The following is a 114,605-nucleotide window of genomic DNA, read 5'->3' as shown; positions in this document are numbered from 1 at the left end:
CCCGACGAGGGCAACGTCCACATGCTCGCGCACGTCGCCAGCCCGGCGCAGAAGGACCGGTACCTCGAACCGCTCGCCAAGGGCGACATCCGGAGCGCCTTCGCGATGACCGAACCCTCACCCGGTGCAGGCTCGGACCCGAATGCCTTGCGCACCAACGCGGTCCGGGTCCCCGGAGGATGGAAGATCAACGGTGTGAAGCGGTTCATCACCGGTGCCGACGGCGCGGGGATGTGGATCATCATGGCGCGCACCCGAGGCGAGCCCGGCGACCGCGGCGGAGCGACGATGTTTCTCGCCCCCGGAGACGTCGACGGCGTGTCGGTGGACCGCTACGTGCACACCTATGACCGCGGAATGATCGGCGGTCACTGCGAGGTGACCTTCGCCGACGTGTTCGTTCCCGACGAGGACGTTCTCGGCGAGGTCGACGAAGGCTACCGGTACGCCCAGGTCCGTCTCGGACCTGCCCGGATGACTCACGTGATGCGCTGGATGGGAGTGGCCGAACGCGCCCAGGAGATCGCCCTCGACTATGTGAGCGTGCGGGAGGGATTCGGCGGAACGCTCGGCGACCTCGGCATGATCCAGCAGATGATCGCCGACAACGAGATCGACCTCGCCGCCGCCCGGGCACTGTTGCTGCAGGCCTGCGATGAGCTGGACCGCGGCGAGCATGCGTCGAACTCGACGTCGATCGCCAAGACCTTCGGCGCCGAAGCCTTCTCCCGGGTCCTCGATCGCTGCATCCAGATGTGCGGCGGGCTCGGTGTCTCCGAGGACCTGCCGCTGGCCCGGCTCGCCAACGAGGTCCGCGCCTTCCGGATCTACGACGGTCCCTCCGAGGTGCACCGCTGGGCCCTGGCGAAGCGGGCCGTCGGACGAGCGCGCAAGCAGCGCGAGGCTGGGGTCCGCCATGTCTGAGCACCCCGGTCTCAAGTCGGATGATCTCCGGAAGCTGTTGGACGCCAACGGTATCTCGATATCCGGAGAGCTGAACATCGAGCTGATCAGCGGCGGCAGGTCGAACTTGACCTTCGTCGTGAACGACGCCGAGCGCCGCTGGGTCGCCCGCCGGCCGCCGCTGGCCGGGCTGACGCCGTCCGCGCACGACATGGAACGCGAGTGGGCCGTCACTTCTGCGCTGACCGGCACCGCCGTACCGGTGCCGAAGCCCGTCGCGATCGATCGCTCCGGTGAGTACATCGGCGCGCCGTGCACCGTCGTCGAATTCGTCGACGGGCAGGTGATCCGTTCGGTGGACGACCTGTCGGACTGGACCGACGACGAGGTGACCGCCAACTTCGATTCACTCGTCGCGACGCTGGCCGCACTGCACGCCGTCGACTACGAAGCGGTCGGACTGGCCGAGTTCGGGCGGCCCGAGGGCTTCGCGGCGCGCCAGGTGAAGCTGTGGACGCGGCAGTGGGGCCTGGTGAAGACACGGGAACTGCCCGACGTCGAGCGTCTGGCTTCGGTTCTGGCCGAACGTGTTCCGGCGTCGGCGGCATCGTCGATCGTGCACGGAGACTTCCGCGTCGACAACACCATCGTCGCCGCGGACGACCCCGCGCGGATCGCCGCCGTCGTCGACTGGGAGATGTCGGCCCTGGGAGATCCGCTGACCGATGTCGCGCTGATGTGCGTATACCGAGAGCCGGTGTTCTCCCAGGTGCTGGGTTTCCAGGCGGCCTGGACCAGTGACCGCTATCCGGATTCGGATGCCATGGCGCAGAGCTACGCCGAGGCGGCCGGCACCGATCTCGGCGACTGGGGCTTCTATCTGGGGCTGGCGAATCTGAAGCTGGGCGTGATCGCCGAGGGCATCACGCATCGTGCGCTGCAGGGCGGGTCGTCGGGGGCCACGGGCGCCGAGCGCGCCGCCGAGGCGACTGCCGCCTTCATCGCCAACGGCCTGGCCGCGGTCGGACGCTGAGCTGTGGGCGTCCTCTACCTGGTTCGGCACGGTCAGGCGCCGGCGCACGCCTACGCTGCGGGCGCGGTCCAGAGCGGTGAACCCGATCCGGCGGTTCCGGGCCTCACCGAGTTGGGCTTCGCGCAGGCCCGCGCCACCGGCGCCGAGCTCGCGCGGCAGGCTTCCGGCTTCACGTCGGTGATCAGCGGCGGGCTTCCGCGTCAGCGTGCGACGCTCGGCACGGTGCTCGAGAGCTTCCGCGGCATCGTGGGCGAGGAGCATCCCGCGCCGGTGGTGGACCCGGGCTGGGACGAGTACCTGATACCCGCGCTGCCCGGCGGGCCGGGCCCCGACCTCTATGCGAATCCGGCCGGGTATCAGCAGGTGCTCGACGCCGCGCTGGCGCGCTGGATCGCCGGCGCGGACGACTCAGACGAGAGTTATGCCGAGTACGTCGCGCGCACCTCCGCCGCCGCCGACCGCGCCGTCGACGAGGCCGGATCTGGGAAGACGGTGCTCGTGGTCTCGTCCGCGGGCACTATCACCGCGCTCGTCGCCCGGGCCTGGGGAGTGCCGGCGCCGGAGTGGCCGGCCCTCGCCCGGGCGATGGTCAACGCCTCGATCACCAAGGTGCTCGTGGGTCGCCGGGGCCTCACCGTGGTCTCGGTGAACGAGCACACCCACCTCTCCGCGCGAGACGTCGGGCTGGCGACCTTCCGCTGAGTAATGCGGCGATCTGCTCCTGGTCGTCCCGGGCAGGTGGGCCGAGTGTGACGTAAACGGCGGCGCCGCGGTATTGCGGGTACTGCTTGCGCTTGCTAGCTTGGGCGAATGACCAGCCAGCCGTATGCGATCCCGGAGGTCACCTACGTGACCACCGCCCTGGGATGCCGCCTGCCGCTCGCTCGTGTCCTGTGTTGCCGCCGAATGCGCTGAACCTCGGCCCACGCCCGCAATCCGGGCACCTCCTCGCTGCTTCGCACCGCTTCGCGGTCGTGCACTCGGCATCTCTTTAGGACAACACCACCATGACCTCTACTCTTGATCGACGTGTCTCCCTTCGCCCGGCTCCCGGAGCTTCGCCGGCTCGCGGACCTGCCCCGGCCGCAGGTGTGCGCGCCCGTGTCGCTGCGGGACCCGCTTCGGCGAGGCGTGCGGTGACCGGCCCGGTGCCGGCCGCCGGACCGGCTCGCCCGGGTCGGACGACGCCCCTGCCGTCCGGCGTCGCCAGCCTGCAGCTCTCCACTAAGGCTGCGGCGCTCGTGCTCCGCACCGCCCGCGTCTCCGGCCCGGTGTTCCGGGACGACACCGCCGCCCAGACCGGACTCTCGATCTCCACGGTGAACCGGCAGGTCAGCGCGCTGCTCAAGGCCGGCCTTATCCGCGAACGCGCCGATCTGACACCGCCCGGTGCGGTCGGCCGCCCGCGCGTCCCGTTCGAGATCAACACCGGCGACTTCCTGACCGTCGGCATTCACATCGGTTACCGGACGACGTCGATCACCACACACGACCTGCAGCATCGCGTCGTCGGCGCGATCAACATCCCGACCCCGCAGGCGGCGACTCCGGAACAGGTAGTCGCCGCCATCGGCGCGAGTGCGCGCCGCTTCGCCGACCGCTGGGTGGGCAAGCGCCTGCTCTGGGGCGGTGTGGCCATCGGCGGCCGGGTGGGTGCCAAGGGCACCGTCGACCACCCCCGCCTCGGGTGGCAGAGCGTCCCGGTCGGCGAGCTCGTGGCGCAGGCCCTCGGGCTCCCCGTGTCGGTGGCGTCGCACGTGGAGGCGATGGCTGCCGCCGAGCTCGTCGTGAATCCCGCCGAGTCGAGCCAGAACTTCCTCTACTTCTATGCGCGTGAGATGGCCGGCATCGCCTTCAGCGTCGACGGCACCGTCCACACGCCGGCCGCGGGTCCGCCCACGATCGGGCACTTCCCGACCGGCGAGACCCGCTTGCTGGACCCGGACAAGACCGGTCGGCTGGAGGACGCGGTCGGTGACTCGGGGGTGCTGCGCGCGGCGGCGGCCGCCGGGCTCGACGTCGACTCGCTCGAAGCCCTGCGTCGCGAGGCGCGGACCGGGAACAGCATCGCGCACGACATCCTGGCCGAGCGCGCCGAGGTGCTCGGCCGTACCGTCGCGCTGATCTCGGACATCTTCAACCCGGACCACGTCATCCTGGGCGGTCAGGCGTTCACCGACTACCCGGAGGCTCTGCCCGTGGTGTCCAAGGCGCTGCGCGCGACCTCGGTGATCAACAACCGCGACGTCCGCGTCGCACGGTCGGCGATCACGGTGCAGCAGAAGGCCGCCGGCGCAGTCGCTCTCGACGCCGTCTACGCCGACCCGCTGGATGCTCTCAGCCACACCTCCTGAGTAATCCGAGCGTCCGGCGCGGCGTGTTGCGCGCCGGGCGCACGAGCGAGATCAGTTGCTGGTGCGGCGGTAGTAGGCGCGCAGGGCGAACGGGGCGAAGATCGCGGTCAGCGCGACCGACCAGAGCACCGTCGAGATGAGCGGATGCTGCAGCGGCAGGGCGGCGTCGGGACCGGCGGCGGGACCGTTGCCCCACAGCACGCGAAGCGACTGCACCAACGACGAGATCGGGTTCCATTCGGCGATCGCCCGGAGCCACGGCGCCATCGGCGCGGTCGGCACGAAGGCGTTCGAGAGGAAGGTCAGCGGGAAGATCGTCGTGAACATGACGCCGTTGACCGACTCCACGGAACGGAGCAGTGAGCCGACGAGGACGCCGAACCAGATCAATGCGAAGCCGAACAGCACCAGCAGGGCGAAACCGAGCACGGCCTCGCCGACCGAGGTATGGATCCGCCAGCCGATCGCGAGACCCGTCAGCGCCATCACGACGATGCCGATCATCGAATGCAGGACCGACGCGATCGAGCGGCCGAACAGGTACGACGTGCGCGAGATCGGCAGGGACCGGAATCGGTCGACGATGCCCTTGTCCACATCGGCGGTGATGCCGGTGGCCACCACGAATGCGGTGAACGCGATGGTCTGCCCCATGATGCCCGGCAGCAGATACTCCTTGTAGCTGCCTCCGCCGGGGACCGGCATGGCCGGCCCGAAGACGAAGGCGAACAGCACCACGAACATGATCGGCTGGACGGTGACGTCCGCCAGCATCTCGGGCATGCGTTTGGTGTGGATCAGGCTGCGTTTGACCATGATCTGGGTCTGCCGCCACAGCCCCGGCGGAGTGAGCGCGGTCGGCGCAGTCGCCGGTGCGGCGGTGGATGTGGTCGCGGTCATGACGCTTCCTCGGTGGTCTCGTCGGGAGTGGTGCGGTGGCCGGTCAGCGAGAGGAAGACATCGTCCAGACTCGGGCGGGACAGGCCGAGATCGTCGACGGCGATCCCCGATTCGTCGAGCACTTGAGCCACCCGGGTGAGGTCGGCCAGCCCACCGGCCGGAATGGTCAGGGAGCGGGCGCCTTCGTCGACGAAGATCTCGACTCCGCTCGATCCGCTCGATCCGCTGGACCCGCTCGCTGCTCCGGAGCCGGTCGCGGCACGCAGCGCGGCCGCCACAGGTGCGATCAGTTCGTGAGCGGCGGCCAGGTCCGCCGCGTCGGTCAGGGTGGCGACGACGCTGGCCGAACCGGCCTGGTCCTTCAGTTGCAGGGGGGTACCGTCGGCGATGATCCTGCCGCGGTCGATCACCACGATCCGGTCGGCGAGCTGATCGGCCTCCTCCAGGTACTGGGTGGTGAGGACCAGCGTCGTGCCCTGTGCGACGAGGCCGCGCAGCACGTCCCACAGCTCGTTGCGGCTGTGCGGGTCCAGCCCGGTGGTCGGCTCGTCCAGGAACAGCACCGGTGGGGAACTGATCAGACTCACCGCCAGGTCGATGCGACGGCGCATGCCGCCGGAGTAGTCGCGGACCACTTTGTCGCCGGCATCGGTAAGGGAGAACTGCTCGAGCAGTTCTTCGCTCCGCGCACGCAGCTCCTTGCGGCCGATCCCGTACAGCCCGCCGATCATGGCCAGGTTCTCCCGCCCGGTGAGCAACTCGTCGACGGTGGCAGCCTGGCCGGTCAGGCCCATGCTCCGCCGGACGAGGTCAGGCTGTTCGCGGACGTCGTATCCGTTGATCCGGGCGGTGCCCGCGGTCGGCACGGAGAGGGTGGTCATCATCCGGACCGTGGTGGTCTTGCCGGCGCCGTTCGGTCCGAGCATGCCGAGCACCGTTCCCGTCGGGACGGCGAAGCTCACGCCGTCCACTGCGGTGAAATCGCCGAAGCGCTTGACCAGATCAACGGCCTCGACGGCTATCTGTTCGTCAGTCACGCCACAAGGGTAGTGGGACCCTACGACAGTCCGTCAATGAAATTCTCGGCGGTCGCACACCGCAGGAGGCCGTATCCGCCTCAGTCGGCCGCGTCGGCTTCTAGTCGTTTGGCGAACTCCTTGGCCCCCTTGCGCTGCGCCTTCTTCTCGCGTTTGCGCAGCTTCTCTTCCAGGCGCTGCTGCTTCTTGCCGGAGGCGTCCGAATCCGCTTCGGCGGACGGCGGTTCCGCGTCGGTCCCATGAGCCCGGTGGGGCCGGAGCACGTGCGCCCGGAGTCGGCGGTATCCACGCACCGACAGCGTGCTGATGTGGTTGAGGTAGAACGCCGGATCCGGTTCCAGGGCTCCGGCCAGATTCTGATCGACGAGAGTGGTGCCGGCGTGCGCGGCGCCGGCCAGCCGTGCGGCGATGTTCACCGGCTCGCCGAAGACGTCGCCCATCCGGGTCAGGGCCGGGCCGGACGCCATGCCGATCCGGAGTGTGGGCAGTTGCCCGTCGGAAGTCAGTCCGTGGAGCTCGAACGCGATCGCCGCCGCCGTCGCCGAGGTGGGCGCGGTGAACATCACGGCGTCGCCGATCGACTTGATCACCTGGCCGTCGTGCCCGGTGATGATCCGGTGCGCAGCCGATTCGAAGGCTTCCAGCAGCGCCTCCAGCTCGGCCAGATGGAGCCTGCGCGAGAGCGAGGTGTAGCCGACGATGTCGGCGAACCCGACGATCACCTCGCTCGAGCCGTCGTCACCGTCACCGTCGTCACCGTCGTCGCCGGCGGCGGACGCACGGTCCAGGAAGCCGTGCAGATGCCGGCGCCAGACGAGATGATGGATGTGACCCACCGCGTCGATCAGCTGTTCGGTGGTCAGGTCCACCGCGGGATCGGCGGAGAAGGCCCGGATCTGCTCGGCTTCCCACTCGGCGAGCCGCGCGGTCGCCTGCCCGATCGATCGGGCCGCGGCGAGTTGGGCGGCCGGGTTCATCTCCCGGTCCCGGCCGACGAAGACCGCCAAGGCGGCGAGGTCTCGATCGCTGAACACGAACGCCGGCTCGCCGGGACCTTCGGCGCCCCGCGGATCCGGGTCGGCGGCGAAACCGAACGCCGCCCACAGGCGGGCCGCGAAATCCGGATCCACCCGGAGCTTCTCGACGACCTCCTCGCTGGTGTACTCGGAGGGCCCGTGGGAACCGTTGTCGCGCACCGGCTCCCGGTTGCCGTCGTCATGCATGGAGCAAGCCTTTCACGAGGTACGCCATGCGCGCAGCGAACTCCGGACGAGGTGTGCTCCGCGGCATGCGGACGGCGTCGTTGACCACTGCCAGCGCCGCGTGCACCGCGACCGTCGCGGCCCGCCGGGACAGCTGCGGCCTGGTCGCGACAAGCAGGTCGATCCAGCGGGTGACGTACCGTCGCTGACTGGCTGCCAGTTCGGCGGCGTGCGGGTTGCCCGCGAGCGCATAGGAACTGGTGAAGGCCACCCGCAGATCCGGGGTCGCGGTGATGTTCTGGACGTAGGAGTCCACTAGCAGGTCGAGCAGCTGCGCGGGGTCCGAGGTGGTCAGCGAGGCGGCCATCGCCTCGGCTTCCAGGCGGAGCGCGCTGCGCTGGCTGATCGCGACGAGGATCGCGTCCTTGGAGGGAAAGTGCTTGTAGACGCTGGGGCCGGTGATGCCGACGGCGGCGCCGATGTCGTCCATGCCGGTGCCGGGGTATCCGCGTTCGACGAACAGGCGGGCCGCGGCGTCGAGGATCTCGTCGCGCCGCCCGGTGCCTGCAGCCGACGGGTGCACCGGTTCGGTCAACGGCGCGGCCTGGGCGGGACTGAGGTCGAATAGACGCCAGATCAACTGCCGGACAGTGCATTCCACGTCAGCGCGGGTGCCCTTGCCGAATCGGTCGATCTGGCTGCCGGCGACCGAGAGCATCGCCCCGGCCAGGTACATCGATTCGCGCTCGGTCAGGTCGGGTCGTCGTTGCGCGATGGCCGCGGCCCATCGGCGCAACACGGTGCGGGTGCGGCGGACCACCTCGCGATCCTGTTCGTCGGACAGGTGCTGTCCCGACCATCGCCAGAGCGACGACGTGCTGGGGTCGGCCAATCCCAGCGACGTCGCCGCCGAGACGACGGCTGCCGCCGGGTCGGGCGCGCCGGCGAGCGCGCCGTCGGTCAGCGATTCGAAGGCGTCCACGGAACTCTGGGTCGCCGCGAACAGAAGTGCCTGTTTGTCGGCGAAGTGGCGATAGACGGTGGGCGTGCTGACGCCGGCCCGCGCGGCCACGTCCGAGACCGAGACGTGCGGATACCCGCGGTCGCTGAACAGCGCCGCGGCCGCCGACGTCAGTTGGCGGCGGCGGTCTTCGGCCCGGTGGCGGCGGGGGGTTCTCGGAGACGTCATTGTGAACCGACCATAGCCCAACGAAGAACCGATTCCTACGGATTCATCTGCCGGTATAGCCAAACTCGTTAATCCGCGTTAGCCTCACTTGAGTAACCACTAGGTTCGTGTGAAAGGAACACAAGTGCCTGACCAAGCATTCATCTACGACGCGGTGCGCACGCCTCGCGGCAAGCAGCGCGGAGGCGCTCTGCACAGCGTCAAGCCGATCGATCTGGTCTCCGGCCTGATCGACGGTCTCCTGGAGCGCCACCCCGACCTGAACCCGAGCGACGTCGACGACGTGATTCTCGGTGTGGTGTCGCCGGTCGGCGAGCAGGGCGCCGTGATCGCGCGCACCGCCGCGCTGACCTCGGGCCTGGGCCAGGATGTTCCCGGCACCCAGATCAACCGCTTCTGCGCATCCGGCTTGGAGGCCGTCAACCTGGGTGCGGCGAAGGTCGCCTCGGGCTTCGACGAGCTGGTGATCGCCGGCGGCGTCGAGTCGATGTCGCGCGTCCCGATGGGCAGCGACGGCGGCGCCCTGTTCATGGACCCGGCCACCGCCTACGACAACTACATCGCACCGCAGGGCATCGGTGCGGACCTGATCGCCACCATCGAGGGCTTCAGCCGCGACGACGTCGACGCGTTCGCCGCCGAGTCGCAGCGTCGCGCAGCGGCCGCCTGGGAGGAGGGCCGCTTCGACAAGTCGGTGCTTCCGGTGAAGGACATCAACGGCGTCACGGTGCTGGAGAAGGACGAGCACCTGCGTCCGGGCACCACCGCGGAGAGCCTCGGCAAGCTGAAGCCGGCGTTCCAGGCGCTGGCCGACATGGCCGGCTTCGACGACGTCGCCATGCAGAAGTACCCGTCGGTGGAGAAGGTGAACCACGTCCACACCGGTGGTAACAGCTCGGGCATCGTCGACGGCGCCGCCGTCGTGCTGATCGGCTCGGAAGAGGCGGGCAAGCGCAACGGCCTGACTCCGCGCGGCCGCGTCGTCGCCTACGCCGAGGTCGGCAGCGAGCCGACCATCATGCTCACCGGTCCCACCCCGGCCACCGAGAAGGCGCTGGAGAAGGCCGGCCTGACCGTCGACGACATCGACGTCTTCGAGCTCAACGAGGCGTTCGCGTCGGTCGTCATGAAGTGGGAGAAGGATCTGAACATCCCCCACGAGAAGGTCAACATCAACGGCGGCGCGATCGCCATGGGCCACCCGCTCGGCGCCACCGGCGCGATGATCCTGGGCACCTGCCTGGACGAGCTGGAGCGCACCGGCGGCCGCTACGGCCTGGTGACCCTCTGTATCGGCGGCGGCATGGGCGTCGCGACCATCATCGAGCGACTCTGACGCAGTCGAAGAAGAGAAGGAAAAGACTGAAATCTCATGAGTGACAACATGATTGCGTGGGAGAAGGACGCCGACGGCGTCGTCATCCTCACCATGGACGACCCGAACCAGGGCGCCAACACGATGAACCAGCTGTTCGTCGACTCGATCATCGCGACCGTCGACCGCCTCGAGGCCGAGAAGGACGACATCACCGGTGTCATCGTCGCTTCGGCCAAGAAGACCTTCTTCGCCGGCGGCGACCTGAAGGACATGGCCAACCCGCCGGCCGGTGCCACCAAGGCCGAGCTGGCCGAGGCCGCGTACCAGAAGGTCGGCACCATCAAGAGCGCACTGCGCCGACTGGAGACCCTGGGCAAGCCGGTCGTGGCCGCCATCAACGGCGCCGCCCTGGGCGGCGGCCTGGAGATCGCGCTGCACTGCCACTACCGCATCGCCGCGGACGTCAAGGGCAGCAAGATCGGCCTGCCCGAGGTGACCCTCGGCCTGCTTCCGGGTGGTGGCGGCGTGGTCCGCACCGTCCGTCTGCTCGGCATGCAGCAGGCGCTGATGGGCGTGCTGCTGCAGGGCACCCAGTTCAACCCGGCCAAGGCCAAGGACACCGGCCTGGTGAACGAGGTCGTCGGCAGCATCGACGAGCTGGTTCCGGCCGCCAAGGCCTGGATCGCCGCGAACCCGGAGGCTCAGCAGCCGTTCGACGTCAAGGGCTACAAGATCCCCGGTGGCGCACCGACCAACCCGAAGGTCGCCGCGAACCTGCCGGCCTTCCCGGCACTGCTGCGCAAGCAGATCAAGGGCACCAACATGCCGGCCCCGCGCGCCATCCTCGCCGCGGCCATCGAGGGCGCCTACGTCGACGTCGACACCGCCGACCTGATCGAGACCCGCTACTTCGTGTCGCTGCTGACCGGCCAGGTCGCGCAGAACATGATCAACGCGTTCTTCTTCAACCTGAACCACATCAACGGCGGCGGCTCGCGTCCCGAGGGTTACGACAAGTGGAAGGCCACCAAGGTCGGCGTCATCGGCGCGGGCATGATGGGTGCGGCCATCGCGTACGTCTCGGCGAAGGCCGGCATCGACGTGGTCCTGAAGGATATCGACATCGACGCCGCCAACCGCGGCAAGGACTACTCGGTCAAGCTCGAGGAGAAGGCCCTCTCGCGCGGCAAGACCACCAAGGAGAAGTCCGACGCGCTCCTGGCTCGCATCCACCCGACCGTGGACCCCGAGGACTTCAAGGGCGTCGATCTGGTGATCGAGGCCGCCTTCGAGTCCGTCGAGGTGAAGAACAAGGTCTTCGGTGAGATCCAGGACATCGTCGAGCCGGACGCCGTCCTCGGCTCCAACACTTCGACCCTGCCGATCACAGGTCTGGCCGAGGGCGTCAAGAAGCCGGAGAACTTCATCGGCATCCACTTCTTCTCGCCGGTCGACAAGATGCCGCTGGTGGAGATCATCTGCGGTGAGAAGACCGACGACGCCGTGCTGGCCAAGGTCATCGACTACACGCTGCAGATCCGGAAGACCCCGATCGTCGTCAACGACAGCCGCGGCTTCTTCACCAGCCGCGTGATCGGCACCTTCATCAACGAGGCCATCGCGGCCGTCGGCGAGGGTGTGGAGCCGGCCTTCATCGAGCAGGCGGGCAGCCAGGCCGGATACCCGGCCGCGCCGCTGCAGCTCTCCGATGAGCTGACGCTGACGCTGATGCAGAAGATTCGCAACGAGACCAAGGCCGGGGCGCAGGCCGCAGGCATCGAGTTCCCCGAGCACGGCTCGTACGCGGTGATCGACTGGCTGGTCGAGAACGGCCGCACCGCCAAGAAGGACGGCGCCGGCTTCTACGACTACGCCGACGGCAAGCGCACCCAGCTGTGGCCGGGCCTGCGCGAGCAGTTCAAGTCCGGTTCGGTCGAGATCCCGTTCGAGGACATGAAGGAGCGGATGCTCTTCGCGGAGGCGCTGGAGACCGTGAAGTGCTTCGACGAGGGTGTGCTCACCTCCGTCGAGGACGCCAACATCGGTTCGATCTTCGGCATCGGCTTCCCGGCCTGGACCGGCGGCGTCGTCCAGTACATCAACCAGTACGACGGTGGTGTGCCGGGCTTCGTCGCTCGCGCCAACGACCTGGCCGACAAGTACGGCGAGCACTTCCGTCCGCCGGCCTCGCTGGTGACCAAGGCCGACAACGGCGTCACCAAGCTGACCAACGAGAACCTGCGCCCCGCGTAAGTCTCACTCGGCTCAGCTTGCCCAGCGGCCCCGACCGGATCTTTCCGGTCGGGGCCGCTGTCGGTCTCGGCGCAGGCCGCGCCGCGGGCCTCTCGACACTGCACTCGGAGGCGCCGGCCGACTTCTCGTGTGAGGGCCGACTGCCCGCTTAGGTCGGCCCGCCCTGAGCCCCTGGTGGTCGAGTAGTGACGAGCCCCCCTTGGTGGTCGAGTAGTGACGAGGCGCCAGCCGAGGAACGTATCGAGACCAACCCTCCCAGCGGCGAGCAGGCGGGTCTCGATACACCGCGATTGTCGGCAGGCACCGGTGAACCCCCGTCGGTTCGGGCTAGGCTGCGAGCATGGCAGCCGACGAGCCCACCACCGACGACGCCGCAGGCTCCTCCGAGGACGGCATCACCGAGGCCCTGCTGAGCAGTCCGCTGGGAATTCCGTTCGCGGTGTTCACCAAGTCGCAGGAGCAGGCGATCAAGGTCGCGACCGACACTCTGACGAAGGTGAAGTCGATGAAGAGCGCCGGGGTGACGGCGTCGTCGGACATGCTGATGCAGCAGGTCGCCGACCTCAGCGGGACCATCGTCGGGATGGCGGGGAGCGCCACCGGCCTGGCCGGCGCGGTCTCGCAGCCGATGCAGGACTTCATCGTGCAGCAGCGGAAGATGAGCGAGACCATCGCCAAGTTCGCCGAGGCGCAGGCCGAACTCGCGGCCATCGTCGCCGAGTTCGCGCAGCGGCAGGCGGCCACCGTCGCCGCCATCGAGCGCGTCACCAACCCGATCTTCGATCTGGTCGGCGGCAAGGACTCCGAGGCCGATCAGTCCGCGTGATCGGTGAGGTCGAGGGCCGTGGTGCCTGGTCGGGTGGAGAGTTCACCAGATCGGTGACGGCCGCCGGTGAGACGTCGACCGACTCGACCACCGGGGTCAGCAGCGGTCGTTTGGGGGCGCGGCCGTCGCCGAGCGATCGTCCGCGCGCCTTCCGGATCATCCACGGCGCGAGGTACTGTGCGGCCCAGCGGGCGTCCCGGGCGTGCCGGCTCAGCCGATGCGGATCCGGTGCGGCGGGTAGCGGAGCATCCCACTCCGGCGAGCTCCCCGGCACGCCGAGCGCGTAGGCGGCGCCGGCGGCGAACCGCGCGTGTCCCAGCGGAGACGCGTGCAGTCGATCCGGCGCCCAGGCCCGCAGATCGGTGAGCACCGGTGCGGCATGCAGGTCGACGAGCACGAAGCCGTAGCGGTCGGCGAATCCCCGCATCATCTCGTTCAGCGCCAGCAAGTTGGCCTCCAGTCGGCGCCCGAGCGGGATCGTCTTGGTGACGTCGGGGAACGTCGAGATCAGCACCGTCGCGCCGGTCGCGGCAAGCACTCGGTACACGGCGTCCAGGTCGGCATGGACCTGGGACATGTCCGAGCTCCCGATGACGTCGTTCATGCCGAGGGGTGCGGTGATCAAGTCCGGTCGCAGGGCGAGTGCCGGCTCCACCTGCTCGGCCCGGATCTTGCGCGTGTTCTTGCCCCGGACCGCGAGATTCGCGTAGCGCAGCTCGGGGTTGTGCCGGGACAGTTCTTCGGCCAGCCGGTCGGCCCAGCCCCGGTACTCGTAGCGAGGATCCGGATCGCACATCCCTTCGGTCTGACTGTCGCCGATGGCCACGAACCGGGAGAAACGCACGCTCCAAGGATAGGGCGTGCACCCGAAAAGCGCAGGTAGCCGTGCGGTGAGTGTACAAAGAAGTAGAAATGTATAGCGAAACGACACAGCATGGGTTACTGTCAATCTCACTCGGACGACGAGGAGGAGAATGACATGACCCACACAACTCACGGCGCGGACGTTCCAGCGCTGGGATGGCGTGACAAGAAGCGCTACCTCTGGCTACTCGGCCTGATCCCGCCGACGGCGATCCTGGTGGTCACCGGCATCATCGCCGGGATGAACTGGCTCGGGGACCGCCTCGATTGGGGCTGGCTCAACGCGGTCTCGCCGGTCTGGTGGTGGATCGGTCCGATCCTCCTCTACCTGCTGCTGCCGGTGCTCGACGTGTTCTTCGGCCCCGACGGGCAGAACCCGCCCGACGAGCTGATGGAGCAGTTGGAGAACGACAAATACTACCGCTACTGCACGTACGCCTACATCCCGTTCCAGGTCGTCAGCCTGGTGTACGCGTGCTATCTGTGGACCGCCGACGACCTGTCCTGGCTCGGCGTCGACGGTGGCCTGAGTCTGGTCTCCAAGGTCGGCCTGGCCCTCTCGATCGGCGTGATGGGCGGCGTCGGCATCAACACCGCGCACGAGCTGGGGCACAAGAAGGTGTCCCTCGAGCGGTGGCTCTCCAAGGTGACGCTCGCTCAGACCGCCTACGGCCACTTCTACATCGAACACAACCGCGGCCACCACGTGCGGGTCGCGACTCCGGAGGATCCGGCGAGCTCGCGCTTTGGCGAGAACTTCTGGACCTTCTTGCCGCGCAGCGTGTTCGGCAGCCTCAAGTCCGCGTGGGAACTGGAGGCCAACCGCATGAAGCGACTCGAGCGGCCGGTCTTCCATCCCAGCAACGACGTCCTCAACGCCTGGGTGATGACCGTCGTCCTGTGGAGCGCGCTCACTGCGATCTTCGGCTGGGAGATCCTGCCCTTCATGGTGATTCAGGCGATCTATGGCTTCTCGCTGCTGGAGACCGTGAACTACCTGGAGCACTACGGCCTGCTGCGCCAGAAGAACAAGCGCGGACGTTACGAGCGGTGCACCCCGCAGCACAGCTGGAACTCCGACCACATCGCGACCAACATCTTCCTCTACCACCTGCAGCGACACAGCGACCACCATGCGAACCCGACCCGGCGCTACCAGGTGCTGCGAAGCTTCGACGAGGCGCCGAATCTGCCGAGCGGCTACGCGAGCATGATCACGCTGGCCTACGTTCCGCCGGTGTGGCGCAAGGTGATGGACAAGCGGGTCATCGAGCATTACGGCGGCGACTTGAGCCGCGCCAACCTGCAGCCGGGCAAGGAAGAGAAGCTGCTGGCCAAGTACGCCGGCAGTGCTGCCGAAGTGAATGCCGAGGCCGCGGCCGGCCTGCGTACGAGCAGCGCCAAGGACGAGGGTCTGGTGGCCGTGCTCGACAGGGTCGCACCGACCGCCGCCGAGGACGTCTACGGGTGCCCGAACTGCGGATTCGTCTACTCGGAAGCGGCCGGCGCGCCGCGCGAAGGCTTTCCGGCCGGCACGTCGTGGGCCAAGGTCCCGGACGACTGGGCGTGCCCGGACTGCGGTGTCCGGGAGAAGGCCGACTTCGTGAAGATCGGAGGCTGAGACGATGAGCGCGACGACCGACTACAAGCTGTTCCGCTGCCTGCAGTGCGGCTTCGAGTACGACGAAGCGCAGGGCTGGCCCGAGGACGGGATCGCGCCCGGCACGCGCTGGGACGACATCCCCGACGACTGGAGCTGCCCGGACTGCGGCGCCGCCAAGGCCGACTTCGAGATGGTCGAGGTCGCGCGGCCATGAACGACGACGAACAGCGCGCGCCCGGCGCCGGAATCGTGGTCGTCGGTTCGGGAATCGCCGGTGCGACCGCTGCACAGACCCTGCGCGCGGAGGGGTTCACCGGCCCGGTGACGCTGGTCGGAGCGGAGGCGCGGCTGCCGTACCGGCGCACCGCGCTCAGCAAGGACCTGCTCGCCGCGGACCTGAGTCCGGGGCGGATCACACTGAAGCCGGCCGAGTTCTGGGCCGAACGTGACATCGAGGTGATCGGCGGCGCCGCGGTGCGTGACATCGACGCCGCAGGAGCCTCGATCCTCCTGGACGACGGCACGGAGCTGGGGTATCGGGCGCTGATCCTGGCGACCGGCGCGCGCCCGATCCGGCCTTCCTGGCTCGACGACGACGTGTTCGCCTTGCGCACGGTCGCAGATGCCGAGCGCATCCGGAGCGCGATCACCGACTCCGGCTCGCTGGTGGTGATCGGCGGCGGACTGATCGGTCTGGAGCTAGCGGCGTCGGCGGCCGGCGCCGGTCTGGCCGTGACCGTGCTCGAGTCGGCGGACCGGGTGATGAATCGCGTCGTTCCGGCGGAGGTTTCGGAGCATCTGGCGCAACTCCACCGCTCACACGGGGTCGACCTGCGACTCGGGGCGCGCGTGGTCGGAGCGTCGTCGAATCGAGTCGAATGTCTCGACGGCACCGTCGTCGAAGGGACCGTCGTCGCTGCGGTGGGCGCGGCGCCGAACGTCACGCTCGCCGAGGCGGCCGGGGCCTCAATCGGCTCCGGTGGCGGGATCGTGGTCGACGGCGCGCTGCGGACCACCGTTGAGCGGATCTACGCGGCCGGGGACGCGGCAGCGGTTCCGGACCCGGTCAGCGGCGACCCGATGCGCGGCGAGCATTGGTTCGGGGCACTCGACCAGGGGGCGGCGGTCGCGCATAGCGTGCTGGCCGATCTGGTCGGCGAGCCCGCACCGGTGTTCGCCGAGGTTCCGCGCGCCTGGACGGTGCAGTACGGGGTCAATATGCAGATGGTGGGCCGCCCGGACCTGGACGGAGAGGTGGCCGTCGACGGCGATCCGGTGAACGAGGCGACGGTGACCGTGACCCGGGACGGCCGCCTGGTCGGCGCGGTGACGCTGGGCCGCGCTGCTGCTGCGCGCGCCTTGCGGGCGAGGCTCGCCGACAACGCCGGTGCGCCGGTGTGAGCGCGCTGCCGGACGTTCTCGGGGCGACTACGCTCGGACGAATGAGTGCGCCGATCACCTATGCCGACGCCAGCAAGAGGCTGCTCCGCAATTCCCTGCTCGACGGTGTGCGGGATCTGCTCACCCAGCGTGACTGGTCCAAGGTGACGATGGCCGAGGTGGCCCGGCACGCGGGTCTGAGCCGGCAGACCGTCTACAACGAGTTCGGTTCGCGGCATGGGCTCGCGCAGGCATACGCGTTGCGCCTGGTGGAGGAGTACACCGCAGAGATCGGGGCCGCCGTCGACGAGTCCGAGGGCGACCTCGACGCCGCCCTGACCAACGGCTTCGTCCGCTTCTTCGCCGGGGCGGCCACGGACCCGATGATCGCCTCGCTGCTGAACGGAGACGCCAATCCCGATCTCCATCGGCTGATCACCACCGAGGCGGCACCGCTGATCGCCGCGGCCAAGGCGCGGCTCACCCAGATCGTGGAGTCGTCGTGGATCGCCGTGCCCGCCGAGAAGGCCGACCGAATCGCCGGTGCGATCGCCCGGATGGCACTGAGCTACGTCGCCATGCCGCCGGAGGTGCCGGCTCCGGAGGTAGCGGCGAACCTCACGGCCATCTTCGCGCCGGCGATTCGCGAGGCGATCGGCTGAACGGCGAGGGGCGTTCGCGGCCAGACGCCCGCGACGCTGATTTGTCTGGACAAATTGATTGAATGTCTTGAACAACTAGGGGTGACTCTGACATCCTGAGGCGTGTCTCCGGCCCTCTCGACCTGAAAGCCACTCCTCATGACAGAACAACGATCCCTCGGCGTCGCCGTCATCGGCATGGGCTGGATGGGCGCGGTCCATTCGCGCGCGTACACCCGGCTCCGGCAGCACTATCCCGATTCGCTGCTGCTCCCGCGGCTGGTCGCCGTCGCCGACGACGTCCCGGGGCGTGCTGCGGAGGGCGCCCGGCAGTACGGGGCGCAGAAGGCCTACGGCGACTGGCGCGAGGTCCTCGCCGATCCGGACGTCGACGCGGTCTCGGTGACCGTGCCGAACTTTTTGCACGCGGAGATCGGGACCGCAGTCCTCGCAGCGGGAAAGCACCTGTGGATCGAGAAGCCGGTCGGCCTGTCCGCGGCCGACGCGCAGGCCGTCGCCGCTGCGGCGACAGCCGCGGACCGGCAGACTGCGGTGGGGTTCAACTACCGGAACGCGCCGGCGGTACAGGCCGCGCGCGAGATCGTCGCCGACGGTCGCATCGGTGCTCCGACGCATGCTCGGATCCGGCTGTTCAGTGACTACGCCGCACACCCGGACGGGGCGCTCAGTTGGCGCTATTCGCGCGAGCACGGCGGCAACGGAGTGCTCGGCGATCTGGCCTCGCACGGTGCCGACCTGGTGCGCTTTGTGCTCGGTGACATCGCGGCGTTGGTCGCCGACACCGCGACGTTCATCCCGCAGCGCCCGGTCCCGGCCGGCGCCACCAGCGGCCATCAGCTCGCCGCCGGCGGTGAGCCCGGGCCGGTGGAGAACGAGGACTACGCGGGCGCGTTGCTCCGGATGTCGTCCGGGGCCCGCTGCGTCCTGGAGGCGAGCCGGGTCTCGGTGGGGGAGCAGAACTCGTACGGGTTCGAGATCCACGGCACCGCGGGCGTGGTGCGCTGGGACTATCGGCGGATGGGTGAGCTCGAGCTGGCGTGCGGCGACCGCTACCAGGATGAGCCGGTGTCGTCGGTCTTCGTGGGGCCGGGGGCCGGGGAGTACGCCCACTTCCAGCCCGGTGCGGCCAACCCGATGGGGTACGACGACCTCAAGGTGATCGAGGCGCATCGGTTCCTGACGTCCATCGCGACCGGCGAACCGGTGGGCGCGACCGTGCACGACGCGGTGTACATGGCGCGAGTGCTGGATGCGATCACCGAGTCGGCGGCGACCGGGGCGTGGGTCTCGCTCGCCGGCTGATCGATCCTCCGGACGTTGATCGAGCGGAGTCGAGATCTCGACTCCGCTCGATCAGCATGGGCTCGATCAGCATGGGCTCGATCAGCATGGGCTCGATCAGCCAGCCGGAACCTGGAGATTCCGCTCGGCGGCGAGGAGCACCTCGGCCGCGACCTGCAGGCCCTCGATCGGGCCGAACGCGGTGTCCTCGTGCTCGATGTGGCAGGCCATGTCCGGATCCACGCGGTACAGCGCCCGTAGAAACTCGGTCCAGAACTGAGTGTCGTGGCCCTGGCCGAGTGCCACGAAGTCCCACGCGGAGTCCTTCGGCCACTCGTTGGCCCACTCGTCACCGCCCAGGTTCAGGCGGTTCTCCTCCGGTCCCAGCCGGCGGAAGCGCTCGTCGAGCACCCCGTAAATCCTGGCGTTCTCGTTGATCCGGACGTCCTTGGCCGCCGCGTGGAAGACGCGATCGCCCAGATAGTCGATCGCCGCGATCGGGTCCATCATCTGCCAGAAGAGGTGGCTGGGATCCATCTCGGCACCCACGTAGTCGGTTCCGACCTGTTCGATCAGGCGGAGCAGAGTGGGCGGGTTGAAGACCAGGTTCTGCGGGTGCATCTCGATGGCGACCTTGACGTCGTGCTCCTGCGCGAGCTGTGCGATCTCCTTCCAGAAGTCGACGGCCACGGCCCACTGGTAGTCGAGGACGTCCAGCGCGCCGGAGTTCCACGCGTTGACGATCCAGTTGGGACGGGTGGCTCCGGGCTCGCCGCCAGGCAGCCCCGACATGGTGACCACGCGCTTCTGCCCGAGCGCCGCAGCGGCCAGGATCGCGCGCCGGAGGTCGTCGGCTTGCTGCCTGCCGATCACCGGGTTCGGGTGCAGAGGGTTGCCGTTCACGTTGAGACCGGCGAGCCGGATGCCCTTCTCTTCGAAGACGTCGAGGTAGTCCTGTGCGGCGGTCTCGGACGCGACGATGTCGTCGATCTGCGGGATGTGCACAGGGGGAAGGAAGCCGCCGGCGTTGATCTCCGCGGCATTGAGACCCAGGCCGGCGATGACGTCGAGGGCCTCCGGGAGGGGGCGGTCGTGCAGGATGGCGGTGTAGACGCCGAGGGTGTGGTTCATGATGGGATTCCTGTCTCGGGGAAAGGGGTCAGGGAACGAGGACTTGCGCGCCGCCGGCCAGTGCCGATTGCGCCACCGCGTCGAGCAGCTGCATGTTGTGCAGGCCGTCGGCGAAGTCTGCGTTGCGCGGAAGCGACTCGTCTTCGGGGATACCGGCCACCTCTTCGAGGAAGGCTCGCGCCTGGAAGACGAAGCCGTCGTTCTGGCCGACGGCGACGCCGGGCGCATCCATCGCCAGACCGTCTTTCCAGTACGGGTGCGCCGGGCCGAGGGTCACGGTGCGTGTTCCACGCAGGTCGGGGTCGGTGTCGTCGAGCAGGCAGATACGCACCTGGCCCGGGTTGCGGAAGTCGAATGACGCCGAGCCGCCGGTGCAGAACACCTCGAACTTGAGGGTGTTCGGATGACCCGGTGCCACGCGCGAGACCTGCAGTGATCCGGTGCCGCCGGCGGCGTACTCGACGAAGAAGCCGGCGACGTCGTCGTTCTCGACGGCCTCGCGCTCGTCCGACACGGCTCCGCCTTCGTGGCCGATGACCTGCCCGAGCGGCTTGGGTCGGGAGGGGACGGCGGTGTGCAGGGTGCCGCCGCGGACCGCGCGCACCCGGCCGCCGAAGAGCTCTCCGATGTAGCTCAGGTGACTGCCCACGTCCGCCAGCGCTCCGGTGCCGGGTCCGCCCTTGAAGCGCCAGCTGATCGGACTGTCGGGGTCGCATGCGTAGTCGGTCCAGTACTCGCCGTCGAAGTTGACGAACTCGCCGAGCCGGCCGCTGGCGACCAGCTCGCCGAGGAAGGCGATGCCGGGCGAGCGCAAGAAGGTCAGACCGATGCGGGCGACGATCCCCTTCTCGGCGGCGGCGTCGGCCGCGGCGACCATCGCCTGGGCATCGTCGAGGCCGGCGGCCAGCGGCTTCTCGCAGAGCACGTGCTTGCCGGCGGCGAGCAGGGCATCGACGATCTCGCGGTGCAGGTGGTTGGCGACCACGACGCTGACGACGTCGATGTCGTCGGCGGCGGCGACCGCCTGCCACGAGGTGTCGTGCCGTTCGAAGCCGAAACGCCGCGCCGCTTCGGCGGCGAGCGGCGCGTACGCGTCGGCGATCGAGACCAGGCGGACCGGCGGCAGGCCGGGGCCGAACGTCGCGGTCGCCTGCCGGTACGCGGCGGCGTGTGCCTTGCCCGCCATGCCGGCGCCGATCACCGCGACGCCGATGCTGTCGTTGCTCATGACTCTCCAGGGGTGACTACAGTGGTGGAAGTTGGAACGCTCCAACAGAGCGTGCCAGTGATTGCGGTCCGGACTACTATGTCCTGTCAATAGGGCTTGAAGTACTCTCAGGAGGCGAGGCGGGCATGCCGCAGAAGCGACCGACCATCTACGACGTCGCGCAGGCCGCGGGCGTCTCGAAATCGCTGGTGTCCCTGGTGCTCCAAGACTCGCCGAAGGTGGGCGAGGAGTCGCGACGCGCCGTGCGGGAGGCGATCGCGGAGCTCGGATATCGGCCGTCGCGGGCGGCGGCGAATCTCGCCGCCGGGCGCACCAGGGTGGTCGGTGTGCTCATCGACGACTACACCAACCTGTGGTTCGTGGACTTGGTGCGCGGTTTGCACGCATCGCTCGGCCCGGCCGGCTACCGACTCAGCGTGGTCGACATCGCGACCGACGATCAGGCCGAGGATCCGGTGGACCAGTTCCTGTCCATGCGGGTCGACGGGATGGTGGTCGGCACGGATCCGCCCGGTGCGCTGGCCGGGGCGGGGCTGCCGCCCGTCGTCGTCGTCGGCACTCGGGAAGTGCCCGCGAGCGAGAACCGGTACGACGTTGTCGCCAACGACGACGCAGAAGGCGGGCGCCTGGTGGCTCGTCACCTGGTGGGCCTCGGCCACCGGCGACTCGGCCACATAGCGGTGGCATCGGGCGCGGGCCGGGCCCGGCGCGCGGCCTTCGAATCGGAGGCGCGGTCGGGGGGTGCGCAGGTGATCTCGACCGGCGAGGCGCGGGGGGCCACGGATCGGGCCGGCTACGACGGGGCGCGGGAGCTCCTGGACGCCGACCCGGGAATCACCGCCCTGTTCGCGGCCAACGACGTGCTGGCCGTCGGCGCGCTGGCGGCCGCCCGGGACGTGGGACGGGAAGTGCCCGGAGACTTGTCGGTCGTCGGCTACGACGACACCTCCCTGGCAGCAGCGCGACTGGTGGGGCTGACGACCGTCGACGATCTCAGTTTCGAGGTGGGGCGGCGGGCCGGCGCGTCGCTGCTCGACCGGATGCGCGGCGGTGCGGCCGATCCCGTCCGGGTTCAACTGCAGCCGGTCCTGACCGTGCGCGGCACCACGGCGGCGCCGCGGCCCTGATTTCTCGACGCGGCCCGCCGGGCCCCGTGTACGGTTTGTGCAGACATACTTAGTTACTTGGGGAGGTTTCCATGAAGCGGATCGGTCTGCTGGGTTGCGGCCGGATCGGACAGGTCCATGCGGCTTCGGTCGCGGCGAGTCCGCGCGCCGAGCTGGTCGCCGTGTTCGACCCGTTCGGCTCCGCGGTGGAGAAGGTCGGTCGCGACTACGGGGCGGCGGCGTACACGTCCCCGGATCCGATCCTCGACGACGAGTCGATCGACGCGGTGATCGTCGCGTCGCCGACCCCGACGCACATCGACCTGCTGACCCGTGCCGTCCGCCGCGGCAAGGGTGTGCTGTGCGAGAAGCCGATCGATCTCGATCTGGCGCGGGTGGACGCGTGTCGCGAGGAACTCGGCGAGCTCACCCGCCGGGTGATGTTGGGCTTCAATCGTCGGTTCGATCCGTCGTTCGCCGACGTCCGGGCCCGCGTGGCGGCCGGCGAGATCGGGGGACTGGAGCAGCTCACCATCATCAGCCGCGACCCGGCCGCGCCGCCTGCCGGGTATGTGGAGACCTCAGGAGGACTGTTCCGGGACATGATGATCCACGACTTCGACATGGCCCGCTTCTTTCTCGGGGACGTCGCCGAGGTGACCGCGCTCGGCGCCAACCTGATCTCACCGGAGATCGAACAGGCCGGAGACATCGACGGTGCCGTCGTCAGCCTGCGCAGCGTGGACGGCCGGCTCGCCACGATCACCAACTCGAGGCGCTGCGCCTACGGCTACGACCAGCGGCTGGAGGCGTTCGGCGAGCGGGGCGCCCTCGAGGCGCGCAACCAGCACGCGACGAGTGTGCGGTTCTCCGGCGCCCACACGACCGACGCTGCGCCACCCATCCACCACTTCTTCCTTGACCGCTACACGCCCGCCTACCGCGCCGAGTTCGACGCCTTCGTGACGAGCCTGGAGACCGGCGAGAATCCCTCGCCGGGATTCGACGACGGGCGGGCCGCCCTGGTGCTGGCGGACGCGGCGGCCGAGAGCCTGCGTAGCGGCCGCACGGTGACGATCGCCTGAGTTTGTTGGAACAACACCGGTCGTATGAGGAGCGCCGAGGGAACATTCCCCTCGGTGGGCCGTATTCGGCCGGTGTCGTACACGCGACTCCTGGGCGACGACGGTGAGCCTGCGGTCAGTCGTCGGTCGCGTCCAGGTGCGCGGCGAGCCGATCAGCGGCTTCCGTCGTGAACTCGCTCGGCGCGCCGCGGAATTCGTAGAGCGAACCGTCGACGAGAACGCTGCGGTCGAATTCGCCGTCGCCGAACGGGCGAACCTCCGTGCCGACGCGGTCGGTCTCGGCGGATGCGCCTGCGAGGAAAGTGAGCCAACCGGGGATGCCGATGGCATCGACGTCCCAGTCGCTGGGGACGCGGAAGCCGGTGGATTCGCGGAGCGGTGTGCCGAACGAGAGGGAAGCGACGTCCGGAGCGGAGCATTCCACGAGTGTTCGGAATGTCGAGCGCATCCACGGTGCGTGGTCGTCGAGGTCGCCCTGCAGACCGAAGGGCGCGAGGTCCTCGAGGTTGATCGTCACACGGAAACCCGCGTCCACCGAGTCGGGCTCGCCGTTGATCGCGATACGGATCTCGATTCTTCGGGTTCCGGGTTCCGGGTTCAGGACGATGATCTCCGGATACCGGCGAAGCGTCCCGGGCCGATTGACTCGGGCCAGCGCCTCGAAGATCTGCGCGGGAGTCTCGAGCGGAACGGGGTCGAGCGGGCCGTAGTCCGGGTCGACGGCGATCCATCCGGCGGCGTCCCACTCCCCGACGCGCTCTGCGACGGCGGAGCACACCCTGGCTAGCCGTTCGAGCGGTGTCGATCGGCCCCCGCATTCGACGCTCGACCGGACGGCGTTGAAGGCGATACGTCCGCGCCGTTGCGACGACAACGGGTAGTGATGCTCGTGGAAGAAGTCGAGGGTCCGGTCGCGCCGCTCCGGCAGGTAGTCGTCGGTCCATTCTCCCGGGGGCTCGTTCCCGCTGAGAAAGCCCTGGATCCAGCCCGCCGCAAACTCCGTCCGGGGCACGATCTGGTCCGGCCGGACGGAGAAGGAGACGAAACAGTGCGGCTCGTCCGGGCTGAACATCCGGATGAGCCCCCGATGGGTGTGGGGATTTCCGTCGATGACGAAGTCGCCGTCCTCGCCGCGGAGTCCGACGACGAGCCGCGGATCCGCCCAGTCCGGGATCCGCCCGGATCCAGTGCCCGACGTGTCATTCACGGTGGATCAGGTTACGCCGCGGCAGTCAGCGGCGGGTGGCGCGATGGCCGGCGTCGGCGGGCAGGCGAAGCGCGCCGACCAGCGGCAGCAGCATGATCGCGCCGGCGACGACGAAGGCCAGCCGGTACGGGAGGGCGGGATGGTGCGCAGCGTCGTCGCCGATCACCGCGATGCCGATGCGCACAGCGAGCGCGGCGACGGCCATGCCCAGCGCCGTGCCGACTTGCTGCAGCGTGGCGCTGAGCGTGTTGGCGGCGGAGAGGTGGTCCGGTGGGATGTCGGCGAACTGGACGGTGTTGTAGGCGCTGAAGCCGATCGACCGGAAGACTCCGCCCAGGAACAGCAGCACTACGATCAGCCACACCGGGGTGGCGGCGGTGACGACGACGAACACGAACAGCAGCAGCGCCCCGGCGACGTTCGACCAGATCAGCGTCGTGCGGAAGCCGAGCCTTCGGATGATCGGTGACGTCAGCGGTTTGATGCCGAGGTTGCCGGCGAACACGGCGGTGATCGCCGCGCCGGCGGCGGCCGCGCTCCAGCCGAATCCGGCCTGGAAGAGCAGGGCGAACAGGAACGGCGCCGCGGTGATCATCATCCGGTAGACGCTGCCGCTGACATTGCCCACCCGGAACGTCGCGATCGCGAGCACGGCGGGGTCCAGCAGTGGATGAGCGCGGCGGCGCATGGCCGCGACACCGGCGGCCGTCGACAGCAGTGCGGCGGCGAGCAACACCGCGACCAGCCACGGCGCGCCGGTCGCGGCCAGTTCCACGGCGCCGGTGAGGCACGTGATCGCCCCGGCGACGAGCACGAAGCCGGGCCAGTCGAGGGGTGTGCGTCGCGCGGGCTCACTGTTGGGCACCACCCAGAGTCCGGCGATCGCCAGCGCCGCTCCGATGGGCACGTTGATCAGGAAGATCCACTCCCAGCCCAGGGCGTCGGTGATGACACCGCCGAGCACCGGGGCGGCGACGGGGGCGATCAACGACGGCCAGGTGAGGTACGCCATTGCCGCCAGCAGGTGCGCGGGTTTCAGGTCGCGCAATACAGCGAGCCGGCCGATCGGGATCATCAGCGCTCCGGCGATGCCCTGGACAGCCCGGAAGACGCAGAGCCACAGCAAGTCCGGCGCGCGGGCGCAGGCGACCGATGCGGCGGTGAACCCGGCGATCGCCCAGAGGAACGTGCGGCGGGCGCCGAATCGATCGGCCAGCCAGCCCGTCACCGGGACGAAGATCGCCACGGCCAGCAGGTAGGTGACCATCGTCGTGTTGACCGACTCCGGTGCGATGCCGAAGTCGCGCCCGATCGCCGGGGCGGCGGTCGCCAGGATGGTGCCGTCCAGGTTTTCCATGAAGAGCGCGCCCGCGGCCAGCAAGGCGAGCGGGCGCGAGAATCCCGCCTCACGCCCGGAGCGCGGCCGCCGTCTCATCATCAGTATGTTAGGACAAACTCGGGAGATTGAGAACGTCGCGGTGTACGTCTTCGTCACTCGGCCGACGTACCCTGATCGCTACCATGCCCGCATGGCGACGCCCTTGCGCACGGTGACCGATGATGAGCGCCGGGCCCGGCTCGGGGTGCGGCACGCGCTGGCCGAGTCGGCTCGGGTGGTGACTCCGGAGGACGCGCCGCGCGCCGTGGTCTGTCTGCATGCCACCGAGCCGCCGAGCGTGTATCTCGCCTGCTGGGCACGCAGCGAGCAGAGTGGGATCGACGACGTCGAGCGCGCGCTCTACGAGGCCCGTTCCCTGATCCGGCAGCAGGCGATGCGCGAGACGCTGTTCGTGCTGCCACGCGATCTGGTGCCGGCGGTCTGGGGCAGTGCGGCCGCCCGCATCGCCGCGTCGCACCGTCGTCGTCTGATTCGGAACCTGGAACGCTGGGGTCCCGCCGCCGGCGGAACGGGGGAGGCATGGCTGGCCGACGCGGAACGAGCGGTGCTCGCGCACCTCTCCGACGGGGTGCCGCGAACCTCGGCGCAAGTGCGTGCGCAGGTGCCGGAAGTCGGCGGGATGATCGAGCAGGCACCGGGGGCGTCGTGGGGCGGGAAGATGGCGATCGCACCGAAGGTGCTGGCCCAGCTCAGCATGGCCGGCGCCGTGGCGCGGGGCGCGAACGCCGGCCCCTGGTATGCGAGCCGGCCCACATGGACCACGACCGGAGTCTGGTGGGAGGGCGTCGTGCCCGAGCGACTCGATGCGGAGGCGGGGTACGCCGAACTGGTGAACCGGTGGCTGTGGTCGTACGGTCCCGGCACCGTCGACGACATCGCCTGGTGGCTCGGCGGCACCAAGACCGCTGTCCGGACCGCGCTCGACGACCTCGGCGCGCGCCCCGTGGCACTGGAGGACGGTACCGAGGCGTGGCTGCGCGACGACGACGTCGATCCGGTGGCGTCCCCGGAACCGTGGGCGGCGCTGCTGCCGCTTCTGGATCCCACGGTGATGGGCTGGAAGGGACGCGACTTCTTTCTCGGTGCACACGGTCCGGTGCTCTTCGACAGCGTCGGCAACGCCGGCACGACGGCCTGGGTCGACGGCAGGGTCGTCGGAGTGTGGGTGCAGGACGAAACCGGCACGGTGCGGCTCCGACTCCTGGAAGAGGTGAGTCCGACCGCGCGTGCCGCGCTGGATGCCGAGATCCGGCGGCTGGACAACTGGCTCGGCGGACAGCGGGTCTTCACCGTCTACCCGTCGCCGGCCATGAAATCGCGGAGGCGATCGTCGAGATCGATCCCACGCCGTGGGCGTCGTGCGTACTACGACAGCGCGGTGGTGAGTACGTCGAGCGCCGTCTCGCGTGCCTCGGCGAGAGCGACTGTGACGTCCTTCGCGCGGTGCTCGTCGGAGAGGATCTCCACTCCCCACGGACCGGCCCAGCCGGTCGCGGCGAGCATCTGGATGAGGCCGACGAGGTCGAAGGCACCCTGTCCGCAGAGCCGGCGGCGATCGCGGGTGTCCTCGAAGAGCGAGCCCACCGGGTCGGCGTCGGCGTCGTTGAGTTCGACGCCGAAGAGGATGTCCGGGGACAGGCACGCGGCGAGATCCCGCAGAGACGTTCCGGCGCGGAAGACGTGCCAGGCGTCGACGACGAGGCCGCAGTTCTCTCGATCGACGGCGCGGACGAGGTCGGCGCCCGTCGGGATGCTCGCGATCATCGAGAACGGCATCGGCTCGAGCATCAGCCGCAGCCCGTGGTCGGCGGCTTCGTCCGCGAGTTCGCGCAACGGGGCGACCAGCGACCCGGTCGAGCCGAGGGCATCGCCGAATGCGGTGCCGATCTTGAGGTGCTGTGCGCCCAGTCCGTCGGCGGCGCCGAACAGCAGCGCGCGGACCCGGTCCGAGGTTCGTCGAGCCTCGCCGGTCTCCCACCAGTCCGTCAGCAGCTCGACGTCGATGTGGCGCAGACCGGCCTGCGTGAGCGCCCGGCGGACGGCGGGGAATCCGGGGCCGTCGGCGATCTGGCGCAGATCGTCCTGGGCGAGCCCCATCCCGGACCACCCGGTGGCGGCGACCGCGCCGATGCGCTCGAAGACGTCCACCGGGCTCGCCTCGTTCGGCGACAACGGCGCGACGTCGCCGGCGCTGGTCCAGCACGTCGCGACGAGTTCGATCGGTGCGGCGCTCACGGGATTCCGGCCTTGCCGCCGCGCACCGGGAGGCCCGCCGCGCGGTAGACCGCGTCGATCATCGACATGTTCTCCACGGCATCGTCGAGGTCGAGGACGGTCGGCTCTCCGGTGCGCAGCGCTCGGGCGAACGCCTCGAGTTGGTAGGCGTACGTGGACCGGCTCGGCGCCCGCTCGACGGTCTGCGCGCCGTCGGCGACGACGGTGAGCCGGTTGTCGCGATGCGGTCCGAGGAAGTCGTGCAGGGTCGCCCGTCCGCGGTCACCGATGAAGGTCAGCCGGAAGTCGAACTTCTCGCCCTCCATCGAGACGTGGCCGTGCCCGGTGGTCCCGTCCGGGTAGACGACGTCGAACGTGCACGAGGCATCGACGTTCTCCGCGTGGAGTTCGCAGTGCGCGGAGACGACGGCGGGGGCGGCGCCGATCCGTATGCCGTACCGACGCATCGCGTGTACCGCGTAGCAGCCCAGATCCATCATCGCGCCCCCGGCGAGGTCGTAGTCCCAACGTGGATCGCCGTCCTGCGGTGTCGGCATGGACATACGCACCTCGACGCGCCGGACCCGGCCGATCCGGTCGTCGTCGAGGAGTTGCATCACCCGCCGATAGCCGGGGTGAAAGCAGTAGTGGAAGCCCTCCAGGAAGCCGACCCCGGCGGCGCGGATCGCGGCGGCGACGTCGGCGGCCTCCTCGGCATTCGATGCGAACGGCTTCTCGCTGAGCAGCGCCTTGCCCGCGGCGGCGATCTTGCGGTTCCAGGGGCCGTGCAACGAGTTGGCGAGCGGGTTGTACACCACCTCGACCTCGGGGTCGGCCAGCAGCGCGTCGTACGATTCGGCGACGCGCTCGATTCCGTGCGCCGCCGCATAGGCGTCCGCTCTCGTCTTGTCGCGCGCGGCGACGGCGACGACTCGGTGGCCGAGTTCGGCCGCCGGTCCGATGATCGCGTCCGGTCCGATGCGGGCAGCGCCGAGGATGCCGATACGCAGGGGTTCGAACGGGGCTGCCTCAGTCATGTGCGCCGACCACGTACTGATCCCAGTCGATCACCGAGCCGGTCACCACGCCGCACCGGTCGGACAGCAGAAAGGTCACGAAGCGGGCCGTGTCGGCGGGCTGGTTCAAGCGGCCCATCGGAAGCCTGGTCGACGCCTGCGCGGCCCAGTCGTCGTCGGCGTCGTGGAACCGCTTCTGAATCTGCGCCTCGCCCTCGGTCTCCGTCCACCCGATGTTGATCCCGTTGATCCGGATGCGGTCGAAGCGATGCGCGTACGCGGCGTTCTTGGTGAGACCGGCGAGCCCGGCCTTCGCAGCGGTGTACGGCGCGAGGTACGGCTGGCCCGCGTGGGCGGCCATCGAGATGATGTTGACGATGCTTCCGCCGTCGACCGTCCCCGCCTCGTTCTGGGCGATCATCTGCTTGACCGCGGCCTGCATCGTGAAGAACGGTCCGCGGAGGTTGATCGCGATGTGCTGGTCGAAGAGATCGGGCGTGGTGTCTAGCAGGGTGCCGCGGGTGGTGATCCCCGCCGCGTTGCACAGGCCGTCGAGGCGGCCGAAGGTGTCGACCGCGGTCGCCACGGAAGCGACCGCCGAAGCCGGGTCGGCGACGTCGGCACGGACGTAGGCGGCGCGGGCGCCGGAGGCGGTGAGTTCGTCGAGCAGGGCCTCGCCGAGTTCGGGTCGGCGGCCGGTGAAGGTGACGGCGGCGCCCGCCGCGGCGGCGGCGCGCACGACGGCGGCGCCCACGCCCTGAGTGCCTCCGCTGACCACGATGGAGCGTCCTGCCAAAGTTTGTTCGTTCATATGTACTTTCTAGACGAAGTGGTCTCGACTCCGCTCGACCATCGGGGAATGTGGTCTCGACTCCGCTCGACCATCGGGGTCTCGACTCCGCTCGACCGTCGGGGGTCTCGACTCTGCTCGACCATCGGGGGTCTCGACTCCGCTCGACCATCGGGGGTCTCGACTCCGCTCGACCGTCGGGGAATTCTCGACCGTCGGGGGATGCGGCGAGGTCAGGCGCGGTGCCGCGCGTCGAGCGCGGCGAGTGCGGTGGTGAAGGCCGCCGCATCCCAGCCGGCGTCCAGCGCGCGGCGAGTCAGTTCGGCCTGCGTCTCGCCGTGCATACCGTCCAGCGGCTGATCGAGATCCAGGTTCGACGGGAAGGCGTAGCCCTCGGCGCTCGCCGCGATCACGTTCTCGGCGGCGCCGCGATCGCTGCACCACAGGTCGACGAGCGACGGGTACACCGCGCGCAGCAGCGCCGAGCGGTCGACGGATTCCATCGCCCGGCCGAACGCTGAACCGATCTGCAGCAGGTTCGCCATCCGCGCGAGGTCGCCGGACACGTTGGCGCCGGCGGCGTGGAAGAGCGCCGGGTTGAAGAACACCGCGTCGCCGGCGTGCAGGGGCAGCTGAACGTAATTGTCCGCGAAGTACTCGCGGAACTCCGGCAGGTTGAAGGCGAGGTAACCGAGCTCGTAGCGCTGCGAGTACGGCAGATACATGGTCGGTCCGGACTCGAGCGGCATGTCGACGTGGGCGACGGCGCCCTGCAGGGTCAGTGCCGGCGAGACGCGGTGGACGTTCAGCGGGAAGCGGGCCGCGGCCTCCGGGGTCATGAAGCCCAGGTGGTAGTCGCGGTGCGGCTGCTGGGCCACGCCGCCGGGATTGACCACATTGATCGCCGAGGTCACCTGGTACATGGGGCCGAGCCAGGTCTCGCTGATCAGGGCGAGCACGTCGTTCGCGTAGTAGCGGGTGAAAAGCTCGGGGTCGCGGGCGGCCAGCTTGCCCAGTGCGTTCCAGATGCGATCGTTGACCCCGTTCGCGGCGAAGTGATCGCCGCCCGACGTGCCGGCGGCGCGCTGTTCGGCGACCATCGCCGTGAAGGCCGCCGTGGTCTCCGCGAGTGCCGATTCGGCGCCGAAGGCGCCGGCGAAGACGACGATTCCGGGTCCGGTGAGCAGGGCCTGGGCGAGTTCGTCCTGCAGCGCCGTGCGCCGATCGGCGTCGGATGCGGTCCGGCGCACCTCGGCGGAGTCGTAGATCAGAACGCCGCGGTCGGTGCGGGCGGCGTGCGGGTAGGCGGACAGATCGGTTCCGGTGTCGAGGGTCGCGACGAAGTCGTCGAGGCGGCAGTCGGCGGCGGTGATGCGGCGGGCGGACGGGATGGCGGCGGACGGAATGACGGCGGAGGCGGAAGCGAGGGTCATGGCATCGATGGTGACGACTCCGGGCCCCGGGCGGAAGACGGGAAATCCCTCAAGAATCCCTCAGCGCGGGCGCAGAATGAGCAGCATGGCTCATCGCTTCCCCGTTCGGGAGATCGCGCGGCAGGCCGGCGTCAGCGAGGCGACGGTCGACCGGGTGCTGCACGGCCGTCCCGGGGTTCGTCCGGGAACCGCCTTGCAGGTGGAACAGGCGATCGCCGAGCTCGATGCGCAGCGCACCCAGTTGCGGTTGTCCGGACGGCAGTTCATGGTCGACGTCGTGATGGAGACTCCCCGGCGGTTCTCCACCCTGACCCGCCGCGCGCTGGAGGCCGAACTCCCCGCCCTCCGCCCTGCGGTCCTCCGCGCTCGCTACCGGGTTGCCGAGCGCTGGCCCCCCGGCGGCCTCGTCGCCGAGCTCGACGGCATCGTGCGGCGCGGCAGTCACGGGGTGCTGCTCAAGGCACCGGACGTGCCGGAGGTCGCCGATGCGATCGGCCGCCTGGCCCGCGCGCGCATCCCGGTGATCACCTTCGTCACGGACGTCCCCGACAGCCTCCGCCTGGCGTACGTCGGCCTGGACAACCGTGCCGCCGGTGCGACCGCGGCCTACGTGATCGGGCACCTGGTGGCGGGCAGGCCGGGGCGCGTGTTGATCACCACCAGCGGTGACGACTTCCGCGGTGAGTCCGACCGGGAGCACGGCTTCGCTGCCACGCTCGGCGAGATCGACCCCGGCCGTCCGACGACGACCGTCACGTCGGACGGGCTCGACGAGACCTCCGCGCGGCGCGTGGGCGGTGTCCTGTCGATGTACGACGACGTGGTCGCGGTCTATTCGGTCGGCGGCGGCAACCGCGGGATCCTCCGGGCATTCGACGACGCCGGCCGGGACTGTGCCGTCCTGGTGGCGCACGACCTCACTCCGGACACTGTGGAATTGCTCCGGCAGGGGCGGATCGGCGTCGTGCTGCACCACGATCTACGGGCGGACCTGCGCGACGCGGCCCGCGCCCTGATGGGATTCCACGGCGCGCTCCCGGAGTTCCGGCCCCAGCCCGCGTCGGTCGCGGTGGTGACGCCGTACAACCTTCCGGCGCGCTGAGCTGTGCTGTGCGGTGCGCCCCGAGGTTGGACCCGCCGGCGCGGCACAGACGCGGCGAGGGCGACCGCCGGGCCCGCCGACCGCCGTCAGGTCCGTGATACCGGTCGGACGCCCCGCACAGCCTCCCGCCGAACAATTAAGTCAAAACATCCGTATGTCATTACAAATGCGCTATGCTCATTCACTGTGACGTGACACACAGTACGCCTGGCGGGCGTGCGGTGGACGGGAGCGTCGCGGGCACAAGCGGCGATTCGGGCGTGGAGTCCGACGGGGGACGCCACTCATACGAAAGGACTGGACATGGAGAATCACGACAGTAAGGCGGCTCTCCGATGAGCGGCGCGCCGACGGGCGGCCACGGGGCGCCGGCCGCCGAAGCGCAGTTGCCCCCGCTGACCAAGGGGCCGCACAGCAGGCGCATCGGACTGATCTCGATCATCGCCTGCCTCGGTGGACTGCTCTTCGGCTACGACACGGGTGTCTCTTCCGGCGCCGAGGGTCCGATGTCACGGGAACTGGGATTCTCGGACCTGCAGACCGGTGTGGTGATCAGTTCGCTGGTCTTCGCCGCGGCGGTCGGTGCGTTCCTCGGCGGCAAGATCTCCGACCTCATCGGCCGCCGGAAGGCGATCATCGTGATGGCCGTGATGTTCTTCGCCGGCACGCTGTTCGTGGTCTTCGCACCGGGCTCGCACACCGCGGGCTTCGCGACCATCGTGATCGGGCGCATCATCCTCGGCCTCGCGGTCGGCGCAGCATCCACGGTGGTGCCCGTCTATCTCGCCGAGCTCGCACCGTTCGAGATCCGCGGTTCGATCACCGGACGCAACGAGATGGCGATCGTCTCCGGTCAGTTCCTGGCGTTCTCCGTCAACGCGATCCTGAACGAGACACTCGGACATGTGACCGGCATCTGGCGCGTGATGTTCGCCGTCTGCGCGATCCCCGCGGTGTTCCTGTTCTTCGGCATGCTCCGCATGCCCGAGTCGCCACGCTGGCTGGTCGAGAACGGAAGGATCGACGAAGCGCGCGCCGTTCTGGACACTATCCGATCCAGGGACAGGTCCAAGGCCGAGCTCGATCAGGTCATCGAGCTGACTGTCGACGAAGAGCAGTTGGAATCCGGTAAGCCCGGACTCAAACAGATCCTCAGCGGCAAGTGGCTGCGCCGCATCATCCTGGTCGGCATCGGAGTGGCCGTCGCGCAGCAGCTGACGGGCATCAACGCGATCATGTACTACGGACCGCGCGTGCTGCAGGAGTCCGGGTTCGACGAGGGCGCCTCCCTGATCGCAGCCACCGCCTTCGGTCTCGCCGCCGTGATCGGCGGTGTGATCGCCCTGCGCAACATGGACCGCCTGGATCGTCGTACGACGTTCGTCATCGGCCTCTCGCTCACCACTCTCTGCCACCTGCTCGTCGGCGTCGCCGGCCTGGTGATTCCCGAAGACGCCGGGTACCGTCCGTACGTCATCGCCGTGCTGGTGTTCCTGTTCGTGCTCTCCATGCAGTCGTTCCTGAACATCGCCGTGTGGGTGTGGCTGGCCGAGATCTTCCCGTTGAACGTCCGCGGCCTCGCCATCGGCACCGCGGTGTTCTTCGGCTGGTTCGTCAACGGCATGCTCGCGCTGTACATCCCGACCCTGGTCACCGCGCTCGGTCTGGGCACGTTCTTCCTGTTCGCGATCGTCGGGGTCATCATGCTCGGCTTCATGTGGCACGAGGTTCCCGAGACCCGCGGTCGTACGCTGGAGGGACTCGAGGAAGACCTCCTCGACGGCACCATCTACAACGAACTGCCGCGTCGCCTGCCCTTCGCCGGCGTCCTCTACGACCGCGACCGGCACTGACCGATCCGTCACCACCAACCAGTACAGAGAAGGAGTCAGTCATGACCGTCGTCGTCGCCGTGTCCGACAATCGAGAGAGCCGGAACGCGTTCATCCAGGCGATCGCCGAAGCCCGCCTGCTCGGCACCGATCTGGTCGCCGTCAATCTCGGGGCCAAGGCCCTGAGCACCGAAGGCACCGACACCGCAGGGGTTCAGATCACCGTCCTGGACAAGGGCGGCTCGTCCGATGCCGCCGACGTGGTGCTCAACGAGATCGCCACGCGCAACGCCCAGCGGCTGGTGATCGGCGTCAAGCGCCGCACCCCGGTCGGCAAGGTGCTGCTCGGCAGCCTCAGCCAGAAGCTGCTGCTGTCCAGTCCGGTCCCGGTGCTGGCGGTGAAGACGCCGGAAGAGGAGTTTCAATCGTCGGCGCTGAGCGAGATGCCCGGTGGCATCCCGAGAGTCACCGGATAGCGAGGGCGACGTCGGCCCGACCACCCGGCCGGGCCGACGTCGTTCCGCAGACGAGAAGGATCGATGAACCAGCTGCCTGCACCGCCGGCGGATCACGGCCGGAGCGCCGGAGCTGTGGTCTGGACTCCGCGCTACCTGGACTACACGTGGTCGCCGTACCACCCGATGAACCCGGCGCGCCTGGATCTCACCATGCGGCTGTCCGCCGCATTGGGCCTGCTCGACGAGGTGGAGTTCGTCGACCCGGGCATCGTGAGCGACGGCGAGCTGTTGCGCGTGCACGCTCCGGCCTATGTCGAAGCGGTCCGCGCGGCGGTGCCGTCGTACGGTGAGGAGCCCGACGAGTTCGGGCTGGGCGGCGACGACAATCCCGTCTTCGAGCGGATGCACGACGCCGCCTCGGCGATCGTCGGCGGGACACTGCAGGCGGCGCAGGAGATCGCGACCGGGCGGGTGAACCGCGCGGTCAGCATCGGTGGGGGCATGCACCACGCGATGCCGGATTCGGCCGCCGGCTTCTGCGTCTACAACGACATCGCGGTCGCGATCTCGTGGCTGCTGGACAACGGCTACTCGCGCGTCGCGTACATCGACGTCGACGCGCACCACGGCGACGGCGTGCAGCGGGCGTTCTACGACGACCCGCGCGTGATGACGCTGTCGGTCCATCAGGATCCCGCGACGCTGTGGCCGGCGACCGGGCCTGCATCCGACGTCGGGGAGGGGCGCAGCGCCGGCACGGTGGTGAACCTGCCGCTGCCGCCGGGCACCGACGACGCGCTGTGGCTCCGAGCCTTCGGTGCGGTGGTTCCCGCGGTGATCGAAGCCTTCGAACCGCAGATCATCGTCAGCCAGTGCGGCGTCGACACACATCGGGAGGATCCGCTGGCGCAATTGGAGATGACGGTCGACGGTCAGCGCGCCGCGTTCCTGGCCATGCGCGCACTCGCCGACAGGTACGCCGGGGGCCGTTGGCTCGCCGTGGGCGGCGGCGGATACGAGCTGGTCCGCGTGGTGCCGCGGGCCTGGACCCACCTGCTCGGCGTCGTGCTGGACCGGCCGGTGGAGGTGTCCACTCCGGTACCCGGGTCGTGGCACCGCCACGTCCGCTCCCTGCTTCCCGACGACGAACTGCCCGCGACGATGGGTGACGGCGCCGACCTCGTCGTCGAACCGTGGTCCGGGCCGCGAGAGACCGGAGACGCCGACCCGGCAGATCGCGCCGCCGCCGTGGACGAGGCGATCGAAGCCACCCGCCGGGCGGTGTTCCCGCTGCACGGCCTGGACCCGGACGATCCGTCGTGACCGCCGGGGACCACGAGGGTGTCGCCGCGCCGCATTCCGAGGGGGAGCAGCGGTCCAGCTACCCCGAGGATTGGCGCGCCGACGTGCTCGCCGCCGACGGCGGGGTGATCCACCTGCGGCCGATCGAGCCGGACGACGCCTTCAAGCTGGTCCAGTTCCACTCGAAGCTCTCCGAGGAGACCCGATTCCTCCGGTACTTCGAGCCGCACGAGAAGCTCGAGGCCGCAGAGGTCTACCGGGCGACGCACGTCGACAACCGGTACCGCGTGAGCCTGGTCGGGCTGCTCGGCGACGAGATCATCGCCGTGGGCGTCTACGAGGGCAGTCCCGATTCGACCTCGGCCGAGGTCGCCTTCACCGTCGCCGACGAGCACCAGCGGCGCGGCCTCGGGTCGGTGCTGTTGGAGCACCTGGCCGGTGCCGCCGCAGAGAACGGGATCGAGCGCTTCGAGGCCTACGTGCTCGCCGAGAACCCGAGCATGGTGCGCGTGTTCAAAGATGCCGGCTACCAGGTGAACGGCACGGACGACGGCGAGATCATCGAGCTCGAATTCGCCATCGACCCCAGCGAAGCACTTCTGCAGGTGCGCAACGCGCGGGAGCGCGCATCGGAGGCGCGCAGCGTCCGGAATCTGCTCTCGCCGCGGTCGATCGCGGTGATCGGCGCGTCTCCGACCGAGGGCAAGGTGGGGCACGCGGTACTGGCGAACCTGTTGCAGGGCGGCTACACCGGGCCGATCTTCCCGGTGAACGCCGGGCGCGGCGCGGTGCTCGGCGTCCGGGCGTTCCCGAGCGTGCGGGACATCCCGGACCGGGTCGACCTCGCGATCGTCGCGGTGCCGGCATCCGACATCGACGAGGTGCTCGACGACTGCCTCGACAAGGGCGTCAAGGGCCTCGTCGTGCTCTCGGCGGGTTTCGCCGACTCCGACGCCGACGGCTATGCGGCCCAGCGCCGGCTGGTCCGGGAGGCTCGCGCTCACGGCATGCGGCTGGTCGGTCCCAACGCGCTGGGCATCGGCAACAACGACCCCGCGGTCTCCATGAACGCGACGCTCGCGCCGGAACTGCCCGGCTGGGGGCGGGCCGGCTTCTTCTGCCAGTCCGACCCGCTGGGAGCGCTGGTGCTGAGGGAGGCCGCCACACGCAGGCTGGGCCTGTCGACGTTCGTCTCGGCCGGCAATCGCGCCGACGTGTCGGCCAACGACCTGCTGCAGTACTGGGACTCCGATCCGGACACCGATCTGGTCCTGTTGTATCTGGAGTCGCTCGGCAACCCGCGCAAGTTCATGCACCTGGCACGCCGGATGGCCAGGTTCAAGCCGATCGTGGTCGTGCGCAGCAGCCGCATCGATCGCCCGGATGCGCATGGCGACGCACCCGCCATCGACAACACGGTCGCGGCGAACGTGTTCGGCCAGGCCGGGGTGATCGCGGTCGATTCGATCGTGGAGATGTTCGACTGCGCGACGGTGCTCTGCCACCAGCCGCTGCCGGCCGGGCCGAGGGTGGCGGTGATCAGCACGAGCGCCCCGCTGGGCCGGCTCGCGGTGGATGCCGCGCGGTCCGGCGGCCTGACGGCGACACGGACCGAGATCCTCGGACCGTCGGCCGATCCGGACGAGTTCGCCGCGGCACTGGCCGAGGTGATGGCCGATCCCGACGTCGACGCGGTGGTGGCGCTGGTGGTGCCGCCGGTCCCCATTCCGATGGAGCCGTTCGCGGCGCCGCTGCGGGCGGTCGCCTACACCTGCGCCAAGCCGATCGTGACGACCTTCGCCGGCGAGAACGGCATCCCGGAACTCCTGGCGGTGAACGGCTCCGACGGCATGCCCGCGTTCGGTTCTGTGCCCTCGCTCCCCGATCCGGATCGCGCGGTCCGTGCCCTGCAGCGGGTGTGGGGGTACGCGCGCTGGCTGAAGCTCCCGGTGTCCGAGCCGCGCCGTCCGGACGGGGTCGACGACGAACGCGCCCACGGCATCGTCGTCTCGGCTCTGCGCCGGGGAGCCACCGACTGCGGCTGGCTCGCCGATCGTGATGTGGCCGAACTGCTGGACTGCTTCGGCATCCCTCTGGTGGACTTCCGCGAGGCGGCCTCGACGGACGAGGCGGTGGCCGGCGCGGAGGAACTCGGCTATCCAGTCGCGCTCAAGGCGACGAGCGAGGGCTGGCGCAATCGGCCGGACATGCGCGGCGTGCGCTTGGACCTGGACCGCCCGAGAGAGGTCCGGCGTGCGTACACCGATCTCGCCGCCGACTCCGGATCCCCGCGCGTGCACGTGCAGCGGATGGCCGCCAAGGGGATCGGCTGCGTGCTCTCCGTGCACGACGACCCGTCATTCGGTTCGGTGATCTCGTTCGGGCTGTCCGGCATGATCACCGAATTGCTCGGCGACCGCGCCTTCCGCGCGTTGCCGCTCGGCCCGGACGATGCGCGACAGCTGATCGCCGCGCCGCGCGCCGCACCGCTGCTGGCCGGCGTCGCGCACACCGAACCCGCCGACACCGAGGCGCTCGCCGACATCGCTGAACGGGTGTCGGCGCTCTGTGAGCGGATCCCGGAGATCCGCGAGCTGCGGCTCGAACCGATCCTCGCTTCGGCCGGCGGCGCCGCCGTCCTCGCCGGGCATGTCCGGATCGACACCGCGCCCCGGCGTCGGGGGATCGATCCGCGTCGCATCACGTGAGCGGTGGTTTCGACTCGCCCGACTTCGGTGACCCGAGGCACTAGCCCCTTGAGCCCCGTCGAAAGGCTGCGCTCGCTCAAACCATCGAAGTGGTCGACGTGGTTTCGACTCGCTTCGCTCGCTCAACCACCGAAGTGAGATGCTCGCTCAATCACCGAAGTGAGATGCTCGCTCAACCGCCCGAAGGGCTGTGTCCCCTCGATGGTTGAGCGAGCGTAGCGAGTCGAAACCACGGAGCTCGGGAACCGGGAAACCGCGACTCCGGTCAGCGGCTGTGGACGGAGACGTCGAAGAAGTAGAGCGACGAGCGGTAGACGTGGCGGCCGAGCTCGATCGCCTTGCCCATCTCGTTGAAGGCCACGCGCTGCATGGTGAGGACGGCGCAGCCCTCCTCCTCGTGGAGCAGCCGGGCCTCGTCGCCTTCGGCGATGCGCGCGCCGATCCGCTGCCGCGCCAGCTGGATGGTGAGGCCGCGCGAGCGCAGGCACTGGTACAGGCCCTTCTGGCTGAGCTCGTCCGGCGCCGGCGCGAAATCCGCGGGCAGGAAGTTCGTGAGGATGGCGATCGGCTCGCCGTCGGCCAGCCGCAGCCGGCGCATCTCGACCACGGGGGCGTCGTGATCGACGCCCAGCTCGTCGGCGACCTCGGTGTCGGCGGGGCCGAGCCGGTAGTCGAGCAATTCGGTCGTGGGAGTCCGGTGGGCATCGGCGAGATCCTCGTACAGGCTGGTCAGTTCGACGGCTCGATGCACCTCGTTGCGCACCACCTGGGTGCCGACCCCACGCTTGCGGACCAGCAGTCCCTTGTCGACGAGCGCCTGGATGGCCTGCCGGGCGGTGGGCCGGGACATGTTCAGGCGCTTGGCCAGGTCGATCTCGTTCTCGATGCGATCGCCCGGCTGGAGCTGACCGGCCACGATCGCGTGCTCCATTGCCTGGGCCAGCTGGAAGTACAGCGGTACGGGGCTCAGTCGGTCGAGCTCGACGTCGATCTCAGTGGGGCTCACCCTGGTCATGTTAGGTCAAATCCCCGCCATGTCGGTTGCGGTGTTCGCGTCCAGCGTTTCGGCCGGTCGCCCGATTGTCCTGACAATATCGTCGACCCTCCGATACTCTACGGTGATGTGCTTCGGGGTCCCAGGAAACCTCCTGTTCAGAACCTATGGACAAATCAACCACGCGTAGCTAGATTGTACTGACAAATAGACTAATTGTTGCCGACGTCACGTTCGGCAGCCAGTAACGAAAGGGCCGCGACTCGATGACGACACCCGCACCCTACGACCTGGTCACCGTCGGCCGGATCGGCGTCGACATCTACCCGTTGCAGGACGGCGTCGGTCTCGAAGAGGTCGAGACGTTCGGCAAGTATCTGGGCGGCAGCGCGGCCAACGTCGCCGTCGCCGGCGCCCGGCACGGGTTGCGTACCGCGATCGTCACCGCGACCGGCGACGATGCCTTCGGGCGCTATCTCCACCGGGAACTCGGCCGCCTGGGCGTCGACGACCGCTTCGTGGGCACGGTGTCCGGGCTGAACACCCCGGTGACGTTCTGCGAGATCTTTCCGCCGGACGACTTCCCGCTGTACTTCTACCGTGAACCGATTGCACCCGACCTGACCCTCGAAGCCGGCGACCTCGACCTCGATGCGATCGCGAACGCGCGCATCTACTGGTCGACGGTCACCGGGCTCTCCCGCGAGCCGAGCCGAGCCGCTCACCACGTCGCCTGGGAGGCGCGCGCCCGGGAGCGCGTGAGCGAGGCTGATCGATCGGCCAGGGCGGCCCGCACGATTCTCGACCTCGACTACCGGCCGATGTTCTGGAACTCGGCACAGGAGGCGTCCGAGGAGGTCGGCAAGGCGCTCGACCACGTCACGATCGCCATCGGGAACAAGGAGGAGTGCGAGGTCGCGGTCGGTGAGACCGAACCCGATCGCGCCGCCGACGCACTCCTCGAGCGCGGACTGGAACTGGCCGTCGTCAAGCAGGGGCCGAAGGGCGTGCTGGCCAAGACTCGCGACGAGCGCGTGGAGGTGCCGCCGTACTTCGTGGACGTCGTCAACGGGCTGGGTGCGGGCGACAGCTTCGGCGGCGCCTTCTGCTACGGCCTGCTGCAGGGTTGGGACCTGGAGCGGATCCTCCGTTTCGCGAACGTGGCCGGAGCGATCGTCGCCTCCCGCCGCGAGTGCTCGACCGCCATGCCGACCACCGACGAGGTGGAGAACATCCTTGAGGAGCTCGATTCATGACCGCGCTGTCGCTGCCGCCACTCATCACGCCTGGCCCGCTCACCGACGCTGACTTCGTCCAGCTCCGCCGCAACCGCCTGGAGGATCCAGCGGCGCTCGGCCGCACGCTCGCCGAGCGTGCCCGGCGGCCGGTGGTGCGCGGTGACGGGCGGCTGCTGATCGTCGCCGCCGACCATCCGGCCCGGGGTGCGCTCGGCATCGGGTCCGATCCGATGGCGATGGCCGACCGGTACGACCTCCTCCAGCGCATGGCGACCGCCCTGTCGAGGCCCGGCGTCGACGGCGTCCTGGGGACGCCGGACATCGTCGACGACCTCGCCCTCCTCGGCCTTCTCGACGACAAGATCGTCGTCGGCTCGATGAACCGAGGCGGGCTGCGCGGGGCGTCGTTCGAGATGGACGACCGCTACACGGCGTACGACGTTCCCTCGATGATCCGCGACGGCCTCGATTTCGCCAAGGTCCTGGTCCGCATCGATCTGGACGATCCGAGGACCGTCGCGACGCTGGAGGCCACTGCCCGGGCCGTCGACGCCGCGGCCGCGGCGCGACTCCCGATCATGCTCGAACCCTTCCTCAGCCGCCGTGTGGACGGGAAGGTGGTGAACGACCTCTCGGCGGACGCGGTGATCGCGTCGATCGCCATCGCCGCCGGGCTGGGCAACAGCTCCGCATACACGTGGATGAAGCTGCCGGTGGTCGACGACATGGAGCGCGTCATGGCCGCCACCACGCTGCCCACGCTGCTCCTGGGTGGTGAACCGGCCGGCGACCCCGACGAGGCGATGGCCACCTGGCGCAGCACGCTCGCGATGCCCGGCGTGCAGGGTCTCACCATCGGCCGCAGCCTGCTCTACCCGCACGACGGCGACGTGGCAGCCGCGGTCGACGCCGCCGCAGACCTCGTGCACGGGTAGATCTCGGCTCCGATCGATCGACGGAGACTCCTTCGACAGTCGTCGGACGAGGAGACCGGACATCGCCGCCGGCGATATCGAGACACCCCTGAACCGCACACAGACCCCCGAATCACCCCACCCGAAAGGGGACCATCACATGACCGAACTGCCCATCGTCTCGCACTGGATCGACGGCGCCCCCTACGCCTCGTCGAGCGGCCGCACCGCCGACGTCTTCGATCCCGCCCTCGGCACCGTCACCAAGAAGGTAGCGCTGGCCGACCAGGCCGAGATCGACGCCGCCGTCGCCTCCGCCAAGGCGGCCCAGCAAGCGTGGGGCGACCTGTCGCTCGCTCGCCGCCAGGCAGTGCTCTTCAAGTTCCGCGAGCTGCTCGAAGCGCGCAAGCCCGAGCTCGCCGAGATCATCACCTCCGAGCACGGCAAGGTGCTCTCCGACGCGCTCGGCGAGATCAGCCGCGGCCAGGAGGTCGTGGAGTTCGCGTGCGGCATGGCCGACCACCTCAAGGGCGAGTACAGCGAGCAGGTCTCCACCGGCGTCGACGTCTACTCGACCCGGCAGCCGCTCGGCGTGGTGGGCATCATCAGCCCGTTCAACTTCCCGGCCATGGTGCCCTCGTGGTTCTTCCCGATCGCGATCGCCGCGGGCAACGCCGTGGTGGTCAAGCCCAGCGAGAAGGATCCGTCGGCGTCCATCTGGATGGCGGAGCTGTGGAAGGAAGCCGGCCTGCCGGACGGCGTCTTCACCGTGCTCAACGGCGACAAGGAGGCCGTCGACGGACTCCTGGAGCACCCCGACGTGGCCGCCGTCTCGTTCGTCGGCTCCACCCCGATCGCCCAGTACGTCTACGAGCAGGGGGCCAAGCACGGCAAGCGCGTCCAAGCGCTCGGCGGCGCCAAGAACCACATGCTGGTGCTCCCCGACGCGGACCTCGATCTCGCCGCCGACGCATCCATCAACGCCGGCTTCGGCTCGGCCGGCGAGCGGTGCATGGCGATCTCGGTGGTCGTCGCCGTCGAACCGGTCGCCGACCCGCTGATCGAGAAGATCGTCGAGCGGATGAACACCCTGCGCATCGGCGACGGTCGCCGGGGTTGCGACATGGGGCCGCTGGTCACCCGGGCCCATCGCGACAAGGTCGCCTCCTACATCGACGTCGCGCTCGAGGACGGCGCCACCGTCGTCGTCGACGGCCGCGCGGTGCAGCCGGACGGCGCACCCGACGGCTTCTGGCTCGGCCCGACGCTGATCGACCGGGTGCCCACCACCTCGCGCGTCTACACCGAGGAGATCTTCGGCCCGGTGCTGGCGATCGTGCGCGTGGACTCGTACGAGGAGGGCGTCGAATTGATCAACGCCGGCGCGTTCGGCAACGGCACCGCCGTCTTCACCAACGACGGCGGAGCCGCTCGCCGCTTCCAGCGGGAGATCCAGGTCGGCATGATCGGCATCAACGTGCCGATCCCGGTCCCGGTCGCCACGTTCAGCTTCGGTGGCTGGAAGGCCTCGATGTTCGGGGACACCAAGGCGCACGGCGCGGAGGGAGTCAAGTTCTTCACCCAGCTCAAGGCCGTCACCAGCCGCTGGCTCGACCCCAGTCACGGAGGCCTGAACCTCGGCTTCCCGCAGAACGACTGACCGCACTGACCCGACCGAGGAGTACGACGATGACGCCCACCCCGAACGAGTGGTTCCACGCCCGCGGCGCGCTCGCGCGCGACGGCTGGGAATCGGTGGTCGACGGCACGATCGACGGCTGGAGTCACACCGGGCTGCGCGTCGCCGTGCTCGACGACGACGCATCCGTGGAGTTGCCCGCCGGCGAGGTGGAACGCATCGTCGTGCCGCTGGCCGGGTCGTTCTCGGTAGAGCACGAGGGCGGCACGACCGTGCTGCACGGCCGGACCGGAGTGTTCGCCGGTCCGACCGACGTGCTGTACCTCGGGTCCGGCACCGCCGGTGTGCTGCGCGGACGGGGCCGGGTCGCGGTGGCCGAGGCGCCGACCGTCGTCGTGAAGCCGACCGCGTACCTGTCCGCCGGACAGGTGCCGGTGGAGGTGCGCGGCGCCGGCCGCGACACTCGGCAGGTGCACAACTTCGGCACCCCTCAGGCCCTCGATGCGGCGGCGCTGATCGTCTGCGAGGTGATCACGCCGGGCGGCAACTGGTCGTCGCACCCCGCTCACAAGCACGACGAGCACGTGCCCGGGCACGAGGCGCAGCTGGAGGAGATCTACTACTTCGAGGCTGCGCCGGCCCGGCAGTTCGTCGACGCCGGGGTGGTGCCGGAGCAGACCGACGCCTTCGGCAGCTTCGTCACCTACTCGTCGAACGCGGGCGAGATCGACACCCAGGCGATCGTGCGCACCGGGGACGTCGCGCTGGTGCCGTACGGCTATCACGGGCCGGCGATGGCGGCGCCCGAGTACGACCTCTACTACCTCAACGTGATGGCCGGGCCAGATCCCGCGAGGGTCTGGCTGATCAGCGACGATCCCGATCAGGCCTGGCTGCGCGACACCTGGCCGCTGCAAGAACCCGACCCCCGACTTCCCTACGGCGACGCCTCGCAGGGGACCGACTCTTCCGAAGGAGCCTGAGCAGATGAGCACCACCCGCCGCATGACCGTGTCCCAGGCGCTGGTCGAGTTCCTGTCGCGTCAGTGGACGGTCGACGGCGACCGCCGCGAGCGCACCGTCCCGGGCACGTTCGGGATCTTCGGGCACGGCAACGTCGCAGGCATCGGACAGGCGCTGCTGCAGTACTCGGCGACCGATCCGGGCCTCATGCCCTACTACCAGGCTCGCAACGAGCAGGCGATGGTGCACCAGGCGGTCGGCTATGCGCGCATGCACCGCCGGCGAGCGACCCTGGCCTGCACCGCATCGGTAGGCCCGGGCGCGGCCAACATGCTGACCGGCGCCGCACTGGCCACCGCCAACCGCATGCCCGCGCTGCTGCTGGTGTCGGACACCTTCGCCACCCGCGTCGCCGACCCGGTGCTCCAGCAACTGGAACACCCGCACGACATCGGTATCCAGGTGTCCGACGCGTTTCGCCCGCTGTCCCGGTTCTTCGACCGGGTGCAGCGCCCGGAGCAGTTGTTCTCCATCGCACTGAACGCGATGCGCGTCCTGACCGATCCGGCCGAAACCGGTGCGGTGACCATCGCCCTGCCCGAGGACGTGCAGGCCGAGGAGATGGAGGTGCCGGTCGAGTTCCTCGCCGACCGCGAATGGCACCTGCGGCGTCCGGTGCCCGAACGCGGCCCGCTGGCTCGCGCGGCGGCGGCGATCCGGGCCGGCCGGCGCCCGCTGCTGATCGCCGGCGGCGGCGTGATCTACTCCGGCGCCGAGGACGCGCTGCGCGAGCTCGCCGAGGCCACCGGCATCCCGGTCGCCACCACACAGGCAGGCGGCGGTGCGCTGCCCTGGGATCACCCGCTCAACCTGGGCGGTGTCGGCGCCACCGGCAGCGCCGCCGCGAACCGGATCGCCGCCGAGGCGGACGTGGTGATCGGCGTCGGTACCCGCTACAGCGACTTCACCACCGCCAGCCGCACGGCGTTCCAGGATCCGGGCGTGGCGTTCGTGAACGTCAACGTCGCGTCGTTCGACGCCTACAAGCACGGCACGCAGCTACCGGTGATCGCCGATGCCCGGGAGGCGCTCGAAGCGCTCACCGCCGAACTGTCCGGGCTGCACGTCGACGAGTCCTATGCGCGGACCGCCGCCGATGCCAAGCGTTCCTGGGACGACGAGGTCGACAAGGCCTTCGAGCCGACCGGCGGAGCGCTGCCGGGGCAGCCGGAGATCATCGGCGCGGTGGCCGGCGCGATGGGCCCGAAGGACGTCATCGTGCAGGCCGCCGGCTCGCTGCCGGGCGACCTGCAGAAGCTGTGGCGGCCGAACGATCCGCTCGGGTATCACGTCGAGTACGCGTTCTCGTGCATGGGGTACGAGATCGCCGGCGGACTCGGGGCCAAGCGGGGCCTGGAGGCCGACGGCGACGACCGCGAGGTCGTGGTGATGGTCGGCGACGGCTCGTACCTGATGCTGCACACCGAGCTGGTGACAGCGGTGGCCGAGGGCATCAAGCTGATCGTCGTCATCATCCAGAACCAGGGCTACGCATCGATCGGGCACCTGTCGGAGACGGTCGGCAGTCAGCGGTACGGCACCCGCTACCGCTACGCCGAGAAGCCGGGAGACGAGCCCGAGAAGATCACCTTCGAGCACGGCGACTTCTTGCCCGTCGACCTGGCCGCGAACGCGCGCAGCTACGGCTGTGAGGTGATCGACCTAGAGCCGGGACCGGACGTGCTGACGAAGCTGAAGGACGCGATGGCCGTCGCCAAGAGCAACCACGGCCCCACCGTGATCCACCTGCACAGCGATCCCTTCGTCTACGCCCCCGAGGGGAACGGATGGTGGGACGTTCCGGTCGCCGAGATCTCCGAGATCGACAGCACCGGCACCGCGCGCGCCGAGTACGTCGAACAACAGAAGAAGCAGCGACCGCTCCTCGGCTGAGACCTCGACGACGGTCGGCGCCTTGCTCGACGGCCGACACCGCACTCGATGGTCGAGCGAAGTCGAGACCACTACCCATCCAGAACCCATTCCCGACAAAGGACCACCGACATGACCGACCACACCGCGTCCGACCACACCGCGTCCGACCACACCGCGTCCGACCACACCGCGTCCGACCACACCGCGTCCGACCACACCAAGGGCCTCCGCATCGGCACCGCGCCTGACTCTTGGGGCGTCTGGTTCGCCGACCATCCGCGCCAGACCCCGTGGGAGCGCTTTCTCGACGAGGTCGCCGAGGCCGGCTACCACTTCATCGAACTCGGACCGTACGGCTATCTGCCGACCGACCCGGTCCGTCTCAAAGAGGAGCTCGACAAGCGCGACCTCGAGATCTCCGGAGGCACCATCTTCACCGGATTCCACAAGGGCGAGGGCCAGTGGGACCGGGCCTGGGAGCAAGTCCGAGACGTCGCCACCCTCGTGCGTGCCATGGGCGCAGAGCACATCGTGGTGATCCCCGACCTGTGGCGCAGCGACCTGACCGGTGAGGCACTGGAGGCCCGGACGCTCGACGACGAGCAGTGGACGGCGCTCGCCGCCGGGCACGACCGCCTGGGCAAGGCGCTGCTCGAGGAGTTCGGCATCCACCAGCAGTTCCACAGCCATGCCGACAGCCACGTCGGGACCACGGGCGAGGTCGAACGGCTCCTCGCCGAAACCGATCCGCAGTACGTGAACCTGTGCCTGGACACCGGTCACTTCGCCTACTACGGCGGCGACAACGTCGCCCTGATGCAGCGCCACCCGGACCGCATCGGCTACCTGCACCTCAAGCAGATCGACCCCGAACTGATCTGGGAGGTGCTCAAGAACGACAAGCCGTTCGCCGACTGCGCCAGCGAGATCATGGTCGAGCCGCCGAACGGGATTCCGGATTTCGCCCCGGTGATCGAAGAAGCCGTCACGATCAACCCCGACATGTTCGCGATCGTCGAGCAGGACATGCCCGGATGCGACATCGATCTTCCGCTCGGCATCGCCGGCCGCACCCGGCAGCACATCTTCGGCTGCCACCCCCTGACCCGCACCCACTGAACGTCGGTCCGGGATCTCGACTCCGCTCGATCAGCGGGGATCATCCGCTCGATCAGCGGGGATCATCCGCTCGATCAGCGGGGATCGACAGTCACTCTCACCACCTCTTCCACGAAAGGCCACCCAATGAACTCCGAACTGCGCGTCGGCGTCGTCGGCGCCGGAGCCATGGGCTTCGATCACGTCAAGCGCCTGACCGGCACCATCACGGGTGCCCACGTGAGCGCCGTCGTCGAACCCGATGAGACCCGGCGGAACGCCGCCCTGGAGCACGCGCCGCAGGCGCAGGGTTTCGCAAGCGTCGAAGCCGCTCTCGCCGCGGGCGTGATGGACGCGGCGTTGATCGCCACTCCGGGCCAGTTCCACGAGGCCGGGCTGCTGGCCTGCCTGGGTGAGGGACTGCCGATCCTGTGCGAGAAACCGCTCACCAAGGACCCGGCGTCGTCATGGCACGTCGTGGAGGCCGAGATCGCGGGCGGCAAGAAGCTCATCCAGGTCGGCTTCATGCGGCGCTTCGACCGCGAGTACGAGGCGCTGCGCGAGCTCATCGCCTCGGAGCGGGTCGGCGAACTGCTCATGATCCACGCGGTGCACCGCAACCCGTCGGTGCCCGACAGCTACGACCAGCACATGCTGATCAACGACTCGGTGGTCCACGAGTTCGACGTCGTGCCGTGGCTGGCCGGCGGCTCGGTCACCTCGGTGGAGGTGCGGCACGGTCGCCGCAACCCGAACACCCCGGCGCACCTGCGCGAGCCGATCCTGGTCCTGATGGAACTGGACAACGGCGTGCTGGTCGACGTGGAGATGAACGTCTCGGTCCGGTTCGGCTACCAGGTGGCCACCGAGGCCGTGATGGCCGACGGCATCGCGCGGATCGGTCAGCCCAGCGGCATGCAGATCTGGCAGAACGCCACCTATTCGGTGGGCGAGCACGCCGACTTCACGACCCGCTTCGTCGAGGCCTACGACCGCGAGGTGCAGGCCTGGGTCGACGCCGCGAAGCAGGGCACGATCGCCGGTCCCTCTGCCTGGGACGGCTACAAGGTGGCCGTGTGCTGCGAGGCCGGTGTCCGCGCCCTGGAGAACCCGGGCCGGGTCGCCGTCGAGCTTCCCCCCGTACCCGACTTCTACGCCTGACAGCCAGGAGATCCCCGATGGCTCGCATCGCCCTCGACCCCACCCCGTACCACTCCACCCACGACTTCCTCGACTTCTTCGACGTCGCGGCCGCCAACGGGTACGAGTGGATCCAGCTCACTCCGCACCCCGATTGGATCCCGTTCTTCGGGCATCCGCGCGTCGACGACGCGTACGTGACTCGGGTGCGGGAGCGCTCGGCGTCGACCGGCGTCAAGATCACCTCGCTGCTGCCGGTGCAGCGGCTCTCGTGGCCGGAGGAGCCGCTGCGGCAGGCGGCGGTGCGCAACTTCACGCGCATCATCGAGATCGCCGCGCAACTCGAAGTCCCGGTGATCAACACCGAGTTCTCCGGCCGCCCCGAGCGAGCCGAAGAATCCGAGGCCGGATTCTACCGGTCGATGGAGCAGCTGATCCCAGTACTGGAACGGCACGGAGTCACGCTGAACATCGATCCACATCCGGACGACTTCGTCGAGGACGGGCTGGCCGCATGGCAGATCATCCGCGGGCTGAACTCGACCGCGGTCGGCTTCGTCTACGTCGCCAGCCACACCTTTCACATGGGTGACCGGGCCGAGTCGCTGATCCCGCAACTCGGCGATCGGCTGGGCGCGGTGTACGCCGCGGACACCTTCGACCACAACCGCAGTCACGGTCTCCGGTACATCACCAATCCGCCGGGGAACGCGGTGCGCGTCCACCAGCATCTGGCGATCGGCGACGGCGACGTCGACTGGGACCAGCTGTTCGCCGTGCTCGGCGAGAGCGGCTTCCTCGCGCGCGAGGACGCGATCCTCTGCTCGAACGTGTTCGGCGAGGACGAGCGCGCCGACGAGGTCTCGCGGTCGCAACTGGCGAGAATCACCGACCTGGTCGCCAAGCACAGCTAAATCGCTAGTTGTTACTTCCCTGACACGTTGTGAACAGCTGAGGTAGGCGAAGAGGCTAGTCGGCTGTCCCGACTCTGCTGGAGCCTTCGGGCAGCCGATAGCGTGTGCCGCGAATCCCGCGGCCACCGTCGACGACGACCGTCCCAGCGCCCTCCATCTTCCGCAACGCGTGTGTGACCTGTGCATCCGTCAGGCCGGTGGCGGCCATGATCGCCTTCTTGGACAGCCCCAGGCCGGGGCCCTCCTGCAGAGCGTCGACGATAGACGGGGCGTGCTTGGTGTCGACGGCCTTGCGGTCCGCGACCGTAGTCTCTTGGGAGTCAGTCTCTTGGGAGTCGGCACGGAGACTCTCGGAGATGACCTCCACTTCCGGAACGGTGCGGTCCGCGGCGTCGAAGAGGTCGGGAGCGAGGCGATAAGTTGTGCTGCCGCGATCACCGACGGAGACGGTCAAGCCCTCGTTGACCAGACCTTGGAGGACACCGAGTGCCTCCCGTGAGTCGATGGGTGCGAACTCTTCGCGGACCAGCGAATTGGTCCACTCCTGACCGCTTCGCATGGATGCCAGGATCTCCCGCTGCATATCGGAGAGCGGGGCATGGGCGGCAACCCGCCCGAGTCAGTCCAGGTCCTTCTCAGACAGCAGCGCGTGCCGCGAGATCCTCGCGGTGAAGCGCACGGCGGTGTCCTGGAACTCAGGTGGCCGCATGCCGGCTTTTCGCAGGACCAAGCGAGCTTCCCGGATTCCGCCGCCCTCGCCTTCGATGACGCGATTTCCCTCAACCGTGCGCTGCGGTCCACTGCATGTGTGCACTTTGATATGCACTCCGACAGTCGTAAACAAATTTGAACATTTACTGTTGGGGCCTACGCTGTTCACTCCCTCGAGGCTTCGGCGTCGGCGATCCAGACGGAGTGAGCTCTGGACGGATCAGTGCTTGGCCATTGCGGCCCGGTCCTCGTCGCCGAAGGTGTCCTCCAGGACGGCGGGGGAGTAGTCGAGGTCGATCTCCTCGACCGGACGTCCGCGAGCCGACTCGATGGCGCCCAGCCGGCGCTGCGCGCGATCGGCCGCGTAGGCGACGAACTCGTCGTTGTCGATGCCGAACGGCGGATCCTCGAACTGATCGTCGACCCATCCGATCATGCCCAGGGCCAGCGGCAGCAACTCGCCCATCCGCTCGGTGACCACCTCCCAGAGGGTGTCGTCGGCCGCGACGTGGCGGCGGCAGGTGAAGGTGCCCCACGCCATGTGCCGGCGTTCGTCGTCGGCGATGCGGCCGATCAGTTCTTGCATACCGGGCAGGATCCCCTCGATCGCACACACTTTGTTCCAGGCGTAGTAGCCGGTCAGCGCCAGACTGCCCTCGATCACGTGGTTGTAGGTGACGCTCGCTCGCACCTGATTCCGCGGCGACGGGTCGCTCTGCAGGATGCGCAGCGATTCGGGAAGTTCGGTGTAGAAGAGCTTCCGGTAGTACGGGTTCTCGGCGACGTACGAGTGCATGTCCGCCGTGAGTCCGACGGCGTCCATCCACAGTCGGAATCCCTGCGCGTGCTTGGCCTCTTCGAAGCAGAACTGCGACAGGTACATCTCGTCGCCGAAGCGGCCCTCGGCGCTCATCGCCGCCAGGAACGGCTGGATGTCCTGGGTCACAGCTTCTTCGCCGGCGACGAACTGGGCCACCAGATAGCAGGCGCTGCGCCGCTGTTCGTCGTCGAGCCGAGCCCAGTCCGCAGCGTCGGTCGAGAAGTCGATCGCGGCGGGATCCCAGAACTTCGCGTTGCCCTTGGTGAACAGGCGCAGCGGGAACGCATCCCAGTGCAGTCCACCGGCCCGGAGCGACGAGAAGCCCTCCCGGAGATCGATCTGCGGTTCGAGCACGGTCATCGGGCACCACCTCGGGGTCGGCTGCAGGGTGTGACCTAGACCATAGTTGAACTTACGGTCGAGCGGGTTCGGTCCCGGTGGCGGACGTGACCGCCGCGGTCAGACCGGAAGCGGCGAGGGTGGCGGCGGCGACCGAGGGCCACGCGCCGATCTTCTTGGCCAGCGGGTGCGAGGCGCCGAATGCGCCCAGGTAGGCGGCGGTCAGCCCGGCGGTGACGACTGGACCGCGCCGGAGCCAGCTGCGGCCGGCGGCTGCCCCGGCGACGGCGAGAACTGCGCCGCCGAGCGGGCGCACCCCGGTGTAACGGGCGACGGCGTAGCCGCCGACGAGGCCTGCGGCGACGACAGGAACGGAGGGATCGATGTGCATGCTTCCACCCTACGGCCGGTGGTCGGGTAGCGACGGAGGAGCGTATCGAGGTCTGGTGGTCGAGTAGCGACGGATGGGCGTATCGAGGTCTGGTGGTCGAGTAGCGACGGAGGGGCGTATCGAGGTCTGGTGGTCGGGTAGCGACGGAGGGGCGTATCGAGGTCTGGTGGTCGGGTAGCGACGGAGGGGCGTATCGAGGTCTGGTGGTCGGGTAGCGACGGAGGGGCGTATCGAGGTCTGGTGGTCGGGTAGCGACGGAGGGGCGTATCGAGGTCTGGTGGTCGGGTAGCGACGGAGGGGCGTATCGAGGTCTGGTGGTCGGGTAGCGACGGATGGGCGTATCGAGGTCTGGTGGTCGGGTAGCGACGGAGGGGCGTATCGAGGTCTGGTGGTCGAGTAGCGACGGATGGGCGTATCGAGGTCTGGTGGTCGAGTAGCGACGGAGGGGCGTATCGAGGTCTGGTGGTCGAGTAGCGACGGAGGAGCGTATCGAGACCTAGAACGTGTTCTAGTATCGAGGTGTGGAGCTGACATTCGAGAACACTCGCCGAGAACTTGCCACCGACGCCGGAGTGATCCGCTATCACGAGGCCGGCGCGGAGAACGACGACGTCCTCCTGCTGCTGCACGGCAGCGGGCCGGGCGTGACCGGGTGGCGGAACTACCGCCAGAACCTGGGGTTCTTCGCGCGGACCCATCACTGCTATGTGGTCGAGTTCCCGGGTTTCGGCGTCTCCGATCCGGTCGACGGTCATCCGGTCCTCACCGCGGGGAAAGCGGTGATCCGGTTCATGGACGGTCTGGGAATCGATCGTGCCGCGGTGATCGGCAACTCGATGGGCGGGGTGGTGGGGATCAATCTCGCGGTCAAGCACCCGGACCGGATCGTCAAGCTGGTGACGATCGGCGGTGTCGGCCCCAACGTCTTCAGCCCGAGCCCGAGCGAGGGCCTGCGCCTGCTGCAGGAGTTCACCGACGACCCCGATCGCGACAAACTCGTGCGCTGGCTCAATTCGATGGTCTACGACAGGGCGATAGTCACCGAGCAGTTGATCGAAGAACGCTGGGTGGCGGCGACCGATCCGGACGCGCGTGCCACCGCCGCCATGATGTACGGCTCGGCGGCCTTCGACATGGCGCAGAAGTACCTGGCGCAGGCCGACGTGCCGCCGTACTGGGCGATGATGCACAAGGTGACGTGCCCGACGTTGCTGACCTGGGGCCGTGACGACCGTGTCAGTCCGCCGGACATGGCGATGATCCCGATGCGGCTGATTCCGGACGCCGAACTGCACGTGTTCCCGCGATGCGGGCACTGGGTGATGATCGAGGCGAAGCAGGCCTTCGAGGCGACGGTCGGCGCATTCCTCGCGCGCTGATCTTCCGTGCCTGATCGGCGGCGTGGCTCAGGCGGTCTCCCGGCTCGCGCGGAGCCGGGCCGTCACCACCATGCTGAACAGGCGGAAGCCCAGACCGATCAGGATCAGATTGCTGACCATCTGGATCGACACCGCGATCCGCGCGCCCTGCGTGAGGGCGTCGATGTCGCCGAAACCCGTCGTCGTGAACACGGTGAGGCAGAAGTACAGTGCGTCCATGCGGGTCAGGTGCTCGTTGAAGCTGCCGGGATCGTAGTCGGAGAAGATGAAGTAGACGGTCGAGAAGCTGATCAGGTACAGCATCACCAGGGCGGCGAGCATTTCCAGGGCCGCCGCCAGCGGGTACGTCGCGTGCAGAAAGCTGCGGATCTCCCAGACGCAGAAGGCGAGCAGCAGCAGCGCGCCGACCACCGAACCGAGCACGTTCCAGTCGCTCTTCTGATTGAACGGCAGCAAGAAGTAGGCGATCAGCATCACGCACGCGGCGAAGACCGGTCCGAGCAGCGCCCGTGAGATCCAGCCGGCGTTGACGTTGTCGAGGGCCGCGGATTCGACGACGCCCTGGGGCTTGATGACCGGAGCGTCGTCAGTCGACTCGTCGGCGGGTGCGTCGGTCCGATCGGGACTGTTCTTGCTCACCCGGCCATTCTCGCCGAACCGCCTTCTTCAGGCGCCGTCTGCGCGGTCATGGCACGATTCGGCCACCAGATGCGCCGCCCCGCGTCGAGGGTCACCGCGGGCACCAGGAGCGAGCGCACGATCAGGGTGTCGATCAGCACGCCGGCGGCGACCAGGAACGCGACCTGCGCCAGGAACAGCAGGGGGATCACCGCGAGCGCCGCGAAGGTGGCGGCCAGCACGATGCCCGCTGCGCTGATCACCCCGCCGGTACTGGTCAGCGCGGTGATCATGCCCGCCCGGGTGCCGTGGCGCCGCGCCTCCTCGCGGGCCCGGGTCATCAGGAAGATGTTGTAGTCGATGCCGAGCGCGACCAGGAAGACGAAGGCGAACAGCGGGACCGTCGGATCGGCGCCCGGGAAGTCGAAGGGGCCGTTGAACAGCAGCGCGGCGATTCCCAGGGTCGTCGCGAAGGAGAGCACCGTCGTCGCCAGCAACAGGGCCGGCGCGGCCAGCGAGCGCAACAGCAGGATCAGCACCAGCAGAACCACCACGAGCACCGCCGGGATGACGAGATTACGGTCGTGCTCGGCGGCCAGCCGGGTGTCGAGGTCCACGGCGGTGGCGCCGCCGACCTGCGCGCTGGGCAGACCGTCGAGTTCGTCGCGGAGCGTGGCGACCGTGTCCTGCGCGGCCAGTGAGTCCGGATCGTCGGTCAGGGTCACCTGCACCGCGGAGCGTCCGTCGCGGACGACGGGCGCACCGTCGCGGTCCAGGACGGCGGCCTCGGCGACTCCGGGCGTGCCGTCGGCGATGCGCTCGGCATCGCCGGCGGCCGAGGCGTCGACGAGGATCCAGGTCGGACTGCCGGAGCCTGCTTCGAAGTGCTGCGCGTGGATCCGCGCGCCCTCGACGGACTCCACCTGGCCGAGGAAGAAGTCGTTCGTGGCCACGCCGTCGGCGCGGAACATCGGGGCGAACACGGCACCCAGGATCAGTACGGCGAGGGTGGCCGCCCAGACCCGGCGGGGCGCCGCCGCCACGAACGCCGCGATACGCGCCCAGATCCGGTGCGAGGAGGAGGCGGGCGACTCCCTGATCCCCGGATCGGTCGCGATCGGAGCTGGCCCGTGGTGAACCTCCGGCCGGCGGGGCCAGAACGCGGCGCGGCCCAGCAGCGCGAGCATCGCGGGCAGAAAGGTGATCGACGCCAGGAAGGAGGCCGCGATGCCCAGCGCCGCGATGGGGCCCAGACTGCGGTTCGAGTTCAGGTCGCTGAGCAGCAGGCACAGCACGCCGAGGATCACGGTGCCCGCCGAAGCGGAGATCGCAGGGAGGGTGGCCCGCCACGCTGTGCGCAGGGCGGCGCGCGCATCGACCAACTCGCCCAGCGTCTCCCGGTACCGTGCGACCAGCAGCAGCGCGTAGTCGGTCGCCGCTCCGAAGACGAGGATGAACAGAATGCCCTGGCTCTGGCCGTTCAGCTCGAGGACTCCGGACGAGGCGAGCAGGTAGACCAGCCCGGAAGCGAGCGCGAGCGCGAGGATCGCCGAGATCAGCACCACGATCGGCAGGATCGGGGACCGGTAGACCACGATCAGGATGAGCAGCACCAGCGTCCCCGCGACCAGGAGCAGCAGCCCGTCGATTCCGGCGAACGCCCCGGACAGATCGGCGGCCTGTGCCGCCGGTCCGGTCACCGCGACCACCAGCCCGAGCGGTGGATCGGCGAGGGCGGTGCGCAGTTCCTCGATCCGGGGCCGCGGCTTGCCGTCGGTGGAGATCGGCACGAACTGCTGCGCCGCCGCACCGTCCGCGGACGGCAGCACCGGAGAGAAAGCCGGGCCGAAGCCCTCAGCGCCGGCCAGCGGAGCGGTGGCTTCGCGCAGGTAGGCGCGATCATCGGCGGTGATGCCGCCGTCGCGTTCGGCGACCACGATGGCCGGGAAGTAGCCGGTGTCGGTGAATGCGGGGAGTTGCTCGGCCACCGCCGTCGACTCCGCGGACGCGGGCAGAAAGGCGCTCGCCTCGGTGGTGGTGACCTGGCTGAGCTGGCCGGCCAGGGGTCCGGTGGCTCCTCCGATGCCGAGCCAGACCAGCACGGCGATCGCCGGCAGCAGCCAGCGCGCCGCCGATCGCGCCTGCGCGGGGGTCACGTCACCAGATCCGGACGCGCTCGTCCGGTGCCAGATAGAGCGCCGCGGTCTCGGGAACGTCGAACGCGTCGTAGAAGGCGTCGATGTTGCGGACGACGCCGTTGCAGCGGAACTCCGGCGGGGAATGCGGATCGATCGAGAGCCGGCGGATGGCCTCCTCGTCGCGCGTCTTGGTTCGCCAGATCTGCGCCCAGCTGAAGAAGACCCGCTGCTCGCCGGTGAGGCCGTCCACCACCGGTGGTGTGTCCCCCTCCGTCGCGATCCGGTACGCCACCAGCGCGATGGACAGACCGCCCAGGTCGCCGATGTTCTCGCCGAGGGTGAACTCCCCGTTGACCGTGTACTTCGGGTCGAGGCCGTTCGGCGTGTACTGCTGGTACTGGGCGGCCAGAGCGGAGGTGCGCTGACCGAACTCGGCGCGGTCGTCGTCGGTCCACCAGTCCACCAGATTGCCGTCGCCGTCGTACTTGGCGCCCTGGTCGTCGAAGCCGTGGCCGATCTCATGCCCGATCACTGCGCCGATTCCGCCGTAGTTGGCGGCGTCGTCGGCTCCGGCGTCGAAGAACGGCGGTTGCAGGATCGCGGCCGGGAAGACGATCTCGTTCATGCCCGGGTTGTAGTAGGCGTTGACTGTCTGCGGGGTCATGAACCATTCGTCGCGGTCTACCGGCTGCCCGATCTTGCGCAGCTCGCGTTCGGTCTCGAAGGCGGCGGCACGGGCGACGTTTCCGATCAGGTCGGCCGGGTCCGCCTGCAGGGCGCTGTAGTCGCGCGTCGTCGCTGGATAGCCGATCTTCGGAGTGAAGCGGTCGAGCTTGGCCAGGGCCCTCTCCCGGGTAGCCGGGGTCATCCACTCCAGGTCGGCGATATTGCGGCGGTAGGCCTCGATCAGGTTGTCGATCAGCTCGTCCATCCGCGCCTTGGCCGCGGGCGGGAAGTGCTTGTCCACATACAGCTCGCCGACGGCGAAGCCCATCGCGTCCTCGACGAAGCCGACACCGCGCTTCCAGCGGTCCCGGTTCTCCGGCGCGCCGGACAAGGTGGTGCCGTAGAACGCGAAGTTCTCGTCGACGAAGGCCGACGAGAGGTACGGCGCCGCACCGCGGAGCAGTCGCCAGGTCAGCCAGGTCTTGACGTCCTCGAGCGGGCGCTGCGCCAGCACCTGCGTGCCGCCGGTGAGGAACGACGGCTGGCCGACCACCACCTCGCCGAACGGATCCGCGTGCGGACCCCCCGCGTACGAGTCTCCTGCGCCCCTTGAGCTTGTCGAAAGGGCTGCGATCCAGGCGTCGAGGTCGAATCCGGCGGCGGCCGAGGCGAACTCGTCGCGCGTCATCAGGTTGTAGGTCGCCTCCGCATCGCGCCGGCGCACCACGTCCCAGTGGTGCGACGCGAGCTCGGTCTCCAGGTCGACGACGGTCGCGGCGCGGGCGGCGGCGTCGTCGAAACCGGCGAGCGCGAACATCCGCTCGACGTGCTCGGCGTAGGCCCGGCGCGTCTGGGCGTGCTTGTCTTCGCGGTAGTACGACTCGTCCGGCAGTCCGAGGCCGCTCTGCACGATGTGCACCAGGTAGCGATCGGAGTCCTTCGAGTCGGTGTCGACGTAGAAGCCGAACAGCCCGCCGATGCCGCCGCGCGCCAACTCGCCGAGCACGGTGGCGAGCTCGGTGGCGGTCTGGATCCCAGCGATCGCGGCGAGGCCGCCGGAGATCGGTGAGATCCCGAGTTCCTCGATCCGCTCGGTGTCCATGAACGACGAATAGAGCGCACCGATCTTGGCGGCGTTCGACGCCGGGTCCGCGCCGTCGTCGGCCGCGCAGGCCTCGATGATCTCGCGAACGTGCGCCTCGGCGTTGTCACGCAGGAGGTGGAACGCCCCGTCGACGCTGCGGTCGGCGGGGATCTCGTGCTCGGCCAGCCAACGTCCGTTGACGTGGCTGAACAGGTCGTCGCCGACGGCGACAGAGGCATCGATCCAGTTCAGGTCGAGGCCGGAGGGCTTGTCTTCGAGAGTGGTCACGTCGTCCATACTGCCGGACGGACGACGCCGGGGCGCCTCCTCATCGCCCAGAGCGTAGCCGGGCCCGCCCCGTGGAGGGCCCGTCATTCGCCGAGTGCGCTGTGCATCGTCCAGAGGAGGATCTCGGTGTCGGTGAGCGCGGTCAGCACCGAACCGGCGAATCCGGTGGCACGTAGGGTGTCGGCGGTCTGCAGGACCGTGCCCTCGACTTCGGCGGCGCCGGCGGTGACGAACAGGTGGGTGTACGTGCCGGCGGGCACCGTCGCGCGTTCCCCGGCGGCCAAGCGGGCGACCCACAAAGTGGCGCCGGCGTTGCGTATCCGGATGGCCGAATCGTGCGCGGGGTCGCCGGAGGCGAGCGGCAGGAGACCACCGGCAGCGAGCTCGGAGGAGACGTCGCGTTGTTCGTACGACGGGTCGAGGCCGGTCTCGTCGGGGAGCAGCCACATCTGCACGTAGTGGACCGGTTCGCTCGCCGCGGCGTCGGCCGTCGGGCCGCGGTCGTTGCGTTCGGAGTGCAGGATTCCGGTGCCGGCACTCATCCGCTGGGCCAGTCCGGGATGAATGAGGCCGCTGTGGCCCCGGGAGTCCTGGTGCACCAGGGTCCCCGACAGCACCCAGGTGACGATCTCGGTCTCTCGGTGCGGGTGCGTGTCGAAGCCCCGGCCCGGCGCCACCACCTCATCGTTGTGCACCAGCAGCACGCCGTGGTGGGTGTCGGCCGGATCGTAATGATCACCGAACGAGAATCCGTGGCGGGAGGTGAGCCATTCGGTGACGGTGACGGGGCGATCGGCGGCCCGGACGACGTGCGCAGACATGGTTCCATTATCGGCCGATCCGGGCGTAGACCGGATCGTGACCACTTAGACGCCGGAACGTGAACGCGGGCGCTGGCCAAGGTCGCGTTACTACAGTGAAGATTGTGACCATGGGTCTGCGGTTCCGGAGGGTGGTGGCGGCGTGCGTCGTCAGCGCTCTGGCCGCGGTCGCTCTGGTCGCGTGCGGAAGCGACGACGACAGCGAGCCCGCCCGCGCGGCACGTGCGTTCACTGAGGCGATGTCGGCCCAGGACGTGCAGGCCTCCGCCGAGATGACCACCTCGCCCTCGCAGGCCGCGGAAGCCCTCGGCGTGAGCTTCGCTGGCATGCACGCGCGCAAGGTGGATGCGAAGGTCACCGAGACCGTCGAGTACAGCGACGGCACCGCGTCGTTCAACATGAGCACCACCTGGCGGTGGGCCGACGACCGCGACTTCTCCACGACGACCAGCGGCAGCCTCCGGCGACTGTCCACCGGCTGGAAGGTGCAGTGGGATCCGGGCCTGCTGCACACCGGCCTGCCGGTCGGCGGACGCTTGCAGATGATCCGGACGGACGCTCGGCCCGCGCCGACGGTGCGCAGCGTGTCCGGCAAGTCGTTCATGCAGATGCAGCCCGTCAACGAGATCATCATCAACCCTGCGGCGACCAGAAACCTGCAGCGCTCGGTCGACGCGCTGGCCGCGGCGATCAAGCCGATCGCGCCGCTGGTCACCGCGAGGGTGATCAACGACAAGATCGTCGCCAATCAGGGCGGTGAGACCGTCACGGTGACGCTCCGCAATCCCGACATGAAGATGCTGGCCTCCGACCCCGAACGGATCGTGGGGGTGACAGTGGTCCAGACGGGCATGCTGGTGATGACCGACCGCCGACTCTCCACGCCGCTGTCGACCGGGCTGACCAACTACTGGCAGGCGCTCCGGGACGCGACCGCGGGCTGGCAGGTGCAGCAGGCGGTTCCCGGCTCGCCCCCGATCAAGCTGGCCGGTGAGCAGGGCGGCCCCGCTCCCGACGTGATGACCACGATCAACCAGAACGAGCAGCTGACGCTCGGGGACGCCGCGGTGGAGGTGGCGCAGCCGGCGACGATCATGAGTTTCGATGCGCGCACCGGCGGGATCCTGGGCATGGCGCAGAACAGCGCCGCCGACGGCAATCGCGTCGTCGCCGACATCGCCTACCCGACCGGAAGCACCCTGGACCCGGTCTTCTCCGCGCTGGATGCGGCGTCCGAGAACGACGGCGAGGCCACCGAGAAGATGCACAAGCTCGGGCTCGGCGTCACGTTGACCGTGCCCGGGGTGGTGGCGCCGCACCAGAAGGCCGAGGGATCGGTGTCCGCGGCTGCGTTCGCACCGCAGGACTTCGCCGCCACCATGCTGAACATGGGGACGCTCGGCGTCTCGGTGGCCCGGTCGCTGGCCGGGCAGCACGACTCCGAGCCGCCCGACCTCATCAAGGGACCGCCCACCAAGGTCACCGGGGGACGGCTGGGTGCGATGGACCGGGAGGTGACACGCCGCATCGCCGCGGCGATGGCGGCCACCGCACGCACCGGCGACGCCAGCGAGATCACCGGTGCCCCGGGCCTGCGGGCCCTGGTCGGCACCAACGGACCGGAGGGTCCGGGCTGGTTCGTCGGGATCTCCGGAGGCAAGGTGATCGTCGTCTACTGCGAGGGCCAGCGCTCGGGCACCGCCGCGCTGCAGGTGGCTCAGAAGTACTACCGGATCTCCTGACCCGCCTCAGCTGCGGATCCGGCGGCCGCCCAGGATGAGGGCGATCACGCGCCAGCCGAGCAGCAGGACCGCCGTGGCGATCGACGCGACGATGACGAACGCCGTCGCGACGCCCTGGTCGGCCACCCAGCGCAAGGCCATGCCCACCGCGACGGTGCCGACCCAGATCACCACGCCCGCCGGGAAGACCCGGTGCGGCGCCCATCGGGAGCCCTCGGGGGTCGTCGCTCGCGGTCGGCGGGCGGCCGCGGCGAGACAGAACAGCCAGCCGACGGCGAGTCCGGCCAGGAACGGCCACAGGGCGTTCAGGTAGCCGGTCACCGACGCCGCCTCGTCGTGCGTGGACCTGCCCACCGCGATGAACACCGCCACGGCTGCCACGTCGAGCACGGCAGACCCGGCGAGCACGGGGCGGACGGGAGAACTCGGTGTGGTGGCAGAAGGCGGGGTGGACGACTGGGGGCTGGACGACGGCGGGGTCATGAAGGCAACGCTAGCCGGTCCCGGTTCGCCCGCAGGGCGAGGCCGGTCAGTCCCGGGCAGCGGTGCTGCCCGATTCCTCCCCGTCCTCGGAGTCTTCCTCGCGCTCCATCTCGATCCGGATCTCCTCGCGCGAGGTGATCGCATGCCGGTAGCGGAAGGCGATCACCACCCAGCCGACGAGGGCCACGAGCAGCCAGCTGATGATGCGGTAGATGATGATCACCATGATCGCGTCGGGACCGGTCATCCCGGCGCTCACCAGTGTCGGCATCATCACCGCCTCGAACACGCCCAGACCGCCGGGCAGCAGCGGAATGGCGCTGCCGGCCGCTTTGCTCGCCGCGTAGGCGACCATCAGGCCGGCGATCCCGGGCTCGGCGCCGATGGCATAGCACGCGAACGCCAGGCACGCGACGTCTGCGATCCAGTTGAACAGGCTCCAGCCGAAGGCCTCACCGGCGTCCCGGCGGCCCAGTTTGACCGCCCGCAACTGCTCCAGAACCCGGCGGAGGCGAGCGGTGCCGTGGTCGGCGGGTTTCTCCCGGAGCCGGTTGATCCAGCCCAACACCTGTCGGCCGACGCCCTCCAGCGACTCCGGGCGGCTCGCCAGATACTGCATCACGACGACGAAGACGACGAATCCCGAGATGCTGAAGATCACCGAGAACGGACTGGTCTTGGCGCCGGCCAGGAAGGCGCCGCCGAGGCCGAGCAACGCCAGCCCGACGCCGGCCAGCAGGCCGGACATCACCAGTTGCCACGACGCGGCGATCGGCGTCGCACCCCACTTGCGGCTCTCCCGGTAGATGAACGCGGGCGCGAGCACCTGACCGCCGGGCATGGTCTGGGAGATCGAGTTGGAAGCCAGGATCACCGCCAGCGACTCGCGCTGGCGGACCCGGACGCCGGCCGAACGCATCAGGACCCGCTGCACCTGGGCGGGCGCATCCATCGACAGCATCGAGGCGACGATGCACGCGGCGATCCACCACCAGTGGATCTCCCCGATCCGGGACCACGCCGGGGAGAGATGCGGCCACACCAGGACCAGCTCGACCGCCAGGATGACGACGACCAGCAGTACCCCGCCGAGCTTGAGCCACCGCCGCCATGACCGGCGGGATCCGCTCGCCGGGACGTCGGCCGAGTCTCCGGCGGCGACGCCGTCGGAGTCGGTGGTGTCGTCGGCCATACGGACGACCCTAGTGGGACCTTCGGCCCCGACACCAACTCCTCCGACGGACGACGCGCCGTTCAGTCGTCGTCGGAACTCGTCTCGCGGCTGCGGCGCAGCAACTCCTGCACGCTGATCTGGTCCTTGCGATCTTGTCGTCGCCCACGGGAGACCGGCGGCGTGCTCGGCAGCTGATCCAGACCGACGTTCGGATCGAGCGGGTCGGCGGGACGGCCGTACTGCGGAGGGATCCGGTTCGGTCCGGTCGGGGTGGGGCCGGGATACGGACCGGCCTGCGGTCGCGGCGTGACCGGCGGCTGCGGGGCGGGGCGCTGGGGGCCGGGTTCCGGCTGCGGCCGGACCGGACCAGTTGCCGGCCGTGTTCCCGTTTGCGGCCGGGGTTGCGGTCCGGTGTGGGGCCGCGGCTGAGGTCCGGTCTGCGGCCGCGGCTGGGGTCCGGTGTGGGCCCGGGGTTGCGGTCCGGTCGCCGGTCGCGGATGCGGTCCGGTGTGGGGGCGAGTCTCCGGCCGCGGCGCGGGCGCGGATTCGGTCGGCTGGGGCCGCGGGCGAAGGTCCCGGTTGCCCAGGCGCACCCCGCCGGCGCCGAGTCGCCACGATCCGGTATCGGGTCCGGTGCTGCCCCGGCGCAGCGGGGCCTCGCGTGCGGGTTCGTCGTCGACCAGGTCTTCGAGGTGTCCCTCGGCCAGGTGGTTCTCCGGCGCCGCGGTGGCCGCCGAGAACTCGCCGGAGTCGGCGGGCTCGTCGCCGGTGGTCTCGTCGTCGTCCCGCTTGCTGCGCAGCGCCAGACCGCGCAGACCCCTCGGTTCGGCCTTGCCCGCCGGGGTCCGTTCACCGGTGCGCGGCTGAGCCTTGAGCACCGTGGTCTCGGCCTGCGCGACGGCCACCACCGTGCCTGCGCTGGTGGTGCCGGCGGCGACCACCGCCTTCTCCTTGAACTCCGGCTCGTCCTCGAGCACCTTCTCGCCGAGGCCGATCTTGCGCTGCAGCTTCAGCATCCACTTCGGCGACCACCAGCAGTCGTCGCCCAGCAGCTTCATCACCGACGGCACCAGCAACATGCGGATGACCGTCGCGTCGAGGATCAGCGCGGCGATCATGCCGAACGCGATGTACTTCATCATCACGATGTTCGAGAGACCGAACGCGCCGGTCACCACCACCAGGATGGCTGCCGCGGCGGTGATCAGCCGGCCGGTGAGGGCCGTGCCGTCCCGGATCGCCTCGGTGGTCGACGCGCCCTGCATCCTGGCCTCGACCATGCGCGAGAGCAGGAAGACCTCGTAGTCGGTGGACAGGCCGTAGACGATCGCGATGATCAGCACCAGCATGGCCGCGAACAGCGGACCAGGGGTGTAGTTCAGCAGCGACGAGCCGTGGCCGTCGATGAACATCCACGTCAGAATGCCCAGCGTCGAGCCGAGGCCGAGCGCCGACATCAGCGCCGCCTTGATCGGCAGGATCACCGAGCCGAATGCCAGGAACATCAGCAGCCCGGTCACCAGCACCAGGGTGATGGCCATCAGCGGGAGTTTGGACATCAGGGAATCGATCGAGTCCTGCGTCAGCGCTGGGGTGCCGGCCACGTAGACGATGACGCCGTCCGGTTTCTCGATCGCCCGCAGTTCCTTGATCGCCTCCGGCGCCGTCGTGCGGTCCACCAGGCCCGCCGACATCTGGGTGACGCCCCATCCGGTCTCGGGGTCGCCATAGATGCCGTCCATGCCGCCCAGGTCCGCGGACGGCGAGAACTGCTTGGTGAAGCCGGGGATCTGGTTGGCCTGGGCCGCGATCTCCTCGATCTTGGATCCGGCGTCGGCGTCGTTCTGGTCGTACAGGACGACGAGTTTGAGCTCTTCGGTGCGTTCGGCCGGGAAGTAGCGGTCGAAGTCTTCCTGCGCCACGCGGTGCGGATCGTTCGGGGGGAGGAACTTCTCGCTGATACCGCCGAAGGCGATGTTGCCGAACGGGATGATCAGGGCCAGCAGGAGCAGCACGGTCGGGACGGCCGTCTGCACCGGGTGCCGCATCACCCAACTCGACAGCTTGCCCCAGAAGCCGCCGATGATCTCTTCGCGGGTCTTGGTCCGGTTGAGGAAGGGCACGCTGAGGGCGTCGACGCGGCGCCCGAGGATCGCCAGGATCGCCGGCAGCACGGTCACCGACAGGAGGGCGGCCAGGACGATCGAGGCCATCGCTCCGTAGGCGACCGACTTCAGGAACGCCTGCGGGAACATCAGCAGGCAGGCGAGGGCGGCCACGATGATGGTGGCCGAGAAGACGATCGTCTGACCCGAGGTCATCACCGATCTTCGGACCGCGGCCTCCACGGTGTATCCGGCGGCGAGTTCTTCCCGGAATCTGCTGACCATGAACAGGCCGTAGTCGATGGCGATGCCCAGCCCGATCAACGTGACCACCGACTGAGCGAAGATGTTCAGCTCGGTGACCTGGGCGAGCATCGTCATGATGCCGAGCGAACCGGCGATGGTCAGCCCGCCGATCAGGACGGGCAGCACCGCGGCGACGATGCCGCCGAACACGAACAGCAGCATCAGGGCGACGATCGGCAGCGCGATCACCTCGGCGCGCTTGATGTCCTCGTTCATGCCGTGACTCATGGCGCCGGCGACCGGCTGCAGGCCCGCGGTCTGGAAGGTGGTGCCGGGCATGTCGTACCGCTCGGCGAGGTTCTCGAAGAACGGTTCCACCTTCATGTAATTGTTCAGGATGGTGGTGTCGTCGTTGCCGACGATCCCGATCGAGATGAAGCCCTTGTTGGCCTCCCGATTCCACATCCGGTCGCGCTTCATCTGCTGCGCGGCCTCTTCGGCGCCGTTGGTGCCCTCGGGGAAGGGGTCGATCAGGCCGGCGCGGGAGTGGTCGTCGGGGCCCTCAGGCGCCTCGCGGCTGATGATCCCCTCGTTCTGCTCGACCATGTCGTCGACGATCGTCTCGATCTTGGCGGCGAACTCGGGGTCGTCGATCGACGTGCCCTCGGGCGGGGTCACGATCAGCAGCAGGTCCGACTTGTGGTCGCGGCCGAGCGCCGTGTCGGCGACGACGGAGCCGGTCACCGACTCGGACGTGGGGTCGAACCAGCCGCTCTGGGACAGATACTTCGGCAGTTGCATGCCGTACAGCCCGAGCCCGCCCATGAGGGCGATGAGCACCACGATGACCGTGTAGCGCATCCGGTAGACGAATGTGCCGATGGATCCGAACACGTCGGTTCCTTCCTTCCGCGGACAAGACCCCGAGCGGCATTCTCTCAGGTCGTCCTGAGAAAACGCAGCAAGCCCGGGCCCGAGACCGCTCTCGGGGGTTACTTGAGCAGGGTGGAGAGTGCCCGGAACGGAGTGAGCCAGGCGCCCTCGTCGGGGAGCGAGTCGAGACTGATGCGCGGCAGCGGCTCCCGGAAGACGGCGGGGATGTCTTCGAGGTCGATGAACTCGAGCTCGGTGGCCGTCGTCGCCCAGGACGCGTGTTCGCGGAAGCCGATGACCGTGACCGGGACCCCGGCACGGGCCAGTTCCAGGAGCGGCTCGCGGAACGCCTGGCCGTCGGCGGAGGCCACGAACACCCCGGCCAGGCCGGTGGTGTGCTCGCGCAGGGCGATGTGGTCGAGCATGTCCTGGTCGACGTCGCTGTCGTCGGTCAGCTTCGGTTTGGCGAACACCGCGAAGCCCACGTTGCGCAGCGCGTCGACCCACGGACGGACCACGTCGGCGCTGCCCGGGACGATGTTGGTGAAGACCGTGGCCTCGGGTTCGATCGGCTCGTCGGCGCCCTCGGCGAGATCGGTGGTGCGGCTCAGCAGCCAGCGGCCGAGCGCGTCGAAGCGCGGGCGGTGGGCGGCCGTGGGCCGGCCGCCGAGGATTCCGCCGAGCCCCATGTCCATGTTGGGGGCGTCCCACACCAGCAGAGCTCGCTTGGCGTTGCCCACGCCGGCGACCGTCGTGGCGAAGTCGGGCGAAGGTGTCATGCGCCGTCCTCTTCCCTGTGCGGTGCGGTCTCATCCGGCCGAGAGTCGTCCGGCGCCGTGTCCGGTGGCGCCGCCTTCGGCTGCGGCTTGACGTACACGAACTCGTTCACGCCCCGCCCTTCGCGCTCGGCGCGGCCTTCGAATTTGGTGGTCGGCCGGTCCAGCAGGATCGGCGAGTCGTATGTCAGCGGTACGACGTGCGGACGGTCCGGATCCTGTGTCGCCAGGAGCTCGGCGATCCAGCCGGCGTAGTCGGCGTGATCGGTGGCGATGTGCAGGATGCCTCCGGGCCGGAGGCGGTCGGCGATCAGCTCGATGGTTCCGGACTGCAGAAAGCGGCGTTTGTGATGGCGCGACTTGGGCCACGGGTCGGGGAAGAAGACGCGCACACCGGCCAGCGAGTCCGGGCCCACCAACTCGGTGAGGACCACGGTCGCGTCGCCGCGCACCATGCGGACGTTGGTGAGGCCGCCCCGGTCGATCAGGCCGAGCAGCTGCGCCAGACCCGGCTGGTACACCTCGACGGCCACCACGTTGCTGTCCGGCTCCTCGGCGGCCATCGCGGCGGTCGAGATCCCGGTGCCGCTGCCCACCTCGATGATCAGCGGCGCCTCGCGCCCGAACCAGGCCGCGGCGTCCAGCGGGGGTTCTTCGGTGCGGTCGGGCCCGATTCGCAGGTCCCGACCCAGGTCGGGCCACAGACGCTCCCAATTCCGGCGCTGCCCGGGGGTCAGGGTGCCGCGCCGGAACCGGAAGCTCGTGACGCGCGGGTACAGGCGCGAGCGGTCGGTGTCGCGGCGCTGCTCGGTCTCCGAGTCGGTGTTCACTACACCATCGTCGCGCATCGGACCTCGTCGCCGGAATCCGACACCCGAATCCGCCGCCCCCGCGTACCGTGGCGACCACACGACCTTGGGGGAGGTTGCGGCATGGGGGAGTTCGCGCAGGCGTGGCCGCCGGAGCTGGCGGCACGGCTCGATGAGGTGGAACGACGACGACGCGCGCCGCTGCGCATCGTGGTGACCGGTCACCCCGGCAGCGGGCGGGCGACGATGGCGGCGGCGCTGCAGAAGTGCTTCGGCGTCGACGCCGCACCCGGCGACGGGTCGGCGCCGCCGGGTGCACCGCCGGCAGATCTGGCGGTGCACGTGCTCGGCGCCGGCGTCCGAGCCTGTGATCGCGAGTTCCTGAGTGCGCTGGCGGTCCCCGCGGTAGTGGTCTGCGGCAAGGCCGATCTGCGGGGCGGCGGTGAGGCGGTGCGGAAGGCGGAGGGCGCCGCGGCGCGCGAGCTCGGCCGTCTCGTCGTCGGCGTCTCGGGCCTCCTCGCAGCGGCACCGCACGAACGTCAGATGTCCACCGAGTTGTGGACCGCGCTAGGCGTCTGGGCCGAAGCCGGCGTCGGGGTGCCGGTGCTCGCGGCCGCGTTCGCCGAGGACGGTGATCCCGCCGAACATCGTCTGCGCACTGTCGCGCTGCGCGAGTTCGGTGCGGTGGGGCTGCGCGTGGCTCTCCGGTACCGCGCGGCGTGTCGCGATTCGGACCCGGACGGGTTGACCCGACGGCTCGTCTCGCTCAGCCGGGTGCCGTTGCTGGCCGGTCCGATCCGGGCGTGCGGGCCGGCGATCGCCGCCGAGCGCGAACGCCGTCGTCGCCGGGACATCTCCCTGCAGGCCGCGCGCGGCCGGGGCCGCGACCTGATGGAAGCGGAGCTGGTCCGATGACCGGCGACGTGGCGGGCGTGCCGCCGGAGCGGCTGCCGGTCGTGCTGGCGGGTCTGGCCGGCGCGCAGCCGGGTGTGCTCGTCGCCGGGCTGGCGGCGGAGGGAGTGCACGGGACCGTCGTCGTCGGAGAAGCGCAGACACCGCCTCCGACGGCCCGTGCCGCGGTCCTGGCCGTGGACCTGACCATCGATGCGGGCAGCGCCGAGGAGGAACTGCTCGCGGCGCTGCGGGCGACCGGCGCACCGGTGGCGCTGGTGGGCGCCGGGGCCGGCGCCGATGCCGACTGGCCGGGCCGGCTCGCCGCGGCGCGGCGCCGTCTCGATCCGGCGCGGCGACTGCCCGTGTTCGCGGTGTCGACGGATCTGCTGCGCGCGGGAGACCCGACGCGCAGCGGACTGCCTGCGTTGGCCCGGTGGTGCGCGGATCCGGGACCCGCGGCAGGCCCGGATCCGTCGGCGGCGCCGGCGCGGGACCGCGTGCGCCGGGACGGGCGCGCGGCGGATCCGGCCCGCGAGGGCGCGGCGCGCCTGGCGGGTGCGCGGGCGGGCCTGGCGGATCTCCGTGGCCGGCTGGCCGTCGACCTGCGGGCCGGTGCCGCGCAGCTGACCCGACGGATCCAGTCGGCCCGCGGCCCCGTCGCGACGGAATAGCTGACCGATGCGCTGACGATGTACGCCGGGCGCGTCGAGCAGGAGCTGACCGCCGGCCTGGATCACATCCGGGCGGCCCTGCTGGTCGGCCTGCCCGCCTCGGACCCCGGTGTCCGCGTTCCCGGAGGCGCAGCTCGAGGACGCACTCCCGGTGGGCCGCCCTTCGCTGCGCGGATCCGGCCGCCGGAGGTCACGGCGCGGTCGGCGCAGCTCGCGGCGGAGGACCTGGTGTTACTGGTGCTCGGCGCCTCGGCCGGCTTCGGAGTCGGCCGGATGCTGGTCGGTCCGCTGGTGCAGTGGGCGGGCCTCGGGGCGGCCGCCACCGCGCTGACCGTGCTCGCCGGGCTGGCGGTGGCGGCGGGGGTGGTGCTCGTGCGCAGGCAGGCGTCCAGGGCGGCGGCCGCGCGCGCGGCGGCGGTCGAGGCGGTCGGCGGACTGCGCGGGACGCTCGAGCACGCGGTCGCGGCCCGGCTCGGGGCGGCCGAAGCGCAGCTCGCCCGCGAGTTGTGGAACCGAACCGGCCGCTCGTGCGTCCAACCTTCTAGAGAGAAGGAGTGAGCGCATGGGCGACTGGATGGAACTGCCGGATTCGCCGGCCGCCGAGGAGGCTGGTGAGAAATCTCTCAACGGTCTAAGATCCGGCGAGCCGCCGGGCGCCGACGGACTGCTGGCCGACCACCTGGCGGTGTTCGCCGACGGCGCGGTGTGGGATCTGGGTCCGGCACAGATCGATGCGGACTCCGACGGCGTCGCCGATTCGCTGACCAGGGACGTCGACGGGCTGCTCACGGTCTACACCGACACCGACTCGGACGGTCTGGTCGATCGCATCACCGAACTGGACGCGTCGGGCCTCTGCGCGGTGCATGATCTGGACGCCGACACCGGCCGCTGGCAGCCGACCGTCCTCGGTCGTCTCGACTGACCTGCGGAGGGGCCGAAAGTCCCGGCCGGACCAAGGGCATGTGTGGGCGGCCTGCGGGCGGCGGTATCATGACGTGGACTGCGCAGGCGTGGTGAACTGCGCAGAGTCAGCAAAATAAGGAGACAGCTCACAATGACCGCTGCGACCATCCCCGGCCTGGAAGCCGGATCTGCACCCACGAATCATGCCGGCCTGTTGGCCTGGGTTGCGGAGGTCGCCGAGCTCACTGCGCCCGACCGCGTCGTGTGGGTCGCCGGTACCGACGAAGAATGGGATCGTCTGACCACCGAGCTGGTCGAGGCCGGAACGCTCGTCAAACTGAACGAAGAGAAGAAGCCGAACTCCTTCCTGGCGCTCTCCGATCCCGCCGACGTCGCCCGCGTCGAGTCGCGCACCTTCATCTGCAGCAAGACCGAGGCCGAGGCCGGCCCGACCAACAACTGGGTCGACCCGGCCGAGATGCGTGCGACGATGACCGAGCTCTACCGCGGCTGCATGCGCGGCCGCACGATGTACGTGATCCCGTTCTGCATGGGCCCGCTGGGCTCGGACGATCCCAAGCTCGGCGTCGAGGTGACCGACTCCGCCTACGTCGTGCTGTCGATGATGATCATGACCCGGGTCGGCACGCCGGTGCTCGACCTGCTCGGCGAAGACGGGTTCTTCGTCGAGGCGCTGCATTCGGTGGGCGCCCCGCTCGAACCCGGCCAGGACGACGTCGCGTGGCCCTGCAACCCGGAGAAGTACATCGTCCAGTTCCCCGAGGACCGGGTGATCTGGTCGTACGGCTCCGGCTACGGCGGCAACGCGCTGCTGGGCAAGAAGTGCTACGCGCTGCGGATCGCCTCGGCGATGGCGCACGACGAGGGCTGGCTGGCCGAGCACATGCTGATCCTCAAGCTGATCAGTCCCGAGGACAAGGTCTACTACGTGGCGGCCGCCTTCCCGTCGGCCTGCGGCAAGACCAACCTCGCGATGATCGAGCCGACCCTGCCTGGCTGGCGGGCCGAGACGGTCGGCGACGACATCGCCTGGATGCGGTTCGGCGAGGACGGCCGGCTGTACGCGATCAACCCGGAGTTCGGCTTCTTCGGCGTGGCGCCGGGCACCAGCTACGACTCCAACCCGACTGCGATGAAGACCATCGAGGCCGGCAACACCTTGTACACCAACGTCGCCCGCACCGACGACGGCGACGTCTGGTGGGAGGGCATGGGCACTCCGCCCGCGCACCTGATCGACTGGCTCGGCGACGACTGGACGCCGGAGTCCAGCACCAAGGCCGCGCACCCGAACTCGCGCTACTGCACGCCGATGGCGCAGTGCCCGACTCTCGCGCCGGAGTGGGACGACCCGCAGGGCGTGCCGATCTCGGCGATCCTGTTCGGCGGCCGCCGCAAGACCACCGTTCCGCTGGTCACGCAGGCGCGCGACTGGAAGCACGCGGTCTTCATGGGCGCCACCATGGGGTCGGAGCAGACCGCCGCGGCCGAGGGCACCGTCGGCGCCGTCCGCCGGGACCCGATGGCCATGCTGCCGTTCCTCGGCTACCACGTCGGCGACTACCTGCAGCATTGGCTGAACACCGGTGAGCGTGAGGGCGCCCAGCTGCCGGCCGTCTTCTACGTCAACTGGTTCCGCCGCGGCGACGACGGCCGCTTCCTGTGGCCGGGCTTCGGCGAGAACAGCCGCGTCCTCAAGTGGATCGTCGACCGGATCGAGGGCACGGCGAAGGGCGTCGACACGCCGTTCGGCATCGTCGCCTCCCCGGACGAGATCGACCTGGACGGCCTGGACGCGGCCCCCGAGGACGTCGCCGAGGCGCTCGCGGTGAACCCGGCGGAGTTCCAGGCAGAGATCCCGTCGATCAACGAGTGGTTCGAGTTCATCGGCGACAAGCTGCCCGCCACCCTGCAGTCCGAGCTGGACGCACTCGTCGCCCGCCTCGACGAGGCCTGAGCCTCCACGCCACCGCGGCGCCCCCGGACCTCCCCTCGTGGGGTCCGGGGGCGCCGTCGTCGCGGTCGCTCGCGAGCGGTGCGACCCGAGTGGGGGACATTCCCCATCGACAGGCTGGGCCCGGATCTGAAAACGTGTATCTCATGACGCAACCAGCAGAGGTATCGCAGGCCACGGTCGCCGCGGCGGCACAGCAGGTATTCAAGACATACGGTTCCGGCGACACCGAGGTCCATGCCCTGCGCGGGATCTCGATCGCCTTCGGCTCCGGCGAGTTCACCGCCATCATGGGACCCTCGGGCTCGGGCAAGTCGACGTTGATGCACTGCCTGGCCGGACTCGACACCGTGTCGGCGGGTCTGGTCACGATCGGCGACGTGAACCTCTCCGGGTTGTCCGACAACGAGATGACCCGGTTGCGGCGGGACCGCATCGGCTTCGTCTTCCAGGCGTTCAACCTGGTGCCGACCCTCACCGCGGAGGAGAACATCACCCTCCCGCTCGACATCGCGAGCCGCAAACCGGACCAGGAGTGGTTCGACGCCGTCGTCGACCGGCTCGGTCTGCGGGATCGGCTCGGTCATCGTCCGAGCGAACTGTCCGGGGGGCAGCAGCAGCGTGTGGCGTGTGCCAGGGCGCTCGTGGGCCGGCCGGACATCATCTTCGGCGACGAGCCGACCGGAAACCTGGACTCCCGCTCGTCCGGGGAGGTGCTCGGCATCCTCCGCGCCGCCGTCGACGAGTTCGGTCAGACCGTGGTGATCGTCACGCATGATCCGCGGGCGGCCTCGTACGCCGACCGCGTGGTGTTCCTGGCCGACGGCCAGCTGGTGCACGAACTCCGCAAGCCGACCGCCGACGACGTCTTCGCCGTGATGCGCGGCCTCGGCGACGGCGGGGAGACAGCGGATCCGGGCACTGGCGCGGCGGCACCGGGCGGGGAGAACTGAGCAGATGGCTTCCTCCGTCATCCGGAAGGTCTCTCTGAGGAGTCTCGCCGCACACAAGCTCCGCCTGGTCCTCACGGTGTTCTCCGTGGTGCTGGGCACCAGCTTCGTGGCGGCCGCGATGATCTTCACGGCCACCGTCCAGGGTTCGTTCAACAACATCTTCGACAACGTCGCGCGCGGTGTCGCCGTCCAGGTGTCGGCAAGCGACCCGCAGTCGCCGGGTGTCCCGGTCGACCTGGTGGACCAGTTGCGCGACGAGCGCGGGAATCTCGGCATCGACCGCCTGCAGGTCAACTACAGCGGCCCGCTCAGCGTCGCCGACGCCGAAGGCGCGGCAGTGCAGACGGGCGGCGCACCGAGTGAGGGCTCCGGCTACATTCCATCGGACCAGGCGGTCGTCACCGACGACATGAAGATCGTCCAGGGCCGTGCCCCCGAGGCGCCGGGCGAGGTCATCATCAACACCTCGGCCGCCGAGAAGGCCGGTCTCACGGTCGGATCCACGACGCGGGTGGCCCTCGGGGCGGGCACGACGCCTCCGATGGAGGTCACGGTGGTGGGCCTCTACGACCTGCCGACGGCGACCGGCGGGTACGTCAACGTGGTCTTCACCCAGGAACAGGCCAAGGAACTCTTCAGCGACGGCGAGTACGTCCGCTTCGTGGACATGTCCGCGGCGCCGGGCGTCAGCGACACCCAGCTGCGCGACCGGATCGACGCGCTGATCAATCAGATCGACGGCGAGGGACCCGACGCCAAGCCGGCGTTCAAGGTCCGCACCGGCGACCAGGTGCGCGAGGATCAGAAGGCCGAGGTCGCCACCTTCCTGAACGCGTTCCGGTACATCCTGCTGGCGTTCGCGGCAATCGGGCTGCTGGTCGGCACGTTCATCATCTACAACACGTTCTCGATGATCGTCGCGCAGCGGAATCGTGAGCTGGCCTTGCTGCGGGCGATCGGCGCCAGCCGCAAGAACGTCTCCCGGTCGGTGCTGCTCGAGGCTCTGCTGGTCGGCATCCTGGGCGGCGCCGTCGGTCTGGGCCTCGGTGTCGGGATCGCGGCGCTCATGCAAAGCCTCACCGCATCGAGCGGACTGCCGCAGGGCGGTCTCGACGTCGGGTGGCAGGCGATCGTGGCCGCGATCTTCGTCGGAGTGGTCGTGACCTTGCTCAGTGCCTGGATCCCGGCGCAGCGCGCGGCGCGGATTCCGCCGGTGGAGGCGATGCGGATGAGTGCGGCCGAGCCCGGGGCCGGCTCGCTGAAGGGCCGCACCATCACCGGAGCGGTGTTCGGCGCGGTGGGAGTCCTGGCGCTGATCGGCGGGATCTTCGTGTCCGGCGTCGGGGCGTTGCTGCTGATCGCGCTCGCCGCGGTCCTCATCATCGTGGCCGTGGTGCTGGGCGCTCCGGCGCTGTCGCAGCCGGTGGTCGGTGGGATCGGGCGAGTGCTCCAGGTGCCCTTCGGGACGGTCGGGAAACTGGCCCGTACCAACGCGATCCGCAATCCTCGGCGCAGTGCCGCGACCGCCTTCGCGCTGACCATCGGCCTCGTACTGGTCGTCATCATCGGTTCGCTGGGCGCCTCCCTCAAGGGGGAGATCGATTCGAGCATCGACGAGTCGATCACCGCCGACTTCGTGGTCTCCAGCAACAGCGGCGGGCCGATGTCGGCGACCGTGGGCGACGTGGTGGGCAAGGAGGTCCCCGACGCCCAGACCACCGTGGCGTTCGACGTCGTGATGGCCAAACTCGACGGGCTCGACGTGCCGCTGAGCACCGCCGTCGGCGGTCCGGTCAGCGATGTCATGGAGATCGACATGATCACCGGGCAGGAACAGGTCCCGGGCGACGGCATGGCGATCAGTCAGCAGGTGGCCGCGACCCGCGGGTGGGGCGTCGGCGACGAGGTGACCTTCACCTCGACCACCGGGGTCCAGGTGCCGGTCACCGTGTCCGGCGTCTACCAGAACAACGCCGCCCTCGGCGAATGGTTGATCGGCAACGAGGCCTTCGACAAGTTGACGCCCACGCCGTCGTCCCGCATGACGTTCGTGGTGCTGGTCAAGGGCAAGCCGGGAGTGAGTCAGGACGCGTTGCGCGAACAGCTGGTGCAGGCGGTCAAGCCGTTCCTGGTGGCTCAGGTGCAGGACAAGCAGGAGTTCAAGAACTCCTTCACCTCGCTGATCGACCAGATGCTCGCCACGCTGTACGCGCTGCTCGGCCTGGCGCTGGTGATCGCCGTCCTGGGCATCATCAACACCCTCGCTCTGTCGGTGGTGGAGCGGCGTCAGGAGATCGGCATGCTGCGGGCCATCGGCATGAGCCGCGCGCAGGTGCGTCGCACCATCTACCTGGAGTCGACGTACATCGCGATCTTCGGCGCCTTGCTCGGGGTGATCGTCGGACTGGCCATCGGTCTGCCGCTGGTCCACGCGATGCGGCACTGGGGTCTGGAGACCCTGGTGGTGCCGTGGAGTCTGATCGTGATCACCCTGGTCGGATCTGCGGTGGTGGGGGTGATCGCCGCGGTGTGGCCTGCGGTCAGTGCCGCCCGCACCAAGCCCCTCGAGGCGATCACCGAGTAGTCCGGGTCCGGCGGCTCGGTGCGGCGGACCCGGGTATTTTGGTGGGATGAGCGACCCCCGCGACGACCAGCGCCCGGCCACCCGGCGGATGGAGCCCCTCGATCCGTCCGCCGGGTCGGCGCATCAGCCGCCGACCGAGGGCTATCCGGCGCCGTCGCCGGCTCCGGCGTCGGGGGCGTACCAGGATCCCGGCTACCGGGACCCGGCGCCGTACGCCGGAACGACCGGAACCGGAACCCAGCCCGCGGCCTCGCCGCCGCCGAACCGCAGCCGGACGGTGTTGCTGGCCCTGATCGCCGGTCTGGCGCTGCTGGTCCTGGTGCTGGCGGGTTACCTGGTGATCAGCGGGCCGGGGTCATCGGACTCCGACGACGCGGCGGCGGGGGCGGACAGCTCCACCACCGCGCCGTCGGCCACCACCGAGTCGACCGCGTCGTCGACGACGACCAGCCAGACGACCAGTGAGAACACCCGCCCCACTGCTGCGCCGGGAGCCGTCACCTACCAGTTCACCGGCAACGGCAGTCTGATCGGCGTCCGCTACCGGGACGGCTCCGGCGAACAGGTGGTGGCCGCCGCCGGTTCGCCGTGGTCGGTGCGGGTGACGCTGCGCCCGTCGGCTTCGGCCGAGGTGACCGGCATCGTCGTGAACGGTGCGGTGACCTGCAACATCTTGCACGGGGAGGAACTGCTGGCCTCGTCGACGAGCCGCGGCGGCCCGCTCAGCTGCAACGCCACGGTGCCGGACTGAGCACAGTCAGCGCTTGCGCAGCACCATGACCAGATTGGTGGCGGCGATCTCCCGGACCACCGGGATCTTGATCACCGGCCACGCCCAGCGCGGTAGATAGCGGGGGAATGCGGCGACCAACTCGGCATCGGTCGTCCGCCGGGCCCAGTCCAGGCCGGCCTGCGCGGTGATCGGGAACAGGGACACCCCGTAGAGGTTCTTCGGCAGCCTGCCGTGCCTGCGGGTATACCACCGGGCGGCCCGGTGCCCGCCGAAGTAGTGGGTCAGGCCCATCTCGTGGCCGCCGAACGGCCCCCACCACAGCGTGTAGCTGATGATCACCGTGCCGCCGGAGCGGGTCACCCGGACCAGTTCGTCGGCCATCTCCCACGGCTGGTCGGTGTGCTCGGCGACGTTCGACGAGTAGGCCACGTCCACGCACCCGGTCGCCAGGGGCAGGTGCTGTCCCTGGGCGCGGATACAGGTGCGGTGATCGATGCCCGCGGCGTGCATCTCGCCGGCGTCGGGCTCCACGGAGAGGTAGTCGGCTCCGCGCCGGGTGAAGGCGTCGGCGAAGAACCCCGGCCCGCCGCCGACGTCGAGTACTGCGGCGCCGGTCAGCGGCTCGGGGTGCAGTGCGGCGACCATCTGCGCGGTGTCCTCGGCGAGGGCGGAGTAGAAGCGGTCCGGGTCGCTCTGCTCGAAGCCGAACTCGTGCAGCAGGGACCGGGCGCGGCGCCAGGTGGCATGGCGGGCGAAGGCGGACTCGGGCATGCCTGACACTCTCGCATACGCTGGATCCTCGTGAGTGTTCCCACCGACCAGCCGCGGCCGGCTCCCGGCGCCGAGGTGCTGCTGCTGTGCTGGCGCGACACCGACCATCCCCAAGGCGGAGGCAGTGAGCGCTACCTCGAGCGCGTCGGCGCGGAGCTCGCGCGCAGCGGCTGCCGGGTCACCTATCTCACCGCCGCTTATCCGGGCGCGCCCCGACTGCAGATGCGAGACGGCATGCGGGTGCTCCGCGTCGGGGGCCGCCTCACGGTGTACCTGCGCGTGCTCGGCATGCTCCTGGGTGCGCGGCTCGGCGTCGGCCGGCTGGCCGGTTATCGGCCCGACGTGGTGGTCGACACCCAGAACGGCGTCCCGTTCTTCGCGCGGCTGGTGGTCGGGGCCCCGACGGTGGTTCTGGTACACCATTGCCACCGCGAGCAGTGGCCGGTCGCCGGGCGAGTGCTCGCCCCGATCGGCTGGTTCATCGAGTCGCGGCTGTCGCCGCGGGTGCACCGCCGCTGCCGGTACGTCACCGTCTCGCTGCCGTCCCGCGACGAGTTGGTCGCGCTCGGCGTCGACGCCGAGCGCATCGCGGTGGTGCGCGGCGGCATCGACCCGGTGCCCGACGGCGTGCACGACGAGGAAGAACCCGCCCGCTCTCGCCGACTGATCGTGGTCTCCCGTCTGGTCCCGCACAAGCAGGTCGAGGATGCGTTGACCGTCGTCGCCCGGCTGCGGGACGAGGGCGTCGGTGTGCACCTGGACGTGGTCGGCGACGGCTGGTGGGCGCCGGAACTGCTGGCGCGCACCGCCGAGCTCGGGCTCGACGACAGGGTGGAGTTCCATGGCCACGTCGACGAACTGACCAAGCACCGACTGCTGGCGGTCGCCGACCTCCATCTGATGCCGTCGCGCAAGGAGGGCTGGGGACTGGCCGTGATCGAGGCCGCCCAGCACGGCGTCCCGACCCTCGGCTACCGGAGTTCGGCAGGCCTGACCGACTCGATCGTCGACGGGCAGACCGGCCTGCTCGCGGACGGAATCGACGATCTGACCGCGAAGACCGCGCGGTTGATCGGACGGCCGGACGAGGTGCGCCGCCTCGGCGACGCCGCGCGCGACCGCGCCGCCGGCTACTCCTGGCCCGGCACCGCCGCCGAGTTCGCGGCGGTCCTGCGCGAAGTGACGCGCCGCAGCTGAGCGCTCAGCCCGGCGATCAGCAGGAGCAGCCAACCGCCGTGCGTGATCGCGGCGGCGGCCCATGCGAGCGGAGTCGGGGCGGGGAAGTCACCCGGACCGGACACCCGGTAGACGGTGAGATCGTCGCCGTCGAAGACGCGTTCGGCATGGTGCCCGCGCAGCGCCGAGACGATGAGGTCCCGCGGCGCAGCCACGGCCCCGCTGTGCGCGGTCTTCTCGATCACCACCCAGCTGACACCGAGATCGGCCAGTGCGGCGGGGAGACCACCGCGCGCGATCTCGTCGATCACCCGCCGGCTGCGTTCCGGCGGTGCGTCGACGGGTTCGCCGTCGACCAGCAGGGCGCTGCCCAGGATCACGGGTGCGTCGAGCATGCGGGGCAGCGGCGACAGCGACGGCCCGTTGTTCCACGTGTAGTGCCGCATCGCGCCGGACGGCACCACGGCGGCCGCGCCCGTGCTGTGGCCCACGAGCGCGGTGACCGCCGCGTAGTCGCTCGGATACCGGATCGGGCGCAGTTTGCCGCCGACCCCCCACGCGAGGTCGGGCAGGGGAGCGACGACGAGGAGCATGACCAACGCGATCGTGAACCAGGTCGGCACCCATGCTCGGAGTCGTGCCGCCGCGGCGGCCGCGGCGAGGGCGACGAACGGGATCGCGAGGGCGAGGTACTTCTGGGAGTCGCGCAGCAGTCCGGTGCCGGGGACTCGGGCGAGGAGGAACTCGACGACGGCCAGACCCGGCCCGGTGGCCGCGAGCGCGGTCAGCAGAACGACGATCCCGGCGAGCACGGCCAGCGCGCGCACGGCCGGGAGCAGAGCGGTTCGCCGCCGCCACAGTGCGAAACTTCCGAGCGTCACGACGATCAGCAGGCAGGCGGTGGCCACGGCGGCCCACCAGAACGTGCGGCTGGCCGGCACGGCGTCGGCATTCCAGATTCCACCCAGGCCGAGGACGGAGCCGAAGGTGCCCAGGCCGGTCTCTGCGCGCGCCGCGAACTCGCGCGCCCCGCCCACTCCCGACGTGCCGCCGTCGCTGAACGCCGTCGCCACCAGCCACGGGGAGGCGGTGAGCACCCAGAGACCGATCACTCCGGCGAGCAGGCGCGCCTGACTCGGGGGCCTTTCGACACGCGCCTCGGCTAGCGCCTCGGCCCGGCTCAAGGAGCGATGAGGGTCGTGTCCGCGGTCGCGGCGTTCCCGCGTAGAGCGATGGGGGTCGTGTCCGCGGTCGCGGCGTTCCCGCGTTGAGCGTGGTGTGGTGTCGGGGTGGGCTGCTTCGCTCGTTGCGCGAAGGGTGGTGTCGGGGACTGTTTCTTCGCTCGTTGAGCCGGGCGAGGCGCCAGCCGAGACCGAGTCGAAACGCCCTGCCGGGGACAGCGCTGCCACCACCGCGACGATCACGCCGAGCACCGAACCGGTCGGGGTGAACCCCGCCGCGGCCAGTAGTCCGGCGAGTACGAGCCACGAGGCCCAGCCGGGGCGGACGCGAAGGTCCAGCACGGCACACACGATCCAGCCCAGCGCGGCGTAGCCGGTCAGCAGACTCCAGTGACCCTGCAGCAGCCGCTCGGCCACGAAAGGATTCCAGATCGCCACGATCGCCGCGGCGACCACGCCGGCGGTGCCGCAGCCGGGCACCAGCCTCCCGGCGAGTCGCCCGTAACCGACCCCGGCGAAGAACAGGGCCAGCGCGGTGACCGCGGCGAGCAACAGACCGCCGTCGAGAACCTGCGAAGCCAGTGCGATCAGCGCGTCCTGGGGCACCGCGCGCGGCGGCGTGCCGTCGATGCCGAAGGCAGCCGCGGTCAGCGGCGAACGCGGGGTGGCGACGGCGTCCCGATGCAGCAGGTAGCCGCCGAACAGAGGAGCGCAGATCGCCGCGCTGAGCAGGGCGCTCACCGTCCACAGCGCCGCGCGATCTCGACTTCGCTCGATCAGCATGGCGGCTCGATCAGCATGGCGGCTCGGTCAGCACGCGCCCGATCAGCAGGTGAGATCACGGCCGTGCCAGGGGCCTCAGTAGTGGAAGGTGTCGGTCGGCGGAGGACGGTGGTCGTCGTCGTACTCGCTCGACGTGATCCCGTACGACCGCGCCAGGTCCAGGATCTTGGTCGCCCGCGCGATGCGCGGCAGGTCCGAACCGTTGCGGATCTCGCCGCCGGCGGCCTCGAACTCGGCGAAGAACTCCCGCGCCCAGCTGATCTCGTCCTGGGACGGGGACAGACCCTCGTTGACGGTGGCGCACTGGTCCGGCGTCAGGCAGATCTTGCCCGTCATGCCGAACTCGGCGCTGACGGCCGCGGCCTCGCTGAGCTTCAATGCGCTGGAGCCGACCGTCGGGCCGTCGATCGCCGACGGGAGGTTCGCGGCCTTGGCCGCGATGGTGAAGCGGGACCGGGCGTAGGCCAGCGTGCTGGGATTCTCCCCGAAACCGGTGTCGCGGCGGAAGTCGCCGATGCCGAAGGCCAGCCGGAAGGTGCCCTTGGCTGCGGCGATCTCGGTGATGCGCTCCAGACCGCGAGCGGTCTCGACCAAGGCGACGATCGGGACGTCGGGGAGGCGTCGTGCGGTCTCGGTGACGTGGTCGACCGACTCCACCATCGCCAGCATGATCCCGCCGAGCGAGGTCTTGGCGAGAGCGTCGATGTCCGCCGCCCACCAGGGCGTGCCGAAGCCGTTGATCCGGACCCAGTCCGAGTGACCGTCGTTCATCCAGCGGACCACGTTCTCGCGCGCGGAGTCCTTGTCCTTCGGGGCCACGGCATCCTCGATGTCGAAGACGACGATGTCGGCGCGCGAATGCGAGGCGTGCTCGAAGCGTTCGGGTTGCGCGCCGTTGACGAGCAGCCAACTCCGCGCCAGCACCGGATCGATCCGGGAGCCGATGTCGCTGGGATCGATCTCGGTGGGGGAATCGGTGTCGTACATCGAGTCTGTCGCCTGCTGTCTTCCGTGGTCACTGCTGCTCGACGTCCGCCGACGGGCAGGCGCCGTGGCCGATAACAGGCCGTTAGCAGTCTATACGGGCCGCCGACGAGTGCGGTTCGCAGTCGTTCGGCGACTCCGGATTGCGGCGGGGAGACCGGGACCGGGCAGTATTGTCCGCATGACAGCGGTCGACGGCGGGAGTGGGCGTTCGACGGTCCGTTCCCTCGGAGTCGTGACCGCAGGCTCATTGGTGGCCAATCTCCTCGCCTACGTCGTGCAGGTGCCGGCCAGCCGGATCCTCGGCCCGGCCGGATACGGCGAGTTCGCCGTGCTGCTCGCGGCGATGCTGGTGATGGCGGTCCCGGCCCTGGCTCTGCAGAGTGTGGTCGCTCGCGAACTGGTCCGTGGAAGCGACCGTCGAAGGCTGTGGCGGTTGATCGCGGTGGTCACGGTGATCGTCGCGGTGGCCTCGGTGGGCGCCGCATTCGCGATGATGGCGATCGCCGACACCGGCGCCGGTCCCGCGTTCGCGGCGATGGCCGGCGCCGCTCCGCTCGCGGTGATCGCCGGAGGCCAGGGGTTCATTCAGGGAGACGGCCGATTCGGATTGCTCGGCGGCGTCCTCGCCGGCGTCGGTGTCCTGCGCAGCGTGCCGGTGATCGTCGCCGTGCTGCTCGGCGGCGGACCGGCCGCGGCCCTGGCGGCCGGAACCGTCGGCACGGCGGCGGCGGCGCTCGCCGTCGGGGTGGTCGCGTCCGGCGGGTGGTCACGGGTCGGGCGAAGCGGCGTTCCGGACCAAGCGGGAGGTGCGGCGCCGGATTCGGCGGGCCGCGGTCGAGTGTCGGCGACGTCGGTGCTGTGGGCGTCGGGTGTGCAGTTGGTGATCATCGTGGCCGTCTCGATCGATCTGCTGCTCTCGCGCACGGTGCTGAGCGCCGCCGACGCGGGTGTCTACGCGCTCGGAGCAGTCGCGACCAAGGCGGCGTTCTGGCTTCCGCAAGCCGTCGGCGTCGTCGTGTACCCGCGTCTGGCCGATCCGCTGCGCTCGACTGCGGCGCTGCGGTCGGCGTCCCGCGTACTGGCCGGAATCGGCGCCGCGGTGACGGCGGCCGCGGCTGCGGCCGGACCGCTGGTGCCCGTCGTGGTCTCGGCGGACTACCGCCCGATCGCAGGTCTGCTGTGGCTGTTCGCGCTCACCGGCGCGATGCTCGCCGTGCTGCAGCTGCTGCTGCTGGCGGCGATCGCCCGCGATCGCTCCCGGGGCGGCCTGCCGGCATCGGTGGTGCTGCTGATCGAGGTGGTGCTGATTCTGACCCTCGCCGACTCGGTCCTGTCGCTCGCGGTGATCGCCGCGGTCTGCGCGGCGGTGTCGGTCGTCGTCACCTATCGGTGGATCGCACTCACCGGCGGAGCACCGCAGGACAGCTGACTCGCGGTGACCGGGTCGAGAAACGGGTGCCCGGCACCGCAACCTCGATCTGGCATCCACAGCTGACGGTGCTGAGCGAAGCCGGGGTGCCGGGCCCCCGTGTCTCGGATTCGCCGGGTGCCTTCCCGGTTCGGGAGGTGCGATCGGCCGGCGCGATCAATCGGTGCGCGGACCGGTCGGGGTCGCCGGCGGAGCGCCGCGCGGCCGCTCGGGGTCGGGTGCGTCCTCATCGGCTCCGGATCCGGACGAGTCGGCGTCCGGCGGCTGCGTGCGCCGGCCGGACCGGACCAGGACCCAGCCGCCGATCACCAGCAGGACCGCTCCCAGCACGCCTGCCACGACCGGGACCACCCGGGTGGTGACGGTGACCGGCCAGGCGCGGCTCGAGGCGTACTCCGACGATTCCCGGACGGTCTGCCGGTCCGGGGACAGGGTGACCTCCAGGTTGGTCAGGGCGAAGTCGGCGAGCGCCCGATTCCGCTCCCGCAGGTCGGGAGTGAAGCGGAAGACTTCGGAGATCTCGGCGCGCTCGGCCACCAGCACCCCGGTCGCGGTGTCGACGAACAGCTCCCGCTGGGCGCGATGCTGCAGGGTTGCCGTCAGTTCGTCGGTCGGGCCGACGCCGGGGAAGCGGCCGAACCAGCGGGCAGGCTTGGTGATGACTGCGCGCGGATCCTGCTCCGCCGCGCCGAGGTCGGTCAGCGGCACGGTCACCGAGAAGCGGGTCACGTCGCGGCCGCCCATGGTCTCCGAACCGGTCGGCGTCATCGGCAGGGCCTGCCGGGTGACCGGATCGAAGTACTCGGCACGATCCGCATCGAAGCCGAACGGAAGCAGATAGGTGTAGCCGCGGCGGTCGTCGATCACCGTGGCGGCGCGTTCGTCGTCGTATTGCACCTCGGAGTTGCCGGTGGGCGAGGCGGTCCGGCGGTTCAGCGTCACGCGGTCGACCATCGCGGTGATCGTCGTCTCGTCGCAGGCGTCCTCGGTGTCCACGGGTCGTCCGTCGATCAGGTACTCGTCGATGCCGAGCGCAGTGCCGGCCTGCAAGGTCACGACGTCGGCGTCGGCGGGCCGGACCGCCACGACCCGGCGCTGCTGCTGGATCCTCGCCTCGACCACGCGGGCCTGCGGAGCCTGCAGCGAACAGCGGTCCAGCGCGCGGGCGCCGTCCGCGCCGTCGGACACCCAGGTCTGATCGACGCTCAGCGGCACCTTGCGCAGGCCGTCGGCGACCAGCGGACCGATCGCGAAGGCCACGGCCACCAGCAGAGCGCCGAAGAACACCAGAACCGGGCCGATCAGGTCGCGCGTGGACAGGCGCGGTCGCTGGTCGGGCATACCACGACCCTACTGGGTGGGCTGTGCGGACTACGCTGGCGGGCGAGATGACCACCACCGAGACGCTCGCTCCTACCTACCGCCGCTACTTTCCACAATTGGAAGGCATGCGCGCGGTTGCGGCGGTCGGCGTGCTCACCACCCACGTGGCGTTCCAGACCCGGGCCGTCGAATGGCCGGTGCTCGGTCCGATTCTGGGTCGCCTGGACCTGGCGGTGGCCCTCTTTTTCGCGTTGTCGGGCTTCCTGCTGTGGCGGCCGTGGGCGGCCGCGGCGCGTCACCCGGACATTCCCGAACCGCCGGTGATGCGCTACCTGCGCCACCGCTTCGTCCGTATCTGGCCGGCGTACACCGTCGCCGTCGTCGCGGTGTTCCTGCTGCTCCCGCAGGCGCGCGGCGCCTCCCTGGAGGTCTGGCTCGCGAATCTGACGCTCACCCAGGTCTTTTTCCCGTTGACCCTGGCACCGGGCCTGACCCAGATGTGGAGTCTCTCGGTGGAGGTGACCTTCTACCTGCTGCTGCCGGTGATCGGGTTCGCGTTGGCCGTCCTCCGCGGTCCGCGGGCGCGGCTGCGGATCCCGCTGCTGTTCGCCCTCGGCGTGCTCAGTCTCGGCTGGGCGTGGGTGGTGACCGCGGTCGGGCTGCCCGAGGGCGTCGAGGGCAAGAACTGGGTCTTCGGGCACCTGCCCTGGTTTCTGGCCGGGCTGATTCTGGCCGAGCTCACGGCGACAGTCGAGCTCGCCGGCGACGCGGAGCCGTCTCCACTGGTGCGGCGGGCCGCGGGACTGTCCGCCAACCGGCCGCTCATGCTCGGCGTCGCGGTGGTCTTCTACGGGCTGGCGTGCACGCCGCTGGGCGGGCCGGTGGGCCTCGGCGACCTGAACAACTGGCAGTACGTGGGCAAGATGGTCTTCGGGGCGGTCGCCGCCTATGCGGTGCTGGCCCCGCTGGTGTGTTCGGCGGGACCGTTCCGGTTCCTGAACTCAGTGCCGATGACGATGATGGGCTGGTGGAGCTACGGCATCTTCATCTGGCATCTGGCGGTGCTCACCTGCGTCTTCGGCCTGTTCGGGATTCCTGCGTTCAACGGGCAGTTCGTCACCGTGTGGCTCCTGACGGTGGTGCTGACCCTCGGCGTCTCGGCAGCCAGTTACGCCTTCCTCGAGGACCCCTGCCGCCGGGCTCTCAACGGCTGGGAGCGACGTCGTCAGACCTTTCGACAAGCTCAAGGGGCTGGTGGACGGGCTGAAGGGGTTGGCAGGGCCGGGTCGTCAGCTCGTTGAGCCGCCGAGGTACGAGGCGAGTCGAAACGTGGGGTTCTTTCGACGGGCTCGAGGGGCTGGTGGGCGGGCTCGAGGGGTTGGCAGGGCGGGGTTGTCTGCTCGTTGAGCCGCCGAGGTACGAGGCGAGTCGAAACGTGGGGTTCTTTCGACGGGCTCGAGGGGCTGGTGGGCGGGCTCGAGGGGTTGGCAGGGCGGGGTTGTCTGCTCGTTGAGCCGCCGAGGTACGAGGCGAGTCGAAACGTGGGGTTCTTTCGACGGGCTCGAGGGGCTGGTGGGCGGGCTCGAGGGGTTGGCAGGGCGGGGTTGTCTGCTCGTTGAGCCGCCGAGGTACGAGGCGAGTCGAAACGCGGGGGTTCTTTCGACGGGCTCGAGGGGCTGGTGGGCGGGCTCGAGGGGTTGGCAGGGCCGGGTTGTCAGCTCGTTGAGCCGCCGAGGTACGAGGCGAGTCGAAAACGTGGGGGTTCTTTCGACAAGCTCAAGGGGCTGGTGGACGGGCCGAAGGAGCTGGCGGAGCTCAAGGGGTCGGTGGCCGGGGGCGGCTCAGCGGGGGCCGGCGAAGCACCAGCCGCCGGAGCCGATGCCCCGGGTGACGGTGATCCGCGTGACCTTGGAGCGCTCACCGTTCTGCACGGCGTACAACTGTCGCTTGCCGGTTCGCTTGGGCCACCAGGTGACGGCGGCGAGACCTCCGTCGGCGGCCGCGCGACCGAGGAAGATCGGCTTGGTCTTGGCGTTCTTGCGTTCGTAGAAGCTGACCATCCCCGACGAGTTCACCTGGACGGTCATGCTGTACGAGCACCCGGTGCCCGCATCGTTGGAGGACCAGCCGATGGTCGGGCCGACGTCCACGGCCCCCTGCGGGGCTGCCTGGGCCGGCGCCGCCGCCAGGGTGGCGGCGACCGCGGCGACGCATCCGGTGACGACGGCCGTCTTGACTCGCGACATGGTGACTTCCTCGTTGGTGGGCACAGTGTCCCGTGGGCACAGCGTGACCGAAGCGTACCGTGTGCTGCCGGTCACTACTCGGGGTTCCGGTCTGTCGGGCCGTCACCGTGCCGACCCGGTCCGATTCAGTCCGGCGCGTGCGGCGGATCGTGCGGTCGTCGCAGCGGCAGGATCGCCGTCGCGAGCAGCAATCCGAGCGCAGCCAGTGCGGCCCCCTGCGTGGACGCGTCGTAGCCGGTGTAGGGCATCCCCGAGTGCCACGGTCCCGCCGCGAGGAGCAACGTGGCGGCCGCCATCGCAGTGAACACGGCGATCACCCGGCCCGCACGCGCGAACCACCACGTCGCAGCACCGGTTGCGGCGCCGATGAGCAGACCAAACCAGCCGCCCAGCAGCCACAGGGCGCCCACTCCGGACACCGCGGCGACGAACCCGACGGCGCGCGTCAGGGTGGCCGGGCGATCGGCCGTGTCTGGATCGACCCCGTGTTGATCCGCGCGGTGGCGGCCGGGCCCGGCCCGGCGTCGCAGCGGCAGGCAGGCTGCCGTGAACAAGACCGCGACCAGCGCGAGCCCGAGGGCGAGGGTCCACCGGTACGGTCCGTCGAGAGGATAGGTCAGGGCCACGGTGCCCCCGGCGCCCGCCGGGATCACCCACCCCTGCTGCCATCCGTCGACCGTCACCGGCTCCAGGACCTCGCCGTTCAGGGTGGCCCGCCATCCCGGGTTGGTGCTCTCCGGTACCGACAGGACCCGCGGTGTGCCGCCGGGCTTCACCACCACGCTGCGCTGCGTCGCGGTCCACTCCTGAATCGGGGGCGACGCGGTGACCGGCGGCGTCGGCCGGGGTGGGGCGATCAGTTCCAGGGCGTCGACGGCGAACGCCTGCCCGGGATTGACCGCCACCTCCTGGCGGCCCTCCGGCAGCCGGAGCTGTGGGCCGGGGCACGGGGTGGCCAGCACCGGTTCGCGGTCGCGCAGCGCGCCCGCGGTGGTCTTCACCTGCAGTCGGATCAGCCGGCCGGACGCCGTCAGGCCGAGGCCGTAGTCGCCCGCCGGGTCGGTGTCACAGCCGATCACCACCGGTCGGTCGGGATCGAACGACGCCGAGTCGACCGGGCCGCGCGGCCCGATCACCTGCACCTCGCTGAGCCCGACGGGCGCCCGCGTGGTGAAGCCGAGGTCGTTGGTGTCCAGGAGGTCCTCGGTGTCGGTGACGGTGATCTTCACGGTCCGGGTGCGAGCAGGGTTCAGGGCTACGTCGCCGTCGCGGCCGACGTCGACGCGCTGCGGCCCGTCGCCGAGGTCCACACTCACCTTCTCCGGTGCGGCCGGGTAGCCGTCGGCGCGGCGCAGCCGCAGGCCGGTCACCTCGGTGGTCCGCGGCAGATGCACGGTCAATGTCGGTCGGCGGGACTTCGAGTCGGTCGGCTCGGGTGCGATCCAGGCGGTGGCCGGGTCACCGTCGACGGCGGCGGACGCGTTGCCGCGGACATCGGTCACCGCGGACGGCCCCTCGGCCCAGATCCGGCCGGACCCGGCCAGCAGCCGGTTCAGGGCCGCGCCCGGCACCGGACGCAGGACCACCGACGGCGTCACCGCCGTCTCGTCCGGTACCCACAGCGCCCGGCTGAAGACGCCCGGCGTCTCGGAGGCGAGTCCGAGGGCGGCCGCGCAGCGAACCCGGCCCTGGGCGTCGACGACGCAGTCGGCACGTTCCCGCAGCTCGGGCCCGAGGTACCAGCCCAGGACCGGGCCGCCGGTCTCCGGGAGCAGCACGCGCTGGCGGAGACTGATCGTCTGCCCGGTGGCTGCGTCGGACAGTTCCACCTCGGCGAGTGCGAATTGGTTGCCGCCCGAACCGTTCTCGGTCTCGATCGCCCGGATCTCCACTCGCCGAGTGGGCGCCGACGGTGCGATGATCCGGGTGGGCTGGCCGGGTTCGAGTCCGTGGGCGACGGTGCTGCCGGCATCGGTGCTCACCAGCACGGTGCTCACATCCGCACCGAGGGCCTGCGCGGTGGTCACAGTCAGCGCGAGGTTCGCGACCGGCTCGTCGAACTCGATCGCCAGCCACTGCCCGACGGCCGAGTCGAGACTGCGGCTGACCCATGCGGTGTCCGGATCGCCGTCGAAGGCCGCCGCGGCGGACGACCCGGGCGAGGTTCGTCCCGGTTGCGTGGCATCCGCCGCCGAGCCGCTGGTGCGCACGTCGACCCGGTCGGGTTCCTCGTCGAGCAGCCACTGCGCCTCGACCAGCGGCTGACCTTCGACCGGATAGTCGGCGACGTCGTTCTTGGTGAGGCGCGGGTCGCCCGGTGATCGGATCGCGGAGGAGTGGTCGTCGACCCGCCCGAAGTCGGTCTCCCGGTTCGCCGGGGTGTCGGTGACGATCAGCCCGGGGCCGCGGCCAAGGCCTGCGCGCTCCGCATCGCCGGCCAGCAACGACGGCCCCAGCGGCGGCAACCCGGCCCTGGCTCGCGCGATGTTGACCGCGAGGATCGACTCGGCGCCGCCGGCCACTCTCGGCATCTCGTCGAGCGGTGTGAGCCGTGGGCCGGTGCCGCCGGTCGCGGCATCGACGCGGTACACGGTGACCGCGGGCATCTCCGGACGCAGGCCGTTGTCCACGACGAAGCCTTCTTGCGCGGGCGGCGCGGTAGGCGGTCCGAAGGTGGCGGCGCGGCTGATACCGGGGGAATCGCGCAGTGCCTGGGCGACGAGCAGGGGCCGCGCCGATCGTGAGGTGGTCGGATCGAGATCGGCACGCAGCACCAGGTAACCGACACCCTGCGCGGCCAGCGTGGGGGCGAGACCGGGCGACCCGCGGCCGGCGGCGAGGTCACGCTGGACCGCGTCCATCGCCCGGATCGCGCCGGGCGGCGTGAGGGGGATGGCGTCCCGCACCGCCCACGGCGTGCGCGCCGTGGGTTGCAGTGGTTCGTCGCGCGTCAGCCCCCAGAGCTGGTCGGCGAACGGTGCGCCGGGCACCACCAGCGCCCGGGCCGGGGCCGGCGAGTCGCGTTCCTGGTCGGCCAGCCAGTCGGCCGTCTCCTGCCAGTAGCCGGGTATCGCGCGGTAGCTGCCCGGCGGGGCGATGCCGCCGGTCCAGGCCAGCGTGCCCGCCGAGATCGCCGCGACCACGACCACCAGGGCCGCCGCGAGACCTTGCTGCGCGCGCACCGAGTACTTCGCGGGAGGGCGTGGATCCGTGGCCGTCCGCGACGACGGCACGGTGACGGTCACCCGTGCGAGGAGATGGGCGATCCCGAGGGCGATCGGAATGCGGACGAAGGCGTCGAACTTGTGCAGATTCCGGAGCGGCGCACCGGCGCCGTCCAGGAACGCCCGGTAGTTCTCGGCGATCGGAGATCCCAATGAGCCGGGGTAGCCCAGGCACATCACCAGCAGCCCGATGAGCAGCAGTGCGATCAGCCGCCGCCGGTGCGGCATCCGCCGCATCGCGAGTCCGGCGAGCCCGGCGGCGGCCAGGATCCCGGTCGCCACCACGGCGGCGGGTTCGGAGACCAACACCGCGCCTGCGGCGCGTTCGGACGAGACGAACGGCGTCCACGAACTGGTCCCGCGCAACACCTCGGTCAGCGAGCTCCACTCCGTCGTCACTCGGGCCGACTCGATGAAGTCCAGAAACGGCGGCGACAGCCGGGACATCAACAGCAACGGAACCAACCACCACAGGCACGCGAGCGCGAGTCCGAGCGCCCACCAGGCGCCGAAGATCAAACGGCGCCCCGATCGTGCGCGGTCGGTCTCTCGGCGGAGCAGTCCGAACAGCCACCAGGCCACGGCGACACCGGCGGCGGCGGCGGTGGCGACGGCGTTCACCGCACCCATCAGCGCCACGGCGCACGCCGATCGGAAGGCCTCCTGCCACAGCGGTCGCTCGGTGGGCTCCGTGGCGTCCAACGCTCGGACCATCGGCACCAGCACCCAGGGAGCCAGCATCAGCGGCAGCGTCTCCGAGGAGATGCTGCCGAGAGTGGTGAGGACTCGCGGCGAGGTCGCGAAGACGGCGGCGGCGAGCAGCCGAGACGCAAACGAACCGATCCGGAGCGCTTCGGCCAGCCGGACCAGACCCACGAAGCCGATCGTCAGGAGCAGTGCCCACCAGAGCCGCTGGGTCACCCAGCCGGGCAGGGCGAGCAGATCGCCCAGCGCGAAGAATGCGCCGTGCGGAAAGAAGTAGCCGTAGGCCTGGTTCTGCACCTGCCCCATCGGGGCGTCCGGGGACCAGAGGTGCGCGGCGCGCGCCAGAAAGCCGACCGGGTCAGCGGTGAGATCGAGCTTGGTGTCCGGTGCGATCCGCCCGGGCGCTTGCCAGAACGAGAAGAGGAGCGCGAGGAGTGCGACTACCGAGACGTCTCGCCGCGTGAGCAGCCGGTCGGCCATCGGCGATCGCTGCGGGGCGGAGCGCAGGCTCAGTGCTGTGAGCCGGCGTCTCCGCTGCGGGTGCCGTACTGCACGGAGCCCTCAACAAAGCCGTTCTCGGCGTTGAAGCTGTTCACGTCGGTGGCGGGCGAATTCTCGGCGGCCAGCGAGCCGGCCAGGAAAATCGCGCCCACACCCACGATCAGGCCAGCCGCGGCGGCGACAGCGCCATAGATCAGTCGGTCACGCATCATGAGCACCAAGCTACCATTCGCTCATGCATAGAACCTCGGGAGTCGCCGGATTCCGGCGTGGCGCCGTCCGACTGTTCAGTGCGGCGATCGGCGCGGCTCTCCTGGTGAGCTGCGGCACGGACGCGGAGCAGGCGTCGCCGGCGTCGTCGCCGGTGGTCTCCTCCCCGTCGTCGTCGGTGGCCGTATCCAGTTCGGAACCGGCGCCGGCCGGCTGTGGTGCACCCGAACTGGCGAGGCTCACCTTGCGGCAGAAGCTTGCCCAGCGCCTCGTCGTGGGAGTGACCGGCGCCGCCGATGCACGGCAGGTGGTCGCCGACGAGCAGGTCGGCGGCATCTTCATCGGAAGCTGGACCGACCTGTCGATGCTGACCGACGGGTCGGCGAAGAAGATCGCCGAATCGGCGGATGTGCCGCTGATGGTGTCGGTGGATCAGGAGGGCGGTCGGGTCGCGCGCCTGTCTTCGCTCGGAATCGACCTGCCGTCGGCACGCGAGGTCGCGGCCGGTGCGACGCCGGCCCAGGTACGCGCGCAGGCGCGCCAGGCCGGCGAGGCGATGGCGAAGCTCGGCATCACCGTCGACTACGCGCCGGTGGTCGACGTCTCGTCCCAGAACGATGACGCGGTGATCGGCGACCGCTCCTATTCGGCGGACCCGAAGGTGGTGGCCGAGTACGCGGGCGCGTTCGCGCGGGGCCTGCAAGACGCGGGGATCATGCCGGTCTACAAGCACTTCCCAGGCCACGGCCACTCCTCCGGCGACTCGCACACCGGTGCGGTCCGCACGCCGCCGCTGTCGGAGCTGAAGAACACCGACCTGGCGCCGTACCGGACCTTGCTCAAGAACCCGGGCGATGCGGGAGTGATGATGGGGCACCTGATCGTGCCCGGCCTCACCGCACCGGACACCCCAGCCAGCATCAGTCCGCGCGCGATCAACCTGTTGCGCACGGGGACCGGGTACGACGCCCCGCCCTTCGACGGAGTGATCTTCTCCGACGACCTCTCCGGGATGAAGGCCATCACCGACAAGTACTCGATCGACCGGGCGGTGCTGCGCGCCTTCCAGGCCGGTTTGGACATCGGCCTGTGGCTGTCGACCGACGCGGTGAGTAAGGTTCTCAACACCCTCGAAGCCGCGGTGAAGTCCGGAAAGCTCCGGCGTGATCGGGTCGATGCCTCGGTGGTGCGGATTCTGCGCGCCAAAGGGGTGCTGGACTGCTGACATTTCGACGGATCGGCATGGATCCCGGACGTCCGGACCTGCGAAAACTTACCCGATGGTAAGTTTTCCGGTATGGCCGGAACCAAGCGCCTGCCGAGGGCCGTGCGCGAACAGCAGATGCTCGATGCGGCGATCGCGGAGTTCTCCGAAAGCGGATACAGCGACACCTCGATGGACGCGATCGCGGCGCGCGCCGAGATCTCCAAGCCGATGCTCTACCTGTACTACGGCTCCAAGGATGAGCTGTTCTCGGCCTGCATCAGCCGCGAGTCCGGTCGCTTCATCGACGCGATGAGCGCCGGCTTCGATCCGTCTCTGCGGCAGCGCGAGCAGGCGCGGATCCTGGTCCGGGAGTTCCTCAGCTACGTGCACAGCAACGCCGAGTCGTGGCGGGTGATCTACCGCGTCGCCAGCGGCAGCGCCGGCTTCTCGAATGTGGTGACTCAGGCGCGCACCCAGATCACCGAGATGATCACCGAGCTGATCCGGCAGGGCACCACCGTGGAGAGCGCGTCGGAGGTGGACTTCGAACTGACGGCAGTCGCGCTGGTGGGCGCCGCCGAGGCCGTGGCCGATCGCATCTCCGAGGGCGACGTCGACTTCGACGCCGCGACCGATCTGCTGCTCGGCATCGCGTGGCGCGGCCTGCGCGGCGTGGGCGTCAGCGAGGAGAGCTGACCGTTCGAGCCCGTTCGACGGTCGAGCGGATTCGGTGATCGAGCCTGTTCCCGCTGATCGAGCGGAGTCGAGAGCTCGACTCCGCTCGATCGCCGTCTGGGGGCTCGGTCGTCCCGGCCTCAGCCGCGCGGGGTGAGAGTGCCCGTCAGGTGCGGGTAGCCCTTCTTCCGGTTGAGGATCGAGACGGTGTAACCGCCGTCGTCGTTCTTCGCCGTGTAGAGGTTCACCTTGGCCGGGAGCAGGATCGGCTTGCCGAAACGCACCGTGTACACGACCCCGCCCGGCAGCTGGGCCTCCAGATTGGCGATCGCGGTGGCCGCGCTCCACATCCCGTGCGCGATGGCCCGGCTGAAGCCGAACAGTCTGGCCGACAGGTCCGCCATGTGGATCGGATTGCGGTCGCCGGACGCGGCCGCGTACCGACGGATCAGGCCTAGGTCGACGGACACTACGCGATCGGGGGGCGGCGGTGCCGTTTCCTTCGGTGCGGGGCCACGCGGCTCGTCGGACAGGCTGGTCCGCTGCTGCTTCAGGAAGGTGCCGGTCTGCACGGCCACCAGTTCGCGGCCGACGTAGAACTCCGAGATGACGTCGACCAGCATGCCCTTGCGATGCTCACGCAGGTTCTCCGCGCGCGTCGCGATGGTCAGCGGCTCGTCGACGCCGATCCGGCGGAACCGCTCGATGCGGTTTTCGGCGTGCACCGAGCCGACCGCTGCGAACGGGAACTCCGCGGACACCATGAGCTCCATCGCCAGCGGGAACTGCAGCACGAACAGGTAGGTCAGCGGCAGGTCGGCGCCGAACTGGGTCCCGGTGGTGCGGCAGTACTCCCGGAGGCGGTCACGGTCGACGCGGAGGTTCTCGATCCGGTAGACGGTGTCGGGCACCTGCGCGTCGGCGGCCACGCGCGAGGGCTTGCCGAAGACGGGGAGCATGGCGCCCACGGCCTTGGGGTATTGCGTCGATGCGGACGGCAGTCCGGTGAGGGTGACGGTCTTGGTCATCAGGCACCCAGCAGGCTCTGGCCGCATACGCGCACGACGTTCCCGGTCACGGCGTTGCTCGCAGGGCTCGCGAAGTAGGCCACCGTCTCGGCGACGTCGACCGTCTGACCGCCCTGCTGCAGCGAGTTCATCCGGCGACCCACCTCGCGGGTGGCGAGCGGGATGGCCGCGGTCATCGCGGTCTCGATGAAGCCCGGCGCGACCGCGTTGATGGTGATGCCCTCCTTGGCGAGGATCGGCGCGTAAGCATCGACCAGGCCGATCACGCCGGCCTTGGAGGCGCCGTAGTTGGTCTGGCCGCGGTTGCCGGCGATCCCGGCGATCGACGAGACGTCGATCACCGCGCCGCCCTTGCGCAGCGCCTTGCGGGCGACGAGCTCGTTCACCAGGGTCTGCGGCGCGATCAGGTTGACCGCGATCACCGAGTTCCAGCGGCCGTCATCCATGTTGGCCAGCAGCTTGTCCCGGGTGATGCCGGCATTGTTGACGATGATGTCGAGCCCGCCGTGGCGCTCGGTGACGTGCTCGGCGATCTTCGCGCCGGCGTCGTCGGCGGTGACGTCCAGCGGCAGCGCGGTGCCGCCGATCTTGTTGGCGGTCTCGCTGAGCGCCTCGCCGGCGGCCGGGATGTCGGCGGCGATCACGTGGGCGCCGTCGCGCGCAAGGACCTCGGCGATGGTGGCGCCGATGCCGCGGGCGGCGCCGGTGACCAGGGCGACCTTGCCGGCCAGCGGCTTGTCCCAGCTGTCCACCGTGGTCGCGTTCGCCGCGCCGACCCGGATCACCTGGCCGTCGACGTAGGCCGACTTGCCCGACAGCAGGAAGCGCAGAGTCGACTCGAGGCCGCTCACCCCGGTCTTGGCCTTCGGGTGCACGTAGACCAGTTGTGCCGTGGCGCCGTCGCGCAATTCCTTGGCGATCGACCGGGTGAAGCCTTCCAGGGCGCGTTGGGCGACCTGCTCGTCCGGCGATGCGGCGAGCTCGGGGGTGGTGCCGAGGACCACGATGCGGGCGGAATTGCCCAGCGAGCGCATCACCGGGGTGAAGAACTCGTAGAGCTGCGCCAGAGCGGCGGCGTCGCTGATCCCGGTCGCGTCGAAGACCGCGGCGCCGAGCTTGTCGGCGCTGCGACCGGTGGTGTTGTTGGTCACGATGTCGTAATCACCGGTGTTCTGCGGCCCGCTCGCTTCGCTCCCGGCGCCGGTGCTCTGCGGCCCGCTCGCTTCGCTCCCGGCGCCGGCGGCGCTGAGGATCTCGCGCACCGGCTCGACGAGGCGGCCGAAGCCGCCCAGCAGGACCGGACCGCCCAGCGGAGGCCGAGACGACGAGTAGCGGCGCAGCGAGGGGGGCTGCGGGAGCCCGACCTTGCTGGCGATGAACGCGCCCGGGCCCGAGTTGACGAAGGAAGAGTAGAGATCGTTGCTGCCGGCCACGACAGTCTCCTTTGCAGGTGTGGAACATACAGGCTCTTGCGTCCTGTCAATGGTAGTTCCCACGCCGGTCCAGTCGATCGACGCAGGTACCTGGGTCGACAACTAACTTACTCAATAGTAAGAATAGGGGACAAGTCCGGACTCCCCGATAGAGTCGGAGAGTCGAAGAGAACGTTCAACGCAGGAGTCGATCCATGGCCTCGTACACCCCCCGCAAGCCGGAGACCCGCCAGGCGCGGCCGGTCGCCATCCTCGGCGGCAACCGCATCCCGTTCGCGCGCCAGGACCGCGCCTACGCGAAGGTCGGTAACCAGGAGATGTTCACCGCCGCACTGCAGGGCCTGGTCAGCCGGTTCAACCTCCAGGGCGAGCAACTCGGCATGGTGGTCGGCGGGGCCGTGCTGAAGCACTCGCGCGACTTCAACCTGGTGCGCGAGAGCGTCCTGGGCACCTCGCTCTCGCCGTACACCCCGGCGTTCGATCTCCAGCAGGCCTGCGGCACCGGCCTCCAGGCGATCAACTCGGTGGCCGACGGCATCGCGCGCGGCCGCTACGACGTCGGCATCGGCGGCGGCGTGGACACCACGTCCGATGCCCCGATCGGAGTCTCCGAGGAGATGCGCCTGCAGATGCTCGAGGTGAACCGCGCCCGCACCACGCCCGACCGGATCAAGGCGGCCCTGGCGCTGGTCACCAAGCTGGGCATCGAGATTCCGCAGAACGGCGAGCCGCGCACCGGCCTGTCGATGGGCGAGCACGCCGCCATCACCGCCAAGGAGTTCGGCATCGCCCGGGCCGACCAGGATGCGCTGGCTGCGGCGAGCCACCAGAACATGGCCAAGGCCTACGACGCCGGCTTCTTCGACGATCTGGTGACGCCCTTCCAGGGCCTGACCCGCGACGAGAACCTGCGTGCCGACAGCTCGGTGGAGAAGCTGGCCAAGCTCAAGCCGGTGTTCGGCGTCTCGCTGGGCGATGCCACCATGACCGCGGGCAACTCCACCCCGCTCACCGACGGTGCGTCGGCGGTGCTGCTGGCCAGCGACGAGTGGGCCGAGGCCAAGAGCCTCCCCGTACAGGCGTACCTGGTCGACACCGAGACCGCCGCCGTCGACTACGTCAACGGCCCGGACGGCCTGCTCATGGCTCCGACTTACGCGGTCCCCCGCCTGCTGGAGCGCAACGGCCTCACCCTGCAGGACTTCGACTTCTACGAGATCCACGAGGCCTTCGCCTCGGTGGTCCTGGCAACCCTGGCTGCCTGGGAGTCCGAGGAGTACTGCGCCGAGCGGCTCGGGCTGGACAAGCCCCTGGGCGCGATCGACCGCAGCAAGCTCAACGTGCGCGGCTCGTCGCTGGCGGCCGGTCACCCGTTCGCCGCGACCGGTGGCCGCATCGTCGCCCAGACCGCCAAGATGATCCGCGAGAACGGTGGCGGCCGGGCGCTGATCTCTATCTGCGCCGCGGGCGGTCAGGGCGTCACCGCTATCATCGAAGGCTGACCGCCGAGTCGACGGGTACGCCGATTCCCGGACTCCGGGGCGCGACTCCGTCGTGGCCGACTCCGGCCGCGGCGGAGTTTCACGTTCCTGACCTGGTAATACGGAGAGCTCCAGAATTTCTCCGGCGAAGGTGTAACGCCGCCTGGCGCCCCAGCTATATAAGGGATAGCTCCGGCTGCACTGCCTGACCCCCGACCCGGCAGTTCGGCCGGAGCTTTCATGTGTGCGGGAACTCGCCCCGCCGGCGCGTCGCCGTCCGGTCCCGCCGTACGCGGCGTGCGCCCGATCACTCACTACTATTGAATTCCGTTGTGACATCTTCCAGTGCCCCGCCCCGACACGGCGGATCCCGCCCTCCGCGCGCGGGCACCCGTGTCTGGTTCGTCCGCACCGTGCTGGTGCTGATCCTCCTCGGCGGCCTGGCCTTTGCGATCGATCTCGTCGTCAGCAGTGGCAAGACGGCTCGCGGGGCGCAGATCTCCGAGTTCGCGCTCGGCGGGCTGACCCCTGAACAAGCGCGCGCGGCACTGGCGAAGCTCTCGGTCTCGGCGGCCGCGCCCGTCGTGGTGCACACCGAATCCGGGCAGGCGGAGATCGATCCGGCCGCTCTCGGGCTCACCTTCGACGCCGAGGCGACCCTCGACCGGCTGTTGGAACAGCCGCGCAACCCGTGGACGCGGCTGACCGGCATGCTCGGGCTCGCGCATCAGGTGGCGCCGGTGGTGCACCTGGACGAAGCGGCCTTCCACGAAGAGCTCGACGCCCAACGCAAGGTGCTCGAGCGTGCGGCCGTCGAGGGGGGCGTGCACTTCGACGGCACCACCCCGGTGGCGGACCTGCCGTCGTCGGGTCTGCGGATCGACCGCGAAGCAGCCAAGTCCACGCTGAAGGCCCAGTGGCTGGGCGGGGGACCCGTCAGGCTGGCGATGGAGCCGTTCGATCCGACCGTGTCCGCCGAGACCGTGCAGGCGACGATGGACGGCCCGGCTCGCCAGGTGACCGCCTCGACTGTGCGGTTGCGGGGGCGCGGCCAGACCCTCACGGTGAGTCCGAACCAGCTCGGCGCACTGGTGACCTTTGTGCCCGACGGTGCGGGCGGACTCAAACCTGCGGTGGCGCAGCGGACGTTGCGTGCTGTGCTGGGCCGCGATCTGGCCGAGACCGAGGCGGCTCCAGTCGATGCGTCGTTCCGCATCTCCGGCGGTCGCCCTCGCGTGGTGCCGGCGACCGACGGAGCCAAACTCGACGCGGCAGGCACCGCGGAGGCGCTGGCCGCCGCATCGGTGAACCGGAACCGCCGGGCCGACGTGGCGTACGTGACGAAGAAGCCCAAGATCACCACCGAGCGCGCCCGGAAACTGGGAGTGCGTGAAGTGGTCGCGGAGTTCACGACCGGCGACTTCACGGGCCCCTCGGGGGAGAACATCCGGCTGGTCGCTCAGCAGGTGGACGGTGCGGTGATCTTGCCCGGCGAGGTGTTCTCGCTCAACGGGCACACCGGGCCGCGGGGCGCGGCGCAGGGGTACGTGAGCTCGACGATCATCGACCACGGGCACGCTTCGAAGGCGATCGGCGGCGGGATCTCCCAGTTCGCGACAACCCTGTACAACGCGGCGTACTTCGCGGGACTGGAGGACGTGACGCACACCGAGCACGCGTACTACATCTCGCGGTATCCCGAGGCGCGGGAAGCCACCGTCTTCGAGGGCTCCATCGACCTGCAGTTCAAGAACACCCTGCGCAGCGGTTTGTACGTCGAGACGGTGTGGTCGCCGTCGTCGATCACGGTCCGCCTGTGGGGGACGAAGCAGTACGACGTCGAGTCGGTGACCGGGCAACGGACCGCGCCGACCAGCCCGCAGACCATCGAGCTCCCGGCCGGCGACGACTGCATCCCCAGCAGCGGCAGCCCGGGTTTCACTACGTCCAACACTCGCATCATCAGGGACGCGCGGACCGGGGCCGAGGTGTCGCGGCACACCCGGACGGTCAAGTACGCGCCGGAGCCGATCGTCCGCTGCCGCTGAGCGCAGACCCGACCGAGCGTTCGGTGTGCGACGCATCACACCCGGAGGGCCTGTGGTGGTCGTCACGCCGCACGATAGGCTCGCGGGCATGGACATCAATGGAGCAAGTGCAATCGTCACCGGGGGAGCGTCGGGCATCGGCGCGGCCTCTGCCCGTCGTCTCGCCGGCCGCGGCGCCAAGGTCGTCATCGCCGACCTCAAAGCCGACGACGGCCAGGCCCTGGCCGACGAGATCGGCGGCGCATTCGTCCCGGTAGACGTGACCGACACCGATCAGATCATCGCGGCCATCGAGAAGGCTCTCGAGCTCGGACCGCTCAAGGCCGTCGTCAACTCCGCCGGCGTGGGCTGGGCGCAGCGCACCATCGGCCGCGACGGGGAGTTCTCGTCCGCGCACGACCTCGAGCTCTACAAGAAGGTCATCGGCATCAACCTGATCGGCACCTTCGACGTGACCCGGCTGGCCGCCACCGCGATGGGGCGCAACGAGCCGGGACCGTCGAACGAGCGCGGCGCGATCGTCAACATGGCGTCCGTCGCCGCGTTTGACGGACAGATCGGTCAGGCCGCGTACTCGTCGTCGAAGGGCGGCGTCGTCGGCATGACGCTGCCGGTCGCCCGCGATCTCGCCGCCATCGGCGTGCGCCTGAACACCATCGCCCCGGGCCTCATCGACACACCGATCTACGGTTCCGGTCCGGAATCGGAAGCCTTCAAGGCCAAGCTCGGCGAGAGCGTGCTGTTCCCCAAGCGCCTCGGCGTGCCGGACGAGCTCGCCTCGATGGTCGAGGAGCTGATCACCAACTCGTACATGAACGGTGAGGTGGTCCGCGTCGACGGAGGGATCCGGATGCCTCCGAAGTAGAGGCGTCGCGCCTGGCTTCGTCGTCGTTGCGGCCGGCAGATTTCGGATCTTGCTAGTCCTCGCCACGCGACTTCCGTCGAGATTCCCTCGCTGGGATCGAGACTGGACGCGTGTCGTGCGGAGGGCGCTGCGATTCCGGAATCTGCCCGGCCGCTCGCACGATTCCAGAGGGCGCTCGGTGTTCGCCTGGTGCGGAGGGCTTCGACTCCGAAATCGGCCCACGCGCCCGCGCTCGTTTCCAGGCGGGAACGTTCTCTGCAGCTCCTTGCGCCATCCCCTGCAGCTCCTTGAGCCGCCCGAGCCGCTAGGCGAGGGCGTGTCGAAAGGAACGGCTTAGCCGCGGTCTCTGACGGCGGCGCCCATCCGGGCGACGGCTTCGGTGAGGATCCGCTGGCTCGTGGCGAAGTTGAGGCGGGCGTGACCGGCGCCCCCGGTGCCGAAGGCGTCACCCGAACTCAGCGCCACTTTCGCCTCGTGCCGGAAGAACCGGGCCGGGCCCGCGATCTCGCGGACGTCGCCGACGGTGCCGCGGCCCTCGCCGAGATCGAGAGACCGACAGTCCAGCCAGGCGAGGTAGGTACCCTCGGCCGGTCGGTGGCCGACCGTGGGGAGGTGCTCGGCGAGCAGCCGACCGAGCAGTTCCCGGTTTGCACGCAATCCGGTCAGGAGGGCGTCGAGCCACGGCTCGCCGGCGTCGTATGCAGCGGTGTGTGCCAGCACGCCCAGGTGGCTCGGGCCGTGTGAGACCTCCTCGGGGATGCGCGCGAGATCGCCCGCCGCCTCGGGGCCGGCGACGGCGAGCGCCGCCTTCAGTCCGGCCAGATTCCACGCCTTCGACGCTGACATCAGGGAGAAGGCGTCCTCGGCACCGGGCACGCTCAGGTACGGCGTGAACGTCCCGTTCAGCACCAGCGGAGCGTGGATCTCATCGGCCACCACGCGTACCCGGTGGCGGCGGGCGAGCGCGGCCACCGCCGCCAACTCGTCTGCGGTGTGCACCACGCCGGTCGGATTGTGCGGGTTGCAGAGCAGGAACACCGCGCCGCGGCCGGCGGCGGTCGCTGTGGTGAACGCGGCCTCCAGCGTCTCCGGATCGAGGCGGCCCTGTGCGTCGAGCGGCGCCTCCGCCACCCGGCGATCGGCATGGGTCGCGAACGCGTAGAACGGTGGATACACGGGGGCGTTCACGACCACGACGTCTCCCGGCTCGCTGAGCACCTTGAGCACTTCGACGATGCCCATCATCACGTCCGGAACGATCGCGGTGCGGGCGACGTCGAGCCCCGTCCACTGCCAGCGGCGGGCGGCGAATCCGGCCAGGGCCTCGGCGTAGGCGTGCCCGGGGCCGGGGTATCCGGTGTCGCCGCGCGAAACCGCGCTCTGCAGCGCCTCCGCGACGGGCTCGGCCAGGAGAGTGTCCATCTCAGCCACCCAGAGCGGAAGCACCTCGGCGGGATAGGCCCGCCATTTCATGCTGGTGCGGGTGCGCAAGTCGTCGAGCGTGAGTTGTTCGAGCGGGTTGCCGATCACAGCGGGGTCCTTCCTCGATCCGCCGCGGCGAGCGGCGTTCGACGTCCATGATCTCCGACGGTGCCGGGGCAGGCCGGATGCGGAATCGTCGGCGCGGCGATCCGGCGCTCACGAGCGGCGATCCGAGACCGGGGTGCTCGGCACCGTCGTCTCGAAGTGGCACCCGCGGCCGAGGGGGCCAGAACGAGTTCACGGTGCCGGGCACCGTCGTCTGGACCGGCACCCGGTCGCGAGTGCCCGCGTGGCTCAGACCCCGACCACGGGATGTCAGGTCCGCCCGGCGTCTCGTCGCAGGTCGACGGTCTCTTCGCGGACGCGTGCACGGTGCCGGGTGGACAAGCCGATGGCCGCAGCGCCGAGGCATCCGGCCGCCACCGCCCCGGCGAACCATGGGAAGATCGCGGCGGTGCCGTACCGGGTGGCCAACGCTCCGGCGATCACCGTCGGGATGCCCATAGCGAGGTAGCCGAGCAGGTAGTAGGCGCTCATCACCCGCCCGCGCGCATCGGCGGGCGCCACCTCGCTGATGTGCCGGAGAGATCCGCCGAAGGCCAGCCCGAACACCGCGCCGAGGAACAGTGCGTCGACGATCACCGCCGCCGTGGAGCCGCTGCGCACCGCGAAGATCGCGCCGATCAGGGCCACGACCATACCGAGGTCGCCGATGATCGCGGTGGCGCGCGCCTCGAAGCGCCCGGCGATCCACTGGGCGCCGGACGCGGCGACGGCCATCGAAGCGATCACCGTGCCGACGAACAGCACCGACCGGTGGCCGGTGACCTGCTGGGTCAGCGCCGGATAGAGGCTCAGGAACACCCCGAGCACCGACCACGACGCGAAGATCCCGATGCCGGCGAACCAGAAGTCGGTGCGCACCTCACGCGGGACCGACGGCCGGGCGATGCGGACGCGTCCGCCGGTGCGGCCGGTGTGCGGCTCGACCAGGGCGATGGCGCCGATCAGCAGCACCACCGTGATGGCCATGATGACCGCGTACGGCATGCGCAGCGGGTACGACGACCACTGCGCCGCGCAGGCCGAACCGAGCACCGCCGCGGCGATGCCGAGATTCAGTGAGGCGCCGCTGATCGCGCCGTTCCGGTCGCCGTCGTTCGGTCGGACGTCGAGAAGGGCGGCACCGGAGACCACGATCGTGGCGCCGATCGCGGCGCCGTGCAGCAGGCGAGCCACCAGTAACTGCCACACCTGGGTCGCGATCAGGAAGATCGCCAGGCCGATCAGGATCGTCACGAGGGCGGTGATGAGCACGGGCTTGCGGCCCACCGCGTCGGAGATCGGTCCGACGGTGAGGGCCGCGACCAGGGCGCCGATCGCGTAGACCGCGAAGATGACGGTGGTGGTCAGCGGACTGAAGCCCCACTGCTCGGCGTAGATCGGATAGAGGGGAGACGGCAGCGCCGACGTGCCCAGCGCGAGCGCCAGCAGCGCGAGCAGCAGAAGGAACGACCACCGTTGCGGATGCACGTGCCGGGGATTCCCGCGCGCGACATGTCCGGTCATAAGAGCAAGGGTAGACCAGACGGCCGAGTGAGCGTTCGGTGCGGGTGTGGAATGCCACTGCGCTCCTCCCCGGCCTTTCCTCCCCGGGTCGAGGCTCGAGCCCGATACCGTGGTCTCATGCGGAATCTGGTGCTGTCGGTAATCGGGGACGATCGGCCGGGACTGGTGTCGGCGCTCGCCGACGTGGTCGCGGTGCAGGGCGGAAACTGGGAACAGAGTCAGCTGGCGCAGCTGGCGGGCAAGTTTGCGGGCATCGTCGTCGTGGCGGTGCCGGAAGCGCGGGCGGACGGACTGATCGCCGCGGTGACGGGGCTCGACGGACTGCTCGAAGTAGCCGTGCACACCGGCGGCACTGCGGGTTCCGGTGTCGAGGCGACACCGCTGACGATCCAGGTGCTCGGCACCGATCGCGCCGGCATCGTGCAGGAGCTCTCGGCGGCGCTGAGCCGGCACGACGTCTCGATCGAGCGCCTGACCACGGGCACCCGCGAGGCGCCCATGGCCGGCGGAACGCTGTTCGAGGCGCAGCTGGACGTCCTGGTTCCGGAGGTCGCCGACCTGTCCGGGATCCGCTCGTCGCTCGAGGCGATCGCGGCTGAACTCATGGTGGATCTGGGCATCGCCGGCGCCTGAACGACGGATTCGGTCGCTGCGGGCCCGGTCAGTCGGCGGTCAGCACCACCTTGAGCGCCTTGGACTCGGCGGCGTTCTCGAAGGTCTCGTAGGCGGACATGATGTCACCGAGATCGAAGCGGTGGCTGATGAACACATCCGGATCGAGCTGTCGTGAGGCGACCATCTTGAGCAGCGTACCGAGGGTGTCGGTGTTCACCAGGCCCATCGCGATGGCGATGTTGCTGATCCACAGGTCTTGCAGCGGCAGCTCGACCGGCTTGCCGTGCACCCCGACGTTCGCCACGGTGCCGGCCGGCCGCACGACGTCGAGGCACATCTGAAAGGTCTGCGGAATGCCCACGGCCTCGATCGCGACGTCGACGCCGAGGCCGTCGGTCATCGCCAGGATCTTCTCCTTCCACGCGGGATCGGAGGAGACGACGCCGTCGGTGGCCCCGAACTTGCGGGCCTCCTCGACGCGGTTCGCGTCCAGGTCGACGGCGATGATGCGGCTCGGACCGTAGAGGCGAGCAGTGGCGATCGTCGCCAGACCGACGGGCCCGGCACCGATGACTGCCACCACGTCACCGGCTTTGACGCGGCCGTACTGGACGCCGATCTCGTGACCGGTGGGCAGGATGTCGGAGAGGATCACGCCCTGTTCCGGGCTCACGGTGGAGGGCAGCTTGTAGACGGAGTTCTCGGCGTAGGGCACGCGGACGTACTCGGCCTGGGTTCCGTCGATCAGGTGACCGAAGATCCAGCCGATTCCGGGCGCGCCCTCGTCCCCCTGGCAGTGGGAGTAGACGCCCTGCTTGCAGTAGTCACACTTGCCGCACGCGCTGACACAGGCCAGGATCACCTGGTCGCCGACGGCGAGCGTGGTGACCGCGTCGCCGACCTCGGTGACGGTGCCGACGCCCTCGTGGCCCAGGATGCGCCCGGGTGTCACCGCGGGTACGTCGCCGGAAAGGATGTGCAGGTCGGTGCCGCAGATCGTGGTGGCGTCCATCTTCACGATGACGTCGGTCGGCTGCAGGATCTGCGGATCGGGGACCTCGTCCCAGGACTTCTGGCCGGGACCGTGGTAGACGAGCGCTCTCATTCGCAACTCCCTATATGTCGACTCGTCTTCGACACTAGGTCTGTCCGCCGCGCCGGGCACGGTTACGGCGGAGGATCGGGCACAAGGTCCCCGGACGGGCGGTGCCGTGGTGCCCGGATACGACGAACCCCACCGGAGACTCCCGGTGGGGTTCGTCGTGGATCGTCGAGGGAGGACGACTCGGCTTGGCAGGCGGACCTCTAGAAGGCGGCCTCGTCGAGTTCCATGAGATCGTTATCGATGTTCTCGACGGTGCCGCGAACCGCGGTGAGCAGCGGCAGCATGTTCTTCGCGAAGAACGACGCCGTCGCGACCTTGCCCTCGTAGAACGGCTTGTCGTCGCCCGCGGCGCCGGCGTCGAGCGCCTTGTAGGCCACCTCGGCCTGGCGCAGCAGCAGCCAGCCGATGACCAGGTCGCCGACCGCCATCAGGAAGCGGACCGAGCCGGTGCCGACCTTGTACAGCTGCTTCGGGTCCTCCTGGGCGGACATCAGCCAGCCGGTGAGGGTGGCGGCCATCGCCTGCACGTCCTCGAGAGCGGTCTTGAGCAACGCGTATTCCGCGGTCAGCCGCTCGTCGGCGGCACCCTCGATGGTGGCGTTGATCTGACCGGCGACGTGCGCCAGGGCCTGGCCCTTGTCGCGGATGATCTTGCGGAAGAAGAAGTCCTGCGCCTGGATGGCGGTGGTGCCCTCGTACAGCGAGTCGATCTTCGAATCGCGGATGTACTGCTCGATCGGGTAGTCCTGCAGGAAGCCGGAACCGCCCAGTGTCTGCAGCGACTCGGTCAGCTTCTCGTAGGCGCGCTCGGAGCCGACGCCCTTGACGATCGGGAGCAGCAGGTCGTTGACCTTGTGCGCCATCTCCTCATCGGCGCCCGACACGATCTTCGCAGCGACGGCGTCCTGGTGCGAGGCGGTGTACAGGTACACCGCGCGCAGTCCCTCGGCGTAGGCCTTCTGGGTCAGCAGGGCGCGGCGCACGTCCGGGTGGTGGGTGATGGTGACGCGCGGAGCGGTCTTGTCCATCATCTGGGTCAGGTCGGCACCCTGGACGCGCTGCTTGGCGTAGTCGAGTGCGTTGAGGTAGCCGGTCGACAGAGTCGAGATCGCCTTGGTACCGACCATCATGCGGGCGTGCTCGATGACGTCGAACATCTGGGCGATGCCCGAATGGGTCTCACCGACGAGCCAGCCGACCGCCGGGGTGCCGTGCTGACCGAAGGTCACCTCACAGGTGGCCGAGGCCTTGATGCCCATCTTGTGCTCGACGTTGGTGACGAAGGCGCCGTTGCGCTCGCCCAGCTCGCCGGTCTCGGGGTCGAAGTGGAACTTCGGCACAAAGAAGAGCGACAGGCCCTTGGTGCCCGGTCCGGCGCCCTCGGGACGCGCCAGGACCAGGTGGAAGATGTTCTCAGTCATGTCCTGGTCGGCCGAGGTGATGAAGCGCTTCACGCCCTCGATGTGCCAGGTGCCGTCCTCCTGCTTGACGGCCTTGGTGGTGCCGGCGCCCACGTCCGAGCCGGCGTCCGGCTCGGTGAGGACCATGGTGGCGCCCCAGCCGCGCTCGGAGCAGATGGCGGCCCACTTCTTCTGCTCGTCGGTGCCGTTGTCGTAGAAGATGTTGGAGAAGCCCGCACCTGCCGCGTACATGAAGATCGGCGGGTTGGCGCCGAGGAACATCTCGCCCATGGCCCAGTAGAGGGAGCGGGGGGCCGGGAGGCCGCCGAGTTCTTCGTTGACGCCCACCTTGTCCCAGCCGGCGTCGACGAGGGCCTGGTAGCTCTTCTTGAAGCTCTCCGGGATGGTGACCGAGTGGTCGGCCGGATCGAAGACCGGCGGGTTGCGGTCGGCGTCGGCGAAGGACTCCGCGATCGGGCCTTCGGCCAGGGTCTTGACCTCGCGGATCATGTCGACGGCGGCCTCGTGGTCGAGGTCGCCGAACTCGCCGGACTCCAGGACCTTGTCGAGGTCGTACATCTCGAAGAGGTTGAAGTGCAGATCGCGGACGTTGGACTTGTAGTGGCCCATGGTCTTCCTATCTCGTTCTCTCGGTGAGAATTGCTGTTCTGAGGTCTCCTCAGGAGGGCTGCCCAGACAAGTTACTTGCCGGTAACTGTTGACACACAATACTCCCGGCAACCCAATGGGACAACCTGCGGAAATGTGTCAGCGCTTACATCTGCAAGCGGGGCTGTGACCAGGGGGGGCTTCAGCGGAGTCCCAGGTAGGCGAGATCGTCCGGAATCCCCTCGGCCGGCGTCTCCAGGATGGTCGGCGCATCGGCCTGGGTCATCACCTCGGCGAGCACTGCGGGGTCGATATGCCCGGATTCCAGGTTCGCGTGCCGGTCCCGGCCGGAGTCGAATTCGTCACGCGAGTTGTTGAGATGCAGCAGGTCGATCCTGCCGGTGATCGCCTTGATGCGCTCCACCAGGCCGACGAGTTCCTCTCCGCCGGCCCAGGCGTGGCACGTGTCCAGGCAGAACCCGGCCTGCTCGAAGTCTCCGACGGCGTCCCACAGCCGTTCGATGGACTCGAGGGTGCGGGCCATCGCGTGGTCGCCGCCGGCGGTGTTCTCGATCAGAATCGGCACCCCGAAGCCGCCCTTGTCCTGCTGGCGCTCGAAGAGCTTGCGCCAATTGGCGAACCCCTCGGCCGAGTCCTCACCGTCGCGCAGATGTCCGCCGTGCACCACGAGTCCGATCGCTCCCAGCTCGGCGGCAGCGGCGGCCTGCTGCTCGACGGCCTTGCGCGACGGCATCCGAAGCCGATTGTTCAGGCTCGCCACGTTGATCTGGTAGCTCGAATGCACGACGACGTCGATATCCGAATTCCGGATCTCCTCTGCGTGCGGGTGGGGTTCGGGTTTGTTCCACTTCTGGGGGTCGGTGACGAACATCTGGAAGACGTCGATGCCGAGGGCCTCGGCAGTGGCGACCGGGTTCTGGTCCTGGCGAAGGTGTGCTCCGACTCGCATGAGTCCACGATAGGGCAGGCCGACACGCGGCCCTCGCCGATTCCGGTCGCATCCGATCTGTCCGATTCGCGGGTACCCTGACCCCAGGCGGCGTCGGCGTGAATCCGTGCCGACATTAAGGTGAACGGTGACTTTTGCGCCCGCAGGACCTCCGGGCTGCACGAACCTGCAGGAGCACGACGACGTGAGTGTGGACAGTCCGGCCTCGCCGGCCGACGAGGTGGAACCGACCGACGTCGGGGTGGCCGACGACAGCCGGACCGCCGTCGGCGGTGCCGCGGCGGCGTCGAGGATGACCACGGGGATGCCGGAAGTCTCCGCAGACGACACTCCGGTCGACGGCACTCCGGCTGACGCGACCGGCGACGACGCCGTCGACGCGGAGCCGATTCGGGTCGTCGACGAGACCGACCGGCGGCTGGTCTGGATCCGCCGGTCGTTGTTGCTGCTCTGGGCCGCGTTCGTGGTCTTCGAGGTGGCCAGCCGCGGTATCGCTTTCGACCGGACCCGGCTGATCCTGATCCTCGCCTTCGGCATGGCGGCTGCCACCATCGGCCGGCGTCGCGCCATCACGGTCATCATCGACTGGCTGCCGTTCGTGCTGATCCTGATGCTGTACGACTGGACGCGCAACATCGCGATGTGGCTGGACATGCCGACGCACTGGCACCTGGCGGCCGACGTCGACGCGTGGTTGTTCGGGGTCAACCCGACCGTGTGGCTCCAGTCGCACATCAAGCTGCCCGAACCGCCGTGGTGGGAGATCCTGGTCAGCTTCGTCTACATGTCGTACTTCATCGTCCCGTACGCGACGGCGGCGGCGCTGTGGGTCAAGAATCGGGCGGTCTGGCGGCGTTTCGCGGTGTGCTTCATCGCGACCAGCTTCATCGGCCTCATCGGCTACACGCTGGTACCCGCCGCGCCGCCATGGGCGGCCGCCAAGTGCACCGCGGCCGAGGTGCAGGGCTATCCGCACGATCCGCCGTGCATGTATCAGCCGGAGGGCGCGGTGCCCGACAACCTGCTCGGACAGGTCGATCCGCGGCACGATGATGCCAAGCCGTACGTCGAGCGCATTTCGGCCCGCGGCTGGAACGTCCTGGGCATCCACCAGGCCGAGAAGCTGATCAAGGGCGGACAGGGCAAATCGAACCTGGTGGCGGCCATTCCGTCGCTGCACGCCGGTCTCACCATGATGCTCGTGCTCTTCATGTGGCCGCGGACCAAGGCGCTGGGCCGAACACTCTTCATGGGCTACGCACTGGTGATGGCCTTCGCTCTGGTCTACACGGCCGAGCACTACGTGTTCGACATCATTCTCGGCTGGGGACTGGCGGCCGCCGTGGTCGGCACCGTCACCTGGGTGGACAAGCGCTACGTCCAGCCTCGCAAGCAGGCCAGGCACGACGATGAGGAGGCCGAGCGCGAGGAGGCCGTCGCTGAGGCGGTGGCCGAGGGGTCGCTCGCGCGGTAAGAATGGGAGGCATGAACGCGAACCAGACAAAACTCGTCCGCCGCCTCACCGTCGCCGTCGCGGGAGCCGCCGCGGTCGGACTGCTCGTCGCCTGTGGGTCGTCGGACGACGGGCACGACGATCACTCGGCTCCCGGCGCTTCTTCGCACACGGCCTCCGGCTCGCCCACTTCGGTGGCGCCGCAGGCGAACTCGGCTGACGTCGAGTTCGCGACGATGATGATCCCCCACCACGCGCAGGCGGTCGAGATGGCCGACCTGGTGCCGTCACGGACCCAGAACGCCTGGCTGATCGGTTTCGCGCAGAAGGTCAAGGATGCACAGCAGCCGGAGATCGATCAGATGGCCGAGGCCCTGAAGGCGTGGGGGCAGCCGGTGCCGGGCACCGACTCCGCGCACGACCACGCCGGCCACGGCGGCATGGAGGGCATGATGACACCCGAGCAGATGGCGAATCTGGAGAAGCTCTCCGGGCCGGAGTTCGACCGGGAGTGGATCACCATGATGATCGCCCATCACAGGGGCGCGGTCGCGATGGCCAAGACCGAGCTCGCCGAGGGTGAGAACCCGGAGATGAAGAAGCTGGCGCAGCAGATCGTCGACTCGCAGCAGGCCGAGATCGACGAGTTGCAGGCACAACTCGGGTAGACCTGGACCGACGCGGCCGGCAGTTTCGAGCCTGCCGCCCCCGGGGACCGCAGTTGCGGTCTACGCTTTTCCCATGATCAACAACGACATTCGCCCCGCGCTGCCCGACGAGGCCGTGAACGCCGTGCGGTCCGGCGTCCTCTTCACCTCGATCCTGGGCATCGTCCTGGGTCTGCTGATCATGGTGTGGCCCGGAGTGACGGTGTTCATCGCCGGCCTGCTGTTCGGCATCGCACTGGTGGCTGCGGGCTTCTTCCGGCTCTTCTTCGCCTTCGCGACCACCGGGGTCGGCTTCGGCATGCGCATGCTGATGCTGGTGCTCGGCATTCTGATGGTGTTCTGCGGTGTCATCGCGATCATCAGCCCGGCGGACGCCTGGTGGATGTTGGCGATCTTCATCGGCGTCGGCTGGATCTTCAGCGGATTCCAGGATGTTTTCGGCTCGTCGGCCACCGCGACCCTCGCCCCGCGCTGGCTGACGATCGTCGGCGGAGTGATCTCGGTGCTCGCCGGCATCGTCATGCTGGTCTTCTCACCGGGCAGCACCTTGCCGACACTCATGTGGCTGCTCGGGCTGATGCTCATCATCGTCAGCATCGCCAGCCTGGTGAGCATGCCGAAGAAGCCCGCTGCGGCCGGCGGAGCCGGCACGCTCGACGCGTAGTACCGGCAGCGCGAACCCGTCCGCCGGTCGGGACCTACACCGGCGTCGCGCCGTCGAAGTCGATCGATGCTGCGGCGCCGGAGTCGGTTCCGAGACGGTCGGCCAGCCGGCGGAGCGAGTCCGCGAGCTCGGTGGTGTGGGTCAGCGACAGGCCGGCCAGAGCGTCGTCGGGAACCTCCGCGATGCGCGGCGTGTGCACGGCGGCGGCACCGAGGAGTCGTCGTGCCGTCGACGGGTCGGTGTCCCAGACGGCGTCGGCGGTCCGCAGATACAGATCCACGGCGGCGTTGACCGCGTCGAGGTGCAGCATGGCCCACGCCCAGTGCTTGGCGACGTCGACGGTGTCGGGTTCGCCGCGGCCGTGGGTACGCACGTACTTGCCGTGCAGTTCGCGGCAGAGCAGGTCGGTGTCCTGCCAGAGCCGCAAGTGCCGCATGCAGCGGACGCTGTCGTGCAGGGCGCGCAAGTACTTGACCGAGTAGGGGCCTTCGCGCCGGGCGCGGACCTCGCGGAGCACGGAGAAGTCGGCGAGCGCGTGGTCGTACTCGCCTGCCGCGTAGTACTCGCGGGCCTGGGCCTCCAGCTCGTCGAGCATGCATCCAGGATGCCCGGTGCCGGGTCTTCGGGGGAGCCGTCGACGAAAACGAGACGGATTCCCCGCCACGTCTCGCCCCGGCGCCCTCGCCGGCCGAGCGAGTCTTGGCGGCCGAGCGAGTCTTCTTGCTGGTCGAGCGAGTCTTCTTGCTGGTCGAGCGAAGTCTAGACCATGATGCTCACATGGACCACACGTCAGGCACGGACCTGAGTCGATGGGCGCTGCTCAGCATCGCGACGGCGATCGCCACCATCGCGCTCAAGAGCGGAGCGTGGCTGATCACCGGTTCGGTGGGTCTGCTGTCGGACGCGGCCGAGTCGGTGGTGAACCTGGTCGCCGCGGTCGTGGCCTTCGTCGCCCTGCGGATCGCCGCACGGCCCGCGGACGATTCCCACCACTTCGGGCATGCCAAGAGCGAGTACTTCTCAGCCGTGATCGAGGGCGTGATGATCGTCGTCGCCGCCGGCTTGATCATGTATACCGCGATCGACCGGCTGCTGCACCCGCGGGAATTGGAGTCGCTGGGCATCGGTCTGTTGATCTCGGTGGTGGCGGCGTTGCTCAACGGCGTGGTCGCCGTGCTGCTGATGCGTGCGGGGCGGCAGCATCGGTCGATCTCCCTGGAAGCCGACGGCAAACACCTCCTGACCGATGTGTGGACGACGGCCGGCGTGATCGTCGGAGTCGGTCTGGTGGCGCTCACCGGATGGGTGCAACTGGATGCGATCGTCGCGATCGCCGTGGCGATCAACATCCTCGTCGTCGGCTTCTTGCTGATCCGCCGTTCCACGGCCGGGCTGATGGACGCCGCCCTGGATGCCGCCGACCAGTCCGCGATCGGCGAAGTGCTCGACCGTTTTCGCGTCGACGGCGTCGACTTCCACGACGTGCGCACCCGCGAGTCGGGCCGATTGCGATTCGTCCAGCTGCACATGTTGGTGCCCGGGGCGTGGACGGTGCAGCGCGGGCACGACGCCGTCGAGGAGGTGGAGCGCGCATTACGGGACCACGTGCCCGGCCTCGTTGTGACGATTCACCTGGAACCGGTCGAGGATCCGCGCGCGTACGAATCCTGGCGCCGCTGAGCCGATAGAGTTGAATCCATGAGAGATGCCGACGACCTGGTCGATGCCGACAACGACGGCGCATACGAAGCCGATCAGCTGCAGCCCGACGACACGCTCGCCGACCACGAGCTGTCCGACGTCCTCGACCGCGGCTACTCGCCGCCCGATCATCGCCCCGCCGAGCATCCCGAGCACGAGGATCTGGATCAGCGCCTCGCCGAAGAGGTCCCCGATGTCTTCGACGAAGAACCGGCCGACGCCGAGCGCGACCCGGACTTTCCGTCTGCCGACGAGGTCGGAGACCGCCGCGCGGGACGCCTGGTGGCACCCGACGAGGGCGTCGGTGTGGATCGCGACGCACAGTTGCTGGCACACGACAGCGGGGTCGACGGTGCCGGAGCGTCCGCCGAGGAGGCGGCCGTGCACATCATCGACGACCCGCGGTAGCGATGGACAGAGATCGGCTGGTTGACGTCGGCGTCGGCCTGATCTCCAACGTCGGCGCGCGAGCGCTCAGTCTCACCTCGGTCGCCAGGCAGGCCGGTGTCGCCCGGGCCACCGCGTACCGGATGTTCGGCGGGCGCGATGCCCTGGTCGCGGCCATCGTCCAGCGCGAGCTCGGTCTGATGCGCGAGAAGATCGTGGAGTGGGGCGCCGACGAGGCGGACGTCTCACGTCGTGTCCACAAGCGTGTGGTGGAGGCGCTGCGGTACATCCGGGAACACGACGCATTGCAGTATGTGCTGGCCAACGAGCCGGACGTGATCGTCGGAGCGTTGGTGACCGCACGGGATTCCGAGGGGCCGACGCTGATCGAGATGATCGTGGAGGCCACGCTGGAGGAACTCGACGACGACGAGGCTGCTGCTCTCTACCCGGATGCGCGCGGGGGCGTCGAGTTCATGGTGCGGACGGTGTACTGCTGCATGCTGGTGCCGCAGAGTGCGCTGAGCGACGAGCAGATCGCGAACCTCGCCGTGCGCGCGATAGTGCGCTGATTCCGGTCCCCGGCGCGACTACGCTGAAGCACATGACGGGCAACGGGGCGCAGTCCGCGCGCGGGATCTACATCGCTTCGGCGGAGGGCGACACCGGAAAGTCCACAGTCGCGCTCGGCGTGCTTGTGCGGCTCGCCGCGACCGGAGGCCGCGTCGGGATCTTCCGGCCGATCTCGCGGGCGGCGGCCGGTGAGCGCGACTACATTCTCGATCTGCTGGTCGAGTACACGTCGGTGGACCTGCCGTACGAGGACTGCATCGGCGTCACGTACGACGACGTGCACGCCGACCCGGAGGCCGCGATCGGCGAGATCGTGTCGCGGTACCACGTCGTCGCCGAGCAGTGCGACAACGTGCTGATCCTCGGTTCGGACTACACCGACATCGCCGCGCCTTCGGAGTTGAGCTACAACGCCCGGATCGCCGCCAACCTGGCGGCGCCGGTGCTGCTGGTGGTCAAGGCGCTGGGCCGGTCGCCGGCGGAGATCAAGTCGCTGGTGGAGCTGCTGGAGGGCGACATCGCGAGCTCGCACGGAGTGGTGGCCGGCGTCGTCGCCAACCGCTGCGATCCGCACCAGCTCGTCGAGGTGGCTGCGTCTATCGCCGAAACAGGCTGTCTCGCCTGGGCTTTGCCGGAAGAGCCGTTGCTGGTCGCGCCCACTATGGCGGAACTCAAAGAGGCGCTGGATGCGACTCTGTACAGCGGGGACTCCGATCTGCTCGACCGCGAGGCGATCGACGTGATGGTCGGCGGCATGACCGTCGAGCACATCCTGGAGCGCCTCAACGAGTCGACGGTGGTGATCGCGCCCGCCGACCGTTCGGACGTCTTGCTCTCGTTGGTGAACGCCAATGCGGCCCAGGGCTTTCCGCGACTCGCGGGCATCATTCTCAACGGCGGACTGAAGCCCCATCCGATGATCGACGCGCTGGTGAAGGGCCTGCGGCCCACGCTGCCGATCCTGCAGTGCGACTACGGCACGTACGAGACCGCACGCCTGTGCTCCACCACGCGCGGGCGGATCGCCGCTGGATCGGTCCGCAAGATCGACGCCGCGCTGTCTCTGATGGAGCGGCACATGATGGCCGACGATCTGTTCGCCGAGCTGAACCTCCACTTCAGCGAGGTGGTGACGCCGCAGATGTTCGAGTATCAGTTGCTCGCACAGGCGAAGTCCGATCGGCAGCACATCGTGCTCCCCGAAGGGGACGACGACCGCATCCTGCGCGCCGCCGGGCGGCTGCTGCGCCGCGGCGTCGCGCAGCTGACGATTCTCGGACAAGAGGACGCGGTGCGCCGTCGTGCCGAGGAACTCGGTATCGACCTCTCCGAGGTCGACATCCTGGACCCGCGCACCAGCAAGCTGGTCGACGAGTTCGCGGAGATCTACACCGAACTCCGCAAGCACAAGGGCATGACGCTCGATCGTGCGCAGGAGATCGTGCGCGACGAGTCGTATTTCGGCACCATGATGCTGCACACCGGCATGGTCGACGGCATGGTGTCGGGTGCGGTCCACACCACCGCGCAGACCATCCGCCCGGCGTTCGAGATCATCAAGACCCAGCCCGGCGTCGCCACGGTGTCCAGCGTGTTCTTCATGTGTCTGGCCGACAAAGTCCTCACGTACGGCGACTGCGCCGTCGTCCCGGATCCGACGGCGGAGGAATTGGCCGACATCGCGATCTCGTCGGCGGGCACCGCGGCGTCGTTCGGCATCGACCCGCGCGTGGCGATGCTCTCGTACTCGACCGGCGGCTCCGGCAGCGGCGCCGATGTGGACAAGGTGCGCAAGGCCACCGAACTGGTCCGCGAACGGGCGCCGGAACTGCTCGTGGAAGGCCCGATCCAGTACGACGCCGCCATCGATCCGTCGGTGGCCGGCACCAAGATGCCGGACTCCCCGGTGGCCGGCCAGGCGACGGTGCTGATCTTCCCGGATCTCAACACCGGCAACAACACCTACAAGGCGGTGCAGCGCAGCGCGAGCGCGATCGCCATCGGCCCGGTGCTGCAGGGGCTGAACAAGCCGATGAACGACCTCTCCCGCGGCGCGCTGGTCTCCGACATCGTCAACACCGTGGCGATCACCGCCATCCAGGCGCAGAACAACAAGAAGGCCGCCACCGTCGCCGACGCCGGAGCCACCGCGTAGTGGAGTCCTCGTTGCCGGTCGGGGCGTCGATGGTCGGGTCCTCGTCGATGGTCGGGTCCTCGTCGATGGTCGAGCCCCCTTCGATGGTCGAGTCCCCTTCGATGGTCGAGCGGAGTCGAGACCACCCATTTCCCCTCGAGGAGTCCGAATG

Annotated in this window: 95 protein-coding genes and 2 pseudogenes (2 of these 97 running past the window's edge); 56 read left to right on the top strand and 41 right to left on the bottom strand. The window is 69.5% G+C overall.

All coding sequences use genetic code 11. From position 1 onward, the window contains the following. The 4 genes from C6V83_RS00780 to C6V83_RS00765 form a co-directional block, all read left to right on the top strand. Positions 1 to 924: the 3' portion of an acyl-CoA dehydrogenase family protein gene (locus C6V83_RS00780; RefSeq protein ID WP_105940786.1), read on the top strand. It extends 294 nt beyond the left edge of the window; the window shows 924 of its 1,218 coding nt (coding positions 295-1,218); its start codon lies off the left edge, out of view; the stop codon is at positions 922 to 924. After that, positions 917 to 1,936, top strand: coding sequence for a phosphotransferase family protein (locus C6V83_RS00775; protein ID WP_105940785.1), 1,020 nt, complete (start codon positions 917 to 919; stop codon positions 1,934 to 1,936). Before C6V83_RS00780 ends, C6V83_RS00775 begins: the two co-directional genes overlap by 8 nt. 3 nt (positions 1,937 to 1,939) lie before the next feature. Further along, positions 1,940 to 2,638, top strand: coding sequence for a histidine phosphatase family protein (locus C6V83_RS00770; protein WP_105940784.1), 699 nt, complete (start codon positions 1,940 to 1,942; stop codon positions 2,636 to 2,638). A 305-nt stretch (positions 2,639 to 2,943) separates the two neighbouring features. Further along, positions 2,944 to 4,290: an ROK family transcriptional regulator gene (locus tag C6V83_RS00765; RefSeq protein ID WP_105940783.1), complete on the top strand. Its 1,347-nt coding sequence runs from the start codon at positions 2,944 to 2,946 to the stop codon at positions 4,288 to 4,290. Positions 4,291 to 4,341: 51 nt separating this feature from the next. On the opposite strand, the gene C6V83_RS00760 is transcribed toward C6V83_RS00765, so the two are convergent. From C6V83_RS00760 to C6V83_RS00745, 4 genes are all read right to left on the bottom strand, one after another. After that, the gene (locus C6V83_RS00760; RefSeq protein ID WP_105940782.1) at positions 4,342 to 5,190 is read right to left on the bottom strand and encodes an ABC transporter permease; all 849 of its coding nucleotides are present in this window, start codon (positions 5,188 to 5,190) and stop codon (positions 4,342 to 4,344) included. Next, positions 5,187 to 6,227 carry an ATP-binding cassette domain-containing protein gene (locus tag C6V83_RS00755; protein WP_105940781.1) on the bottom strand — a complete coding sequence of 347 codons (1,041 nt, stop codon included), beginning with the start codon at positions 6,225 to 6,227 and terminating at the stop codon, positions 5,187 to 5,189. Before C6V83_RS00755 ends, C6V83_RS00760 begins: the two co-directional genes overlap by 4 nt. 80 nt (positions 6,228 to 6,307) lie before the next feature. Further along, complete coding sequence (locus tag C6V83_RS00750) at positions 6,308 to 7,450, bottom strand: adenylate/guanylate cyclase domain-containing protein (RefSeq protein WP_105940780.1); 1,143 nt, start codon at positions 7,448 to 7,450, stop codon at positions 6,308 to 6,310. Further along, a complete protein-coding gene (locus C6V83_RS00745; protein WP_105940779.1) occupies positions 7,443 to 8,618 on the bottom strand; it encodes a TetR/AcrR family transcriptional regulator in 1,176 nt (391 codons plus the stop codon). The genes C6V83_RS00750 and C6V83_RS00745 overlap by 8 nt, the downstream gene beginning before the upstream one ends. 124 nt (positions 8,619 to 8,742) lie before the next feature. On the opposite strand from C6V83_RS00745, the gene C6V83_RS00740 reads away from it, so the two are divergent. From C6V83_RS00740 to C6V83_RS00730, 3 genes are all read left to right on the top strand, one after another. After that, positions 8,743 to 9,954, top strand: a complete 1,212-nt coding sequence (locus C6V83_RS00740) for an acetyl-CoA C-acetyltransferase (protein WP_105940778.1) — start codon at positions 8,743 to 8,745, stop codon at positions 9,952 to 9,954. 36 nt (positions 9,955 to 9,990) lie between these two features. Further along, positions 9,991 to 12,189: a 3-hydroxyacyl-CoA dehydrogenase NAD-binding domain-containing protein gene (locus tag C6V83_RS00735; RefSeq protein WP_105940777.1), complete on the top strand. Its 2,199-nt coding sequence runs from the start codon at positions 9,991 to 9,993 to the stop codon at positions 12,187 to 12,189. Positions 12,190 to 12,529: 340 nt separating this feature from the next. Then, complete coding sequence (locus tag C6V83_RS00730; RefSeq protein ID WP_105940776.1) at positions 12,530 to 13,015, top strand: hypothetical protein; 486 nt, start codon at positions 12,530 to 12,532, stop codon at positions 13,013 to 13,015. On the opposite strand, the gene C6V83_RS00725 is transcribed toward C6V83_RS00730, so the two are convergent. Beyond that, positions 12,954 to 13,859, bottom strand: coding sequence for an SGNH/GDSL hydrolase family protein (locus C6V83_RS00725; protein ID WP_105940775.1), 906 nt, complete (start codon positions 13,857 to 13,859; stop codon positions 12,954 to 12,956). The two genes, C6V83_RS00730 and C6V83_RS00725, sit on opposite strands and share 62 nt — an antisense overlap. A 135-nt stretch (positions 13,860 to 13,994) precedes the next feature. Here C6V83_RS00725 and C6V83_RS18900 point away from each other — a divergent pair. The 6 genes and pseudogenes from C6V83_RS18900 to C6V83_RS00700 all read left to right on the top strand — a co-directional run. Continuing rightward, positions 13,995 to 15,230: pseudogene (locus C6V83_RS18900) on the top strand (alkane 1-monooxygenase); the annotation flags it as partial. A 9-nt stretch (positions 15,231 to 15,239) separates the two neighbouring features. Then, positions 15,240 to 15,500 (top strand): rubredoxin, encoded by a 261-nt coding sequence (locus C6V83_RS18895; RefSeq protein WP_325027396.1) that lies wholly within the window; start codon positions 15,240 to 15,242, stop codon positions 15,498 to 15,500. A 4-nt stretch (positions 15,501 to 15,504) separates the two neighbouring features. After that, on the top strand, positions 15,505 to 15,696 hold the full coding sequence (locus C6V83_RS00715) for a rubredoxin (RefSeq protein WP_105940774.1): 192 nt from the start codon (positions 15,505 to 15,507) through the stop codon (positions 15,694 to 15,696). Then, positions 15,693 to 16,883 (top strand): NAD(P)/FAD-dependent oxidoreductase, encoded by a 1,191-nt coding sequence (locus C6V83_RS00710; protein ID WP_105940773.1) that lies wholly within the window; start codon positions 15,693 to 15,695, stop codon positions 16,881 to 16,883. Before C6V83_RS00715 ends, C6V83_RS00710 begins: the two co-directional genes overlap by 4 nt. 41 nt (positions 16,884 to 16,924) lie before the next feature. Next, positions 16,925 to 17,524, top strand: a complete 600-nt coding sequence (locus tag C6V83_RS00705) for a TetR family transcriptional regulator (RefSeq protein WP_105940772.1) — start codon at positions 16,925 to 16,927, stop codon at positions 17,522 to 17,524. A 138-nt stretch (positions 17,525 to 17,662) separates the two neighbouring features. Beyond that, positions 17,663 to 18,826, top strand: coding sequence for a Gfo/Idh/MocA family protein (locus C6V83_RS00700; protein ID WP_105940771.1), 1,164 nt, complete (start codon positions 17,663 to 17,665; stop codon positions 18,824 to 18,826). A 96-nt stretch (positions 18,827 to 18,922) separates the two neighbouring features. On the opposite strand, the gene C6V83_RS00695 is transcribed toward C6V83_RS00700, so the two are convergent. Then, entirely contained in the window at positions 18,923 to 19,936 is a 1,014-nt protein-coding gene (locus C6V83_RS00695; RefSeq protein WP_105940770.1) for a sugar phosphate isomerase/epimerase family protein, read from the bottom strand. 28 nt (positions 19,937 to 19,964) lie between these two features. Further along, positions 19,965 to 21,164, bottom strand: a complete 1,200-nt coding sequence (locus C6V83_RS00690; RefSeq protein ID WP_105940769.1) for a Gfo/Idh/MocA family protein — start codon at positions 21,162 to 21,164, stop codon at positions 19,965 to 19,967. Positions 21,165 to 21,289: 125 nt separating this feature from the next. Here C6V83_RS00690 and C6V83_RS00685 point away from each other — a divergent pair, with 125 nt between their 5' ends. Beyond that, positions 21,290 to 22,291, top strand: a complete 1,002-nt coding sequence (locus tag C6V83_RS00685; protein WP_105940768.1) for a LacI family DNA-binding transcriptional regulator — start codon at positions 21,290 to 21,292, stop codon at positions 22,289 to 22,291. Between the two features lie 71 nt (positions 22,292 to 22,362). Next, on the top strand, positions 22,363 to 23,355 hold the full coding sequence (iolG, locus tag C6V83_RS00680) for an inositol 2-dehydrogenase (protein ID WP_105940767.1): 993 nt from the start codon (positions 22,363 to 22,365) through the stop codon (positions 23,353 to 23,355). Between the two features lie 115 nt (positions 23,356 to 23,470). On the opposite strand, the gene C6V83_RS00675 is transcribed toward iolG, so the two are convergent. Both C6V83_RS00675 and C6V83_RS00670 read right to left on the bottom strand, forming a co-directional pair. Then, positions 23,471 to 24,562 carry a hypothetical protein gene (locus C6V83_RS00675; protein WP_105940766.1) on the bottom strand — a complete coding sequence of 364 codons (1,092 nt, stop codon included), beginning with the start codon at positions 24,560 to 24,562 and terminating at the stop codon, positions 23,471 to 23,473. Positions 24,563 to 24,587: 25 nt separating this feature from the next. Further along, on the bottom strand, positions 24,588 to 25,997 hold the full coding sequence (locus tag C6V83_RS00670) for an MFS transporter (RefSeq protein ID WP_199832557.1): 1,410 nt from the start codon (positions 25,995 to 25,997) through the stop codon (positions 24,588 to 24,590). On the opposite strand from C6V83_RS00670, the pseudogene C6V83_RS00665 reads away from it, so the two are divergent. Next, positions 25,897 to 27,216: pseudogene (locus tag C6V83_RS00665) on the top strand (winged helix DNA-binding domain-containing protein); the annotation flags it as partial. The gene C6V83_RS00670 and the pseudogene C6V83_RS00665 sit on opposite strands and share 101 nt — an antisense overlap. Before the next feature lie 110 nt (positions 27,217 to 27,326). Here C6V83_RS00665 and C6V83_RS00660 read toward each other — a convergent pair. From C6V83_RS00660 to C6V83_RS00645, 4 genes are all read right to left on the bottom strand, one after another. Further along, a complete protein-coding gene (locus C6V83_RS00660) occupies positions 27,327 to 28,196 on the bottom strand; it encodes a sugar phosphate isomerase/epimerase family protein (protein WP_105940764.1) in 870 nt (289 codons plus the stop codon). Continuing rightward, positions 28,193 to 29,212: a Gfo/Idh/MocA family protein gene (locus C6V83_RS00655; RefSeq protein ID WP_105940763.1), complete on the bottom strand. Its 1,020-nt coding sequence runs from the start codon at positions 29,210 to 29,212 to the stop codon at positions 28,193 to 28,195. Before C6V83_RS00655 ends, C6V83_RS00660 begins: the two co-directional genes overlap by 4 nt. Beyond that, positions 29,205 to 30,002: an SDR family oxidoreductase gene (locus C6V83_RS00650; protein WP_105940762.1), complete on the bottom strand. Its 798-nt coding sequence runs from the start codon at positions 30,000 to 30,002 to the stop codon at positions 29,205 to 29,207. The genes C6V83_RS00655 and C6V83_RS00650 overlap by 8 nt, the downstream gene beginning before the upstream one ends. Before the next feature lie 212 nt (positions 30,003 to 30,214). Further along, entirely contained in the window at positions 30,215 to 31,414 is a 1,200-nt protein-coding gene (locus C6V83_RS00645; protein WP_105940761.1) for a phytanoyl-CoA dioxygenase family protein, read from the bottom strand. A gap of 85 nt (positions 31,415 to 31,499) precedes the next feature. Here C6V83_RS00645 and C6V83_RS00640 point away from each other — a divergent pair, with 85 nt between their 5' ends. The 5 genes from C6V83_RS00640 to C6V83_RS00620 all read left to right on the top strand — a co-directional run bounded on the left by C6V83_RS00640 (position 31,500) and on the right by C6V83_RS00620 (position 38,816). Further along, positions 31,500 to 32,516, top strand: a complete 1,017-nt coding sequence (locus C6V83_RS00640; protein ID WP_105940760.1) for a LacI family DNA-binding transcriptional regulator — start codon at positions 31,500 to 31,502, stop codon at positions 32,514 to 32,516. A gap of 335 nt (positions 32,517 to 32,851) precedes the next feature. After that, positions 32,852 to 34,369, top strand: a complete 1,518-nt coding sequence (locus C6V83_RS00635) for a sugar porter family MFS transporter (protein ID WP_105940759.1) — start codon at positions 32,852 to 32,854, stop codon at positions 34,367 to 34,369. 41 nt (positions 34,370 to 34,410) lie between these two features. After that, positions 34,411 to 34,824, top strand: a complete 414-nt coding sequence (locus C6V83_RS00630) for a universal stress protein (RefSeq protein ID WP_105940758.1) — start codon at positions 34,411 to 34,413, stop codon at positions 34,822 to 34,824. Positions 34,825 to 34,887: 63 nt separating this feature from the next. Next, the gene (locus tag C6V83_RS00625) at positions 34,888 to 36,129 is read left to right on the top strand and encodes an acetoin utilization protein AcuC (RefSeq protein ID WP_105940757.1); all 1,242 of its coding nucleotides are present in this window, start codon (positions 34,888 to 34,890) and stop codon (positions 36,127 to 36,129) included. Next, positions 36,126 to 38,816: a bifunctional acetate--CoA ligase family protein/GNAT family N-acetyltransferase gene (locus C6V83_RS00620; RefSeq protein WP_105940756.1), complete on the top strand. Its 2,691-nt coding sequence runs from the start codon at positions 36,126 to 36,128 to the stop codon at positions 38,814 to 38,816. Before C6V83_RS00625 ends, C6V83_RS00620 begins: the two co-directional genes overlap by 4 nt. 265 nt (positions 38,817 to 39,081) lie before the next feature. Here C6V83_RS00620 and C6V83_RS00615 read toward each other — a convergent pair whose 3' ends face one another. Next, positions 39,082 to 39,831, bottom strand: a complete 750-nt coding sequence (locus C6V83_RS00615) for a GntR family transcriptional regulator (protein WP_105940755.1) — start codon at positions 39,829 to 39,831, stop codon at positions 39,082 to 39,084. 245 nt (positions 39,832 to 40,076) lie between these two features. Here C6V83_RS00615 and iolC point away from each other — a divergent pair, with 245 nt between their 5' ends. The 8 genes from iolC to C6V83_RS00570 all read left to right on the top strand — a co-directional run bounded on the left by iolC (position 40,077) and on the right by C6V83_RS00570 (position 49,651). After that, complete coding sequence (gene iolC / locus C6V83_RS00610; RefSeq protein ID WP_105940754.1) at positions 40,077 to 41,066, top strand: 5-dehydro-2-deoxygluconokinase; 990 nt, start codon at positions 40,077 to 40,079, stop codon at positions 41,064 to 41,066. Beyond that, positions 41,063 to 41,983 (top strand): Cgl0159 family (beta/alpha)8-fold protein, encoded by a 921-nt coding sequence (locus tag C6V83_RS00605; RefSeq protein ID WP_234353807.1) that lies wholly within the window; start codon positions 41,063 to 41,065, stop codon positions 41,981 to 41,983. Before iolC ends, C6V83_RS00605 begins: the two co-directional genes overlap by 4 nt. Positions 41,984 to 42,122: 139 nt before the next feature. Next, positions 42,123 to 43,622 carry a CoA-acylating methylmalonate-semialdehyde dehydrogenase gene (locus C6V83_RS00600; RefSeq protein WP_105940753.1) on the top strand — a complete coding sequence of 500 codons (1,500 nt, stop codon included), beginning with the start codon at positions 42,123 to 42,125 and terminating at the stop codon, positions 43,620 to 43,622. Positions 43,623 to 43,651: 29 nt separating this feature from the next. Beyond that, positions 43,652 to 44,584 carry a 5-deoxy-glucuronate isomerase gene (iolB, locus tag C6V83_RS00595; RefSeq protein WP_105940752.1) on the top strand — a complete coding sequence of 311 codons (933 nt, stop codon included), beginning with the start codon at positions 43,652 to 43,654 and terminating at the stop codon, positions 44,582 to 44,584. A gap of 4 nt (positions 44,585 to 44,588) precedes the next feature. After that, positions 44,589 to 46,517, top strand: a complete 1,929-nt coding sequence (iolD, locus tag C6V83_RS00590; protein WP_105940751.1) for a 3D-(3,5/4)-trihydroxycyclohexane-1,2-dione acylhydrolase (decyclizing) — start codon at positions 44,589 to 44,591, stop codon at positions 46,515 to 46,517. Between the two features lie 111 nt (positions 46,518 to 46,628). Continuing rightward, on the top strand, positions 46,629 to 47,618 hold the full coding sequence (locus C6V83_RS00580) for a sugar phosphate isomerase/epimerase family protein (RefSeq protein ID WP_234353806.1): 990 nt from the start codon (positions 46,629 to 46,631) through the stop codon (positions 47,616 to 47,618). Positions 47,619 to 47,744: 126 nt separating this feature from the next. Then, entirely contained in the window at positions 47,745 to 48,758 is a 1,014-nt protein-coding gene (locus tag C6V83_RS00575; RefSeq protein ID WP_105940750.1) for a Gfo/Idh/MocA family protein, read from the top strand. Between the two features lie 17 nt (positions 48,759 to 48,775). Next, on the top strand, positions 48,776 to 49,651 hold the full coding sequence (locus C6V83_RS00570; protein WP_105940749.1) for a sugar phosphate isomerase/epimerase family protein: 876 nt from the start codon (positions 48,776 to 48,778) through the stop codon (positions 49,649 to 49,651). Positions 49,652 to 49,706: 55 nt separating this feature from the next. Here C6V83_RS00570 and C6V83_RS00565 read toward each other — a convergent pair whose 3' ends face one another. The 3 genes from C6V83_RS00565 to C6V83_RS00555 all read right to left on the bottom strand — a co-directional run bounded on the left by C6V83_RS00565 (position 49,707) and on the right by C6V83_RS00555 (position 51,912). Next, positions 49,707 to 50,210 (bottom strand): hypothetical protein, encoded by a 504-nt coding sequence (locus C6V83_RS00565; RefSeq protein WP_159067411.1) that lies wholly within the window; start codon positions 50,208 to 50,210, stop codon positions 49,707 to 49,709. 372 nt (positions 50,211 to 50,582) lie between these two features. Then, entirely contained in the window at positions 50,583 to 51,542 is a 960-nt protein-coding gene (locus C6V83_RS00560) for a R2-like ligand-binding oxidase (RefSeq protein WP_105940747.1), read from the bottom strand. 52 nt (positions 51,543 to 51,594) lie between these two features. Beyond that, positions 51,595 to 51,912 carry a hypothetical protein gene (locus C6V83_RS00555; protein WP_105940746.1) on the bottom strand — a complete coding sequence of 106 codons (318 nt, stop codon included), beginning with the start codon at positions 51,910 to 51,912 and terminating at the stop codon, positions 51,595 to 51,597. Positions 51,913 to 52,433: 521 nt separating this feature from the next. Between C6V83_RS00555 and C6V83_RS00550 the strand changes: the two genes are divergently transcribed. Further along, positions 52,434 to 53,291: an alpha/beta fold hydrolase gene (locus tag C6V83_RS00550; RefSeq protein WP_105940745.1), complete on the top strand. Its 858-nt coding sequence runs from the start codon at positions 52,434 to 52,436 to the stop codon at positions 53,289 to 53,291. A 27-nt stretch (positions 53,292 to 53,318) separates the two neighbouring features. Here the strand turns inward: C6V83_RS00550 and C6V83_RS00545 are convergent, their stop codons facing one another. The 4 genes from C6V83_RS00545 to C6V83_RS00530 all read right to left on the bottom strand — a co-directional run bounded on the left by C6V83_RS00545 (position 53,319) and on the right by C6V83_RS00530 (position 58,906). Continuing rightward, a complete protein-coding gene (locus C6V83_RS00545) occupies positions 53,319 to 53,930 on the bottom strand; it encodes a potassium channel family protein (protein ID WP_234353805.1) in 612 nt (203 codons plus the stop codon). Beyond that, complete coding sequence (locus C6V83_RS00540) at positions 53,927 to 56,065, bottom strand: MMPL family transporter (RefSeq protein ID WP_105940744.1); 2,139 nt, start codon at positions 56,063 to 56,065, stop codon at positions 53,927 to 53,929. The genes C6V83_RS00545 and C6V83_RS00540 overlap by 4 nt, the downstream gene beginning before the upstream one ends. Before the next feature lies 1 nt (position 56,066). Beyond that, positions 56,067 to 58,094 (bottom strand): M13 family metallopeptidase, encoded by a 2,028-nt coding sequence (locus C6V83_RS00535; protein ID WP_105940743.1) that lies wholly within the window; start codon positions 58,092 to 58,094, stop codon positions 56,067 to 56,069. A gap of 74 nt (positions 58,095 to 58,168) precedes the next feature. Next, entirely contained in the window at positions 58,169 to 58,906 is a 738-nt protein-coding gene (locus tag C6V83_RS00530) for a pirin family protein (RefSeq protein WP_105940742.1), read from the bottom strand. Positions 58,907 to 59,016: 110 nt separating this feature from the next. Here C6V83_RS00530 and C6V83_RS00525 point away from each other — a divergent pair, with 110 nt between their 5' ends. Further along, complete coding sequence (locus C6V83_RS00525; protein ID WP_105943618.1) at positions 59,017 to 60,648, top strand: NTF2-like N-terminal transpeptidase domain-containing protein; 1,632 nt, start codon at positions 59,017 to 59,019, stop codon at positions 60,646 to 60,648. A 6-nt stretch (positions 60,649 to 60,654) separates the two neighbouring features. Here C6V83_RS00525 and C6V83_RS00520 read toward each other — a convergent pair whose 3' ends face one another. The 5 genes from C6V83_RS00520 to trmB form a co-directional block, all read right to left on the bottom strand. Beyond that, positions 60,655 to 61,131, bottom strand: coding sequence for a DUF3054 domain-containing protein (locus tag C6V83_RS00520; protein ID WP_105940741.1), 477 nt, complete (start codon positions 61,129 to 61,131; stop codon positions 60,655 to 60,657). A 46-nt stretch (positions 61,132 to 61,177) separates the two neighbouring features. Next, positions 61,178 to 62,323, bottom strand: coding sequence for a lysylphosphatidylglycerol synthase transmembrane domain-containing protein (locus tag C6V83_RS00515; protein WP_105940740.1), 1,146 nt, complete (start codon positions 62,321 to 62,323; stop codon positions 61,178 to 61,180). Positions 62,324 to 62,385: 62 nt separating this feature from the next. Continuing rightward, positions 62,386 to 65,550, bottom strand: coding sequence for an MMPL family transporter (locus C6V83_RS00510; RefSeq protein WP_105940739.1), 3,165 nt, complete (start codon positions 65,548 to 65,550; stop codon positions 62,386 to 62,388). Between the two features lie 98 nt (positions 65,551 to 65,648). Next, entirely contained in the window at positions 65,649 to 66,308 is a 660-nt protein-coding gene (locus tag C6V83_RS00505) for an NYN domain-containing protein (RefSeq protein ID WP_105940738.1), read from the bottom strand. Continuing rightward, a complete protein-coding gene (trmB, locus tag C6V83_RS00500) occupies positions 66,305 to 67,153 on the bottom strand; it encodes a tRNA (guanosine(46)-N7)-methyltransferase TrmB (protein WP_105940737.1) in 849 nt (282 codons plus the stop codon). Before trmB ends, C6V83_RS00505 begins: the two co-directional genes overlap by 4 nt. Positions 67,154 to 67,237: 84 nt before the next feature. On the opposite strand from trmB, the gene C6V83_RS00495 reads away from it, so the two are divergent. From C6V83_RS00495 to C6V83_RS00460, 8 genes are all read left to right on the top strand, one after another. Continuing rightward, positions 67,238 to 68,029, top strand: a complete 792-nt coding sequence (locus C6V83_RS00495; RefSeq protein ID WP_105940736.1) for a hypothetical protein — start codon at positions 67,238 to 67,240, stop codon at positions 68,027 to 68,029. Beyond that, a complete protein-coding gene (locus C6V83_RS00490; protein WP_105940735.1) occupies positions 68,026 to 68,679 on the top strand; it encodes a hypothetical protein in 654 nt (217 codons plus the stop codon). The genes C6V83_RS00495 and C6V83_RS00490 overlap by 4 nt, the downstream gene beginning before the upstream one ends. An 18-nt stretch (positions 68,680 to 68,697) precedes the next feature. Continuing rightward, the gene (locus tag C6V83_RS00485; protein WP_105940734.1) at positions 68,698 to 69,237 is read left to right on the top strand and encodes a hypothetical protein; all 540 of its coding nucleotides are present in this window, start codon (positions 68,698 to 68,700) and stop codon (positions 69,235 to 69,237) included. Positions 69,238 to 69,241: 4 nt separating this feature from the next. Further along, positions 69,242 to 69,604 (top strand): DUF6802 family protein, encoded by a 363-nt coding sequence (locus C6V83_RS00480; RefSeq protein ID WP_105940733.1) that lies wholly within the window; start codon positions 69,242 to 69,244, stop codon positions 69,602 to 69,604. Positions 69,605 to 69,736: 132 nt separating this feature from the next. Continuing rightward, on the top strand, positions 69,737 to 71,563 hold the full coding sequence (locus tag C6V83_RS00475; protein WP_105940732.1) for a phosphoenolpyruvate carboxykinase (GTP): 1,827 nt from the start codon (positions 69,737 to 69,739) through the stop codon (positions 71,561 to 71,563). A 143-nt stretch (positions 71,564 to 71,706) separates the two neighbouring features. Further along, on the top strand, positions 71,707 to 72,513 hold the full coding sequence (locus tag C6V83_RS00470) for an ABC transporter ATP-binding protein (protein ID WP_105943617.1): 807 nt from the start codon (positions 71,707 to 71,709) through the stop codon (positions 72,511 to 72,513). Between the two features lie 4 nt (positions 72,514 to 72,517). Then, entirely contained in the window at positions 72,518 to 75,097 is a 2,580-nt protein-coding gene (locus tag C6V83_RS00465; RefSeq protein ID WP_105940731.1) for an ABC transporter permease, read from the top strand. 46 nt (positions 75,098 to 75,143) lie between these two features. Beyond that, entirely contained in the window at positions 75,144 to 75,848 is a 705-nt protein-coding gene (locus tag C6V83_RS00460) for a hypothetical protein (RefSeq protein ID WP_105940730.1), read from the top strand. A gap of 6 nt (positions 75,849 to 75,854) precedes the next feature. On the opposite strand, the gene C6V83_RS00455 is transcribed toward C6V83_RS00460, so the two are convergent. Beyond that, a complete protein-coding gene (locus C6V83_RS00455; protein ID WP_105940729.1) occupies positions 75,855 to 76,601 on the bottom strand; it encodes a class I SAM-dependent methyltransferase in 747 nt (248 codons plus the stop codon). A gap of 30 nt (positions 76,602 to 76,631) precedes the next feature. On the opposite strand from C6V83_RS00455, the gene C6V83_RS00450 reads away from it, so the two are divergent. Continuing rightward, on the top strand, positions 76,632 to 77,798 hold the full coding sequence (locus tag C6V83_RS00450) for a glycosyltransferase family 4 protein (protein WP_234353804.1): 1,167 nt from the start codon (positions 76,632 to 76,634) through the stop codon (positions 77,796 to 77,798). On the opposite strand, the gene C6V83_RS18455 is transcribed toward C6V83_RS00450, so the two are convergent. Both C6V83_RS18455 and C6V83_RS00440 read right to left on the bottom strand, forming a co-directional pair. Next, positions 77,732 to 79,741, bottom strand: a complete 2,010-nt coding sequence (locus tag C6V83_RS18455; protein WP_199832556.1) for a hypothetical protein — start codon at positions 79,739 to 79,741, stop codon at positions 77,732 to 77,734. The two genes, C6V83_RS00450 and C6V83_RS18455, sit on opposite strands and share 67 nt — an antisense overlap. 75 nt (positions 79,742 to 79,816) lie before the next feature. Further along, positions 79,817 to 80,728, bottom strand: a complete 912-nt coding sequence (locus C6V83_RS00440; protein ID WP_105940728.1) for an HpcH/HpaI aldolase/citrate lyase family protein — start codon at positions 80,726 to 80,728, stop codon at positions 79,817 to 79,819. Between the two features lie 178 nt (positions 80,729 to 80,906). On the opposite strand from C6V83_RS00440, the gene C6V83_RS00435 reads away from it, so the two are divergent. Then, positions 80,907 to 82,157: a polysaccharide biosynthesis protein gene (locus C6V83_RS00435; protein ID WP_105940727.1), complete on the top strand. Its 1,251-nt coding sequence runs from the start codon at positions 80,907 to 80,909 to the stop codon at positions 82,155 to 82,157. 156 nt (positions 82,158 to 82,313) lie between these two features. Here the strand turns inward: C6V83_RS00435 and C6V83_RS00430 are convergent, their stop codons facing one another. After that, positions 82,314 to 83,498 (bottom strand): DUF3068 domain-containing protein, encoded by a 1,185-nt coding sequence (locus C6V83_RS00430; protein ID WP_105940726.1) that lies wholly within the window; start codon positions 83,496 to 83,498, stop codon positions 82,314 to 82,316. Between the two features lie 47 nt (positions 83,499 to 83,545). On the opposite strand from C6V83_RS00430, the gene C6V83_RS00425 reads away from it, so the two are divergent. Continuing rightward, complete coding sequence (locus tag C6V83_RS00425; protein WP_105940725.1) at positions 83,546 to 84,781, top strand: acyltransferase family protein; 1,236 nt, start codon at positions 83,546 to 83,548, stop codon at positions 84,779 to 84,781. A 540-nt stretch (positions 84,782 to 85,321) separates the two neighbouring features. Here the strand turns inward: C6V83_RS00425 and C6V83_RS00420 are convergent. The 3 genes from C6V83_RS00420 to C6V83_RS00410 form a co-directional block, all read right to left on the bottom strand. Then, a complete protein-coding gene (locus tag C6V83_RS00420) occupies positions 85,322 to 85,726 on the bottom strand; it encodes a hypothetical protein (RefSeq protein WP_199832555.1) in 405 nt (134 codons plus the stop codon). Between the two features lie 125 nt (positions 85,727 to 85,851). Then, entirely contained in the window at positions 85,852 to 90,135 is a 4,284-nt protein-coding gene (locus tag C6V83_RS00415) for an alpha-(1->3)-arabinofuranosyltransferase domain-containing protein (protein WP_105940724.1), read from the bottom strand. A gap of 29 nt (positions 90,136 to 90,164) precedes the next feature. After that, the gene (locus C6V83_RS00410; protein ID WP_105940723.1) at positions 90,165 to 90,368 is read right to left on the bottom strand and encodes a DUF2613 domain-containing protein; all 204 of its coding nucleotides are present in this window, start codon (positions 90,366 to 90,368) and stop codon (positions 90,165 to 90,167) included. Positions 90,369 to 90,391: 23 nt separating this feature from the next. Between C6V83_RS00410 and C6V83_RS00405 the strand changes: the two genes are divergently transcribed. Together C6V83_RS00405 and C6V83_RS00400 are read left to right on the top strand one after the other, a co-directional pair. Then, on the top strand, positions 90,392 to 91,591 hold the full coding sequence (locus C6V83_RS00405) for a glycoside hydrolase family 3 N-terminal domain-containing protein (protein WP_105940722.1): 1,200 nt from the start codon (positions 90,392 to 90,394) through the stop codon (positions 91,589 to 91,591). Positions 91,592 to 91,663: 72 nt separating this feature from the next. Further along, a complete protein-coding gene (locus C6V83_RS00400; protein ID WP_105940721.1) occupies positions 91,664 to 92,269 on the top strand; it encodes a TetR/AcrR family transcriptional regulator in 606 nt (201 codons plus the stop codon). Positions 92,270 to 92,388: 119 nt separating this feature from the next. Here the strand turns inward: C6V83_RS00400 and C6V83_RS00395 are convergent, their stop codons facing one another. After that, positions 92,389 to 93,276 (bottom strand): MaoC/PaaZ C-terminal domain-containing protein, encoded by an 888-nt coding sequence (locus C6V83_RS00395; RefSeq protein ID WP_105940720.1) that lies wholly within the window; start codon positions 93,274 to 93,276, stop codon positions 92,389 to 92,391. Then, positions 93,276 to 94,709 carry a 3-oxoacyl-ACP reductase gene (locus C6V83_RS00390; protein ID WP_105940719.1) on the bottom strand — a complete coding sequence of 478 codons (1,434 nt, stop codon included), beginning with the start codon at positions 94,707 to 94,709 and terminating at the stop codon, positions 93,276 to 93,278. Before C6V83_RS00390 ends, C6V83_RS00395 begins: the two co-directional genes overlap by 1 nt. Before the next feature lie 194 nt (positions 94,710 to 94,903). Between C6V83_RS00390 and C6V83_RS00385 the strand changes: the two genes are divergently transcribed. The 3 genes from C6V83_RS00385 (at position 94,904) to C6V83_RS00375 (ending at position 99,103) form a co-directional block, all read left to right on the top strand. After that, the gene (locus tag C6V83_RS00385) at positions 94,904 to 96,211 is read left to right on the top strand and encodes an acetyl-CoA C-acetyltransferase (protein WP_105940718.1); all 1,308 of its coding nucleotides are present in this window, start codon (positions 94,904 to 94,906) and stop codon (positions 96,209 to 96,211) included. A 311-nt stretch (positions 96,212 to 96,522) separates the two neighbouring features. Continuing rightward, positions 96,523 to 98,238 carry a VanW family protein gene (locus C6V83_RS00380; RefSeq protein WP_407646216.1) on the top strand — a complete coding sequence of 572 codons (1,716 nt, stop codon included), beginning with the start codon at positions 96,523 to 96,525 and terminating at the stop codon, positions 98,236 to 98,238. 88 nt (positions 98,239 to 98,326) lie between these two features. Beyond that, complete coding sequence (locus C6V83_RS00375) at positions 98,327 to 99,103, top strand: SDR family NAD(P)-dependent oxidoreductase (protein WP_105940716.1); 777 nt, start codon at positions 98,327 to 98,329, stop codon at positions 99,101 to 99,103. A 333-nt stretch (positions 99,104 to 99,436) separates the two neighbouring features. On the opposite strand, the gene C6V83_RS00370 is transcribed toward C6V83_RS00375, so the two are convergent. Beyond that, entirely contained in the window at positions 99,437 to 100,633 is a 1,197-nt protein-coding gene (locus tag C6V83_RS00370) for a MalY/PatB family protein (RefSeq protein WP_199832554.1), read from the bottom strand. A 267-nt stretch (positions 100,634 to 100,900) separates the two neighbouring features. After that, positions 100,901 to 102,154, bottom strand: a complete 1,254-nt coding sequence (locus C6V83_RS00365) for an MFS transporter (protein ID WP_105940715.1) — start codon at positions 102,152 to 102,154, stop codon at positions 100,901 to 100,903. 117 nt (positions 102,155 to 102,271) lie between these two features. On the opposite strand from C6V83_RS00365, the gene C6V83_RS00360 reads away from it, so the two are divergent. Beyond that, complete coding sequence (locus C6V83_RS00360) at positions 102,272 to 102,787, top strand: glycine cleavage system protein R (protein WP_105940714.1); 516 nt, start codon at positions 102,272 to 102,274, stop codon at positions 102,785 to 102,787. A 28-nt stretch (positions 102,788 to 102,815) separates the two neighbouring features. On the opposite strand, the gene C6V83_RS00355 is transcribed toward C6V83_RS00360, so the two are convergent. The 3 genes from C6V83_RS00355 to C6V83_RS00345 all read right to left on the bottom strand — a co-directional run bounded on the left by C6V83_RS00355 (position 102,816) and on the right by C6V83_RS00345 (position 106,853). Continuing rightward, on the bottom strand, positions 102,816 to 103,874 hold the full coding sequence (locus C6V83_RS00355) for a zinc-dependent alcohol dehydrogenase family protein (RefSeq protein ID WP_105940713.1): 1,059 nt from the start codon (positions 103,872 to 103,874) through the stop codon (positions 102,816 to 102,818). 200 nt (positions 103,875 to 104,074) lie between these two features. Continuing rightward, positions 104,075 to 105,904 carry an acyl-CoA dehydrogenase gene (locus C6V83_RS00350; protein WP_105940712.1) on the bottom strand — a complete coding sequence of 610 codons (1,830 nt, stop codon included), beginning with the start codon at positions 105,902 to 105,904 and terminating at the stop codon, positions 104,075 to 104,077. Between the two features lie 181 nt (positions 105,905 to 106,085). Continuing rightward, positions 106,086 to 106,853 carry a deoxyribonuclease IV gene (locus C6V83_RS00345; protein ID WP_105940711.1) on the bottom strand — a complete coding sequence of 256 codons (768 nt, stop codon included), beginning with the start codon at positions 106,851 to 106,853 and terminating at the stop codon, positions 106,086 to 106,088. A 304-nt stretch (positions 106,854 to 107,157) separates the two neighbouring features. Here C6V83_RS00345 and C6V83_RS00340 point away from each other — a divergent pair, with 304 nt between their 5' ends. From C6V83_RS00340 to C6V83_RS00330, 3 genes are all read left to right on the top strand, one after another. Further along, complete coding sequence (locus tag C6V83_RS00340; protein ID WP_199832614.1) at positions 107,158 to 108,327, top strand: phosphatase PAP2 family protein; 1,170 nt, start codon at positions 107,158 to 107,160, stop codon at positions 108,325 to 108,327. A gap of 11 nt (positions 108,328 to 108,338) precedes the next feature. Beyond that, complete coding sequence (locus tag C6V83_RS00335; protein ID WP_105943612.1) at positions 108,339 to 108,974, top strand: DUF305 domain-containing protein; 636 nt, start codon at positions 108,339 to 108,341, stop codon at positions 108,972 to 108,974. 73 nt (positions 108,975 to 109,047) lie between these two features. Further along, entirely contained in the window at positions 109,048 to 109,638 is a 591-nt protein-coding gene (locus C6V83_RS00330) for an HdeD family acid-resistance protein (RefSeq protein ID WP_105940710.1), read from the top strand. A 34-nt stretch (positions 109,639 to 109,672) separates the two neighbouring features. Here the strand turns inward: C6V83_RS00330 and C6V83_RS00325 are convergent, their stop codons facing one another. Next, entirely contained in the window at positions 109,673 to 110,233 is a 561-nt protein-coding gene (locus tag C6V83_RS00325) for a hypothetical protein (protein WP_105940709.1), read from the bottom strand. Between the two features lie 182 nt (positions 110,234 to 110,415). Here C6V83_RS00325 and C6V83_RS00320 point away from each other — a divergent pair, with 182 nt between their 5' ends. The 5 genes from C6V83_RS00320 to C6V83_RS00300 all read left to right on the top strand — a co-directional run. Beyond that, positions 110,416 to 111,318 (top strand): cation diffusion facilitator family transporter, encoded by a 903-nt coding sequence (locus C6V83_RS00320; protein WP_105940708.1) that lies wholly within the window; start codon positions 110,416 to 110,418, stop codon positions 111,316 to 111,318. A gap of 18 nt (positions 111,319 to 111,336) precedes the next feature. Then, positions 111,337 to 111,747 carry a DUF5709 domain-containing protein gene (locus C6V83_RS00315; RefSeq protein ID WP_105940707.1) on the top strand — a complete coding sequence of 137 codons (411 nt, stop codon included), beginning with the start codon at positions 111,337 to 111,339 and terminating at the stop codon, positions 111,745 to 111,747. 2 nt (positions 111,748 to 111,749) lie between these two features. Further along, positions 111,750 to 112,298, top strand: coding sequence for a TetR/AcrR family transcriptional regulator (locus tag C6V83_RS00310; RefSeq protein ID WP_105940706.1), 549 nt, complete (start codon positions 111,750 to 111,752; stop codon positions 112,296 to 112,298). Between the two features lie 32 nt (positions 112,299 to 112,330). After that, on the top strand, positions 112,331 to 114,454 hold the full coding sequence (pta, locus tag C6V83_RS00305) for a phosphate acetyltransferase (RefSeq protein WP_105940705.1): 2,124 nt from the start codon (positions 112,331 to 112,333) through the stop codon (positions 114,452 to 114,454). A gap of 148 nt (positions 114,455 to 114,602) precedes the next feature. Next, a protein-coding gene (locus tag C6V83_RS00300) for an acetate kinase (RefSeq protein ID WP_105940704.1) crosses the window boundary here: on the top strand, positions 114,603 to 114,605 show its start. 1,242 nt of this gene lie beyond the right edge of the window; 3 of the gene's 1,245 nt are visible here — the first part of the coding sequence; it begins with the start codon at positions 114,603 to 114,605; its stop codon lies off the right edge, out of view.

Source organism: Gordonia iterans, from assembly GCF_002993285.1.
Taxonomy (GTDB): Bacteria; Actinomycetota; Actinomycetes; order Mycobacteriales; family Mycobacteriaceae; genus Gordonia; species Gordonia iterans.
This window is presented reverse-complemented; position numbering and strand designations above follow the sequence as displayed.

Excerpts from the sequence above, each read along its gene's own strand:
- C6V83_RS00775 (WP_105940785.1), top strand. The coding sequence starts at position 917 with ATGTCTGAGCACCCCGGTCTCAAGTCGGATGATCTCCGGAAGCTGTTG.
- C6V83_RS00765 (WP_105940783.1), top strand. The coding sequence starts at position 2,944 with ATGACCTCTACTCTTGATCGACGTGTCTCCCTTCGCCCGGCTCCCGGA.
- C6V83_RS00760 (WP_105940782.1), bottom strand. The coding sequence starts at position 5,190 with ATGACCGCGACCACATCCACCGCCGCACCGGCGACTGCGCCGACCGCG.
- C6V83_RS00750 (WP_105940780.1), bottom strand. The coding sequence starts at position 7,450 with ATGCATGACGACGGCAACCGGGAGCCGGTGCGCGACAACGGTTCCCAC.
- C6V83_RS00745 (WP_105940779.1), bottom strand. The coding sequence starts at position 8,618 with ATGACGTCTCCGAGAACCCCCCGCCGCCACCGGGCCGAAGACCGCCGC.
- C6V83_RS00735 (WP_105940777.1), top strand. The coding sequence starts at position 9,991 with ATGAGTGACAACATGATTGCGTGGGAGAAGGACGCCGACGGCGTCGTC.
- C6V83_RS00730 (WP_105940776.1), top strand. The coding sequence starts at position 12,530 with ATGGCAGCCGACGAGCCCACCACCGACGACGCCGCAGGCTCCTCCGAG.
- C6V83_RS00715 (WP_105940774.1), top strand. The coding sequence starts at position 15,505 with ATGAGCGCGACGACCGACTACAAGCTGTTCCGCTGCCTGCAGTGCGGC.
- C6V83_RS00710 (WP_105940773.1), top strand. The coding sequence starts at position 15,693 with ATGAACGACGACGAACAGCGCGCGCCCGGCGCCGGAATCGTGGTCGTC.
- C6V83_RS00705 (WP_105940772.1), top strand. The coding sequence starts at position 16,925 with ATGAGTGCGCCGATCACCTATGCCGACGCCAGCAAGAGGCTGCTCCGC.
- C6V83_RS00700 (WP_105940771.1), top strand. The coding sequence starts at position 17,663 with ATGACAGAACAACGATCCCTCGGCGTCGCCGTCATCGGCATGGGCTGG.
- C6V83_RS00695 (WP_105940770.1), bottom strand. The coding sequence starts at position 19,936 with ATGAACCACACCCTCGGCGTCTACACCGCCATCCTGCACGACCGCCCC.
- C6V83_RS00690 (WP_105940769.1), bottom strand. The coding sequence starts at position 21,164 with ATGAGCAACGACAGCATCGGCGTCGCGGTGATCGGCGCCGGCATGGCG.
- C6V83_RS00685 (WP_105940768.1), top strand. The coding sequence starts at position 21,290 with ATGCCGCAGAAGCGACCGACCATCTACGACGTCGCGCAGGCCGCGGGC.
- iolG (WP_105940767.1), top strand. The coding sequence starts at position 22,363 with ATGAAGCGGATCGGTCTGCTGGGTTGCGGCCGGATCGGACAGGTCCAT.
- C6V83_RS00670 (WP_199832557.1), bottom strand. The coding sequence starts at position 25,997 with ATGAGACGGCGGCCGCGCTCCGGGCGTGAGGCGGGATTCTCGCGCCCG.
- C6V83_RS00655 (WP_105940763.1), bottom strand. The coding sequence starts at position 29,212 with ATGACTGAGGCAGCCCCGTTCGAACCCCTGCGTATCGGCATCCTCGGC.
- C6V83_RS00650 (WP_105940762.1), bottom strand. The coding sequence starts at position 30,002 with ATGAACGAACAAACTTTGGCAGGACGCTCCATCGTGGTCAGCGGAGGC.
- C6V83_RS00645 (WP_105940761.1), bottom strand. The coding sequence starts at position 31,414 with ATGACCCTCGCTTCCGCCTCCGCCGTCATTCCGTCCGCCGCCATCCCG.
- C6V83_RS00640 (WP_105940760.1), top strand. The coding sequence starts at position 31,500 with ATGGCTCATCGCTTCCCCGTTCGGGAGATCGCGCGGCAGGCCGGCGTC.
- C6V83_RS00635 (WP_105940759.1), top strand. The coding sequence starts at position 32,852 with ATGAGCGGCGCGCCGACGGGCGGCCACGGGGCGCCGGCCGCCGAAGCG.
- C6V83_RS00630 (WP_105940758.1), top strand. The coding sequence starts at position 34,411 with ATGACCGTCGTCGTCGCCGTGTCCGACAATCGAGAGAGCCGGAACGCG.
- C6V83_RS00625 (WP_105940757.1), top strand. The coding sequence starts at position 34,888 with ATGAACCAGCTGCCTGCACCGCCGGCGGATCACGGCCGGAGCGCCGGA.
- C6V83_RS00615 (WP_105940755.1), bottom strand. The coding sequence starts at position 39,831 with ATGACCAGGGTGAGCCCCACTGAGATCGACGTCGAGCTCGACCGACTG.
- iolC (WP_105940754.1), top strand. The coding sequence starts at position 40,077 with ATGACGACACCCGCACCCTACGACCTGGTCACCGTCGGCCGGATCGGC.
- C6V83_RS00605 (WP_234353807.1), top strand. The coding sequence starts at position 41,063 with ATGACCGCGCTGTCGCTGCCGCCACTCATCACGCCTGGCCCGCTCACC.
- C6V83_RS00600 (WP_105940753.1), top strand. The coding sequence starts at position 42,123 with ATGACCGAACTGCCCATCGTCTCGCACTGGATCGACGGCGCCCCCTAC.
- iolB (WP_105940752.1), top strand. The coding sequence starts at position 43,652 with ATGACGCCCACCCCGAACGAGTGGTTCCACGCCCGCGGCGCGCTCGCG.
- iolD (WP_105940751.1), top strand. The coding sequence starts at position 44,589 with ATGAGCACCACCCGCCGCATGACCGTGTCCCAGGCGCTGGTCGAGTTC.
- C6V83_RS00580 (WP_234353806.1), top strand. The coding sequence starts at position 46,629 with ATGACCGACCACACCGCGTCCGACCACACCGCGTCCGACCACACCGCG.
- C6V83_RS00575 (WP_105940750.1), top strand. The coding sequence starts at position 47,745 with ATGAACTCCGAACTGCGCGTCGGCGTCGTCGGCGCCGGAGCCATGGGC.
- C6V83_RS00570 (WP_105940749.1), top strand. The coding sequence starts at position 48,776 with ATGGCTCGCATCGCCCTCGACCCCACCCCGTACCACTCCACCCACGAC.
- C6V83_RS00565 (WP_159067411.1), bottom strand. The coding sequence starts at position 50,210 with ATGCGAAGCGGTCAGGAGTGGACCAATTCGCTGGTCCGCGAAGAGTTC.
- C6V83_RS00560 (WP_105940747.1), bottom strand. The coding sequence starts at position 51,542 with ATGACCGTGCTCGAACCGCAGATCGATCTCCGGGAGGGCTTCTCGTCG.
- C6V83_RS00555 (WP_105940746.1), bottom strand. The coding sequence starts at position 51,912 with ATGCACATCGATCCCTCCGTTCCTGTCGTCGCCGCAGGCCTCGTCGGC.
- C6V83_RS00535 (WP_105940743.1), bottom strand. The coding sequence starts at position 58,094 with ATGGACGACGTGACCACTCTCGAAGACAAGCCCTCCGGCCTCGACCTG.
- C6V83_RS00530 (WP_105940742.1), bottom strand. The coding sequence starts at position 58,906 with ATGTCTGCGCACGTCGTCCGGGCCGCCGATCGCCCCGTCACCGTCACC.
- C6V83_RS00525 (WP_105943618.1), top strand. The coding sequence starts at position 59,017 with ATGGGTCTGCGGTTCCGGAGGGTGGTGGCGGCGTGCGTCGTCAGCGCT.
- C6V83_RS00520 (WP_105940741.1), bottom strand. The coding sequence starts at position 61,131 with ATGACCCCGCCGTCGTCCAGCCCCCAGTCGTCCACCCCGCCTTCTGCC.
- C6V83_RS00515 (WP_105940740.1), bottom strand. The coding sequence starts at position 62,323 with ATGGCCGACGACACCACCGACTCCGACGGCGTCGCCGCCGGAGACTCG.
- C6V83_RS00505 (WP_105940738.1), bottom strand. The coding sequence starts at position 66,308 with ATGACACCTTCGCCCGACTTCGCCACGACGGTCGCCGGCGTGGGCAAC.
- trmB (WP_105940737.1), bottom strand. The coding sequence starts at position 67,153 with ATGCGCGACGATGGTGTAGTGAACACCGACTCGGAGACCGAGCAGCGC.
- C6V83_RS00495 (WP_105940736.1), top strand. The coding sequence starts at position 67,238 with ATGGGGGAGTTCGCGCAGGCGTGGCCGCCGGAGCTGGCGGCACGGCTC.
- C6V83_RS00490 (WP_105940735.1), top strand. The coding sequence starts at position 68,026 with ATGACCGGCGACGTGGCGGGCGTGCCGCCGGAGCGGCTGCCGGTCGTG.
- C6V83_RS00485 (WP_105940734.1), top strand. The coding sequence starts at position 68,698 with ATGTACGCCGGGCGCGTCGAGCAGGAGCTGACCGCCGGCCTGGATCAC.
- C6V83_RS00480 (WP_105940733.1), top strand. The coding sequence starts at position 69,242 with ATGGGCGACTGGATGGAACTGCCGGATTCGCCGGCCGCCGAGGAGGCT.
- C6V83_RS00475 (WP_105940732.1), top strand. The coding sequence starts at position 69,737 with ATGACCGCTGCGACCATCCCCGGCCTGGAAGCCGGATCTGCACCCACG.
- C6V83_RS00470 (WP_105943617.1), top strand. The coding sequence starts at position 71,707 with ATGACGCAACCAGCAGAGGTATCGCAGGCCACGGTCGCCGCGGCGGCA.
- C6V83_RS00465 (WP_105940731.1), top strand. The coding sequence starts at position 72,518 with ATGGCTTCCTCCGTCATCCGGAAGGTCTCTCTGAGGAGTCTCGCCGCA.
- C6V83_RS00460 (WP_105940730.1), top strand. The coding sequence starts at position 75,144 with ATGAGCGACCCCCGCGACGACCAGCGCCCGGCCACCCGGCGGATGGAG.
- C6V83_RS00455 (WP_105940729.1), bottom strand. The coding sequence starts at position 76,601 with ATGCCCGAGTCCGCCTTCGCCCGCCATGCCACCTGGCGCCGCGCCCGG.
- C6V83_RS18455 (WP_199832556.1), bottom strand. The coding sequence starts at position 79,741 with ATGCTGATCGAGCGAAGTCGAGATCGCGCGGCGCTGTGGACGGTGAGC.
- C6V83_RS00440 (WP_105940728.1), bottom strand. The coding sequence starts at position 80,728 with ATGTACGACACCGATTCCCCCACCGAGATCGATCCCAGCGACATCGGC.
- C6V83_RS00435 (WP_105940727.1), top strand. The coding sequence starts at position 80,907 with ATGACAGCGGTCGACGGCGGGAGTGGGCGTTCGACGGTCCGTTCCCTC.
- C6V83_RS00430 (WP_105940726.1), bottom strand. The coding sequence starts at position 83,498 with ATGCCCGACCAGCGACCGCGCCTGTCCACGCGCGACCTGATCGGCCCG.
- C6V83_RS00425 (WP_105940725.1), top strand. The coding sequence starts at position 83,546 with ATGACCACCACCGAGACGCTCGCTCCTACCTACCGCCGCTACTTTCCA.
- C6V83_RS00420 (WP_199832555.1), bottom strand. The coding sequence starts at position 85,726 with ATGTCGCGAGTCAAGACGGCCGTCGTCACCGGATGCGTCGCCGCGGTC.
- C6V83_RS00415 (WP_105940724.1), bottom strand. The coding sequence starts at position 90,135 with ATGGCCGACCGGCTGCTCACGCGGCGAGACGTCTCGGTAGTCGCACTC.
- C6V83_RS00410 (WP_105940723.1), bottom strand. The coding sequence starts at position 90,368 with ATGATGCGTGACCGACTGATCTATGGCGCTGTCGCCGCCGCGGCTGGC.
- C6V83_RS00405 (WP_105940722.1), top strand. The coding sequence starts at position 90,392 with ATGCATAGAACCTCGGGAGTCGCCGGATTCCGGCGTGGCGCCGTCCGA.
- C6V83_RS00400 (WP_105940721.1), top strand. The coding sequence starts at position 91,664 with ATGGCCGGAACCAAGCGCCTGCCGAGGGCCGTGCGCGAACAGCAGATG.
- C6V83_RS00395 (WP_105940720.1), bottom strand. The coding sequence starts at position 93,276 with ATGACCAAGACCGTCACCCTCACCGGACTGCCGTCCGCATCGACGCAA.
- C6V83_RS00385 (WP_105940718.1), top strand. The coding sequence starts at position 94,904 with ATGGCCTCGTACACCCCCCGCAAGCCGGAGACCCGCCAGGCGCGGCCG.
- C6V83_RS00375 (WP_105940716.1), top strand. The coding sequence starts at position 98,327 with ATGGACATCAATGGAGCAAGTGCAATCGTCACCGGGGGAGCGTCGGGC.
- C6V83_RS00365 (WP_105940715.1), bottom strand. The coding sequence starts at position 102,154 with ATGACCGGACATGTCGCGCGCGGGAATCCCCGGCACGTGCATCCGCAA.
- C6V83_RS00360 (WP_105940714.1), top strand. The coding sequence starts at position 102,272 with ATGCGGAATCTGGTGCTGTCGGTAATCGGGGACGATCGGCCGGGACTG.
- C6V83_RS00355 (WP_105940713.1), bottom strand. The coding sequence starts at position 103,874 with ATGAGAGCGCTCGTCTACCACGGTCCCGGCCAGAAGTCCTGGGACGAG.
- C6V83_RS00350 (WP_105940712.1), bottom strand. The coding sequence starts at position 105,904 with ATGGGCCACTACAAGTCCAACGTCCGCGATCTGCACTTCAACCTCTTC.
- C6V83_RS00345 (WP_105940711.1), bottom strand. The coding sequence starts at position 106,853 with ATGCGAGTCGGAGCACACCTTCGCCAGGACCAGAACCCGGTCGCCACT.
- C6V83_RS00340 (WP_199832614.1), top strand. The coding sequence starts at position 107,158 with ATGCCGGAAGTCTCCGCAGACGACACTCCGGTCGACGGCACTCCGGCT.
- C6V83_RS00335 (WP_105943612.1), top strand. The coding sequence starts at position 108,339 with ATGAACGCGAACCAGACAAAACTCGTCCGCCGCCTCACCGTCGCCGTC.
- C6V83_RS00330 (WP_105940710.1), top strand. The coding sequence starts at position 109,048 with ATGATCAACAACGACATTCGCCCCGCGCTGCCCGACGAGGCCGTGAAC.
- C6V83_RS00325 (WP_105940709.1), bottom strand. The coding sequence starts at position 110,233 with ATGCTCGACGAGCTGGAGGCCCAGGCCCGCGAGTACTACGCGGCAGGC.
- C6V83_RS00320 (WP_105940708.1), top strand. The coding sequence starts at position 110,416 with ATGGACCACACGTCAGGCACGGACCTGAGTCGATGGGCGCTGCTCAGC.
- C6V83_RS00315 (WP_105940707.1), top strand. The coding sequence starts at position 111,337 with ATGAGAGATGCCGACGACCTGGTCGATGCCGACAACGACGGCGCATAC.
- C6V83_RS00310 (WP_105940706.1), top strand. The coding sequence starts at position 111,750 with ATGGACAGAGATCGGCTGGTTGACGTCGGCGTCGGCCTGATCTCCAAC.
- pta (WP_105940705.1), top strand. The coding sequence starts at position 112,331 with ATGACGGGCAACGGGGCGCAGTCCGCGCGCGGGATCTACATCGCTTCG.